This is a genomic window from Croceibacterium sp. TMG7-5b_MA50 (assembly GCF_039830145.1).
Lineage (GTDB): Bacteria > Pseudomonadota > Alphaproteobacteria > Sphingomonadales > Sphingomonadaceae > Croceibacterium.
This window is the reverse complement of sequence record NZ_CP156083.1, coordinates 1-115343: the sequence shown is the minus strand read 5'-3', so window position 1 is coordinate 115343 and position 115343 is coordinate 1. Positions and strand designations below refer to the sequence as shown.

Sequence of the window (115343 nt, the reverse complement as noted above, 5' to 3'; positions counted from 1 at the left end):
ATAGGTGAAGGTGATGTCGTAGCCCATGTCGAAGCCGGCGCTGACATGCGCATCGACATACAGGATCGGGTCCAGCCGGCGCAGGAGCCCGATCATCGCCCGCGTTTCGGGCGCATCGGCCTTGGCATAATCGCGATTGAGGTTGAGGTTGCGGGCGTTCGCAACGGTCCCCTTGGCGATCGGTCCATTGATGTGCAGCAAATTCCATCCGCTCATCATCTCGTGCCCATCAGGGTTGTAGATGGGGACGAACACCAGATCGACATCGTCCAGCAGCCCGGCGGCGCGCCCTTGTGCAATGTCGCGCAGCAACATCAGCCCGGCGTCCTTGCCGTCGATCTCGCCGGCATGGATGCCTGCCTGGATCAACACGACCGGCTTGGTGGCGCCATCCGTCGCTGCGCCAGTGCTGGCGCGTACCATCAAGAGGTCGCGCCCTTCGCCGCTATGGCCGAAGGTGCCCAGTGTCAGCAGCGGTGATGCGGCGTCTAGCCGTTCCAGGAAGGCACGTACCTCGGCATATCGGGGCGTGGACACGAAGCCGCTCGCCTCGGCGGGAGTAATCCACGGATCGCCGGGTGCGGCTATCAGTGCTTCGCTGGCGCCGTTCCATTCTGGGGCGGGTGGCAGGACGGTGGCGGGCAGCGTTTCTGCTTCGCCGTGCGCCGCGGCTGCCTCCGCCGCCAGCAACGCGCTGATGAGGGCGATCGGGGCGGCAAGGGAACGGAGAACGCTGGACATGAGTGGCGAGAAACCCTGACGGTTTGGATGTGATTGGCAGCCTCAAGCACAAAGCAGGCTTGCATGCACGTTATAATGTCACATAAGGGGCGCGCTCACGACAGGGTGGAGACGTCATTGCAATATCCAAACACCAGCCGAGGCGCGCCCGCGCTTCTGGCGACAACCGCGCTTGTGCTGGGAACAGCCGGTCCGGCGTGGGCGCAGGCTACGGCCGAGAGCCGGCCGCAGACCAGCACGGAACAGCCGGCGCGCCCCGCATCGGACAACATCATCGTCACCAGCCAGGCGTTCAGGACGGAACAGGCGGCGTTGCCGGTGCGGGTCCTTTCCGGTGACGAACTGGTCCACCGGCGGCAGGGTGGATTGGGCGAGACGCTGGCCGGCCTGCCGGGCGTGCATCTCGACAATTTCGGCGGCGGCGCATCCCGACCGGTGATCCGCGGCCAGACGCTGCCGCGGATCGAGGTCCTGTCGGATGGCGCCAACCTGTTCGACGTATCTTCCATCTCGCCCGATCATGCGATCACCACCGATCCGCTGCTGCTGGACGCGATCGAAATCCAGCGTGGGCCGGCGGCGATCCGCTATGGCGGCAATGCCACCAATGGTGCGATCAACCTGATCGACAGCAAGGTGCCCAAGGCCATACCCGACGGTGGAATGAGCGGCGCGGCCGAGATCCGTTATGGCAGCGGCGACCACGAGAAGTCGGGTACCGGCCGCTTCACCATAGGGCTTGGCAGCAGCTTCGCGATCCATGCCGAAGGCGCGCTGCGCCGGGCTGACGACTACGACGTGCCGGACGCGTTTGGCACCGACCGATTGCGTGATTCCTTCGCTGAAAGCGGCAGCTACGCGTTCGGCGCATCATGGATCACGTCAAAGGGTTATGTGGGCGCCGCCTATTCTCGGGTAGATAACGAATATGGCCTGCCGGGGCACAGCCATGCCAACAGCGCCTGTCACGGTGACTATTATTTCGACAGGCTTGAGTTCCACTGCCGCCCGCATGGCAGCATCGGTTACAACGTCACGACCTCGGACGATTTGACCGCGTTCATCCGCCTGCGGAGCGAGCGGGTCGATGTGCGGGGCGACTATGACGACCTGCTGCCCGGCCTGGCGCATCTGCGCCTGCGCGGCTCCTACACCGATTACAACCACGATGAGATCGACGGGCCGACCCCGTTCGCCCGTTTCAACAACGAAGTATATGACGGGCGGGTGGAGCTGACCCACCAGCCGGTGTGGGGCTTCACCGGCACAGCGGGCTTCCAGTACACAGACGCCACGTTCAGCGGGCTGGACCTCAACGCCATTCACCGACCACCCACTGCGCGCGTAGGTTTTTCCGGAACGCTCCAGCGAGAGACGGAGAACATCGGCGTGTTCCTGAGCGAGGCGCGCAGTTTCGGCGATGTAGATGTTGAGATCGCTGCCCGTAAGGACTGGCGCACGATAAGGACGCCCATTCCCGGCCCGTTCTTCACCAATCTCTCGCCCGAGAACGAGGCCTACTATATCCGGACCTACGGCGCGGACTGGCGCCCGGCGCTGGAGGCTGACCAACGGACCTACTGGTCCGAAGACAATCCCGATCTGAAGCACGATCCGTTTTCGGCATCGTTCGGGGCGAGCTGGAACGTGCGGCCCGGCTTTGCCCTGGCATTGGCGCTGGCCCATACGGAGCGCGGACCCAGCGTGCGCGAACTGTTCGCCAATGGCGTGAACCTGGCGACCAACAGCTACGAATTGGGGCTGACGCAATCGCCGGCCGACTTCCTGTGGGACGAATTTCCCATCGACTTCGCGCCGAGCATGCCGAACCTGATGGAGGAAACGGACTCGATCAACCTGACCTTCCGCAAGCTGGGCGGTCCCTTGGAGTTCGAGGTCGGCTTGTTCTACCAGGATGTCAGCGACTACATCTTCGCCCGACTGATCCAGAGCAATGACGAGAATGGCGTGCGCGCCAACATGCTTGCCTACACCGCCGCTAATGTGGAGTTCAGCGGCATCGATGGGGAGGTCAGCTACCAGCTCACCCCGGCGCACCGGCTGACGCTGTTTGGCGACTATGTCGATGCCGAGCTGAAGAGCATGGATGACAATCTGCCGCGTAGTTCGCCAGGCAGGCTGGGCGCCCGCTATGAGCTCTCGGCCGGGCCAATCTCGGGCGATGTGGAATATTACCGCACCTTCGAGCAAGACGAGGTGGCGTCTTACGAGAAGGCCACCCCCGGCTACGACATGGTCAACGCCACGCTTGCCTACGGCTTCGACACAGGCCAGCTCCCTGGCTTCGAATTGTACCTGCGTGGCTTGAACCTGCTTAACGAACTGGCCTTCGTGCATACCTCGTTCGTGAAGGACCAGTCACCATTACGCGGGCGCAATGTGGTAATCGGCGCGCGCTATGCCTTCTGAACCGGTCAGCCGCAGGTCCATGGGCCTGCGGCCACTACCGACCAATCCGTAGAACAGGGTGGTCGAGGTCGCACTTCACCCGACGAGATGAACACGTGACCGCAGCTGGGAAGGGAGCAGCTGCCCGCGCTTGTCGGTGCATTGTCAAACCGGCTTGAAGTGGACGGAGCCGCCAACCCGTCCTGTGGGCAGGGTCATAATCGGCGGATCTATCGCACTAGCGCTGCTTACGCTGCTGCAGCAGCCAGAGGTATAGCGCAGGAGACTCATAGGCCGGATCCCAGGCATTGTGGCCCATGTCGGGGTAGATCGTCAGCCGCGACCGATGCCCGCCGCAAGCGCGGATGGCACGGGACATGGCGAAGCTGCCATCGGGCACCACCACATCATCGCGGTCGCCATGCAGCGCCCAGACCGGTACATCCACCAGCGCACACGCGGTGGCGGGATCGCCGCGGCCGGCCACCGGCACCAACGCGGCGAAGCGGCCCGGCTCCGCCGCGCCCCAGCGCCAGGTGGCATGGCCGCCCCGGCTGAGCCCGGTGAGGTAGATCCGGCCAGGATCGACCGGCAGCCGCGCCGTGACATGACGCAGGATGGCGTCCAGCTTGGCGATGTCCCAATCCTCCTCCGCCGGCAGTAGTGGGGAAATCAGGATGAAAGGGAAGTCGTGGTCGCGATCGGCGATCTTGGGCGGGCCATGCGTTTTGACCCGTGCGATATCGACCCCGCGTTCGCCTGATCCGTGCAGGAACAGCAACAGCGGCCAGCGCGTGTCACCCGCCTCGTCCAGCGCGCGCGGGATGAACAATTGGTAGGGGTAACCGCCTTCCACCAGCGCCGGTTGCGGGAACTGCCCTGCGGGCAGCGGCGCCGGCTCCGCCCCGGTGGCCGGCGGCGCGACGTAGGCGAGGAGCGGTGCCAGCATGGCGGGAAGCAGCAGGCGGCGAAAAAGGCGGGTGGCGGGGCTCATGCCAGCGTGAACTCACCCGAGACCCCCTCCGCCTCAGCCGAAGGGGCGATCCATAGCTGGAAGCGGCCCGGTTCCACCGTGGGTTCCAGGTTGGTGCCGATGAACAGCAGGTCCGCCCGCGACAAAGTAAAGGACACTGCCGTGCTCTCCCCAGGTGCCAGCGCCACACGGCGGAAGGCTTTCAGCTCCCGTACCGGCCGCGTGATGCTGGCGGTAGTGTCGCGGATGTAAAGCTGCACTACCTCCGTCGCCGCATAGCGGCCATTATTGGCGATGGTGGCGCTGACCGTCAGTTTCCCATCCCGCGCCAGCCGCCCGCCGCCGAGGTCAAGGGCGGAATAGCTGATCGTGCCATAAGTCAGCCCGTGGCCGAAGGGGAAGCGCGCGGCGTTGGGCCAATCGCGGTACCTGGCCTTGTATTCTTGCAGATTGCCCGGCGGGTTGGGTCGCCCGGTGCTCTTGTGCGCGTAGTGATACGGCACCTGACCCGTGGCGAAGGGAAAGGAAACCGGCAGCCGGGCCGAAGGCGCCACCTGCCCGAACAGCACATCGGCGATGGCGGGGCCATCCTGTGACCCCAGGAACCAGGTGACCAAGATGGCGGGGGCATCCAGCACCGGCTGTTCCAGCGCCAACGCGCGACCCGTGCGCAGCAGCACCACGACCGGCTTGCCCGTGGCGGCGACCGCTGCGGCCAGTGCCATCTGCGGCGCGGGTACCGCGATCTCCGTCCGGGACTGCGCCTCCCCCGACATGCGCTGGCTTTCGCCGATCGCCAGCACCACAACATCGGCGCCCTGCGCGGCGGCGACCGCTTGTTCGATGCCGCCATCCAGCGGCGCATCGATGCCGGAGCCTTCCGTCACCGTCACCAGCGCCGGGTCGGCCACGGCCATGCGGATGCCTGTGGCAAGGTCCACCGCCTCCGCATCTGTGCCATAGACGTTCCAGGGCCCGATCAGATCATGCTGGCCGGCGGCAAAGGGACCGATCAGGGCGATGCGGCGGCCGCTGCGAGGCAGGGGCAGCAGCTCGCCATCATTCTTCAGCAGCACGACGGAACGGCTGCCCGCCTCCCGCGCGAGGGCCAGGTTTTCCGCCGTGCGCACCTTTGTGCGTTCCCGCTCTGGATCGATGCGGCGGAAGGGATCGTCGAACAGGCCTAGGTGCACCTTCAGCGCCAGCACCCGGCGCACCGCCTGGTCCAGCCGCTTCATCGGCACCTCTCCCGTGGCCACCAGGTCGGGCAGGTGCCGGATGTAGAAGCCGCTCTGCATGCTCATGTCCACGCCCGCCAGGAAGGCGAGCCGGGTCGCCTCCCGCTCGTCGGCGGCGAAGCCGTGGGCGATCAGTTCCATGTCGCCGGTATAATCGGACACGACCAACCCGTCGAAACCCCACTCGTCGCGCAGCACCTGCGTCAGCAGCCACTCATTCGCGGTGGCCGGCACGCCGGACAATTCGTTGAACGATGCCATGGTGGTGGGTGCACCCGCCTCGAATGCGGATTGGAACGACGGGAAGTAGATCTCGCGCAACGTGCGTTCGGACACGTCCACCGTGTTGTAGTCCAGCCCCGCCTCCGCCGCGCCATAGGCGGCGAAATGCTTGGCACAGGCGGCGACGGCATCGGGTGCGGCGAGGCCGTTTTCCCCCTGAAAGCCCCGCACGCGGGCATCCGCCATGACGCGGTTCAGCAGCACGTCCTCCCCTGCACCCTCGATGCCACGGCCCCAACGCGCATCGCGGGCAACGTCGACCATGGGGGCGAAGGTCCAGTCGATGCCGGCGGCGGCTGCCTCCGCCCCTGCGGCCCGCGCGGTGCGGCGGGCGAGTTCGGGGTCGAAGCTGCCGGCCTCAGCCAGCGGCATGGGGAACACGGTACGGAAGCCGTGGATGATGTCGGCGGCAAAAAGCATCGGCACCTTCAGCCGCGATTCCCGCGTGGCGGCGATCTGCATTTGCCGCGCCATTTCCGCGCCGTTTCCGTTGAATACGCCGCCGATCCGCCCCGCGCGCACCTCCGCCACCTGCGCGTCGAAACTGGTCGCGGCGCCCGCCGGATTGAGCGAGACCGCCGCGCCGCCGGCCCAGGCGGCCGCCATCAGCGTCAACTGCCCGGCCTTCTCCTCCACCGTCATGCGGCCGAGCAGCGCCTCCACCGTGCGGGGCAGCGAGGTCCCGTCTACCGCCTGCATCGCGGCCCGCGCCGGGCTGGCCAGCCATGCCGCGGCGGCGCCGGCGCCCATCAGCACCGCGCGCCGCGATGTCCGGTAATGTGTCATGTTCCGCTCCCCTGGCGTGCCGCCCTTCGCTGTGTCGAGGCAAAAACAGCGAGCGGGTCCACGAAGGGTTCCGCCGCTGCGACGTTTGTCGGGAACATAGAGCCTGACCGCGCGTCCTGCGCACATGCGCCGGACCGCGCCTGACCATCAGAGTGGCGGGCGACGCAAGAACCATAAGATACGCAGCAGGGACAGACCATGAACAGCTTCACGACGCGCATCGCGCTTGCCAGCATGACAGCGCTGGCAGGCGGGCTGACGCTTATCCCCACGATCGCCCAGGCGCAGGTCGGGCAGGCTTCGCTGCGCGGCGTCATCACCGCGCCGGAAGGAAATCCGGCGGTGGAGGTCGCGGCGGTGGAAGTTAACACCGGCATCCGCCGATCGGTTGCGGTGGACGCTGGCGGGGTCTACAACTTCGCATCGCTGGGCGCGGGCACGTACCGGCTGGAAATCACCACCCAGGATGGCACCACCAGCAATTCCGATCCCTTCACGCTGAATGTCGGGCAGAATGCCGGGCTCGACATCGACCTGTCCGCCGGCCCCGATGCACCGGCGCAGGGCACGGGGACCGATGGCGTCGGCACCGAAAACGACACCGGCGCCGCGCCGACCACGACGGGCAACGAGATCGTGGTGACCGCCGGGCGCATCCGCGAATTGTCCGGCGGGCAGGTCGGCATCAACATCACGCAGCGCCTGATCGAGCAGCTACCGCAGAACAACCGCAACTTTCTGGCCTTCGCCGATCTCGCTCCCGGTGTGCGGCTGGTGGAGGAAGGCGGCGACGGGCAGGTTCGCATTCAGGGCGGCGCACAGCGGTCCAACAGCGTGAACGTGTTCATCGATGGCATCAGCCAGAAGGACTACGTGCTGAAGAACGGCATCACCGGGCAAGATTCCACCCCCGGCAACCCGTTCCCGCAGCTGGCCATTGGCGAATACCAGGTGCTGTCCAGCAACTACAAGGCGGAATTCGATCAGGTCAGCTCCGTCGCGATCACCGCGACCACCAAGTCCGGCACCAACGAATTCCACGGCGAAGGCTTCTTCGACTACACCGACCAGAGCCTCCGGTCCCGCCGCCCGACGGAGATCTTCCCGACCCGGATCGACAAGGTGGAAACGTCCGACAAGCAGTGGGGCATCGCGCTGGGCGGCCCGATCGTGCAGGACGTGGCGCACTTCTTCGGCAGTTACGAAGGCAAGCGGCAGCAACGGCCGGTGGACGTGATCCCAGGCAACGGCTTTGCCATATCCAGCCTGCCGTCGCAGTACCAGGGCCTGTTCGGATCGTTCAACAACACCTTCAAGGAAGACCTGTATTTCGGCAAGATCGACATCGTCCCGACCGATGCCGACCTGTTCGAGTTTTCCGTGAAGTACCGCGACGAGAGCGGCTTCCAGCTGGGCAGCGGCATCAACACCGTGTCTACCGGCGTCAGCAATAGGGTGGAGGAATGGCGTGGCCTCGCCCGATGGCAGCACACGGACGATGACTGGATCAACGATTTCCGCGTCGCTTACGAGGACGTGACCTGGTCGCCCACGCCTACCTCCTTCGGCAACGGGCAGCTGTTCCAGGCGACGCAGCGCAACGGCACCGCCATCAACCGGTTCGACATCTTCCGCACCGGCGCGGGCGCCAACTTCCAGGAGAAGGGGCAGAGCGGCTGGACGATCCAGAACGACTTCACCTGGACCGGGTTCGACGCGCACACGATCAAGGCGGGCGTCAAGCTGCGCTTCGTGAAGCTGCGCACGATCGAGCAGAACCTGCTGAACCCGCTCTACACCTATGACGTGAACCTGTTCGGGCAGACCAGCTTCAACGACAGCGTCCCTTACCGCTTGCAATTTGGCGCGCCCGGTGCGTTCGGCACGCCCGAGGTGGAATCCGACAATTTCCAGTTGGGCCTGTATCTGCAGGACGATTGGGACGTCAGCGATCGCCTGACACTGAATATCGGCCTGCGTTGGGATTACGAGGAAACGCCGGCCTATCTCGAGTTCGTGACCCCGGAATCGAACCTGGCGGCGGTGTCCCCGGCCAATTACCCCAACCTGCTGAACGCCGGCTACGACATCAACGACTATATCGGCCGCGGCTACAATCGGGAGGCGTTCAGCGGGGCGTTCCAGCCGCGCATCGGCTTCACCTACCGCATCGACGAGGAGGAGAACTGGACCGTCTTCGGCGGCTATGGCCGGTCCTACGATCGCAACCAGTTCGATTTCCTGCAGCAGGAACTGAGCTTCGGCGCCTTCCCGCAGCGCGATTTCCGCTTCATCGGCAACAACTCGCTAGCGTCGGAGGAGTGCGTCCCGTCTGCCACCTGCATCCCCTATGATCCGGTCTATCTGACGGAGGAGGGACGCCAGCGATTGCTGACCACCGCGGCCGGCGGCGGGCGGGAGCTGCGCTTCATCAACAACGACCTGAAGGTGCCCTATTCCGACCAGTTCAGCCTGGGCCTGCGCAGCCGCATCGCGGACCCGGTGCAGCTGGAAGTCGGCTACACCCACATCGAAAGCCGCGACGGCTTTGTCTGGCTGCTGGGCAACCGCCGGCCGGATGGCAGCTTCTTCTTCGACGACCCGGCCAGCACCACCGACACGCCCGGTGCCCCGTTCGGCTTCGCACCGCCGGGATTTGGCGCGATCATCCTGGGCACCAACGGGCTGGAAACCAATGCCGACAGTGCATACCTGAAGGTCACGAAAGCGTATTCCGCGTCCTCGCCCTGGAGCGTGGATGCGACCTATACCTTCACGGAGGCGGAGGAGAACCGCAAGTTCGGGGAGAACTTCTCGCTCGATTACGAGAATATCGAGGATTACCCCTTCCTGCGCTCCGTCGGCGTACCGCGGCACCGCTTCGTGGTGGCGGGCACCGGCGACCTTCCGCTCGGCTTCTCCCTGTCGGCGAAGTTCCAGATCGAATCGCCCCTGTATATCGTCAACCAGGTCGACACGTCCGTACCGTTCGAACGGCGCTGGCTGGGCGGTTTCCGCGAGGGCAACGGATCGCGCTGGGGCCGGCGGCAGCTGGACATGGCGCTGACGAAGTATGTGCCGCTGCCCTTCATCAGCGACATCACGCAGCTGCGTTTCCGCGTGGACGTGATCAACGTGCTGAACGACCGCAACTACGTCGATTTCAACGATGCGGTGGCGGACAACACCCGCACGGAAAGCTCGCCCACCGTGTTCGGGGAGCGGACCAGCTTCAGCATCGGCGGCAATCCGCCGCGCACCGTGAAGCTGTCGGCCGGGTTCAGCTTCTGATCCTGCCACAACGGGGCGGATGGAACGGCATCCGCCCCGCACAGTAAGTTGAGTTTGCCGGAGAGTTCATGCCCAGTCGCCGCCAGTTCGTTGCCTCCACTGCAATGGCGGCGCTTGCCGCGGGCTGTGCCAGCACCCGGGTCGGGACTGCGCCAGTCGCCCCGGCTGCCGCGACCGACCCTCTGGTGGGCGAACTGCAGCAGCGCACCTTCCGCTTCTTCTGGGACACGACCGATCCGGAGACGGGCCTTGCGCCCGACCGCTGGCCGACCCCGTCCTTCGCCTCCATCGCGGCGGTCGGCTTTGCGCTGACCGCCTATCCCATCGGCGTCACCCATGGCTGGATCACGCGCGAACAGGCGCGCACCCGCACGCTGGCTACGCTGGAGTTCTTCGCCAGCGCGCCGCAGGGCGACAGCCAGAGCAGCGACAGCGGATTCCACGGCTTCTTCTACCACTTCCTGGGCGTGACGCGCGGCCACCGCTTCGCCCGGTGCGAGCTGTCCACCGTCGACACCTCGCTGCTGCTGGGCGGCGTGCTGTTCGCGCAGAGCTGGTACGACGGCGACGATCCGCAGGAGGCGCGCATCCGCGCCCTGGCAGAACAAATCTATGCCGCGGTGGACTGGACCTGGATCACCCCACGCCCGCCCTTCGTGGCGATGGGCTGGCATCCGGAAAGCGGCTTCATACCGCACGATTGGGACATCTATAACGAGGCGCTGCTGCTCTACGTGCTGGCGCTGGGTTCGCCCACGCACCCGCTGCCGGCAGAAACCTGGGACGCCTGGACCGCCCGGTTCGACGCGCAATGGACCGACCGATGGGGCGGGGAGCCGCATTTGCACTACGCTCCGCTGTTCGTGCACCAGTACAGCCATTGCTGGATCGATTTTCACGGCATCCAAGACCGCTACATGGCGGACAAGGGCATCGACTACCACGAGAACAGCCGGCGCGCCGTGCGGGCGCAGCGGGCCTATGCCATCGCCAATACAGGTGGCTGGACCGGCTATGACGGGGAGGTCTGGGGAATGACCGCCTGCGACGGACCCGGCGACTTCCGGCAGGCAATCGGCGGGCGGGAGCGGCAGTTCTTCAGCTATTCCGCGCGCGGGCCGGGCGACCGGGACGATGGCACGATCGCGCCCACAGCGGCGGCGGCGTCCATCGCGTTCGAGCCGGAGCTGGCCAGCCAGGCGATCGCCGCGATGCATCGCCGCTACGGCTCCGCCATCTGGAGTGAATACGGCTTCCTCGATGCGTTCAATCCCACGCTGGCCGCGACGAACCATGACCTGACCCATGGCCGTATCGCGCCCGGCACCGGCTGGGTGGACCGCGATTACCTGGGGATTGACCAAGGCCCGATCGTGCTGATGATCGAGAACATGCGCACCGGCCTCGTCTGGGAGACGATGAAGCGCAATCCCCATATCCGTCGCGGGCTGGAACGGGCGGGCTTCACGGGCGGGTGGCTGGCATGAAACGCTTGCTGCTGCTGCTGCCGCTGCTGGTCATCGCCACGGCAGCAGGCGCGCAGGAGACCGTGCTGCTGGACGAGCTCGACCGGGCGGACGCCTGGGCCGCGAGCGGGTCCGACGGTGTGAGCGCTCAAGTGGCGGGGGAGGGCGGCGCGCTTTCGCTCCGGTACGATTTCAACGATGTGTCGGGCTACGCGGTCGCCCGGCGGACCTTGCCGATCGACTGGCCCGAGAATTTCCTGCTGACGCTGAAGGTGCGCGGCACCGGCGGGGTCAACGACCTGCAGGTCAAGTTCACGGATGCCGGTGGCGAGAATGTCTGGTGGGTGCAGCGCCCCGACTTTCGCGCGACCGGCGAATGGCAGACGCTGCGCCTGCGCCCGCGCGATGTGAGCTTCGCTTGGGGGCCGACCACGGCCAAGGCACTGCAGACCACGCAGGCGGTGGAGATCGTGGTCGTGCGTGGCCGCGACGGCGGTGCGGGGACGCTGGAGGTCGACGACCTGCGGCTGACGCCGCTGCCCCCACCGGGCCCGCTGCCGAAGCCGACGGCCAGCGACGCTGCCGTGCTGGACGGGAGCCGCGACACGTCGGTTTCGCTGGCACGCCCGCTGGTGCTGGACCTGGGTGGCCGCCGTGAACTCGGAGGGCTGACGCTGGACTGGGCCGCCGGAACCGGCGCCGATTACCGCGTGGAGGCATCGGACGATGGCCGCGAGTGGCGGCTGCTGCGCGCCGTGACGGGTGGCGATGGCGGGCGCGACCTGTTGCCGCTGCCGGAAACGGAAGCCGCATGGCTGCGGATCGTCGGCGACGATCAGGTACGCCTGGCCGAGGTCGCAATCATGCCGCGTGAATGGGCGGAAACGCCCAATGCGATCATCGCCGCGCTGGCGAAGGAGGCACCGCGCGGCACCTATCCCCGCGGCTTCAGCGAACAAAGCTACTGGACGCTGGTGGCCAGCGATGGCGGCGCGGTCAGCGGCCTGATCGGGGAGGATGGCGCGATCGAGGTCGCCAAAGGTGGCTTCTCGGTCGAACCGTTCATCATTGATGGCGATCGCGTGTCCGGCTGGGCCGATGTGACGGCCAGCCACCGGCTGGAGGACGGCTACCTCCCGCTGCCGCAGGTTGCCTGGCAGGGGGCAGGGTGGAAACTGGAGACATCCCTCACCGCCGACCAGGCGAACCCGCGCTTGCTCGCCCGATACCGCCTGACCAATAATGGCTATGCACCCCGCACCTTGACGCTGGCTCTGGCGGTGCGGCCGTTCCAGGTGAACCCTCCGGCGCAGTTCCTGTCGCAGCAGGGCGGCGTCAGCCCGATTTCCGCCGTCGGCTGGGATGGCACTCGCCTGGCGGTGACCACGCCGGCGGCCCTGCCGGGCGATCCGGTCGTGACCCGCCAGGTGGTGCCGCTCCTCCGTCCGCAGGCCGTCGCCACCCGGCCGTTCGATCACGGCGCGCTGGCACATCCGGCCATTGCCGATGGCACGGCGACGGTCGAGGATCCAGCGCACTTGGCCTCCGCCACCATGCGCTGGACCGTGACCCTGGCGCCGGGGCAAGGCTTCGACCTGCCGGTGGCCATTGGCGACGATGTGCCGGCAGACCGGGCCGCCTTCGATGCCGCAATCGCCCGTACCGCCGATTACTGGCGCAACGCGCTGGGCGGGGTGCAGCTGTCGGTGCCGCAGGACAAGCAGCCGGTGGCGGATACGATCCGCACCGCGCTGGCCCATGTCCTGATGAGCCGGGACGGCCCCGCGCTGAAGCCGGGCACCCGGTCCTACGCCCGTAGCTGGATCCGCGACGGCGCGATGATGGGGGACACGCTGCTGCGGCTGGGCCAGGTCGGGCCGATCCGCGCCTTTGCCGACTGGTACGGGACGAAGCTGTTCGCCAATGGCAAGGTGCCCTGCTGCGTCGATGCACGCGGCCCAGATCCGGTGCCGGAGAATGACAGCCAGGGCGAATATATCCACCTGGTGACGCAACTCTACCGCTACACCGGCGACCGTGCGGCGCTGGCCCGCGACTGGCCCAGTCTGGACGGGGCGCGCCGCTACATGGATGGGCAGCGCCTGTCCGAACGGACGCCGGCTAACCTGACGCCGAAACGTCGGATGCTGTACGGATTGCTGCCGCCGTCGATCAGTCACGAGGCCTATTCCGCCAAGCCGCAATACAGCCTGTGGGACGATTTCTGGGGCCTCGCCGGCTACAAGGATGCGGCGTTCGCGGCGGAAGTGCTGGGCAAGCCCGAAGCCGCGACCATCGCCGCGCAGCGCGACCAGTTCGCCGCCGACATCCATGCCGCCATCAAAGCGGCGGTGGATTACTGGAACATCGATTACATCCCCGGCTCCACCAGCCTTGGCGATTTCGATGCCACTTCCACCACCATAACGCTGGACCCTGCGGGGGAGCAGCCGCGGCTGGACCCGGTGCTGCTGAACCGGACCTTCACCCGGCAGGTAGAGCGGGTGCTGGGGCGCACTGCGAGGCACGCAGAATGGGCGGACTACACCCCTTATGAACTGCGCAACGTCTCCGCCTTGGTGCGGCTGGGACGGCGTGAGGAGGCGCATGCGCTGCTGGACGCGTATATGGCCGATCGCCGCCCGCAGGCGTGGAACGGCTGGGCGGAGGTAGTCGGGCGTGATCCGCGGGAGATACGCTTCATCGGCGACATGCCGCATGCCTGGGTCGCATCCGACTTCATCCGGGCCGCGCTGGATCTGTTCGCTTACGAGGATATCGGTGCGGACCGGCTGGTGCTGGCGGCGGGCCTCACACCCACCTGGCTGGCGGGCGATGGTGTCCGGATCAGCGGATTGCGCACTCGCTGGGGCACGATCAACTTTGCCGGACGGGAGCATAACGGCGGGCTGGAAATGTTGGTGACCGGCACCGCAGTGCCGCCGAACGGTTTCGCAGTGCCATGGCCTTTGTCTGGCTTACCGGGACGAGCGTTGGTGAATGGCAATTCGGTACCCGTCATTGACGGGACTTTGATCCTGCCCGCGGGATCAGCGACAATCCGTTGGGAGCCGCGCCGGGATTAGCTCGACGGCTTAAGCGGCCGGTCAGCGCGGCTGGGATAGGCGAAGGGATGAACTTGATCAGCACTTCGACCGACGTATCAGTCGCATGCGGATTACAAGCGCTGCTGCGTGTCCTTTCGCGAGCTCACACCTCCGCCCATTGTCGGCCGCGCCTACCGGGCAGTACCTTTCACAACGCTAGCTAAGTGCCAGACAGCTCTGGCTGCCGCAATGAACGAAAGGCCGGTTCCAGGAAGGCCGGAGGAGCGCCGAACGTCCGGTATGGGGTCGCCATAGCCGGAGAGCGGCCGGGCCGCTCACGCCCCATAGCCGTCATTCAGCGGCGCTCACGCGAAAGCCTTTCGAAGCCACCGCCGCAAGACTGTGCTTATAGGGAGCGTGAGTAAAAGGGTGTGATGCCCGAGGCGTGAAGCATCTGCTCCTGTCTCCTCGCACATAATGTTGGCAAACGTTGGCCAAAGGTCGCCGCGATCTCTTTGCTCCTCGGGGAGAGCCCGCAATAAAGCGGTGAATACGTCGCCTGCGGTTCGCCACTGACTGCATTGAGCGTCATCGATTGACACTCCGAAGTGCCGTTCCAAAGCTAAGAACGCGTCAACTTGGTCCCCGTCCCCGCCGAAACCGATGCTCTCCAGTTGCGCGTTAGGGCTGGTTGACATGCAAGAGGAATAGCAGCGTCTGAGGGCGACGATCAATGTCCGCATCCCACCCACCCCAAGCCATTCAAGCAGCTGATCAGGCGCACCCAAAGCCGTCGTCCGGAGACATGAACAAGTGGCGGCTTTCGGGAGGCGTCAAATTAGCGCTGAATGACCGGAATGGAGACAGGGTGGAGAGTGTATGGCAGTCACAGCCGTCCACGCAAAGCGCTCAGCCTTGGTCGCCTTGGCTTTCGGCTGAGCACGCTTGTTGACCGTGCGCCACCTGCATCGCTACCCGTCTACTCACCCGAAGGTGCGACGGCGGCTCCGGTCCATCCCCATGCGTTCATCATGATCCGGAACAGCTGGGTGTTGGGGAAGTAGCCGCGCACCTCCTCGGCACCTGCGCCGATGGCCAGGGCCGGTACCTCTTCTGCGGTGTGCGTGTCCTTCACCATCAGGTTGTCCAGACGCACCATCTCGTCCTTGTTGCCCGATGCCTTCCACGCATCATAGCCTGCTAGCAGCGGCTCCCCGCGTCGGCCGCCATCAACATGCAGGCCGAACGAATGATCGGCCGTAAACAGCAGCAGGGTATCGCTGAGATCCACGCGGCTCTCCACCTCCGCGATCAGCCGATCAAAATTGGCCAGGTTCTCCAATCCCTCCTGCGGATCAGGTGTGTGAGCGTCCCATTCTACCACCAGAAAGTAGCCGCTGGGCGACTGTTCCAGCAGGTCCAGCGCCTTGAGCGTAGCAAGGCGTACATCGATCGCGTCGCTGACCACGATCGGTCGGCTATCGGACGCCGGAACGTCGGCAAGCATTGCCCGGATCGGGCGATGATACCGCGTTCCTAGCTGATCGAAGCTGGTGCCGTTCGCCGCCAGCTGCTCGCCGATCTCCTGCCGCCCAGCGCCGATCAACACATCGACGCCGTTGCCGAAGCGCGGTGCCAGGGCCTGCGGGAAGATGTCGCCCCACCGCGACCGGTCGTTCGCATGGGCGTAGGTTGCGGCCGGGGTCGCATCGGCGATCGACTGGCTGGAGATGACGCCGGTCAGCAGGCCGCGTTCCTCCGCATGTTCCAGCAGGGTCTTCAGCGGCGCCCCGTCCCGCTGGCCCCGTACGGCATCGGGCCCCTGACTGATCACGCCGTTGCGGGTCTTCGTACCGGTCACGATGGCCGTCATGCCATTGGCGGAGTCGGATACGAAGCGGTCCACCGGCGATGTCTCGCTGAGGCCCAGATGCGGCCATTGCTGGATACGCAGCTTCAGCGGTTCGTTATAGGCCATCAGGCTGGCGGCGTTCAGCACCGCAACCCCAGCGGCATCGGCCAGGAACAGGATGACGTTCCTGGCGCGCGCCCCCTGTGGCGGCGACTCCGCCGCAGAGGCGGGAGCCGGCTGCGGCGCGGCTTCGTTGGCCTGCGCGATCGGCGCCACGGACAAGGCAGCGGCAATGGCGGACGGCAGGAGACAGGCGGTAAATCGGGTCATCTGGAAGTGTCCTTCTGCTTGCTGCGCCATCAGAACTTGGCGCGCACGCCGACGTTTACCGTGCGGCCGAACGTGTGGATTTCGCTGAAGCGATCGCGGGTGCCGGCATAGGAGACCTGCCGGCTGTTCAGCAGGTTCACCACCTGGCCGAACAGTTCCATGTTGGGCACGACCTGATAGCTGGTGCCAAGGTCGACGATGCCGAACCCGTCCTGGTAGAACGCCTCCACGTCCTCCAGCACCGGCAGCGACGTGACGAGCGCGCCGGCATCGGTCTGGTAGGCGCTGCGCCAGGTGTAGCTGACGTTGATCTCGAACGGGCCGTGCTCGAAGAAGGGCGTGATCGAGAAGCTGGTGTCCGACACGCCCTGCATCCCCGCGGACTGGACGCCGGCATCGGTCAGGTCCAGCTCCAGCTTCGACGTGGCGAAGGTGGCCGTGGCAGTCAGGCCCAGGCCGATCGGCAGCCGGTTGGTATAGCCAAGCTCGATGCCGGTGATCGTCGCATCGCCGACATTGACCGGGGTGGCCACCAGGATGTCGACCGGCACCGTCGACCCGTCCCGCACGGCGAAGGCCAGGTTGCGCACCTCGAAGTCGGAGGCGATGTAGTCGCTGATCTCCTTGTGAAACGCCGCCACGGTGAAGCCGCCGAACTCCTCGAAATACCACTCGAACGACGCGTCGAGGTTCCACGAGGTGTAGGGCATCAGGTTCGGATTGCCGCCTGCTGCGGTCAGGTCCAGCGTGTCGTCGGCCAGGGCCGCGGCCCCTTGCGCGAAGATGTTCGCCACCGTCACGGAGTTGGTGTTGATTGAGTTGCGCAGCTCCGACAGGGACGGGCGCGTCATCGTCCGCCCCGCGGCCAGACGCAGCAGCATATTCGGCCGCAGCTCGAAGCTGGCGTTCAGGCTGGGCAGCCACTCCTCATACGCCGCCCCAGTCAGGGATGGCGTGACTTCGGTGGTGACCGCCCCGTTGCTGCCGGTGACCGGCGCCACGGTGGTCCCTTGCACGCCGGTCTCGGTGCGGATGAAGCGCAGGCCGACATTGCCGGTCATCGGCACGTCGCCGAAGGCAGCCTCGAAATCGGCGCGGACATAGGCGGCGGTGATGTCCTCGTCGATGCGGTAGGAGTTCTGCAGGTCGGCCGCGGTCGGCGCCAGATCATCGGCATCGGGGCTGACATCGCCCCATTCGCTGCCCAGCGTGTAGGACTTGCCGAACAGGTTCCAGTCCACCGTGGCCCAGTTCTGGAACCGGTCGATCGACTGGTCGAACGCATTGCCCGGCGCCGGGTAGGACAGGAACGCGCCGGTGCGCTGCACCCCGTCGCGCAGCACCGTCCCGCTGCGATCGCGGCGCTGATAGTCGCGGTAGCGGTTGGAGATCTGCCCGCCGACCTTGATGCTGGTCAGCTGCAGGCCGGCAAGGTCGGCATAGAGTTCGCGCGTGATGTCGATTACGGCGGTCTTGTCCTCGTCCCGCGAGTTGATCGGCCGCACGGTGAAGCTTTCGAACGGCATCAGCGCCGGGTTCGTCAGGTCGAGGTCGGTGTAGAGCGCGTTGATCCTGGCGTCGTCCGCGACATCATTGCTGAAGTCGAAGGTCAGGTTGCCGCCGCGGCCATTGGCCGTGCGGTACTGCACGCGGCTGATCGGCGTATCCAGATCGCTGGTGGCGCGGGCATAGCTGACGCGCGGCTCGATCCGCCAGTCGCCCAGCTCCCAGCGCAGCCGCGCATTCACCTGCAGGTTCTCGTGCCGCTGGTCGAGATATTCGCTGTAGTTGCGGATGCGTCCGCCCCGGATCGTCCCGGCGACCAGCCGGCCATCCTCCACCACTGCGCTGCCGAGGTCGAGGCGGGAGAGCTGGGTCGGGATGTAGTAGGTCAGCCGCCGTTCGTAGGTCTCGTTGTTGAACTGCGAGTAGAGGCCGTCGACATCCAGTTCCAGATTGCTCGCCGGGCGCCATTGCAGGCCCAGCACGCCGCTGATCCGCTCGCGGTTCTCCTGCTCCAGATAGGGCTGCATGTCGCCCGGCACCTCCAGCGAACCCAGCCCGGGAACGTCGGCCGACACCCAGCCGCCTCGCAAACGGTCGAACTGGACCTCCCGCTTCGAATAGGAGATCCCGGCCAGCACGCCGAACGTCTCGTCCGCATTGCGCCACCCGCCTGATAGCGTGCCGTTCGGGTTCACCGTATCGGTGCGCTCCTCGTACCCGACATAGGCGTTGGCGGCGAAGAAGCTGTCGCGGTCCAGCGGGTTGATCAGCCAGATGTCGACAGTGGAGCCGACGCCCGTTTCCACTAGGTCGGCGGTGGGACTCTTGATGACAACGATGCTGTCGATCAGTGTGGCCGGCAGCACCTGCAGGCGAAACTGGCGGCCGGATTGGCCGGAATTGCGGATGTTCTCGTTGTAGGCGAGCGGCATCCCGTCAAAGGTGACGGCCTGGAAATTGGGGCCGAGGCCACGGACGGAAATGAACTGCCCTTCGCCCGCCTCGCGCACGATGGTGACGCCGGGAACGCGCTGCAGCGCCTCCGCCACGTTCATCGCCGGCAGCTTGCCGATGTCGGCGGCGACCACCGCGTCCGAGATGGAATCGGCCTTGCGCTTCACCTCCAGCGAACGATCCACCCCGTCGGAGAACCTGGCGGTGACGACGATGGCGTCGTCCTGCCCTTCCGCTGCCACCGCGCTGGCAGCCGCGCCCGCGCCCGTGTCGGCCGACTGATCGCCGGGCCCGCTACCTGCCGCGTTCCCCGCCGCCGCGGCGGTAGGGCGCACGATGAGCGCCCCGGAACGATCGCGCACCACGGTCAATGCGGTGCCGGCAAGCAGGCGACGGGCGGCGCTTTGCGCATCCATGGACCCGCGCAGGGCAGGTGCCCGCAGTGTTGCGACGTTGGCCTGGGTGAATAGTACGTCCGTGCCGCTCTGCCTGGCGAGTTGCTCCAGCGCCGTGGCCAGCGGGCCTGCGGCGATGTCGATGGTGGCGGTGCGTTGCTGAGCCTGCTGTGACTGTGCCTGGGCCTGTGCGGCCGCGCCCACGGCTACCAAAGCCAGCGCGACCGCAGCCGAGCGCCCAAGACGGCGCTTGAAGCTGTACATGATGATGATCCCCGATCCACGCGCCCCGACCGGGCGCCCGCCTGCATGACGCCGGCCAGCGGGTTTTCCTCACCCCGCCGGTGACGATTTATTTGCCTCGGGTCAGGACAGGGAGGAGATCAGCACGCGGTCCGCACGTGCAACGACGGCGACCGGCAGCAGGAGCGACAGCGACCGCGCAAACCCTTCGGGATCGCCCACCCGGTACACGCCGCTGACGCGCAGGGCGCCGACCGGGCCGTCGGCGATCATCAGCGGTCGGTCTGTGTAGCGGTTCATCTCCGCCGCCGCCTGCGCCAGGGTCTCGTCGCGAAAGGCGAGGCGCCCTTCCTGCCAGGCGGTCAGGTCGGCGATCTGCGGCTGGTCATATCTGCGCCCGCCATCGGCGCTCGCCGCCACCCGCTGTCCACTGCGCAACGCAGTCGCACCGCCATCGCTGCCCAGCCGGACCAGCCCGTCCAGCACCGTCAGCGCCAGCCGGTCGTCATCACGCCGCAGGTCCAGCCGGACGGGCTGACGCAGCGTGACGGAGGCGTCGGCCAGCGCACCGCCCAAATCCAGCAGGAAGGGCCGGGGATCGGCCGCGACCTCCAGCCCGATGCGCCCGGCGGCCAGTTCCAGCCGCCGTTCCTGCTCCGTTGCGCGGAAGCGGATGCGGGTCTGCGTATCGAGCATCACCGACGTACCGTCCGCCAGGCGCAGGCGCCGCTGTTCGCCCACCGCCGTGCGATAGACGCCCGCCTGCACGCGGTCCCAGCCGATGAAGGCCGACCCGGCGATCAGCGTCGCCAGCCCGCCGACAAGCACTGCCCGGCGGTGGTGCTGCACGGGGTGGCGGGGGGCGAGCGCAGCCAGAGTGCCGGGGGCCAGCCCGCCGACCAGGTCCCAGGTTGCTGATGCGTGTTCGAAGGCGCGTGCATGGCGGTCATCGGCCGCCAGCCAGGCACGGAACTGCGCCTCGTCCTGCTGTGTCCGGTCATCCGCATGCAATCGCGCCAGCCATGTCGACGCCTGCCGGGCCGGCGAAGGCGGCGCGCCCCGGTCGGGGTCGAATGGATTCACGTCACCATGTCTCCATCCACACGGCCAATTGCTCCATCGCCTTGGCGATGTGCTTTTCCACCGCGCTCTGACTGATGCCCAGGTCGTGAGCGATCTCGCGGTATTTACGGCCTTCCAGCCGGTGGAGCAAGAATATCTGCCGGGTGCGCGGGCTCAGGTGCTCGATCCCCTTCCGCAGCCGTTCCAGCCGGTGGCGGGCGATCAGCGCCTCGTCCTGCAGCGGGTCGCCATGCGCCAGCGTCCCCTCGACCACGTCCAGCGGCAGGCCTTCGCCGGTGCGTCGTTCCCGGCGGGAGACGTCGCGGGCACGGTTGGTGGCCGCGCGCGCCAGATAGGCGGCCGGGTCCACGATTGCCGCGCGCCCGCCATCGCCCGCACCATGGGCGTCCGCATTGCCCTTCATCTGCTGCCGCCGGGTCATGCCGATCCACGCATCGTGCAGCAGGTCTTCCGCATCCTGCCGCCGGGTCATGCGCGCAATCTGTTCGCGCAACCGCACCCAATGGCCGGCCTGCAACCCGCTCCCCATCACCTGTCTGCCCGCGCCCATGGAGGGCGCGCTAAGGAGGCAATTGAACATTCGTGTGACAGCGCGGCGTTTGCCGGCCATCTCGCACCGGCGGTTATCGTGATCGATCACGAGCAGGCGCCTTAGCATCGCAGGGCGTGGCACTGCTCAGCCGCCCAGACCCTGCCTGTCGCAGTATGCGTTGAACGTCGGAAAGCGACCGCAAGCCCTCAATGAACAAATGACCGGTCTGGAGAAGGAGCGATATGGCTTGGAATGTCCGACTTGAGGTCAGCCGGGCGATGCGATCAGGCGCATGACGTCCTTGTTTCTGCTGGTGCAAGGCGAGGCCAGACTAATTTCGGCGAGCTCACCTTGGCTCTGGGCCAAAGCTTAATTGGCTCCGCAAGGGTAGCGCATTACACTGTCTCACATGTCGGGGTGGAAGATCATATGCTAGACAGAAGAGCTGCCTTGGCGGGCATCGCTACTGGCGCGCTGATCGCCGGTTCTGAAGCACCTACCATGGCCCGTGCCGCATCACAGCCTCCCACCAACGAACTGCTTCTAGCGAACTCAAACTTCCAGGTTGCGTTCGACCGGAATACCGGCGCGCTGACCTCGATCGTCAACCCGACAGACCCTGCCGCCATGAGCTGGATCGGCGGACCACAGAACGCACCGTGGCAGCCGCGTTCCTCGCTGTGGGGCCTTGGCTTTGCGGACCTTGGTGCCGCACAGCTGCATCGCGGGCGCTGGAGCGAACCGGTTTCGATCCACCAAAGCGGGGAAGGCGAGGTCACCAGCGCCTACCAAACCGGTGCACTGACCGTCGAAGTCACGCGCAAGCTCGTCGACGATGCGCTGGAGGAGAGCTACACCTTCCGCAACATCGGCGATGCGCCCATCCCGATGCGGGAACGCGGCAAGGCATCGCTGGCGATCTACCTGCCGTGCAACGACCATTATACGAGCGCCGCTGACGTGCAGGAAAACCGCGCCCATGCCCACATCTGGACTGGCGGCTCATCCTCCTGGATTGCGATGCTGCGCATGGGCGGGCGCGGGCCGCACCTCGGGCTGGTCCTCACCCAAGGCGCACTCGATGGCTACAGCATCGAGGATCGCGATGCCGTGACGCTGTCCAACACCCGCGGAACGATCCTCATCCATCCGGCGATCAACGAACTCCAACCCGGGCAGAGCGCGTCGGTGGGCTGGACCATGTTCTGGCACGGAGGATGGGACGACTTCTTCGCCCAAGCGCTCCGCCGCTCGCGGCAGATGGTGCGCGTTGATGCATCGGACTGGACCAGCTTTCCGGGCGAGACGGCCACGCTGTCCTTCCAGGGACAGCTAGGATCGTCACCCACCCTGTCGGTAGGCGACACTTCCGTTCCGCTGCGGCGGACCACCAGAGGCTGGCAGGCGGAGCTTGCGGCCGGCGATCCCGGAGAGCGTGTCGTCACCCTCCGCTATGGCGACGGGCTGACCACGCGCGCCGTGCTCAACACCGTGCCGGACCTGCGCGCCACCATTGCTGCCCGTACGCAGTTCATCGCCCGGCGCCAGCAATGGCACAAGGCTGGCGATCGGTGGGATGGCGCCTTCATTGTCTTCGACAACGAAGCAGACGTGCCCGCCAGATGGGAACGGTCGAGCGATCGCAATAGCGGGCGGGAACGGGTCGGCATGGGTGTGCTGCTCGCCAGATGGCTGGCCATGGAGGAGGCACCGGCTGAGGAGGTGCGACGCTCGCTGGATCGTTACTATAGCTTCGTCCGCGACCACCTTCAGCGCGAAGACGGCTATGTGTTTGATGATGCGGACGAGCCGCGCAAGCGCCTCTATAATTGGCCCTGGGTCATGCAGCTGCATCTGGCCATGGCCAGCCTGACCGCGGAGGCGGAGCCGCTGCACCGCTTCGTCACCACGGTGGAAAGCTTCTACCGCGAAGGTGGCACCGACTTCTACCCGATCGGACTGCCCGTCGCCGACGGTCTGGCGGCGCTGAGAGCCGCCGGCATGGAGGCGAAGCATGCACGGATGCTGGCCTTGTTCGAGGAGCATGGCGATCGTCTGGTGCAGCGTGGCACAAGCTACCCTGCGTCGGAGGTCAATTACGAGCAGTCGATCGTAGCCCCGGCCGCGCTCATCCTGCTGGAATTACACAAGGCTACCGGCGCCGCGAAGTGGCTCCGGGGCGCGCAACCGCATGTAGCGTTGCTGGAGCTGTTCGAAGGCCGGCAGCCCGACCATCATCTGCACGGCATCTCCATCCGCCATTGGGATGGCTACTGGTTCGGCAAGGCGCGGATGTGGGGCGACACCTTTCCCCATTATTGGAGCGGCTTGAACGCTCTTGCCTGGAACCTGCTGGCCGATACGACGCGAGATCCGCGCTGGCGGGGGATGTCGCGCACGACGTTGCGCGGCAATCTCAGCCTCTTCAGCGCCGACGGCCATGCCTCGGCCGCGTTCATCTATCCCACCATGGTCAATGGTCGCCCAGGCTATTTTGCCGATGCCTACGCGAATGACCAGGACTGGACGCTTGTCCATGCGCTGCAGCTTGGGATGGGAACGGCTTAGAACTGGCTCGTGGTCGGTCGAGGCGTTCGCCCAAGCAGCTTAGATGTCGATGCCGTAGCCATTCCAACCCGCTCAAAGGCACATGCGCTCGATCAGGCTCGCTGATGCGGTACAAGTGGCCACCTGAACCAATGTCCGGAACTGGTTACCGGCCGACAGGATCTGAGTGGCCGCTTTGGGGTCGCCGTGCCGTGAAGCCGCAGCGCAGGTCACGCCCCCATCATGGACGTTCAAGCTAAAGCCGCCGTTCGTCCAACGCGACCTTTCCCGTTGCTCCATCTCGAGCGTCGATTTGAGGCAAGGGCAATCGGGAACAGGTTCCGGGGAAATCCGACTGTGGCGACGGCTCAGGTGTCACCGCCGAAGCCGCTTTCCCACTCATGGTTTCTAATCGGGACGGCCCAAGCCTAATCTCGATCTGGTGCGCCAAGCGGGAAGTAGTGACGAAAGCGCCGCGCCTCGTCCACCGAGCGCGCGAACGATGGCCTCTCGAGCAGTCGAGTACGATAGTCGGAAAGATGCTTGTAGCGTTCAGGAATGCGGTGCGTCCAATCCGCGTAGAACAGCGAGGGCGCGGCAGCGCAGTCGGCAAGCGTGAAGGTTTCGCCTACTGCCCAAGTGCGACCGTTCATCCGCTGGTCGAGCCAGGCGTAGCTGGTCTCCAGCATCTTGCGCGCTTCCTCTAAGCCAAAAGGGTCGCGATCCTCGTGCGGACGCAGTGCATCGGACACGAACTTCTGCTGCGGCGACATTACGTAGTTGTCGAGGAAGCGGTCGAGCATCCGCACCTCGACGGCCCGGTCCGGATCGTTGGGGATCAGCCTGACCGGTCCCGGGTACTGGACGTGCAGGTGTTCGATGATGATTGACGCTTCCAGGATCACGCGCCCGCCGTCGCGCAGGATCGGGAACTTCTTCATCGGCCACAGCGATGCAAGCTCCTCCCCGACGCCGGCATCCTCCATCATGCGATAGGTAAACGGAATGTCGTTCTCATAGAAGGCGATCAGCGCCTTCTGGCAGTAGGAGGAGAACGGGTGGGCGAAGAGTTCGAGCGTCATGCGAATGCCCTCGCTTCCCGGCCTTCAAGCATCGCCACCAGATTATCGACGTGCCAGGTAGTGCCATGCTCGCGCCCCTGCACGGCCTCCAGTCCCCCGGAGAAGTAGGAGCCCTGCTCCGTGTGGATCAGCTTCGTAGCGCTGCCCTCCGGCCTGATCTCGATGGTCTGCAGGGATACAGACAGCTTTTCGCCGCCGTGGAGCAGATCATAAACGAGGACGATGCGTTCGTTTTCGACAATGTCGTGGTAGGTGGCCTGGAAGTCGGTCACCAGTCCACTCGGCCAGCGCGCATGGAAGCGCTCTTTGCCGCCCACCCGGAAATCGAGGTCACGGGCGAGTATCTCGGCATCGGAAGGCGTCTTGAACCAGGCAGCCTTGGCCTCAAGACTTGTATAGGCCGCAAAGACCCGGCTGGGCGCAGCACTTAACTGCCGCTCGATGACAAAGGTCGCGTTGGTGACGGTCATTCATCCTTCTCCGATGGGCGGCGGTTGCGTCAGATAGGCTTCCAGTTGGTCGTACTGTTGCTCCCAAAATCTCTTGCGTTCGACGATCCAGCGCTCGACCTGAGCCATCGCCTCGGCCTCCAGAAAACAAGTACGAACGCGACCCTCCTTACCGCTTCTGACAAGACCTGCCTCCTCCAGGACCTTCAAGTGCTGGGCCACGGCGGAGAGGGTCATCGGCAGCGGCTTGGCAAGCTCGCTGACGGAGGCCGGGCCACGGCTCAGGCGTTCGACCATCGCCCGACGGTTGGGATCGGCAAGCGCGTGGAACGCCCGGTCAAGCGGCTGCGACTCATACTGTAGCATCTGCTTAAGTGTTGTAAGAGGGCGGCTTGTGTCAATAAGGGTGACGCAGCGCAGCAGCGGATTTCTCGTTTCACCATCCCTCGCGAGGCAAACCGCCAGGCACGCGCTGCGCCCGTTTCAACAGCCTCGATCGTGAAGTGAAATGAATGAGCGGCGGCTTTCGAGGAGCGCCGAACACGCCTGCAAATCAGCAATCCTCAGATACCCAGCAATGAACGCTCGGATAGTCTGAACCTCATACGGTTCATCAACGCACTCGACGAAAGATGTGTCTGCCACGCCGTGGGGGCTGCTGTTGGGCGCTGCAATGGGAGCTCAGCGGTGAGTCTCATTTCGAGCTGGGAGAACTGTCTCCCATAGAATTGGGGCCTACAGAGCACAAAGGTCGATAATCTATCTTATGTAAATTCACGTATGTTCGTTGCATCGGACGCAACACGTCATGCAGTCTGTGCGCTGGTGTCGAATCGACCGGAAAGGCAGAAGGATCAGGCCTTTCAGGCATCCTCTCCCAAACTTTCAAAGCCCGGTCGGCAACGATCGGGCTTTTCTTTTGCCCGCGGTTCGCACTTTACATAACAAGGGCGACCGGACCGCTTCGCGCCGGCCGGCCGCCCCTGCATCCTGTCAGCGTGTCAGGCGAAGACGCCGCTGTTCCACGGTTCGACCGTCGGCAGATCCACGCCCAGGTCGCCGACGTCGCCGAACACCAGCTCCGCCATGAAACCGCCGCCGGTCTCGGCAGAAACGGTGGTCAGCGTCACGTCCACCCGCACGACGTCGAACCCGTTGCGGTATCCGGTCAAGTCGCCCAGATCGATCGCCGCGTCGTCAAAGAAGGCGTCCGCCTCTGCCTTGTCGGCGAAGGTGCGGGTGAACAGGCTGATGCCGTCGACGCTGATGTCGAGCTGCAGCGTCTCGAACCCGGCGCCCAGCACCTGCCCGTCGGTGAGGCCGATGATGCTGTTGCCGATACCGTCCAGCTCGCCCAACGCGATCTCCACCGCCATGGTGTTGGTGATGGTCTGCAAGGCATCACCGGTGCTGGCCTTGACCCCGCCCAGCAGCGTGGTGGAGGCAGCCTCCACATCGGTGCCGAAGGCGGCGCGCACCGCATCGTTGCCGGCCAGCAACGCCGCCAGCGCGTTGTCGTCTATACCGGCATTGACGATGGCGAAGGCGTCCGCCCCGTCCACCAGCGACAGCGCATCGCCGCCCGCCTGCGCCCGCGCGACCAGCACCGCCGTTTCATCCAGCGACAGGGCTGCGCCGCCGGTGACGTTGACCGGGCTGTCCAGCAGGCCGGCCCCGGCGCGCACCGCCGCGCTGCCGCTGGTGCCATCGACCGTGATCGTGGCATCGGCGATACCGCTTTGCGCCACGCCCGCCCCGGCCATCGCCGCAGCGGACACGGCCAGCGCGCCGCCCGCGACGTCCAGCACCGATGTGGCATTGCCGCCCGTCGCGCCGCCGATCGGGCCACTTTCGTCCAGTTGCCGGCCACCGGCGCCACCGGCCGCCTCCAGTTGGATGGTGACAAAGCTGCTGGCGACGGACGCGGCAGCCGCGTCATAGGTCAGGCGGGAGGACGCATCCGCGCCCGCCGCCGCAACGCCGTCCGTGCTGCTGCCGCCCGCGCCGGCATAGGCGCGCTGCGTCAGCACCAGGTCGCCCACGGCCGTGCCGGACACCACGTCGACGAGGTTCACCGCCGCGCCGCTACCGCCATCGGCGCCGAAGAACCCATCGCCACCATTGCCGCCGAAGGCCCCGACATTGGCCGCGGCGCGATCAATGCCGTTGGCTTCTGCCCGCACGGTGCCGATGGTTCCGCCATTGCCGCCACGGGCACCGCCGAAGCCGAGGCCGCCATTGCCCCCGAACAGGTCGATCAGCGTCTCGGACTGCTCCCCACCGAAGGACGAGCCCTGCGCGCTCGCCGATCCGCCATTGCCGGCAAAGCCGGAATCGACGCTGTCTCCGCCATTGCCGCCCTCCACATACAGCCAGGTGAGCGCAGTATCGGTCGCGCGGCTGGAGGCGATGATGTCGGCCGCGCCGCCATCCCCCGCGATCGCCCCGGCGATCGCCGCACCGCCCGCGCCGCCGCGGGCATCGCCGGTGAAACCGGCGATATTGTCGCTCTGCAACGCGCTCTCGACCCGTGCATCCCCACCATCGCCGGCCCGCGTGCCGGTGCCCAGCGCGCTGCCGCCCGCCCCGCCACGGGCACGGCTGTCGGCATAGAGCTGCGTGGCCGTGGGCGCTGCGACGGTGAGGTCGTAGTCGAGCCGCGCGGCGGCATCACCCCCCTGCCCGCCATTGCCGCCGCCCGACGCATTGCCGCCAGCGCCCGCGACCGCCGCATTGTTGACCATCACGCCGCCGCCATCGTTCGTCGCCTCGACCGAACCGTCGATCCGCGCATTGCCGCCATTGCCAGCGGTGGCACCGTTGCGCCCGTCGCCGCCATTGCCGGCATGCGCCTCCGCCAAAGCCTGCACATTGTAGCCGCCCGTGCCGCTGGCGGAGGCGAAGACCTGGCCGGCGTCGAGACCATTGGCGCCGCTGAAGCCCACTCCCGACCCGGCGCCGCCATCGCCCGCGCGGCTGATCGCCGCCGCCGTCGCCAGCCACTGGCTGTCGGACACGATCCGCGCCGTCGTCACCAGCGCCTCGCCGCCGACGCCGCCATTGCCCTCGCCCAGCGCATCGCCGCCCGCGCCGGCATAGGCTTCGACCGCGGCCAGCTTCTGCGCCTGCTTGTCGGTCGATCCGATGCGGATGTCGGCGAAGGCCGTGCCGCCAGCCGCGCCGCCCCGGCCACCGCCAGTGGCCCCGTCACCGCCGCGACCACCATTGGCGTAGCTGATGCTGTAGGCCGAACTGGCGGTCATCGTGGCGGAGGTCAGCGCGATGCCGCCATCGCCGCCGACGCCGTTCACCGTCTGTGTCCCGCCATTGCCCCCGGTCGCGGTGATGAAGGCCAGCGCCTCCGCACTCTGCGTGGCGGCGGTGCGATCGTCGAAGAACAGGGTGGAGCGGGCATCGCCGCCATTGCCGGCGCGGCCGGTGTCGCTGTCACCGCCATTGCCACCGATCGCCTGCTGGTCGCGCACCGACTGGCCGCCATCGGTGATCGCGGTGACGGCGTTCAGCAGCGCGGCATCGCCGCCACGCCCACCATCGGCGCCGTTGATCCCCGCACCACCATTGCCGCCGGTGGCGATGGCGACGGCGAGCGCGGCCACCTCCTCCACGCCGCTTCCCGCCAGTTGGGCGAAGGCGGTGACGTCCGTCGCGCTGCCGCCGGCGCCGCCGGTCGCGCCCGCGCCGTTGCCGGTGCCGCCATCGCCCCCGGTGCCGCTCGCCTGCGCGGTTGCGGTGGAGAGCGCATCGTCACGCCCGCTGATGGCGATCGCGCTCACCCCGATCGCGTCACCGCCTGCGCCGCCATCGCCGCCGCGAGTGCCACCCGCGCCGCCGCGGCCGCCGGTCGCATCCGCCACGGCGGCAAGGTCGCGCAACGTGGCGGACTGCGCCTCCGCCCGGGCGGAGGCATCGCCGCCTTCGCCACCGTCAGCGCCAGGGGAGCGCGCATTGCCATTGCCGCCGCGTCCGCCAACGCCGCCCGTGGCGCGTGCGCGCACATTGCGATCTTCCGCCGTCAGGTTCTCGGCGCGGACCGTCTCCCCCGCGCCGCCGTCAGTGGCGACCCCGCCATTGGCATTGGCATTCAGACCGCGCGAACCGGAATTGCCGATGATGCGAACCAGACTCATGGTTAATTTCTCCCTGTTGCAGGTTGAAAGACGGAATCGAAGTCAGGTCGCCTTGATCATTATTAAAATCTGTATCGCGCCGCCACGCCATAAGTGCGCGGCTGGTTGGTGTAGCCCGATATGGCGAAGGGCTGCGCCACGGAATCGAACAGTGACAGCAGGTATCGGTTGTCCAGCAGGTTGCGCGCCCACAGCGACAGCTCGACGCCCGGCCCCTCCATCAGGTACGAGACCGAGGCGGACAGCTCGTTCACCTCGCGCGTGAACTGGTCGGCGGCGGCGATCGCGGCGTCCTGCCCCCGGCTGATGAACCCGGGCAGCCCTTCCACGATGTTGGTTTCGGATTCGTGGTGGAAGGTGGACCGCAGCACCAGCTCGTCCCCGTTCAGCAGCGGCTGGGCCCATTGCCCGCTCAGCACCACAGTCCATTCCGGCACCCCGGCCACGCTGCGGCCCGACAGGTCGCCGACGGAGGCGAGCGGGAATTCCTGGTATTCCGCGTCCAGCCAGGTGACGCCCAGCGTGATCGTCAGCGGGTCGACCGGGTTGGCCGCCGTCTCCAGCTCCACGCCCCAAGTCCGCTGCTTGCCGGCATTGGCCAGGAAGAAGCCGGTACCGGTGAAGATGTTGGACTGGAACCCGTCGATATCTTGGCGGAACCCGGTCAGGTTCGCGGTGTAGCGGCCCCAGTCGGCCTTGGCCCCCAGCTCGATCACGCTCGCCTCCTCCGGCCCGGCGAAGCGGCTGCCGTAAGTGAGGTTGTTCACCACCAGTCCGGCACCCGCGAGCGCGGCGGCATCGGCCGCGAACGGCCGACTGTCGCGCGACAGGTTGAAGGAGCTGGCCTTGAAGCCCGTGGCGTAGCTTGCATACAGGTTCAGCGCCGCCGTCACGTCGTACGCCAGCCGCAGGGTGTAGGCGAAATCGTTGTCGTCCGTTTCCCCGCTTTCCACCGCGTTGGGGATGTTGACGAAGGGCGGGAACAGCTGCAGCGCCCGCGCGCCCAGCAGCGGGTTCACCTGCGCGTTGCCGGCATTGGCCGCGGCGAACGCCGCCGCGCCCGCCTGCACCTGCGCGAAGCCGGCGGGATTGGCCTGCGCGAAGCCGCCGATCTCCGCTTGGGTGGCCGGGCGGCCCAGCCGCAGCAGATTGCCGACGGTGGTGGCGATGCCTTGCGCGGTGATCGCGCGGCGACCCGCGTCCACCAGGTCGATGCCGGAAAACACGTCGGACGATCGGTAGGCGGTGGTCGCCCACTTGTCGTCCATCGTGTAATTGCCGCCCACCGTCAGCGTCAGCCCGTCCGCCAGCTCGGCATCGAACTGCCCGAACAGCGACAATGCCCGGTTCTCCAGCGTGAAGGTGCCGGTCTCGCTGACACCGGGCACGAAGAACCGGCCGAGATATTGCGCCGGATTGCCGTACAGCGTGCCCAGCGTCCCCTCCAGCCGGGTCACCGCCGCGCCGGTGCCGGTGCCGCCGATGCTGAGGTCGGCAAAGGTGCGGAAGGCATCCCCGGTGACGACATCCTGCCGTTCGCGCACCCGCTCGTCGAAATAATACAGGCCCAGCAGCGCCGTGACCGGGCCGAACGTGCCGGTGGCGCGCAGCTCCTGCGTGAAGGTGTCGATCCGCTGGTCGTAGAAGCGGCGCAGCAGGTCGGCGGAGGTGAAGTCAACGTCCTGCCCATATTCCGCCTGCGTATCGCGGAATGCGGTGATGGAGGTCAGCGCGACCGGTCCTGTGTCCCAGTCGATCTGGGCCGACACGCCGCCATTGTCGATCACGTTGGTCGACGGGAAGTTGTTGTAGACGACATTGCCGAACCGGTCGTCTGGATCGCTGACCTGCCCGCCCAGCGCGCGGATCGCGGCGGTGGCGGGGGAGCTCAGCAAATTGACCACGCCGCAGCAATTCTCGTCGATGCGGTCGTAATCGACGATCAGCCGGACGCTGAGGCCCGCGCCATTGTCGAACAGCCCCTGCCCGCGCAGGAACCAGCGGTCCCGCTCGTTGGTGCGGGTGCCCGATCCCTCGTCCCGGTTGTAGCCGTCACGCCGGTTGATCCCGCCCGCCAGGCTCACCGCCACCCGCTCATCCAGCGGCGCGCTGACATAGGCGCGCGCGACCAGCGCGTCGTAATTGCCGTATGACAGCTCGGCCGATCCGGTGGGCGTGAAGCTGGGCGATCGCGTCACGATGGAGATGACGCCCGCGCTGGCGTTCTTCCCGAACAGCGTCGATTGCGGGCCGCGCAGCACCTCGATCCGCGACACGTCAGGCAGGTCGCCGATCTGGGCGGAGGCGCGAGAGCGGTATACCCCGTCCACGAACACGCCGACCGATGGCTCGATGCCCGGATTGTTGGCCCCGTTGCCGAAGCCGCGGATGATGAAATTGGTGTTGGCGCTGCTTTGCAGCTGCGTCACCCGCAATGACGGCACCACCGTCTGCAGGTCGCGCAGGTCGCGGATCTGCTCGCGCTCGATCGTCTCGGCCGTGGTGACGGTGACCGCGACCGGGATCTCCTGCAGGGTCTGTTCGCGCTTGGTGGCGGTGACGATGATCGCGTCCGCGTCCTCTCCGGCATAGGCGGCATTCCCGGCGCTGTCCTGCGCCAGCACTGCCCCCGGCAGCAGCGCCATGGCGCCGGCCCCGCACAGCATCATTCCCAGCCCGCGCGCGGGGAGACCCTGCGTGACGATCATTGGCACCTCTCCATCGCTCCCTGATCGACACCCCTGCCGGTGCGGGGTGACGTATCGTATAAGTACCGGATAGATGGACGATTGTCGGGTGGCAATCGCCTGGATGCGACCGGTTACCGCGCGCGCAACGCCTCACGCACGGGGCCCGGCAGGGTGTAGACCGCCTGCCGCTGCGCCCCGCGGTTCGCGTGATCGACGCGCCAGCCCTGGTAATGCCGGGTCAGCAGCCCGGCGCGGACCAGTTCGCTGACCGCGCGGCTGACATTGGTGCGGCCCGACTGGCGCACCCGTTCGCGCACCTCCGCCTCCACCACTCGCGTCGCCTCCGCCGCATCGGTCGGCAGCGCCCCGGCCAGCGCCAGGTCACGCCGCACGCGGTCGGCGATGGCGCGGCGGCGCGGATCGCGCCGGGCGACCGGGACCAGCGCATCGCACAGCCAGTCGCGCACCGGCACATCGCCGCCATCGCTGCGCACGTAAGGCCCCGCCGCGCCTGCCGCCCCGCCCGCCTCCGCGATCAGGTTCAGCACCATGAAGCAGTAGCGCGGCCGCTGGCACGCGGCGGACAGCCGTTCCAGGATCGCCGGCAGGTCCAGCACGCAGCGACCCGCCGACACTTCGGCCACGGGGGCCGGCGCCGGGACGGGAGCAGCGAAGAGGTCGGGCTGGATCATGCCGGAACAGATGAAGCACACGGCGGACTCGCTGTGAATCCCCTTTCCGGATTGGTCGCACTTTGACCACGGATGGCACTTTACCGGGCGCGCGCGGGGTAAAGTGCCACTGGCGGCAAGGTTGTTCGCCCCCAGCTTGTCTGTCATGTGATGAATCCATGAACGACCTTGCCGTAACCGACCTGCGTGCGGAGCAGACCACCGACCTCCTCGGCACCGATGTGCGCCATCCCCGCCTATCCTGGCGGATGGAGCATGGCGCCGCCCAGCGCAGCTATCGCATCCGCGCCGCCGCCGATGCGGGGCTTTCCGGTCCGCTGCTGTGGGACAGCGGCATCGTCTCGTCAGATGTCTGCTTCGACATTCCCTATGGCGGCCCGCCGCTTGCCAGCGGCCAGCGGGTCTGGTGGTCGGTGGAGATCGCTGACGATCGCGGGCAGACCGCCCGCTCCGCTCCCGCCTGGTTTGAGGCCGGCCTGCTCTCCACCGCCGACTGGCGCGGCGCCTGGCTGGAGGCGGAGGACGACGTCGCCGCAGCCGAACGCGCCGCGGACGTCACCTGGATCTGGAGCGACACCGCGCTCGACCCCCGGCCCCACGCCTTCCGCCTCGACCTTGAACCCGGCGAGGATATCGTGCGGGTGGAGGTGCTGGTGTCGGGCAAGGACCATCTGCGGCAGGTCTGGCTGGACGGGGAGCCTGTCGCGCTGGACCAGCCGTGGGATTATACCACTCCACTACCCTATTGGGGCACGCTCAGCCCGGTCGTCGTGCCGCCCGGCGCACGGCCGCGTAGCATCTGCGCACTGGTGGAGGCGGACGTCACCGGTTTCTTCCCGGTGGATGGCGGGGCCTTCGCCGCGCTGGTCCGGCTGCACCGGCGCGACGGCAGCGTAGAACTGGTCGCCAGCGGCCCGCGCTGGCGGGTCCGCGCGGACCCACCGGCGGGTTGGCAGGCGCCCGGCTTCGATGCCTCCGCCTGGGAAACTGCCGTGCCGAGCGGTGCCAACACAAGCAACGATCCCCGTCCGGCGGAACCGGTCATGCAACTCGCCGCCCAGTTCGATGCGCGTGGGCCGGTCATGGCGGCGCGCCTCTACGCCACCGCGCTCGGCGTCTATGACGCGTCGATCAACGGCACCCGCGTGTCGGACGCGGTGCTCTCGCCAGAGATCAGCGTCGCGGAGCGGCACGTATTCTTCCAGACGTACGACGTCACATCGCTGATCGTGGAGGGTCGCAATTCCATCGACGTGCTGGTGGGCGATGGCTGGTATGCCGGCGCGTTCGGCTGGCGGATCGAACGGTACGGCTTCGGCCCCGCCCCGCGCCGGTTCCGGGCGCAATTGCGGCTCGATTATGCCGACGGCTCGCACGAATGGGTCGCCACCGGCCCCGGCTGGCAGATCGCGCGGTCGCCGATCCTCAGGTCGGAGATCTATGACGGCGAGGTGGTCGATGCCCGCCGCCAGCCGGCCGACTGGCGCCCCGCCACAATCGGCGCCGATCCCGGCATCGCCCTGCTGCCGCTGACCTCCCCACCGCTGCGCCCGGTGGAAGAGTTGCGCGCGCGCTCGGTAACGGAACCCGCGCCGGGCCGGTTCGTGTTCGACTTCGGGCAGAACTTCTCCGGCTGGGTCCGCATCACCGCCAACGGCGCGGTGGGCACCACGATCACCGCCCGCTTCGCCGAATTGCTGCACGCGGACGGCACCGCCGACCTCGCCAATCTGCGCCTCGCCCGCGCCACCGACCGGTTCACGCTGGCGGGCACCGGGGAGGAACGGCTCGAGCCGCGCTTCACCTATCACGGCTTCCGCTATGTCGAGGTGGAGGGCTTCCCCGGCACGCCCGGCATCGAGGATGTGGTCGGCATCGTCGTCCACAATGATTGCCGGGTGACGGGCGAGATCACCTTCCCCAAGGCGCCGCTGTTGCAGGCGATCACCCGCAATGCGTTGTGGAGCCAGAAGTCGAACTTCTTCGCCGTGCCGACCGACTGCCCGCAGCGTGACGAGCGGATGGGATGGATGGGCGACATCCAGGTCTTCGCCGATGCGGCCGCCTTCACCATGGAGGTCGGGCCGTTCCTGCGCCGCTTCCTGGTGGAGGCGCGCGCGGCGCAGCGGTCCGACGGCGGTTATCCCATCGTGGTGCCGCAGCCGCGATCCTACCCGGACGTCACCACCGCGGGGTGGAGCGAGGCGGGCGTGATCCTGCCCTGGCTGCTGTGGCAACGCTATGGCGATACCGCCGCGATCCACGAGAACTGGGACGCGATGGAGGCATGGATGGCCCATGTCGTCCACCACAACCCCGATCATGTCTGGCGCAACGAACGTGGGCTGGACCTCGGCGACTGGTTGTCCGTCGATGCGGTGAAGCCCGATGACGAGACCACCCCGCGCGGCCTTTGCGCCACCGCCTATTGGGCCTGGTGCGCCGCCCTGATGGCGGAGATGGCGGCGGCGACCGGGCGCGATGCCGCCGCCGCGCGATATCGCGAGCTGCGCGCCGCCATCGGCGGGGCCTTCGCGGCCGAGTACCTGGCGGCGGACGGCACCGCGGGGAATGGCAGCCAGACCAGCCAGATCCTGGCGCTCTACATGGATCTCGTCCCCGCCGGACAGCGCGCCGCCGCCGCCGGGGTGCTGGCCGCCGACATTCGCGCGCGGGGCATGAAGCTGTCGACCGGGTTCCTGGGCACGCCCTACATCCTCGACGTGCTGGCCGATGCCGGAATGCTGGAGGAGGTCACCGGCCTGCTGCTCCAGACCGGCTACCCCAGCTGGGGCTACATGGTGGCGCAGGGGGCGACGACCATGTGGGAGCGGTGGAACGGCGACACCGGCGATCTCGCCATGAACAGCTACAACCATTACGCCTTCGGCGCGGTCGTCGGCTTCTTCTGGCGACGGCTGGCGGGCATCGCGCCCGCCGCGCCGGGCTTCCGCCGCATCGCGGTGCGTCCGCTGTATCTGCCCGAGATCGGCCCGGTGCGGGCGCGGTATGACAGCGTGCTCGGCCCCATCGCCACCGCGACGGAGGGAGATGCCGACGGCCTCACCGCCCTGTCGCTCAGCGTGCCACCGAACAGCGTGGCGGAGGTGGAGCTGCCGGATCGTGGCCGCTGGATGCACGACGGCCAAGTCATGCCATCCGCCCGCTTCACCGTGCCATCCGGGGAGTACCGCTTCACCCTCGCCGATTGACGCGCTGCTTCTCACCCGCTAGTCATAATACGTCTTATGACATGGGAGAGATGCTGGTGGTTACGCTCTACGGGCAAGCGATGACCCGGCGTGCTTTGGCGGAACGCACCGGCAGCCTGTCGCAATTCGCGGGCGTGCGCTTGTCGACGCTGGGCGACGGGGTGGAGCGCGGCAACCGGCTGCTGGAGTTCCGCACCGGCAGCGGCATGCGCTTCACCGTGCTGGTCGACCGGGCGATGGACATCGCCGAATGCGAACATGCCGGCCGCGCGGTGGGCTGGCACTCGCCGTCCGGCTTCCGCCATCCCTCCCTGCACGATTACGAGGGCGAGGGCGGGCTGGGCTGGTTCCGCTCCATGTCCGGGCTCAACATCACCTGCGGCCTCGACCACACATTGTTCATGCATGACGATCCCGCCGGCCATTACCATTATGGCCCGCGCAAGGCCATCTCCTCCTCCCTCCATGGCCGCATCGGCACGATCCCGGCGCGGCTGACCGGCTATGGCGAGGAATGGCACGGCGACGAATGCGTGCTGTGGGCCGAAGGCGTGGTGCAGCAATCGACCGTCTTCGGGGAGGACCTGCACCTCCACCGCCGGATCGAGGCGGATGTCGGCGGCGATGCCATCCGGCTGATCGACCGGGTGGTCAATCACGGCTTCTACCGCACGCCGCATATGTATTGCTACCACATCAATGTCGGCCATCCGGTGCTGGCGGAAGGGGCTCGCTACGTCGCCCCGATCCGGCAGGTGCTGTGGGCCGCGCACGAGGCGGAGTACCGGGCGCAAGGCGTGGGCTATCGCACGGTGCCCGCGCCGATCCGCAACTTCCACGAACAGGTGTGGCAGCATGACATGGCGCCTGACGCGCAAGGGCGCGTCACCGTGGCGCTGGTGAACGAGGCACTCGGCTTCGGCTTCGCGGTGGAGACGCTGAAGGACCAGTTCCCCGCCATGTACCAGTGGCAGAACTTCCACGCCGGCCATTACGCCATGGGGATCGAGCCATCGACCAACCACGTCCTCGGCAAGGATTTCGCGCGCGAACGGGGCGAGCTGATCTGGCTGGAGCATGGTGAGGAGCGACGATACGACACCGTGCTGCGCGTTCTGCCGACCAGCGTGGCCGTCGGCGAGGCCGTGGCGGCGATTGAGGCGGTGCAGCGCCAGCCGCAGGACGAGTACCCGCAGCCCACCGGCAATTTTCCGGCCATCACGGGGCGCGCCGCATGAAGGGCCGTAGCGTCCTCTACACCGGCGCGGCGGGCGGGCTGGGGCTGGAGACCAGTGTCCTGCTGCTGCAACGCGGCGCGGTCGTGGTCGCGGTGGACAACGACCCGGCCAAGGTCGCGCAGTTGCAGGCCGCGGCGGAGGGGCACGGCCGGCTGATCGTTTCTACCGCCGATCTGTCGGATCTCGCCGGCTGGCGCACCGAACTGGAACGGTTAGTGGCGGAGACCGGCGGGGTCGACGTCGTCATCAACAATGCCGCGATCTATCCCGCGAAGCCGTTCGACGAGTTCACGGTGGAGGATCACCAGCGCGTTCAGCGGGTGAATGTCGATGCCGGCATCGTCGCGGTGCAGGCCGCGCTGCCCGCCATGCGCGCGCAGGGATGGGGGCGGATAATCAACGTCTCCTCGATCACCATCTCCGGCGGGTGGGCCAGCCTGTCGCCCTACGTCGCGTCGAAGGCGGCGCTGGTCGGCCTGACCCGCGCCTGGGCGCGCGAGTTCGGGCCGGACGGCATCACCGTCAATGCCATCGCGCCCGGCGCCTTCCCGACCGATGCCGAGAAGATCCATCCCGATCCCGAGGGGTACAACCGCATGGTGCTGGACGCCCAGGCGGTGAAGCGGCGCGGTACCGCCGCCGACATCGCCGCCGCCATCGCCTTCCTGGCGGGGGACGAGGCGGGATTCATCACCGGCCAGACGCTGCACGTCAACGGTGGCTGGGTCATGGCCTGAGGAACAGTGACGACATGACCATCCTATCCGGCATCCGCGTGCTCGACTGCTCCATCGCCATGGCCGGGCCGCTGGCGGCGATGCGGCTGGGCGACATGGGGGCCGACGTCATCAAGGTGGAGCCGACCACCGGCGAATGGCAGCGCCACGCCGCCGCCGGGGGCGCGACGGGTAAGGAGATCAACGTCTCTTTCCTCTCGCTCAATCGCAACAAGCGTTCGCTGGCGGTCGACCTGAAGGCGCCCGATGGCAAGGCGCTGCTGCTGGAGATGGTCAGGACCGCCGACGTGTTCCTGCAGAACTATCGCCCCGGCGTGGCGGAACGGCTGGGCCTCGACTACGCCACGCTGTCGGCGATCAACCCCCGGCTGATCTACGTCTCGATGTCCGGCTATGGCGAGGATGGGCCGTATCGCCTCTATCCCGGGCAGGACCTGCTGCTGCAGGGCATGTCCGGCGCGATGCTGTCGGCGGGCGCCGATGGCCAGCCGCCCGCGCCGGCGGGGCAGTACCTGGTGGACGCCGTCACCGCCTATTCCGCGTTTGAGGGCGCGCTCGCCGCCCTGTTCCACCGGGAACGGACCGGAGAGGGCCAGTTGGTGCAGGTCAACATGCTGGACGCGATCACCACCCTGCAGATGCAGGAGCTGTCGGTCTTCACGGTCGGCAACAAGCCGCAGACCCGCTCCGCCGAGGCGCATGCCCACAGCTACATCCGTGCACCCTACGGCGTGTTCGCCACCAGCGACGGCTACATCACGCTTGCCATGGCGAAGCTGGCGAAATTGGGCGAGGTGCTGGACGATCCGTTCTTCGCCAGCCTGAACGAGGAGCGCGACGGCTGGACCCAGCGCGACGCGATCTTCGCCCGGATCAGGGAGCGGCTGACCACGCGCAGCAGCGCCGAATGGCTGGCGGCGTTCCGCGCGGCCGACATCTGGGCGGGGCCGGTCTATGGCTATGCCGATCTGGTGGATGACCCGCAGATCCGCCACAACGGCACCTTTGTGGAATACGACCACCCGACGGAGGGCCGCGTGAAGACACCGGGCTTTCCCATCCGCTTCTCAAAGACGCCGTCCGCCGTCACGCGTGGCGCGCCGCTGGTGGGCGAACACAGCCGCGACGTGCTGGCCGAATTGGGGCTGGACGATGATGCCATCGACCGGCTGATCGATGCCGGTGTTGTAAGGCAGCACGCATGACCGACGACCTCGCCTTCACCATCGCCGATCATGTGGCGACGATCACCATCAACCGTCCGGCTAAACTCAACGCCATGACCCCCGCCATGGCGGACGCGCTGGTCGCCGCGGTGGCGGAATGCAACACGTCCGACGTGGTGCGCTGCGTGATCGTGACCGGGGCGGGAGAGAAGGCGTTTAGCGCCGGGTCGGATATCACGACGCTCGATGCCTATGCGACCGCCTGGGACTTCCGCAACCGGGCCGATTATTGCGACGCGCTGCGCGCCTGCCGCAAGCCGGTGGTGGCGGCGATCAACGGCTACGCGCTGGGTGGCGGGCTGGAGACGGCGCTCGCCTGCGATATCCGCATCTGCAGCAGCAATGCCCGCTTCGCCGCGCCGGAGATCAAGCTGGGCTGGATCGGCGGCGGCGGCATGGCGGCCGGGCTGTCCTACGCCATCGGATCGTCCAACGCGGCGACCATGCTGTTGACCGGCGACATGATCGACGCCGGTCAGGCGCTCGCCTGGGGTCTCGTCAGCGAGGTGCATGACCCCGCCGCATTGCTGCCACGCGCGCAGGAGCTTGCCCGCACCGTTGCGTCGCGCGCGCCGATCGCGGCGGAGATCGGGAAACTGAACCTGCGCGCGGCATTCACCATGCCATGGGACAAGGCCGTGGAATATGAGCGGGAATTGCAGGCGATCTGCTTCGCCACGGAAGATGCAGCCGAAGGCCGCGCCGCCTTTGCGGAAAAGCGCGCCCCGGTGTTCCGCCGCCGCTGAATGACCGGCGCCCTGCTCCGCGTGGATGCGGCGGTATGCCGCTGGTTGGAGGAACAGGGCACGCCGCTGGTGCTGGGCTTGTGCGGATCGCAGGGATCGGGCAAGTCGACCCTGGCGGCCCGCCTCGCCGACCGGATGCAGGCGCGCGGCGTCGCCACCGCGATCCTGTCGCTGGACGACCTCTATCTGCCCGGCGCGGTCCGGGCGGATCTCGCGGCGCGGATCCACCCGCTGCTGCGCACCCGCGGCGTCCCGCTGACGCATGACGTGGCGCGCGGGGCGGCGGTGATCGACGCGATCCGAACCCGCCAACCCACCGCCCTGCCCCGCTTCGACAAGGCGCATGACGAACCGGCGGCGGACACCGCGACCGTCGCCGATATCGACCTGCTGATCTTCGAAGGCTGGTGCGTCGGCGCCGTGCCCCAGGACGAGGTCGCGCTGCTGGAACCCGTCAACGTGCTGGAGCGGGAGGAGGACCCCGCCGCCATCTGGCGCCGCGCCGTCAACACCGCGCTCGCCACCGACTACGCCGCCCTGTTCGCGCGGATCGACCGGCTGGTGCTGCTGGCCGCGCCCGGCTTCGACGTGGTGACGGGCTGGCGGACCGAGCAGGAGGAGACGCTGCGCCGGCGGGTGGCGGCAACCGGCGGCGACGCCTCCGCACTGATGGACGCGGCCGCCATCGCTCGTTTCGTCCAGCATTACGAACGCCTGACCCGCCACATCCTGGCGGAGATGCCGGGCCGCGCCGACCTGACGCTGCGGCTGGACCCGGACCGGCGGGTGCTGGCCTGACCGGGCGACGCCGCCATTTCAGTATTCGACGTAGTAATCCTTGCGGAAATCCTCCCCCGAATAGGCGCGCAGCATGGTCCAGGGCAGCGGCGGGGCGGTCCAGTATGGATCGCTGGCGGGCAGGCCGAGCGCGATCAGGCTTTCGGACGCGATATACATGCTGCCGGCATTGGAATAGATGTCGCCCAGCGTCGGCTGGTGGCGAGCGAAGCCGATCGTCAGGTAACCCGCATCGTTGAAGTTGCTCGGATCGGCGAAGACGCGGCGCTGCGCCGCCATGGTCGCCGCACGGACCTGCCCGGGCGGCAGGGTGTCAGGCAGCAGGCCGTGCCAGGCGAGGAAGCCCAGCGGCTGATGCACCGCCGTGCGGTAGGTGAGGGATCGGCCCACCGCGGCATAGGCCCCATCCGGCCCGATCATCCGCTCCACATGCTCGGCATAACGCTGCGCGCGCCTGATCGCGAGCTCCAGCTCGGCGGCGGGCTTGAGGTTGTTGAACGCCGGCTCCCCCGCGGCTAGCGTCTGCAGGATCTGCACCAGCATGGGCTGGATGACGTAGCTGTTGTAATAATCGAAGTGGAACCGCGGCCCATCGCCGTACCAGCCGTCGCCGGCATACCATTCGAGGAACTTCTTGATGGCGAGGTCCACGCGCATCGGATCCCATTCCTCCCCGATGGAGAACAGGAACGCCTCGTTCATGGCGGCGAACAGGATCCAGTTCTGGTACGGCGGGGATACGCGGCGCAGCCCTTTGATCTCCTCCACGATGCGCCGTTGGGTCGTGCGGCTGAGCGGTTTCCACAGTGCGTCGGGCGCGCGCAGCAGCGCGCTGGTGAAATAGGCAGAGTCCACCAAGGCCTGCCCGTGGCTGCGCCACAGCAGGTAATCGGGGCTGGCGGGATCGACCGAGTGGGTGAAGCTGGCCAGCGCCTGGTCGCGCAGGCGGGCGCGCAACTGCCCCTCTGGCGAAGGATCGTCCGGCAAGGCGAGCCATGGCGCCACCCCGTCCATCAGGCGGGCGAACGCCTCCATATAGGCAACGTGCGGGTCGCGGCCGTCCCAGGTGGGGCTGAGTTCCGGGGTCCATTCGCGCTGCAACCGCCCACGCGCCATGGGGCCGAGCACCGGCTCCGCCATGCGGCGCAGCAGGTCCACCGAATAGGTACGGTCGGCAGTGCCATCGCCTAGCGACTTGGCACTCGCCGGGCCGGCAGCGTTTGCTGACTGCGCCATGGCGGCCGTTGCGGCAAGCGCCCCTGCCCCGCTCACCGCGCCCACCAGCAGCCCGCGACGCCCGATTTCGCCGTTCGGCGCCCCATCAACCCACATGCTCATCCACATCTCCTCTCGCCTGCTATGTTATACGGCTTATCCGACAGGCGGCAGGGTAACTTGATCGATACTATCAGACCCTGCGCCTAAAGCCTTGTCAAACCATCACAATACTCTCGGACCTGCCTTCACTCAGTATGACTGGGCAGCCCCACCGAAGGCAATTGACACTAAATTAAATTGATATGATAACTGATTTAAACCGCGGCAAGCGGAAAGGTCAGGAGAGGTACAATGGCACGACGCGTTCTGGTTGGCGCAGCATCCCTCGGCGCACTCGCCGTCCATTTGCTGGCAGTGCCGGCCCTCGCCCAAGGCGCGCCGCAGCCGGACAGCCCCACCGCCCCGACCGCTGTGCTCTCCGATGCGCAGGACGAAGGCGCCGGCGAGGAGATCGTCGTCACCGGGTTCCGCCGCAGCCTTGCCGAAGGGCTGGAGCTGAAGCGGGAGGCGATCGGCGTGCGCGATTCGATCGTCGCGGAAGACATCGGCAAGTTCCCGGAGGCGAACATCGCGGATTCGCTGCAGCGTATCCCCGGCGTGATCCTGGGGCGCGACGGCGCCTCCAACGAAGGACAGCGGATCAGCATTCGGGGCCTCGGGTCGGACTTCACGGTGACCACCATCAACATGGCGCCGGTCCGCACGACCTCCTCGCTCAATGTCGGCTCGTCCGCGCGGGACTTCAATTACGACGTCTTCCCGTCGGAGCTGTTCGGCCGGGTGGACGTCTACAAGACCCCGCTCGCCAATCTGGAGGAAGGGGGCATCGGCGGCAATGTCGACCTGCAGACCCCGCGTCCGTTCGACAGCAATGGCCGCGTGATCCGCTACACCGCTCAGGCCAATTACAACACGCAGTCGAAGGAATGGGGCCCGCGCGGATCGCTGCTGGTCAGCGACACCATGGGCGATTTCGGCGCCCTGTTCGGCATCGCCTATTCGCGCACGGTGAACGAACGGTCGGGCTTCCAGTCCACTGGCGGGTACAATTCCTCCGTCATCGGATCGGGCGGGTACAACACGCCCGCCGGACGGCCCCGCCCGCTGGTCGGCCCATTCGAATTCCAGCTCGACCTCGACAATCCGCGGGCCAATTTCGGCAGCCTGTCGCGCGATCAAGTCGCCAATGGCTACCTGCCCCGCTTCTATCGGGTATTCGCCTCCAACAACGAGCGTGAACGGCTCGGCCTGGTCGGCTCCCTCCAGTACAAGACGGACCGGCTGGATGTGAGCCTGGACGGCATCTATTCGCGGCTGACCGACAGTTCGGACGAATATACGTTCGGCGTGCCGGTGCGTAACAGCCGCACGGTGCGCGGCACCACAAGCCCGCCGGGGCGCGGCACCAATTCCGGCCTGATCCCGCTGAACGTGCAGCTTGACGAATACAACAATCTGTACGGCACGTTCGGCAATACATCGCTGCTGACCGAAAGCTTCTACCGCGATGGGGAGACCGAATTCCTGTACGGCATCCTGCGCGCGCAATACCAGATCAGCGATAACCTGACGCTTTCGGCGCAGGGCAATCTCAGCAAGAGCGAGGCGCACCTTTCGCAGAACCGCATCGTCAGCAACATCTACAGCGTCGACACCACCTTCGATCCGTCGGCCGATGTCAGCTACCCCACGATTTCCTCCCCGGTCGACTTCACCAATCCGCGCAACTGGACGGACCCTTCGCTCGGCTTCGGCGACTCGTTCGAGGACGACAAGCAGCGCAACGCCCGCGCGGTGCTGGACTGGACTGTGTTCGACGATGGGGAGCGGATGTTCGCGGTCAAGTTCGGCGGCAGCTACGTCTCCACCACGAAGGAGGTCGCACGGCGCGACAGCAGCGGCCTGGCCGCGACCCGCACCCTGCCAGGCGGCGGCACATTCCGCACGATCGACGTCTTCTCCTACATGGATCCGTTCGTGCAGTTTGGCGCGCTGCGCAATGGCGGCAATGACGGCTTCCCGTCGCAATTCGCCACGTTCTCCCGCGATTTCGTGCTGAACACGCTGGATGCGAACGGCGCGAACGAGGAAGCGCCCTTCCTGCTGAACGGCGCGTTCGAGGCGGAGGAGGCGGTCGCCACCGGCTTCCTGGAAGGCAATTTCAAGGTGCCGCTGTTCGGCAGCGAGTTGCGCGGCAATGTGGGCCTCCGCTATTCCGACACGCGCACCATCATCAACAATTACGTCAGCGCGGGCGCCGGCCGGTTTGAACCGGCGGAACGGCGCGGCGGGTACGACAACTGGCTGCCGTCGGCGAGCCTGGCCTTCGACGTCACGCCCGAACTGACGCTGCGCGCATCGGGTGGGCGCACGATCACCCGCAATGCCCTGTCCACCATCGCCGGCAGCACGGTGGTGCCCAACGTGTTCAACGCGGACGTGACGGTCGGCAATCCCGACCTACTGCCGCAGATCGCCGACCAGTACGACCTGGTGGCGGAATGGTACTTCGCCCCCGGCGGGCTGCTGAGCGCCGGCGTGTTCCAGAAGGACATCCGCAACCGCCCCTTCGCTTTCCAGGACTTCGTGCCCTTTGGCTCGCTCGGCCTGTCGCCCAGTGCGTTCAACGCAACCTCGCTGGGCTTCCCGGACGGCAACATCCCCGACGATTTCCAGATCCGCCGCACGGTGACGATCAACCAGGGCGACCTGAACCTGCGCGGGCTGGAACTTGCCTACCAGCAGAACTTCACCTTCCTGCCCGATCCGTTCGACGGATTGGGCGTGACCAGCAGCTTCACCTATATCGATCAGGAAGGCGGTGACTTCGTCGCATCGTCTGGCACCACGCGGTCGATCTCCTTCGTGCCCGAATATTCGTACAGCATCACCGGCTTCTACGAAAAGGGTCCGTTCTCACTGCGCGGGTCGTACAATTACCGGGCGAAGACGGGCACGTCGTTCAACAATCTGGGCAACGACCAGATCGTGTACTTCGCCCCGCAGGGCTATCTGGACGGTACCGTCAGCTACCGCATCAACGATTATATCGAGCTGCGGCTGGATGCGCTGAACATCACCAACGTCAACACCTACACCTATTACGAGAACCCGGATCAGCCCGACGGCAACGGCCTGTCGCGGCGCGACAATTCCTTCTTCAACGGTACCACCATCGCGTTCGGTATTCGGGGAAGGATCTGATCCCTCAACTGGCGCGCCGGGTCCCTGCCCGGCGCGCCATTTTTTCGGGTAGTCTCAGGAGCAAGGTGCATGTTTGTCCGAATGCTGGCGCTGCTCGCCGCCGCGATGATCGCCAGCCCCGCCACCGCCAGCGCGCAAGGATCCGCGATACCCGCCGGGGAGGCGGAGCCCATCGCCCTCGCCACCCGGCTGGCCGAATGGCAACTCGCCCGCATGCAGGACGCGGACCTCATCAGCCGCGCCACCCATGCGACCCGCAATCCGCGCGCGTGGGAGCAGGCGGTGTTCTGGGTCGGCATGACCGCGCTGGCCGATGCGGGCGCCCCGCCGGCCATTCGTGACGCGATCATCGCCATGGGCCGCGGCAACGACTGGCGCCCGGGCGAACGCCCCTACTTCGCGGATGACCACGTGATCACGCAAAGCTATCTGTGGGCGGCGGCGAACGGCATGGGCCCGGCCGCACGCACGGCGACGCAGGCGACGTTCGACCGGGTGGTCGATCGGCCGGCCGTCACCACGCTGGCGTTCCACGTCCCGCCGGAAGGGTACGACGCGGCCGAGTGCCTGACCCGCTGGTGCTGGTGCGACGCGCTGTTCATGGCGCCGCCGGCCATGCTGGAACTGAGCCGGCAGACCGGCGACCCCAAATACCGCGACTTCGCCCTGCGCGAGTTCTGGGCCATCACCGACTTCCTCTACGATCCGGCGGAGCGGCTGTATTTCCGTGACAGCCGCTTCTTCGACCGGCGCGACGAACAGCAGCGCAAGCTGTTCTGGGCGCGCGGCAATGGCTGGGTGTTCGCCGGCATGGCCCGGATCATCCCCTATTTGCCCGAAGGCAGCGCGGAGCGGGAGCGGATGGTGACGCTGTTCCGCCAGATGGCGGACAGGTTGCGCAGCCTGCAAAAGGCCGACGGGACCTGGGCACCGTCCCTGCTCGCGCCCGAAGGGTCGCCGCGTGAATCCAGCGGCACCGGCTTCTTCACCTATGGCATAGCGTGGGGTGTGCGCCAAGGCATCCTGCCGCGCGCCGAGTACGAGCCTGTTGCGCGACGCGGCTGGGCGGCTCTGGTGGACTCGATCCAGCCGGACGGGCGGCTCGGCTGGGTCCAGCAGGTGAGCGACCGGCCCGAGGAAGTGGCCGCATCGGACACGCAATATTACGGAGTCGGCGCCTTCCTGCTGGCCGCGACCGAGATCGCCCGACTTGACAGTGCCCCCCGGTGAGCGAGCATCGCCGCCGACCCGATCAATGGAGTAACATCATGCGCCTCGGCCTTTCCTTCCTGGCCACGCTGCTGCTGGCCTGCGCGGCGTCGGTCACCGCCGCGCAAGAGACGGAGGTGCCGCGCATCGTGACGCAGGATGGCCGGCATGCGCTGCTGGTCGATGGCGAGCCGTTCCTGATGCTGGGCGCGCAGATGAACAATTCCAGCGCCTGGCCCGCCATGATGCCCAAGGTATGGCCGGTCATGGACACGCTGGGCGTCAACACGCTGGAGGTGCCGATCGCCTGGGAGCAGATCGAGCCGCGCGAGGGGGAGTTCGACTTCAGCTATCTCGACCTGCTGCTAGCGCAGGCGCGCGAACGCAACGTGCGGCTGGTGCTGCTGTGGTTCGCCACCTGGAAGAACACCAACCCGCAATATTCGCCCGCCTGGGTGAAGCTGGACAATGGCCGTTTCCCGCGCATGTTGGCGCCCGACGGCACGCTGCATTACGCGTTGTCGCCCCATGGCGAACGCACGTTGGAGGCGGATGCGCGCGCGTTCACTGCCTTCATCGACCATCTGCGGCAGGTGGACCCGCAAAATACCGTGCTGATGGTGCAGATCCAGAACGAGGCGGGATCGTACAATCTGGCACGCGACCATTCGGCGGAGGCGAACCGCCTGTTTGCAGGCCCTGTGCCCGATGCGCTGGTGCAGCGCCTGGGCAAGCAGCCGGGCACCTGGTCCGACCTGTTCGGCCGCGATGCGGAGCTGTTCTTTCATTCATGGCACGTCGCCAGTTACATCGACCGGATCGCCGCCGCGGGGAAGGCGGTAAAGCCCATTCCCATGTATGTGAACGCGGCGCTTCCCGGCAGCCCGTTCAAGTGGCAGGACCCCAACACCTATGCCAGCGGCGGTCCGGCGAACACGGTGATCGACGTGTGGAAGGCGGCGGGCCCCAACATCGACCTGCTGGCGCCCGACATCTACACCACTGATCCGGCGCTCTATCAGGGGTTCCTGGACGCCTATAACCGGGCGGACAATCCGCTGATGATCCCCGAGACGGGCCGCACGCGCGATTATGCGCGGTTCTTCTTCGCGGCGGTGGGCGACGGGGCGATCGGCTGGGCGCCGTTCGGCCTCGATCACAGCCGCTTCCGCACCAGCCGCCCGGTGACCCCGCTGATGGATGCGGAGGCGCTGGCCCCGTTCGCGGCCAATTACGCGCTGTTCCGCCCGATCGCGCGGTTGTGGGCGCGGCTCGCCTTCGAAGGGAAGACCTGGGGCTTCGTGGAGCCGACCGACCCCGCTGCCAACCACGCGCAGGCGAAGCAGATCGGCCGCTATCAGGTGACCGCCTCCTTCGGGCGGGGAGATTTCGGCAATGCTCCGCCAACCGGCAACGAGTATCCGTCCGGCGGGGCGGCGATCGGGCAGATCGGGCCGGACGAGTTCCTGGTGACCGACTTCAACACCCGAATCGACTTCGCCATGGCCAACCCTGAAGAAGCGAACCTGATCTTCGAACGGGTCGAGCAGGGCCATTATGACGATGCCGGCAATTGGGTGTTCGAGCGGGTGGTGAACGGCGATCAAGTCGATTGGGGGCTGAATTTCAGCACCGCGGCGCAATTGCTGCGGGTGAAGATCGCCACCTATCCCAAGCGCTGAGGGGAGGAGCGGAACCGTGACGCACAGCATCGATCGCCGCGCTTTCTTAGCGGGCAGCGCCGTTCTGGCCGGCTGCACCGCCGCCGGCCCCCATCCAGCCACCGGCGGCCATCGTCCCGCCGCGTTCATCCGCCGCGACGGCATGCGCCTGATGGCGGGGACGGAGCCGTACCGCTTCGTCGGGGCGAATGTCTGGTACGCCGCCTGGCTCGGCGCCGATGCGCCCTATGGCGACCGTGCACGGCTGCGGCGCGAGCTGGACACGCTGCGGGCGATGGGCGTCACCAATCTGCGCATCATGGCCTCGGGCGAGGAAGGCCCCTTGCGCAACTCGATCAAGCCGGGCTTCCGCGATGCGGGCGAAGATTACAACGCGGCGCTGCTGGGCGGTCTCGATTTCGCCCTGGCGGAGATGGCCGCGCGGGGCATGCGGGCGGTGCTGGCACTGACCAATTTTTGGGAATGGTCGGGCGGCATGATGACCTACCTCACTTACGTGAATGGCGGCCGTTACATCGACATGAACGATCCGGCGCATCCCTGGCCGGCCTTTGCCAACATGAATGCGCAGTTCTACGCCAGCGAGGCGGCGCAGGCGCTGTATCGCGACTGGATCCGCACAATTGTGACCCGCACCAACGGCGTGACGGGCATGCGCTATGCCGACGATCCCACGATCATGAGCTGGCAGCTCGCCAACGAGCCGCGCCCGGCGGGCGACATGGCGCATGCCGACCTGCCGCAATTCACCGGCTGGGTGGAGGGAACGGCCCGCTTCATCAAGTCGCTCGACCCCAATCACCTGGTGTCCACCGGCAGCGAGGGGCTGAAGGGTTCGCTGGAGCAGCCGGACATCGCGCTCGCAGCGCACCGGCCGGATGCGATCGACTACCTGACCGTGCATATTTGGCCCAACAACTGGGGCTGGGTGGATCAGCGGGACCTGCCCGGCACCTATGACGGTGGGCAGGCGCAGGTGGCCGACTACATCGCCCGACACGAGGCGCTGGCCCGCCAGTTGGGCAAGCCCATGGTGATCGAGGAATTCGGCTACCCCCGCGATGGCGGCAGCAACGATCCGGCGGCGCCCACCACCTACAAGGATCGCTTCTACCGCCAGATACATGCCGCCACGCTGCGTAGCATGGACGAGAGTGGGCCGATCGTGGGGACGAACTTCTGGGCCTGGAATGGGGAGGCGCGCGCGGCGCATGCCGACTACCGCTTCCGCGACGGAGACCGGCAATATATGGGCGACCCCCCGCACGAACCGCAGGGCTGGTACGGCATCTTCACCGGCGACAGCACGATCCGCCTGATCGCCGACCATGCCGCCGCGATCGGGCGGGTGCCGGCCTAATCGGCCGCCGGCCGCAGGATCATCGCGGCCCCGCCGGACGGCGCCAGCTTCACGCGCAGCGGGCGGCGCGTGTGCACCTGCCGGCTGCCTGTCTCAACCGCGTCAGGCGCGCTGCCGTCCAGCCAGTGTTCGACTGTGAAGGCGGGGCCGAGCTTCGCCAGCGGCAATTCCACAGTGCGGCCCTCCAGGCCGTTCATCACCCCCACATACCAGTCAGTACCCTTGCGCCGGGCAACCGCGATCCATTCGCCGACCTCTCCCGCCAGGAACCGCGTCTCGTCCCAGCTCGCCGGCACCTGCCGGATGAAATCCAGCCCGGCGGGGCTGGCGGCGTAGGTGTCGGGGCTGTCCGACACCATGCCCACTGGGGAGAGATAGACCGCATACATCGCCAGCCCGTGCGCGCGCGTTGTCTGGACGTTGGGCAGCGTGCTCTGCACCGTGAAGTCGGCGGGCGCCGTGTTGCGGAACCCGCCGGGGGTGTAGTCCATCGGCCCCAGCATGCCGCGCGTATAGGCGAGCATGACATTGTGTTCCGCCGTGATCCGCCCGGTCCACTTGTTGTATTCGGCGCCCAGCACGCCTTCCTGCGTCATGAAGTTGGGGAAGGTGCGCGTCAGCCCGCGCGGGGCGAAGGCACCGTGCAGGTTGACCATCAGGCGATGCCGCGCGGCGGCGGACAGCAGCTTCGTGTACCAGTTCACCATCCACTGGTCGTCCCGGTCCATGAAATCGACCTTGATGCCGGCGACGCCCGCCTGTTCGTAGACGGTGAGCGCCTCCTCCATCTGCGCGTCCAGCGCGCGCCAGTTGGTCCACAGCCAGATGCCGACGCCGCGGTCCCGCCCGTAACGCACTACTTCGGCCAGGTCGAAGCCGGGCGCCGTGCGGGTCACGTCCGCGCCGGGGCGCACGACGCCTGCCCCGCCGGCACCGGCATACCACCCTTCGTCCACCATCATGTATGGAAGGCCATTGGCGGCGGCAAAGTCGATAAACGCCTTGGCCGTCGCGGTGTTGATACCGGCCTGCGGCACCGCGGCGAGGCTGGGACCGTTCCACCAGTCCCATGCGGACAGGCCGGGTTTGATCCAGCCGGTGTCGGCGAGCCGCGACGGTTCGGCGAGATCGGTCAGCAGCGTAGAATCCAGCAACTCGCCCGCATGATCGCCCAGCATCACCACCCGCCACGGCGTCGCGACCGGGCTGCCGACGCGCGTACGCACGGCCACACGTGGATCGTCCAGGGATGGTGACAGCTTGGCCCTGAGGCCCAGCCCGCCATCGCCGCGCCCGGTCAGGTACATGCCGGCAAAATCGGTGAGATCCGCCTCCGCCAAGGCGAAAGCGGCGCGGTCCGTGCGGCACAGGAACGGCACGTCGAACAGATTGTGTTCGTGCGTGCGGGTGGTATCGATCGGATCGAACTCGCCCTCATGACTGCGGCCGAAGCTCCCGGTGTTGAAGCCCCAGCATTCGTACGCCTGCGCAAAGCGGAACTCGGTCAGCTCGTCGCGCACCAGCGTCGCCGCCGTGCGCGGCTGCACCGGCAGCACGGTGCGGAACGCCACCCCATCGTCATAGGCGCGCAGCACCACGTCCATGCTGCGCGGCTCGGCGCCGCTCTCGCGGAAATGCACGGTCAGTTCGCGATAGGGCGCGCCCCCTTCAGCCGCCTTGCCGGCCACGATGGGGTAGGTCTCGGCCCCGTCGCGCCGGTCGGCACCAGCGATGGCCATGCCGGGGCCGATGCGATCATCGGTCAACTCCAGCACGATGGCGGACGGGGCCAGGATCACCTGCCCGTCGCGCAGCACCGTGTAAGTCGGGCGGCTTTGCGCATCGGTCGCCACGCGCACCACGTTGCGGCCATCGGGCGATTGCAATTCCAGCGGTTGCGCCGGGCTTTGCGCCAGCGCCGGCAGCGCGAGGAGACAGCCCAAGGCCGCGCCGGCCAACAGACTTCCCGCACGCATCCGCACCTCCCCTGATCCCGCCGCGATCATGACCCGACGCCCGAACCCGCCATGGCCGCCCCTGCCCATAACCGCGCCGCGCCGCGTACGCCCGATGCATCGCCCCAGCGCGCGGGCACGATGCTGCCGTCCCACAGATCGGAAAAGGCGTATCGATGCACGATCGCGGGAAGCGCGGGGTAGAGTTCGTCCACCTTGGACATGCCGCCCCCCAGCACGATCACCGCCGGATCCAGCAGGTTGACGATCAGCGCCAGCACCCGCCCCAGCCGGTTGATATAGGCGTCGAGCGCAATCATGGCAGCGGGATCGCCGTCGCGCGCACCGGCGACGATCTCCGGCGCGGACAGGGCGTAGCCGTTCGCCGCGTGGAAGGCACGGGCGAAGCCGGTGCCCGATACCCAGGTCTCGCAACAGCCGGTCAGGCCGCACCAGCAGGCGGGCGCATCCAGTTCCGCGCCGGTCTGCCAGGGCAGTGGCAGGTGGCCGATCTCCCCGGCGATGCCGTGCGCCCCCAAGACGCCCGCGCCGCCGACCACCAGCCCACCGCCGAGACCCGTCCCTATGATAACCGCGAAGACAGACGCCGCGTCCGCCGCCGCACCATCGGCCGCTTCCGAAACGGCGAGGCAATTGGCATCGTTCGCCAGCCGGACCGGCCGGCCCAGCGCCCGTTCCAGATCGGCGGCGAAGGCCCGGCCGTTTAGGTACACGGAGTTCGCGTTGCGCATCAGCCCAGTTTGCGGCGAAGGAGACCCCGGCGCACCGATGCCGATCGTGCAGCGCGCACCCACCGCCTGCTCCGCCGCCATCACCAGCTGGCCGATAACGGCTAGCGCCGCGTCGTAGCTGCCCGGATTGAGATCGCGCCGACGCCACAGCACGCCGCCAGCGGCATCGAGCACATTAGCCTCGATCTTCGTACCGCCGAAGTCGATGCCCAGCGCCAACGGCCCGGCATGAGATAAAGGCTGGTGCACGTCTCTCCTCCCCAGCGCGTCTTTTGCAACGCTGGCGGCACCGTAGCTCAACACCAACTAAAGTAAATGTCTTGTTTTATTATGTTCTACCAACTTGCATCAGGTTGGCATCGGACGGCAGCAGATAATCCAGGAACGGCAGCATGGCAGCGCCGATCGCGGGCGCATCCTCCGCCATGGTAGCGGGCAGGATCGCCGCACGCGCGGGCAGCGGCACATCGGCCAGGGCGCTTTCCAGCGCCGCCGCCAGTCGCTGCATCAGCGGCATGGGCAGCCGCCCGCCCAGCAAGATGGCGTCGGGGTCAAGCAGGCATTGCACCGCCACCAGCGGCGCCATCAGGGAACGTGCCGCGTCGGCGATCCAGCGATCGACCACCTGCGCCACCGCCGGTTCGCCATCGACCATCTGCGCCCGCGGCAGCGCGGGGAAGCCCGCCTCCGCCAAGCGTTGCGCCAGCGCGGACATGGACACCGTATCCTGCACCAGAGCGCCGGGCTGCCCGCCGGTGGCATCGGGCATCAGGCCCAGCTCCCCGCTGCGGGCATGGGCCCCGCGGTGGTACGTGCGGTCGACGACCGGACCGCCACCCAGACCGGCAGCGATCAGCAGGTAGAAGAAGGTCGGCATCTCGAACGCGGTGCCGCTCTGCGCCTCGCCCAGCGCGGCTGCCGCCGCATCATTGTCGATGTGGATGTTCCAGGGCAGTTCCTCCGCCAGCAAGGCGGGCAGGTCGATATCGCTCCACGCGGCATAACCCGCCGGCTGGCCCGGCAGGGCGATGCGGCCCAGATCGTCGGGGATGGCGACGCCGACGCCCAACACCGTGTCGGGGTTGAACGCTCCAGCCGCTCGCAGCTCTGCCATGTGTTCGTGAACGAACGCCTTCACGTCGGCCGGCATGGGGAAGGCGATGTCGCGGGTGCGCCGCTCGCGCACCTCGCCCGCCAGGTCCAGCAGGACCAGTGTCAGGTGATCGCGGTCGATGTTGAGGCCGATGCCCAGCGCGCCGTCCGGATCGACCTGCAGGCGCAGCGGCGGCTGGCCGCGCCCGCCCTGCAACCGGCCGATCGACCGCACCAGCCCGGCATCGATCAGGCGATTGGTGATGTTGGCGATGGTCGGCGGGGTCAGGCCGGTCTCCGCCGCCAGCGCGACGCGCGTGGTCTCCCCCTTCAGCCGGATCGCCTGCAGCACGGTGCGCTGGTTGTAATCGCCCGCCCGCACCAGATTCGTGCCCGACAGGCCGCGTGCCAGTCGCGCGCTGCCTGCGGGCATGTCGCGCAGTTCCTCTGCCGGGGGCCGGTCGGGCGTGGGGCCGGTGGTGCGTGCGTCCATGCCCGTGGCTCAGTTGCTTGCGAGGGCTGGGTGCGGGAACGGAAGCTTGCTGTGGCAGGCCATGGCAATTGCGACTCCTTGTGGTGCCCCGGTCGGCATCGCCCTATGCGACGGCGAGCGGCACGGGAGCAAGTCGGACGCGGCCCGACCGCTACGGCAGCGGGTCGCCATACATGATCCCGCGCCCGTCCGTCCCGACATAGACGCGGCCGAACCGGCGCGGATCGCCGCTGATGACGCGCAGGCGCAGGCCCCATTGATGCGCGTCGTCGTTGATCCGCCGCCACGTCCCGCCACCATCCAGCGATCGGTAGATGCCGTCCTGCCCGCCCTGCTCCGCAATGGCATAGAGCGCGGGCCACGCGCTGCCCGGCGCCGCCTGCCCCAGGCCGTACCGGCGGATGCGGATATCGCGGCTGGCCTGCGTCCAACCGGCGCCGTGATCGGTGGAACGGTAGAGGTCGCTCCCCACCAGCAGCCACAGTGCGCCTGCGCTGCCCGGCACCGCCACCAGCGGATTGGCCGCTTCCCGCCCCGTCGCCTGTGCGGGGGTGAGGTCCGCCGGCAGGCCGCGGCTGCCGATGGGGTGGAAGGAGGCGCCGGCATCCTCGCTGCGCAGGATGTCGCCCGCGGCGAAGTCGAGGGCGTAGAAATGACGGGCCGATTGCTTGTCCGCCGTGACCCGCGTGCCGGCAGGCAGGCCGGCGATCGCGGACCAGCTCCGCCCCCGGTCGCGCGTGACCAGCGGTGCCAGCGTCTCCACCACGAAGGCGCTGCCATCGGCGGAGACGGTGATCGCGGCGCTGCCCGTTTCTTGCGGCAGCGGCGGCGCACCGGCGGCCCGTTCCTCCGCCGGCAGGCGCAGGGGCGACCAGCTCGCCCCGCCATCGCCCGACCAGGCGAGCGAGGTGTCGGGCACGGTCGGCGCATGGGTGTTGCCGCTGCGGACCATCACCTGCGGGGCCGCGCCCGCATAATCGAGCGAATTGGTGTTGGTCAGGAACGGGTGGAGATGCACGCGCGGCGGCGACACGCGCAGATCGTCGTGCCGGAACCCGCCCAGATCGCCGAAGCCGGACACCAGCGGCGCGCCGCCGGTGGGGCTGACCAGCGTGATGATCGCGGTCTGCTCGATGCCCCGCGTCCATGGAGCCCAGCGCATCGTGCCGGGATCGCCGAACGCATCGGTGGCGTAGGTGGTCGCGCCGGTGACATAGGCGGCCCGGTCCGGATCGAACGGGTCGATCGCCAGCCCCGCGATCCAGTGGCCGAAATCGGGCTCCGGATCGTCGAACGCCAGGAACGGGGTGGCGGCGACATCGCGCGTGCTGCGCCGCCACAGCTCGCTCCAACTGCGGCCCCCGTCGGCGCTGCGCCATAGTGTGTCGCCCGGACGGTAGCGGTTGACCGTGCCGACCGCGATCACCTGCGGGTCAGTGGCGCTGACCGCCAGCCCCATATACCCGCCCGGCACCACTGCCGCGCCCTTCAGCGGAGTCACATCGGTCCAGCTCCCGCTCGCCAGGTCCAGCCGCCAGACGGCGCCGCGGCGGATGCCGTTGGGACCGATCGCGTCGCAATAGGTGACGGTCAGCACCCCGTCGCCGCCGATCACGCCTTTCACCGGGAACAGATCGCCGGGCGGGCCGCCCGCGACCGCCTGCCATGTGGCGCCGCCATCGTCGGATCGGAACAGGTGCTGCGTGCCGGGATCGGCGCTGGCGACGACGATCCGGCCCGGTCGGGCACGGTCGAACAGGACGAAGGACAGGCCGCCATGCGTGGTGCGCGGCCGATCCGGCAGGCCGAGGCCGACCAGCGGGAAGCCCGCCACCTTGCCCCAATGTTCGCCGGCATCGTCGCTGCGCCACAACCCGTCGTGCCGCGACCCGTACAGCAGGGTGGCAGTGTTGTGCGGATCGACCGCCAGCCGTTCGCCCATGCCGCGCCCATCCTCGTTCCCGCCCATGGCGAAGGGCACGCGCGTACGCCGCCAGGTGGCGCCACGGTCGGCGGAGCGGAAGATCGCCGCCGCCCCGCGCGCCGACATGCCCGCCGCCAGATAGACCACATCGGCATCGACCGGATCGGGGGCGATGCTCTCGATGCCCATGAAGCTCGACACCGCCTCGCCGTCCTGCAGCGGCAGCCAGCGTGCCTCCGTCGCATCCCAGCGATAGGCGCCGCCCATGTCGGTGCGCAGATAGGCGAGGCCACGCTCGACCGGGCTGAACACGATCCCCGGCGCGAAGCCGCCGCCGCCCACCACCACGTTACGCCATTCGTAAGCGGTTTCGCCCGCCTGGGCGATGGCCGGCACCGGCGACAGCAAGGCCAGCGCCGCAACGATGGGCCATCGACGCCGATACCTCACGCCCGCACCACGTCCTCTACATCGGCCAGGGCACGATAGGTCAGCCCGCGGAAGGTCGCCCGCCCCTGCCCCGCAGCGTAGAAGCCGGGCCGCAGACTCAGGAAGCCGTCCGCGACATTGTGGTTGTAGCCGCCCACCTCGTACGACCGCTCCTTGGTCCAGCGGCGCCCGTCGGGGCTGTGGAGGAAGGTGACGACGTTCTCCTCCATCACCAGCCGCAAGAACAGGCGCGGCGCATCGATCGGCGCGCCGGGCGGCCAGCGCTCCTCCTGCCCGATGCGCCAGGCATGCAGGCGTTCGGTGCCGAGGCCGAGGCCGCAAAACAGCTTCTCGTTGTAGAACAGCAGCAGGCCCGCCTGCGTGTCGCCCTCGATCGCCACCTCCACCTCGATCTCGTAAGACCGGTCGCCCGCGACGAACAGCAGCGGGGAGGCGTCGGCAGGCCCGGTCCCCTGCGTCGACAGGGTCAGCGCGCCATCGGCGATACGCGCGCGGTCCAGATAGCCCGACCGGGGCGCCCAGAAGGTCAGCCGCGTCCCGATCGCATCGGGGGCGAAGCCAGACAGGGCCTGCCCATGGTCCCCACCACCGGCACCCGGCATGGATAGTGGCCGACCCAGGTCGCCGCCGGTGGCGCCCGGCCAGCCATCCGCCGTCCACTCCATCGGCTCCAGCAGCATCTGCCGGCCCAGTGTGCGCAGACCGTTCTCGTATCCGTGGTAGACCAGCCACCAGCGGCCGTCCGGCCCCTCCAGCGCCGTGGCATGGCCGCGCGACCACCACGGCTCCTCCCGGCTGGCGGTGCGCACGATCGGGTTGTGCAGACAGTTCTCCCACGGCCCGTCGATGGAATGAGAGCGGGCGACCACCACCATGTGGCTGGTCGGCGGCCCGGCCGTGCCGCCCTGGCCGGAGAACATGTAGAACCAGCCGCCGTGCCGGGTGATCTTGGGTCCTTCCAGCGCGAAGCCTTCGATGATCCAGTCTTCCGGGATCGGCCAGCCATCATAGACATGGCTCACCGCGCCGGCCGCGGACAGGCCGTCATCGCTCAGCCGCACGCGGTTGCCGCCGTTGAAGAACAGGTACCGCCCGCCATCCTCCCCGATGGCGTGACCGGGATCGATCATGCCATCGAGATGCAGGTCGATGGGATCGCTCCACGGGCCGGCCATGCTGGGCGCATGGACGACATAGGTCTTGAGCGGCCGGGCCGGGTCGGCATCGTCCAGCGCGGGGATGTAGATGTAATAGGTGTCGCCGACCTTCGCGATGTCGAGCGCCCAGATGGAGCCGATCGGCATCGTCACCGCGGCGGCCAGAGGGGTCCAGTTCACCAGATCGCGCGAATGCCAGATCGGCGCGCCGGGATAATACAGGAAGGAGGAGAAGGCCGCGTAGTAATCCTCCCCATCCTTCAGCACGTTGGGATCGGGCCGGTCGCCGGCGAGCACCGGATTGCGGTACGTCCCGTTGCCGAGGTCGGCGCGGCGCTGCCCCTCGACCCCCGGACGCCACAAGGGCGCGCCCCCCGCCTCCGCCGCTGCTCCCGCCGCATCGGCGGGCGCCTGCGGCAGCAGGGCGCCACCTGCCAGCGTGCCGCCGCCAGCCAGCGCCAGACGGATCGTGTCGCGGCGGTTGTAACTCATGCCCCAGGCGCCAGCGTGGCGAGGACGACATCGTTGCTGCGCATGTCGATCCGCAGATTGTAGCGCCCGTCCGTGCCGATCTCGACCGCGCGGCTGATCTCCGGCCGGTCCTGCGTCAGCGCCTGCAACTCCGCCAGTTGCGCTGCGTCCAGTTCGGCGGGGGAGCCCATCTCCAGATAGCGGGTGTGCGCATCGTTCTGCCGGAACCCGGTGCGCCTGACCGTCAGCGTGTAGCGGCCCGGCGCCAGCCCGGAAAACTGCAGCTCCGCCGGTTCGATCGGCCGGGCCGGCAGCACGGTGGTGAAGAAAGGGCGGTTGCTCAACTCCTGCGGCGGCTGGCGCCAGGCCCACAGCAGCACGTCCGTCTCGCCATCCGCCGTGGCGGCCAATGCCTCGTTATCGGTCAGCGGGATCGCGTCACCCTCGACCTCGTGCAGGTAGCGGTAGGCAAACCAGGCGGCCTTGCGGATGCCTTCGCGGTTCATCAGGCCAAAGCCGCCGTGGAACGGCGTGGACGGCGGGCCGGGTTCCTCGAACAGGTCGGTATGCGTCCAGTAGCTCATCCCCTGCGCCAGCCCCTGCGTGCCGCGCAGCCGGGATAGGATGTAGGGCGCGCTGATATAGCTGTCATGGACCGGATCGCGCGGATTGTAGCTGGCGCTCCATTCGGTAAAGAACAGCGGCAGCCCGCGATATGCGGTCGCGTCGATCTCGCCGCGCACCTTGCGCACATCGGCGATCACCGCGTCCGGGTTGGTGGACAGTCGATTGTCGTCCTGCCCCTTCTCGTCCAGGAAGCCGCCATCGACGCCGTAGGTATGCGTGGTCACGAAATCGATCGGCAGATCGTTCGCCGCCACGAAGGCGAGCAGTTCGGGCACCCAGTCCGCCCCCGCGGTGGATGGCCCGCCGACGCGCAATTGCGGGTCGATCGCCTTGATCGTGCGCGCGCTGGCGGCATAGAGGTCGAAATAGGCCTGCTGGTCGGCGCCTTCCCAGAAACCGGCCAGATTGGGCTCGTTCCACACCTCGAAATACCAGCGGCGCACCTCGTTCGCGCCATAGCGTTCGCGTGCGTGGCGGACGAAGGCGTCGACCAGATCGGCCCAACCGTCCATCCGGGGGTGGGAGGTGTTGCCCTTCCAGTAGAAGATCGTCTGTTCCGACGTCTTCAGCGCGCCCGGCGTGAAGCCCAGTTCCACGAAGGGTCGGATGTTGCGCGCCAGCAGCGCATCGATCAGCCGGTCCAGCTCCGCCCAGTCATAGGTGATGCGGCCATCCTGCTGCTTCACCGTGCCGAGGTCGTCGTGGAAGATGTCGTGGAACCGGACATAGCGGAAACCCAGTTCGTCCACCGCGATGGCGAGCTGTGCCAGGTTCTCCGGCCGGCGCAGCGTGCCCGAGTAATCGGATCCGACCGACAGGTCGAAGGACCGGTCCATCGGCCCCGCCGCGCGGGACAGGTCGACCTCGATCCGCCGGGCCGGGGCGGCATCCTGCGCGCTTGCCGGCGTGAGTGTCACGATGGCCAGCGCGGCGGCCGCGATCCGCCGCAATGCGAGCGAGGTGAACATGCCGGTTCTCTCCTGTCAGGCGGCAATTGTGCGCGCCGCGCCAGCGGCGGCGCAGTTGCGTGCGATGAAAGCCCCGTGATCGGGCATGGCGGCGGCGGTCCGGCCGATCACGTCGCGCAGATGCGCCAGGAAGCGGGCCAGTTCGGCCGCCGGCAGCAGGTCGGCCTGCAGATCGTATGATTGCGGCGGTCCCGCCTGGCCCAGCAGCACGGCGACCCAGCTTGGCGGCGTGAACAGGTGCCCGGCGGGCGGCATGACCCGCCCGCGCCCGCGCCACAGCTCAATCGCGTGGGCCAGCGTGTCGGGCGGCGTGGTGGCGCGGCAATGGCGCCAGAACGGCGTATCCTGCCGCCCGGCGGCGATATAATGCAGCAGCACGAAATCGCGCGCCTGCTCGTATTCCTCCCGCAGCAGCCTGTTGTATTGCGCCCGCCCCGCCGGGTCGTGCCCGCTATCGGGCAGCAGGCTCATCAGGCGGGTGATGCCGGACTGGATCAGGTGGATGCCGGTGGATTCCAGCGGCTCCAGGAACCCGCCGGCGAGGCCGACGGCGACGCAATTGCGTTCCCACAACCGCTCGCGCACGCCGGCGGTGAAACGGATCGGCCGCGGCTCCGCCGTGGCGGGACTGTCGAGACCCGCCAGCAGCGCGTCCGCCGCGGCGCCGTCGTCGGTGAACGCGCTGGCATAGACATGACCGTTGCCGACGCGGTGCTGCAGCGGAATGCGCCAGCGCCAGCCGGCCCCGGTGGTGGTGGACCGGGTAAAGGGATGCGCCGCACCCGCGACGGCGCTGGGCACGGCCAGTGCCCGGTCGCACGGCAGCCAGTGCTGCCAGCTGACGAACGGTACGCCCAGCGCACCGCCCAGCAGCAGCGACCGGAAGCCGCTGCAATCCACGAAGAAATCGCCCGCGACCTGCCGCTCGTCGTCCAGCACCACCGCATCGATGCAGCCGGTGTCGGGCGCCAGCGCGACTTCCCGGATGCGGCCCTCCACCCGCCGCACACCGCCGCCTTCCGCATATTGGCGCAGGAACGCGGCATAGAGCCCCGCATCCAGGTGGAAGGCGTAGCGCAAGGATGCCAGCACCGCGTTCGCCTCCCCCGCCGGCCGGGTGAAGCGCCCTTCGCGCGCGGCGACCGCGCTGAGGCAGTAATCCTCGATCCCGCCCGCCGCCGCCGGCCCGTCCTGCGCCAGCTTGCGCAGCCATAGCTGATGGAACGGCAGCCCCGCCGCATCGCGGCCGTACGTGCCGAATGGGTGGAAGTAGCGGGTGCCCGCCGCGCCCCAGCCGGCGAACTCGATCCCCAGCTTGAAGGTGGCGCCGGTCGCCCGGATGAAGGCGTCCTCCTGAATGCCGAGCAGGCGGTGCAGGTCGCTGAGGGAGGGCAGCGTCGCCTCCCCCACGCCGACAGTGCCGATCGCATCCGATTCCACCAGCGTGACCGACGTGCCGCCCGGCACCAGCCGCGCCAGCACCGCCGCCGTCATCCACCCCGCCGTGCCGCCGCCGACGATGACGATCCGGCCCAGCGGTCGCGGCTGCGTCATGCGGCCATGCCCACCTGGCCGAACGGGCGGCGGCGCGCCTGGGCGATCAGGTCGCGGTTGGTGGGCAGGTTGGCGATGGCGTAGGCGGCCTGCCGTTCCACCTGCGCGAAGGCGGCGCGCGCCTCCGCGGCGTAGCGGAACACGCCCGCGCGTGGGCGGAGATCGGTCTGCCCGCCCATGCCGTAGAACACATATTGCCAGCTCGCTTCGGTGAAGATGTCGACATTGGCATCGATGTCGATCTCCGTCGGCGGGCGGAACCGCCAGCGCTCGATCAGCTCCCGCAAACTGTCCGGCACGGATGCCGCTTCGGCATTGTCGCGCCAGAACGCCGTGTCGCGCCGCTCGGTCAGGCAATAATGCAGCTTGATGAAGTCGCGCGCCCGTTCGTACCGGCGCAGCATGTTGGCGTTGAACTGCCGGGCGGAGGTTTCGTGATCGCCGCCCCACGGGAACAGGTTGGCGACCATCCCGGCGGCGACTTCGGAAAACACGATGCCGGTCGCCTCCAGCGGTTCGAAGAAGCCGCTCGACAGCCCGATGGCGACGCAGTTGCGATGCCAGTTGATCTCGCGGTAGCCGGCATCGAAGCGGATCGCGCGCGGTTCCAGCCGGTCGGCGGCGGGGCCGACATAGGCGCGCAGCGCCGCCTCCGCCGCCGCATCGTCCGAATGTGCGGAGGAATAGACGTGGCCGATACCCCGCCGCGTCTCCAGCCCGATGTCCCACACCCAGCCGGCATCCTGCGCCGTCGCCAGGGTATATGACGCGATGGGCGCATCGGCGCTGGCATAGGGGACCTGCAGCGCCAGCGCCCGGTCGCAGAACAGCACGTCGCGGCACGAGCGGTACGGCACGCCCAGCGCCTTGCCGATCAGCTCCGCGCGAAAGCCGGTGCAATCGATATAAAGGTCCGCCGTCAGCGTGCCGTGGCGTTCGGTCACGATGCCGGCGATCGCGCCGTCATCGCCCAGGCGGACCTCCGTCACCCGGTCCGACAGGTGGGTGACGCCGTTCGCCACCGCCTTGTCCCGCAGCAGGTCGGCCAGGGCAGCGGCATCGAAGTGGTAGGCGTAGTTGAGCGGCGCGGTGTAGTCCGGATGGCTGGGCAGCTTGGGCGCCCGCCCGGCATCGGCGGCCTTCTTCTGCGGGCTGCACACCTCGTCCCAATTGGCCGTGCCGCCATGGCCCAGCAGCCAGTATGGCAGCAGGTCCAGCCCGCCCGCGCTCTCCGCATTCTGGAACGGATGCGTGTAATGGTCGGGTCCGGGATCGCCCGGCGCGTGGCGCCAGTGGGTGAATTTCGCCCCCTGTTTGAAGCTGGCGCCGCAGCGGCTGACCAGCTCCGCCTCGCCGATGCCGATGGTGGCCAGCGTCCGGCGGATGGTGGGAAAGGTCCCCTCCCCCACCCCGATGGTCCCGATCTCCGCCGATTCCACCAGGTGCAGCTCCACGCCGCCCGGCAGGTCGGCGCCTAGCCGCCGGGCCAGGTACCCGGCGGTGAGCCACCCGGCGGTACCGCCGCCGACGATCAGGACCTTCTTGCGCATCGCCGCCTCCAAGGACCACCGCCAACCGGCGGCGATCCTTCCTAACACATCAGAACGACACGTTGACGCCCAGGTTGAGCCGCCGGTCCGCCTGGAACCAGCTGCGTCCGCGCAAGCCGCCCGGGTAACCGCCCATCAATGTGCGCTGCGTCGCGGCGGTCAGGTTGGTGCCCTGGATGCCGACGGACACGTTCTCGTTCACCCGCAGCCGGATGCCCGCGTCCAGCGACCCGTATTTGTCGCCGTAGACCGGCAGCGCGATCTGCGTGTTCGTCGCCGTGCCGTTCAACAGGTTGGTCACCACGCCCGGCGCGCTGTAATACGGGAAGCTCGGATTGGTGCCGTTGCTGTTGGTCGATTGCAGGTATTTCGACCGCCAGGAATAGGCGACGCGGAAGGAAATCGGGTCGCGTTCGTACAGCAGCGTGGCGTTGAAATTATGCCGCGACAGGCCCACCAGCGGCGCGTCCGACCGGATCTGGCCATTGATGTCGCGGTACACGTCACCCGGATTCTTGCTGTCGATGAAGGTGTAGTTGCCTTCGAACCCGAACCCGCTGACGAAGCCGGACAGCCAGTCGAGGAAGAAACGCCCGCCGACCTCGAAGCCCTTCACCTCGGCCGCTTCTTCCGCGTTGCTGTAGTCGGTCGCTGCCGCTGTCGCCGTTTCGCTGGTGCCGTCGGCATAGACGACCGTCACCTCCCGCTCCGTCAGGGAGAAGATCGGCATGTTGGTCAGCCGCTTGTAGAATGGCGCGAAGTGGAACGAGGTGCCGGCGGTGAGATAATACTCCGCCGAAAAGTCGATATTGTTCGACAGCGCCGGCTTCAGCAGCGGGTTGCCCGTCTCGGCAGTGAAATTGGTGAAGATGCCGGGCTGCCCCTGCACCGGATTGCTGGTGGTCGCCACGCCCACCCCGCCAGAAGCCCGCAGCGCGTTGAACGTCGGCAGGTCCAGCGTGATGTTGTAGCTGGCGCGCAGCTTGATGTCCGGCGTCGGCGAATAGGCCAGGTTGATCGAGGGTAGCACCCGCGTGAATTCAGCCTTCCCGCCACGCGGCACGGCCGAGTTCGTCAGGGTGAAGGTGCGGCCATCACGGATGAAGGTGACGCCGCTCTGGCGGACGAAGCCGCTGCCCTCGTTCTCGATATGCACGACACGCACGCCGACATTGCCCGAAATGCCCTCTTCGTCGAATTCCGGGCCAAACCGCGCCAGCGCATAGGCGGCGTAGTTCATCGTCTGGTTGTCCACGCGGTCGTCCGGCAGGACGAAACCGACCGGGCGGATGCCGCCGGCCCCGCCATAACCGGTGCGCGGCAGCGGGCCGGATGCCGAACAGTTGAACTCCGTCCCCGGCGGGCAGAAGCCGGCCGGCGGCGGCTGGGTCAGCTCGGTCCGGTCCAGCCGGGCGGCCAGCTCCTCCGTCGCGAAATACAGATTGCCCGGCAGGGCCGTCTCGCCGCGGAAGAAGTCCTTGAAGATGTAGAGGTCGACATCGCCCGGCGCCGCATTGGCGAAGGTCAGCTGCGGATCGCCGTTCCAGCCGCGGCCCAGCGCCGCCCAGTTGTAGCCATTGGCAAAGTCGCGCTCGGTCCGTTCCGCCACGCGCCCGCCGACCTTGATGGAGCGGAAAAAGCTGTCGTCGAATTCGTACTCCAGGTCCAGCTGCGCGGTGTCGAGCCGGCCCTTGTTGTCCTCGTTATGCGGCATGGACGCCGACCAGAGGTAATTGGCCGGGTTGGCGAAGCTGTCGCGCACACCCGGCGACACGGTGATCAGCGGCAGGTCGCCGGTCAGGTCCATGCCGAAGCCGAGGCCGAAGCCGACCTCGCGGAAGATGTCGAGCCGGTCGTAGATCTGGCGCGAATCCACCCGCTGCAGCGCGCCGCTGATCTTCAGCGGACCATCCTCCGGATCCCAGATGAAGGACAGGGAGTAATCCTGCGTCTTCGTCTCGCTGTCCACGTATCCCTTGTTGCCGCTGCTGTTCACCTGGGAAGTGCTGGGCAGGAACGTCGCAGTGTCGCGGTTGAACAGCGAGTCGGTCCTCAGCAGCAGACCGTCGTCATCGAACGTGCTGTTTGCCGGATCGACGGCCAGCGCCTGCGAACTGACCTGCGCACCGTAATCGCTGGACCGGCTGTTGTACTTGGTCTGGAAATAGGTCGCGCTGAAGGTCAGGTCGTCGTTCGGCTGCCACTGGACCGCGCCGTATAGGCCATTGCGGCGATAGCGGAACGCCTCCTCGCCATAGGTGAAGCCGGCCGGAACGTAATAGTCGCGCGCGCCGATCCTGGTCCGGAGATACGGTTCCACGCGGATGAACTGCGACAGCGAACTGAACTGGCTGTACGCGATGTCGGCCAGCACGCCGATGCGGCCGATGCCGGTGTCGAACGAATCCGTCAGCAGGACCGACGCCATCGGGTCGAACTTCTCCGCCAGGTCGCCCGCGCTGACCTCCGCCGTACCGGCGAGGTGGAACTCACCATCGTCGAAGTCGAACGGCATCTTGGTGCGCAGGTCGATCTGCCCGCCGGTGCCGCCTTCGATCAGGTCGGCGGTGGACGCCTTGTAAACGTCGACCGCGGCCATCAGCTCGGGCGTAACGTCGCTCCACAGGATGGCGCGGCCGCCATTGGCGCTGAAGATCTCCCGCCCGTTCAGCCGCGATGCCACGCCGGTCAGGCCGCGCACCTGCACGCCGGATCCTTGCGCGGAATAATGGTCGGGGTCGCCCAAGGCGGCGAAGCGCACGATCGACACGCCGGACACGCGCTGCAGCACTTCGGTGATCGAATTATCCGGCAGGCGGCCGGCATCGTCGGCCACGATGGAATCGAGGATCGTCTCGCTGCGGCGCTTGCGGTCCTCCGCCGCCTCCAGCGCGGCGCGGCGGCCGGTGACGACGATCGTGTCTCCATTATCAGGCGTCTCGCCGACATCGGCGCCGGGCGCCGCTTCCTGCGTAGTATCGATCGAACCCGGCACCTCCTGCTGGGCGGAGGCCGGGAATGTCATCGCGATCGCCGCCAGCGCGATCGTGGATGCGCCCGCGCGCAGCCCCGCAACACCGCGGCCATGCCCCTGTGCAAGCTTCATGAACAGCCTCCCCTGAACCGCGAGTCTAATTGTCTGACTCATTAAACGGTAGCGTTCTCATTACGTGAGTCGCAACCGACGTCAACTGGCAGAGGCCTCTCGACGGTATCGTTTGCAGAAAATATTTTGGTTTAAGGCGAAAGCCGTTCCGATTGTCCGGGTTGTTGCCCGCCCGCGCGGTACGGCTACCGTCGGTTTTCCGGCACGACCCTGCCGTGCCGGACTTCCCGCGCCATCGTCAGCGGCGCACCGTCACCGCCGTTCCGTCATAGGTCAGGCTGTGCTCTCCATTCTCACTGAAGTCGGGGGCGACCGCCCGGTCCGGCTGGTGGAAGCGGACGGAGATCGCCCGCTGCCCCGCCATCCCCGGCCAGGAGCCCTGGCGCGCGCCGATCGTCAGCGTGCCGGCCGCATCGTTCCAGCTGATCGGCACGGCGGACCGCTGCCCCTGCTGATAACCATGGGTGGTGCCGTCATCCTCCTGCCAAGTGAAGGCGCCGTCGGCACCGGTGAAGACGTGCAGCACGATCGGCCCGTCGGGCTGCTCCGCGCTGTGCTGCATGGCGGGACCGGTGGGCACGATGGCACCCGCGCGGACATAGACCGGGATCTCCTCCCGCGCGGCCGGCGCGGTGATCGCCTGCCCGCCGCGATGGAACGCGCCGCTGCGCCAATCGTACCAGTCCGCCCCGGCGGGCAGGCGCACCTGCCGCGACGTGGCGCCCCGCTCCGTCACCGGGGCCACCAGGAAGGCGGGGCCGAACATGTACTGGTCATCGACGCCCCACACCTCCCGGTCGGCGGCGAAATCCATCGGCAGGCCGCGCATGATGGTGCCGTCCTGCCAGTATGTGTCCGCCGCGACCGAGTAGATGTAGGGCAGCAGCCGGTAGCGCTGCTCGATCAGGCCGACCATCGCCCGGTACATCGCCGGATCGTCCTTCCCCAGTTCGTACACCTCGCGGTACGGGGTCTCGCCATGGCTGCGGAACAGCGGGGTCCAGGCGCCGAACTGGAACCAGCGCAGGTTCAGCTCCCGCCATTCGGGCAGATGCTCGGGCTCCGCGCGGGTGTAGCGGTCCTCCACCGCGAAACCGCCGATATCATGCGTCCAGTTGGGGATGCCCGACAGGGAGATGTTGACGCCCGCGCTGATCTGGTCGCGCAGATCGTCCCACCGTGCGGCGACGTCGCCCGACCACAGCGCCGAACTGGTCCGCTGGATCCCGCCGAAGCCGGACCGCGTCAGGATGAACGGCCGCCGGTCCGGTTGCGCGTCCCGCAGGCCGTCGGCCATCCCTTCCGCATGGATCAGGGGGTAGGAGTTGAACACGAACGCGCCCGGCCCGCGCGCGGTCGGGCCCATCTGGTACTTGCGCTCCTCCACCGACAGGTTGGAATGCCAGTCCGGCTCCACCGCATCCATCCACCACGCGTCGAAGCCCTTGTCGACCAGCGCCTCCTTGATCTGGCGGAAATACATGTCGCGCGCCGGCTTGGTGTACGGGTTGTAGTACGTGTTGGCGTAGCCCGGACCCACCCAGTCCTTCTGCCCCGCCTCCAGCGGGCGGCGGTACAGGAAGCCGGCTGCGTCCAGCTCCTGCCCGTTTTTCGTGGTCGGGTAGAACTTGGGCCAGACGGAGATCATGATCCGCCCGTCGAGCTGGTGGACCTCCTCCACCATTTTCACCGGATCGGGGAAGCGGGTGGCGTCGAATTCGTGGCTGCCCCAGGTCGGATCGGTCCAGTACCGCCAGTCGAGCACGATGTTGTCGAGCGGGATGCGCCGCCGGCGATATTCGCGCACCACGTCCAGCAACTGGTCCTGCGTGTCGTAGCGCTGGCGGCTCTGCCAGAAGCCGTAGGCCCATTTGGGCATCAGCGCCGCCTTGCCGGTCAGGTCGCGATAGCCGGCGATCACGCCGTCCATGTCCTGCCCGGTCACGACATAATAGTCGATCGCCTCCGCCGCCTCGCTCGACAGCCACAGCGAATGGCGATCCTCGTCGGCCAGCGGGTCGCTGCCGAACAGCGCGATGTAGCCCTGGTTGGGCTCCCATTCGATGCGCAGCTCCACCGGCTTGCCGGCACTCAGCGGCAGGTCGAAATTGTGGTACCAGGGGTTCCAGTTCTGCCGCCAGCGGTTCAGCACCTCCTTGCCGTCGGCGAACACGCGGACATAGCTGCTGGAATAGAGCCGCAGCTTGTGCACGCCGTCCGCCTCCGGCTGCAGCGTGCCGGTCCACACCACGCGCTGCGATTGCGTGGCGACCCCTTGCGTGTTCTGCCCGCTTTCGCCCGAGGCCACGGTGGTCGCCTTCGCCGCCTCCGGCCAGCGGGCTTGGTCGCGCAGATACTGGTAGTTGATGACGGGCTCGACCTGCCGCACGGCCAGCGTGTCACCCAGGTAGTATTCCGCCTGCCAGCCCGGCTGGCCGTTGCTCGTCACCTTCAGCGCGTCCGTGGCATCCGCGCCGATCAGCTGCGGCGGGCGCGGATCGCCGAACCGGGTGATCGATTCATTGTCCCACAGCAGGCCGTACCCCTTGGTGGACACAACGAAGGGCACCGCGATGTCCATGTTGTGCTGGGCGAGCTCCACGTCCTCCCCATTGTAGTTCATCTGCCGGTTCTGGTGCTGGCCCAGGCCGTAGAAGCCTTCGTCGGTGCCGCGGTTGAACTGCTGGCTGATCTGCTGGAAGGTGCGCCCCTGGATCGTCACTGGCTGGAACGGCGTGCGCGGGGATTCGCTCAGCAGCTCCGCCCCGGCGGCGTCCAGCACGCGCACATGCCCGTCGGCCAGCCGCACCTCCGCCGTGCCGGTCGCGGTGCTGAGGGTTACGGCATCGCCGGTCTGGGCGAAGGTGAAGTCCTCCACCGGGTCGGCGATCACCATCAGGCTGTCGGGCACGCGGGTGTCGCCCGCCGGCATGGCGGTGACGCGGAACTGCCCGTCGCCATAGACCAGCACCCGCACCGCCTTCGCCGGGCCGGCATCGGGCGTCACCAAAACGCCATGCGGCAGGCGCGCGACCTCGCTGGCGAGGGCCGGACCGGCGAGGCACAGCGCCACGGCGGTCATGGTCAGGGTACGCAGCATAGGAAGTGCCCTCATTTGTAGGTGCCCATCGTGACCCGCAGCAGGACGGGCTGTTTGGTGAAGTTCAATCCGTAATCGGTCTGGTCGCCGTTCCACACGCGGCGGGTGGCGAAGCTGCCGTCGGGGCGCAGCGTGCCCTCCTCCACCGACAGCATCGTGCCGGTCTCCCCCGCCGCCGGGCTGGTCAGGCTGATGGCGACGCGGGCGTCCGCGCCGGCGACCAAGAATGTGTCAGGCCCGGTCTGCACCGCGACCGCGCCGCCCACCGGCTGCCCTTCGGTCGGCGTGGGATCGGACTTCAGCCACGGGGAATCGCGCGATCCGAACTGCCATTCGTCATAACTGACGCTGATCGTCCAGCGACCCATCGCGCGGCTCTCCCCCGCGCCGTCCGCCAGCTTGGCCGTGCCCCAGCCGGGATTGCCCGCCGCCACCCGTGCCCAGGCGCCCGCCATCGGCGCGAACAGCCGGTACGGCGCGGCGAACGCCTCCACCGTCGCCTCGTCCAGCACCCGCGCGCCCAGCGGGTAATTGGAATAGCCGGTGTCATCCATGCCGAACGGGGCGAAGCCGATCGCGCCATGCCCCAGCGCCGGCCACAGATACCGGGCGAAGGCGGCGCTGTTGCCGATCTCCGGCACGTGCAGCGGGTTGTCGGGCCGGGCATACAGCCGCAGCACCTCCAGCACCTGTCTGGGATCGGTCAGGTAGATGTCGGGCGCAACGAAATCGATGTGCGGCGCGGCCGCCTTCCACACGTCGATCACCGGGCTGTCCGGCCCGCCGCTGGCCCCGCCGCCCTGCCCCGGCGGACTGAACGGGTCGCTCAGCGCCGCGTTGCAGAACATTGGCAGGTCCAGCACCGCCTGCCCGGCGGCGGCGATCTCGTCGATGTAGCGGGCGGTGTGCCAGGCGTTGAAGGCGCTGTCCGCCAGCGGGCCGAAGGCGCGGGCCCAGGTGCCGCTGCGCCCGGTGCGCGCCGCCAGCTCCGCCGGGATGGCCCCGGCGAACAGGCGGTTCGCCTCCGCCGACAGGTCGCGCTTCTGGCCGTAGGCGCCCGTCTCGTTCTCCGGCTGCACCATGATGACGGTATGGTCGGGGTCGTTGTCGCGCAGCCAGGTCATCATCGCCACGAAGGCGCGCTTGTCCGCCTCCAGCGTGGCGCGGCCATGCGGCGACAGCACGTAGTGCGCGGTCCCTTCCGCCGTCCGCATCCGGGGGAAGCGCGCAGTGTCGGTCTTGACCCATGCGGGGGCATATCCCGGCCCCGTGTTCTTCCAGGTGGCGAACCACAGCAGCACCAGCTTCAGGTCCCGCGCCCGCGCCCCTTCGACCAGTGCCTTGAGGTAGGAGAAATCGAATTGCCCCTCGACAGGCTCGATCTGCTCCCAGGCGACCGGGATCTCGAGCGTATTGGCGTGGAGCCGCGCCATCATCGGCCAGACCTGCGGCAGCACGTCGGGGTAATTGCTGGAATTGTTCGCCTGCGCGCCCAGCATCAGGAATGGCTGCCCATCGACGTGCAGCAGATGCCGCTCCCCCACCCGCTCCAGCCGGGGCAGGGGTGTGGTCTGTGCCACGGCCGTGCCGGTCAGCGCGACGGTCGCGAGGACCGCCAGCGCGCCACGCAGCCTGTTGGCCGATATCAGATTCGGCGCCTCAAACATCCAGGATCCGCCCCCTTTTTTGCCGCCGGTGCTTGCATCCCGGTCACTTGCGCTGAATGTTAGCGTTATAAATATAAATGTTTCAAGTAAGATTCTGAGAGTGGGAAAACGGGAGGATCGGATGGACAGACGTACCCTGCTGGCCGCGCTGGCGGCGCTGCCCGCCGCCGCCCGCGCGCAAGGCACCATGCCGGCGAACTGGTCGGCGCTGATCGGCACCTATCGCCTGCCCGACTGGTTCCGCGATGCGAAGTTCGGCATCTGGGCACACTGGTCCGCGCAATGCGTGCCCGAATTCGGCGACTGGTACGGGCGCCGGATGTACCAGCAGGGCGACCCGTTCTACGACCATCACCTGAAGACCTACGGCCACCCGGCGGATCGCGGCTTCATGGAAATCGAGAATCTCTGGCGGGCGGAGGCATGGGATCCGGCCTGGCTGGTGCGCCGCTACAAGGCGGCGGGCGCGAAATACGTCATGGCGCTGGCCTGCCATCACGACAATCTGGACGCCTACGACAGCGCGCATCACGCCTGGAACACGCTGCGCGTCGGCCCCCGGCGCGACATCGTCGGCACGTGGGAACGGGCGGTCCGGGCAGAAGGGCTGCGCTTCGGCGTCAGCAATCATGCCAGCCACGCATGGCACTGGTACCAGCCCGCCTACGCCTACGACACGGAAGGGCCGCGCGCGGGCGAACGCTACGATGCGTGGCACCTCACCAAGGAAGATGGCGCGGGCACATGGTGGGAAGGGCTCGACCCGCAGGAGCTGTATGGCGGCGCGGTCATGGCGCCGCCGCCGGGCATCACCAGCACCGCCGGGATGGCGGCGTGGCACGCCACGCATGATGGCCGCTGGATGGAATTCAGCCCGCCGGGCAATCCCGCCTTCGCCGACAAATGGCTGCTGCGGCAGAACGACCTGGTGGACAAATACCGGCCGGACATCGTCTATTTCGACAATTACGGCCTGCCCTTCGGCCCGGTCGGCGTGGCGGCGGCGGCGCATTACTACAACGGCGCGATCGCCCGCGACGGCGTGACGGACGTGGTGCTGACCGCCAAGGTGCTGTCCCCGTTCGAACGGCAGGCGCTGGTGGAGGACGTGGAACGCGGGTGGAGCGACCGGCTGCGTGACCAGCCGTGGCAGACCTGCACCTGCATCGGCGACTGGCATTATAACCGCGCGCGCTTCCTGCAGCGCAGCTACGTCCCCGCGAAGCAGGTGATCCAGCGACTGTGCGACGTGGTCGCCAAGAACGGCAACCTGCTGCTGTCCATCCCCATGCGCGGCGACGGCACCATCGATGCGGAGGAGGAGCGCGTCCTGGACGGCATCACCGCCTGGATGCAGTTGAACGGAGAGGCCGCGATCCACGGCAGCCGCCCATGGCGCATCTACGGCGAAGGCCCGACAAGCGTGCAGGCCGGCATGCACACCGAAGGGGACACGCTGTTCACGCCGCAGGACGTCCGCTTCACGGTGACGGGCGACACGCTCAACGCCGTGCTGCTCGACTGGCCGGGACAGCCCGTGCGGATCGCCGCGCTGGGGCGGACGGCGCTGCCGGCCGCGCGGATCGAACGCGCCACGCTGACGGGTGGCCGGCCGGTCCCCTTCCGCCGGACGGCGGACGCGCTGGAACTCGACCTGCCGCCTGCCGCGTCCGGCGACATGATCCCCGTCGTCCGGCTGGAGGGGGCGGGCCTGGTTTAGCGCGCTGCTGCCCCCGGCCCTTCCCCGGTCAACAGCCGCACCGGGCCGATCAGGCCCGCGGGCCGCAGCGGGGCATCGGGGCGGTAGGTCGGCGCCGTGGTGAAGGCGACCTTGGTGGCGCCGGGCTGCGCATCGCCGATCAGGCGATTGACCCACAGGTTGGCCACCCGCACCTCCACCCGGTTGTCGCCCGCGCGCACCAGCGGGCCGATATCCACCTGCCATGGCGCATGCCAGGCGGTGCCGGCCACCGCGCCGTTCACCCGCACCTCCGCCACGTCGCCCACCTTCCCCAGGTCGAGCAGCAGCGGCGTACCCGGCGTGTGACCGGCAGGCGCGGCGAAGTCGCGCGTGTAGGTGGCGATGCCACTGAAATAGCGCACGCCCGCATCATCGCTTTCATTCAGCGGGGCCAGCCGGTCCAGCGTGATGGCAGCCGGCGCGCCGCGATCGGGCTGGAAAGCGACCTGCCACGGCCCGTCCAGCGTGGCGGCGGGCCGCCAGGCGTGTGGCGGAACATCGCGGGCCGTTTCCGCCGTCGGCGTGCGGAAGACCACGAACAGGCTGTCCTCCGCCGCCAGGTCCAACGGCACGATCGTCTCCGCGCCCTCCGTGCGGAAGGACACCGGCTCCGCCGTGCCGCTGTCCGCGCGCCAGATCTCCGGCAGCCGGCCGGTCACGCGGAAGCGGGCGTCGGTCCGTTCGGGGCGGTTCTCGCGGTTGGTGATGAAATACAGGTCGCCATCGGGCAGCCGGCGATGCGCCCACAGCAGGTTGGCGTCCCCGGAATGCTCGAAGTCGGGGGTGACGCCGATGCGCGCCAGCGCCGCCTCCACATCCCGCCCGGCGATCACCCGCCCGCGCCCGATGCGCGCCTCCGTCCCGCCGGGCCACAGTCGGGCGACCAGCGCGGCGAATTTCGCCGGATCGTCGGCCAGTGACGGCGATCCGGTCGGCGCCTCGCCGACCACGGTCGCGCCCGCGTCCACCATGGCGGCGATCCGCCGCAGCACCGGCAGAGTCATGCGCTGCGACGTGCCGCCCAGATACAGGACGCGGTACTCAGCCCTTGATGGCGCCACCAGCGCGCCGTCGCCGTTAACCTCAAGCAGGCCGGTCAGCGCGTCCGCGTTGACGAAGTCCCAGGCATGGCGCCGGGGCGTGTCAGCCAGCTCCGCCTGGCCGTACAGCGCGGTCAGCGGCGCCTCCTCCCCGTGGAAATAGGCGACGTCGGCGAAGAAGCGGCCCTGTTGCAGCAGGTGGCTGCTGCGCGCGATGTAATCGACCCACGGCTTCGCCAGTTCCGCCCAGGTGTCGTGCCGGTTGAAGTACTGGCCGAAGATCGCCAGCGACAGGCCGGGCGCCTGCTCGGTCGGCTGGTGGACGCTGGTATGGATCACCGGGCGGTTCACGCCGTGGGCGAATTCCAGGTCGATCACCTTGCGCAGGTCGCGCGGGGCGTGCGCCCAGGGGGACAGCGCGCTGGTCAGCGATTCCGCCGCCACCAGGTTCTGGCCGTAGAGGTGCGCCACCGATGCTGCGCCACGGATGTCGCCGATCAGCGTGGGCCGTGGCCCTTCCGGGCCGTAGGTCCACATCGCCGCCATCGGCACGTCGGTATGCCGGCGCAGCGCCATGTCGTCGCCCAGCGACGGGCGCTGATCCTCCAGCGCCTCGCCATACAGGGTCAGGCCGTGCTCGTGCGCGACGGCGGCGACCGTCGCGTAATGCTCGCTGGCGTGCAGTTCGGCGATCGTGCGGCGCCAGTCGTACAGGAAAGCCTCGCTCGCGGCGCGCGTGCCGACGATCGCGCCGGTCAGCGCGGGCAGATAGGGCTGCGGATCATATCCGCGCGCCTCGGCGAATTTCTCCAGCAGCCGGGGCGTCCAGTTGAACGCGCCGACCTCCGTACTGTCGGTCAGCAATGCGGTCAGGCCGCGATCCCCGATCAGATCGTCGCCCGCGGCCTTGCTGTAGGTGCCGAGATAGGTTTCGAGGTAGCGCCGCACCGCCGCGCCATCCAGCTTGTCGACCTCCAGCCCGGTCGCTTCCGGCGGGGCGGGATGGTTGGTCTTGCCCGTCAGGCTGGAGCCGAAGCGGACGATGCGCCAGCGGCCGGGTGGCGGCGTCCAGTCCAGCGTGCCGTCGGCGCGCAGCTTGCCCGAAAGGTCAACCACGCTGGCCGGATCGATCCCGGCCTCCGCCCCTTCCCCACCCAGGCCCAGCGCGTAGTAATCGCCCGCCACGGCGAAGCCGGCCTTGTGCTCGAAACGGTTGATGCGCGGCTGCTCCAGCAGCTTGAGGTCGGTCACCTGCCAGTCCGCGGGCGCGGCGCCCATGCCGGGGAAGGACGGCGCCGCGGCACCCGGCGCCATGCCGCCGCCGATACCCGGCCGGCGCGGGCCATCGTACGGGCCGAACACCACCCGGAACACCTGCGCGGTGACCGGGGTGAAGGACACGGTCGCCGGTACCGGCCCAGCCGGCAGGCTGACGATCCGCTGCCACGTGCCGTCCGGCCCCTGCGCCTCCAGCACCGGGCTGGTCGCGGGATCGGCGAAGGGCGGCTGCACGCCGGGCACGAACACGCTGGCGCCCCTGATTGTGCGCGGCGCATCGTACCGCAGTTCCACGGCGCCGGGCGCCTCCGCCGTGCCGCGGGGCACGGTCACCCCGGTCTGGTAGCTGTCATCGGCCAGCGCCGCCCCGTCCAGCGCGGCATCGCCGGCGCGTGCCTGCGGCGCCGGGCCACCCGCCGCCACGGCGAGCGGATAGGCCAGCACCGCCACGTCGGCATACCAGGTCGGCGGGGCATGCACCTCGCGCTGCTCGAACGCGGCGAGCGGGTCTTCCAGCGCCACGTTCTGGAACGGGCCGGTGGTGTCGGGCGGCATCGGCAACGCGCTCGCCAGCGGCGCGCCGCCATCCACCACCATCTCCGCCCAGACCAGCTTCTTGATCCCGTCGGCGGGCGGCACCCACGGCCCGCCGGTCTCCGACCAGCCGGCGCTGGCGGCGACGGCCAGTTCCAGATCGTGCCGCTCGGCCTCCGCCGCGGCATGGCGGAACGCCGCCTGCCAGCCCGGATTCATGTAGGTCAGCCGCTGCTCCACCACCTGCGGCGTCGCCAGATTGGCGTCGAAATTGTGCAGCCCGCCAAGGCCGATCCGCGCCATCCAGTCGATGTCGCGGGTGATCCCGTCTTGACTGATATTGCCGTTCATCCAGTGCCACCAGACGCGCGGGCGAGAGGATTTCGGTGGGTCGCGGAACCCCTGCAACAGCGGGTCGTCGGCGTTGGCGGCGGCCGGCACCTGGGCCGGGGGGCTGGCGTCCTGCGCCACCGCCGGCAGCGACAGGATCGTGCCGGCGAGCAGCACGGCGAGCGAGAGTGAGCGCATCGGGTTCATCCTACTGGAACAGGTCATCGGGGGTCAGGCCGGGTCCGGCCAGTCCATCGGCACAGGCATGGCGCAGCGCGGCGGCAAGCACGGGGCGGTTGCGTTCCAGCCCATAGGTCCACAGGCCGGGGCCAAAGGTCGCCAACGCGCTCTCCGCGGCGGCGAGCTGCCCGGGCACGGCGATCTTGGGGAAATCGCGCCGCGCCACATCGGCCAGCGCCAGCTCCAGCGCGGCGGTGAAGGCGGTGCACAGGGGGGCCGCCAGCCCCGGGTGCGCCTCCGCCAGCGACCGGCGCAGCACGATCAGGTGCATGATCGGGAACAGGCCGGTCCGCTGCCACCATGCCGCCTCTGCCGCCGGATGGTCGGGCCACATGCGGGCGACGGGCGCGGTGCCGTCCCGCCAGCAATTGGGCGCGGTGGGGCTGATGATCGCGTCGATCTCCCCCGCCACCAGCAGCACGTCCAGCGTTTCGGGCGTGCGAACGATCGACAGCCCGGCAGGGGCCGGGCCGGGCGCCCGGTCGGTCAGGACGGGGGCGTGCAGCCCGCCGGTGATCCAGCGCACGCTTTCGCGCGCGACGCCATGATCGTCCGCCAGCAGGCCGCGCAGCCACAGCGCGGCGGTCTGCTGGTAATCGAGCAGGCCGATCCGCCGGCCTGCCAGATCCTCCGGCCGGCGGATGCGGTCGGCGCGCACATACAGGTTCGCGTGCCGGAACGCGCGGGACGGGAACACCGGCAGGCCCAGCCATTCGCGCCGGCCCGCCGCCACCGCCGCGATATGGCTGCCCAGCGACAATTCGGCGAGGTCGTCCGTCCCGTCGCCCCGCAGGACGGACCGGAACAGCGCCTGCGCCTCCGCGAAGCGGACGGTCAGGCGGCAGCCATCGGGCACCACGCGCCCGTCGGCCAGCGCCTCCACCCGGTCGGAGAACAGGCAGCCGAGCGTCAGGTCCGGCATCAGCGCGACCGTTCCGCATGCAGGCGGAAACGGGCCAGCATGTCGGCCAGCGCCAGCCGCGCATCCAGCCGGTCGTACAGGCGGATGGTGCGCCCGGCGGGCCCGGCGGGCACTTCGCGCCAGGTGCTGCTGTCGCCGCCAATCGCGGACAGCAGCACCATCGGCGTGTCGCCCATCGCCAGCGCGCCGCCCAGCTGCACCCAGTCAGGCAGCGTGGTGTAGCGGTCGTACAGCCAGCGCGTCAGCGGGGAGAGCGGGCGGAACGCCGCCTCCATCTCCGCCATGCCGAACTGCAACTGGCGATAGGCGGGCTGCGGCACCTGCCACAGCGGCACGGCCGTCTCCTCCAGCACGAAGCGGGCGGCGCCCTCGTCCACCCGTTGGTTGTATTCGGGTTCGCCCGCGCCGCCGCCGCCGATCCAGATCAGCGTCATGCGCGCGGCGATCGCGGGTTCCAGCCGCAGCGCGGCGGCCACATTGGTCAGCGGTCCGCCGCAGGTGACGATCAGCGGCAGCGGATCGTCGCGCAACGCCTCCGCCACGATGGCGCGCGCGGCAAGGGATGGGCCCTCGCCGCCGCCGAACCCTTCCGCCCCGGCGACCACTTGCGGATCGGACGGCAGGTCCGCCAGCGGCAGCATCTCGCCCACCAGCCGCGCCGCCTCGGCCGCGCTCCGCCCGGCCAGCGGCCCCGCCAGCTGGGGGTCTAGCGGGCTGCAGGTGACCAGCGGCACGATCGTCGTCGGGCTCAGCACCTGATGCGCCAGCGCGATCAGCCCGTCCGGGTTGCCGGCGAAGTCGTTGTCCACAATCACCCGCGCCGCCGGGCGCAGCCGGATGCCGGCGGCCGCCTGCGCCAGCGCGCCGCGCGCCAGCAGCAGCCCGGCCCCGCCCCCGGCCAGGGTCAGCGCCCGGCGACGGGTCGCGGCGATCATCAGGCCAGCTCCACGTCCACGCCGGCGAGACCGGCTAGCCGGTCGCGCCCGTCATCCCGCTGGTCGTCCAGCGGGTAGCAAAAACCGGGGCACGGCGTTCCCGCCGCATGCCACATGGCGCCGCCATCGCCATTGCCGCTCGCCATCACCCAGCGCGCATTGCCGCTGGTGACACAGGTGGCATAAGCGGTGCCCGCCGGAATGTTGGCCCCGTCGCCGCCGGTGAGGCGGTAATCCTGCCCGTCCAGCGTCAGCGCGATCTCCCCCGCCAGCACATACAGGAACGTCGCGGTGGCGCGGTGGCGCAGCAGCGGCATGGCCGCGTCGCGCCCGGCCTCGATCGTCAGCATGTCGGTCGTGCCGCCGGTCTGCGCACGGGTGATCAGCGTGGTGGCGAGATGCCCCAGCAGCGTGGCGCGCGGCCCGTGTCCCGCCTCCAGGTAATAGGACCGGCCATCCGCCGGCAGGTCATGGTCGTCCGCGCCCATCGCCGTTGGCTCGGCATAGGCGGCATCGGGCACCCGGTGCACGTCATGCTTCGCCATGGCAGGACCCATGCGGGAGAAGTCGAACGGGCGGTCCGCCGGGGGCAGGCCGGTCATGCCCCACACCTCCCCCGCATCGGCCATGAACTGTTCCCACCCGCCGGGCGCGACCACCCCGAAGAAGCCCATGCGCGGGGACACCCCCTGGTACGAATGGCGCGCGAACGGCGCGGCATAGGCGAAGTCACCCGGGCGCAGGGTACGGCACTGATCCTCCGCCCACACGCGCAACTGGCCCCGGGTACACAGCCAGGTGTCATATTCACGCTCGTGATAATGCATCGGGATCGGCCCGCGCGCCTGCTGGGTGTCGGCCACCAGCACGCCGAAGGCGCCGGCGGTCTGCGCCCCGCCCGCCAGCGTCGTCACGATCTCGCCCGCGACCAGATGGCGCAGGCCCCGGCCGTGGCGCACCACGTAAGGCTCCGCCCCGGCGGGCAGGTGGTAGTCGGTTACGAGTTCCGTCATGCATTCTCTCCCGGTGTCGTCAGCTGAAGGGAATGGCGATCTGCGCCGCCTTGCACTCCGCCGTCTTGGGGGGGCAGATGCCCCATTGGTCGGTCCGGCCGGGGGGCCAGGTCCAGTCGCCCGGCCCCCTGACGCGGTATTCGTCGTCCACCTGCAGCACCTCTGATGTGTGCTCGATCACGAACCCGAAGGGATCGACGAAATAGACAAAGACATTGTCGCCCGGCCCATGGCGGCCCGGCCCCCAGCCGATCAGGAAGCCCGCATCCACCATCCGCCCGGCGGCGCGCATCACCCCTTCCCAGCCGGAATGCTGGAAGGCGACATGGTTCAGCCCGTTCACCGGCCCGGCGGCGATGACGACCGAATGATGGTCACTGTTGGTCCGCTCGAACGCCATCATCCCGCTGCGGTCGGTCAGGCGGAAGCCCAGCGCCGCCTCCAGGAACCGGGCATCGGCGTCCACATCGGTGCTGTTGATGTTCACATGGGCCAGTCGTTCCGGCCGGTCGGCGGCGGGCGGCAGGGGGGTGGCGAGGTCGTCGCCCTGCACCACGCGGATGGTGCGCCCGCGCGGATCGCGCGCGGCGATGGCCGTGCCGCCGCCATGTTCGTGCAGCGCGCGCGGGGCATGCAGCAGGTCCGCGCCCGCCCCCGCCATCCGCTCGGCCAGAGCCGAAAGGTCGGTGCCGGCCGCGGCGCGGAAGGTCATCGACCGGATCGCGGCATCGCCGCCGCCATGCAGCGCCAGCACATGCGGGTCCTCCCCCGTCGCGCGGAGCCAGGCCGTGCCTTCGCTCCGGTCCGCCAGATGGAGGCCCCAGATGCCGGTGTAGAACTCCACGGCGGCCGACAGGTCGGGCATCGTCAGGTCCACGCTGCGCAGGCCCGTCAGGGGGAAGGGGGACGCCATCTCGCCAATGCCTCTCCGCCGCTCTCCAGACCGGCGGCCGGTGCCTGTCTGCGCCGATCACCCCCGCGCTGTCCAATAATGGTTTTGCAGATATCCATAGGGTGCAGCTATACTGCGCGGATGCTCGATCCCCGCCTGCTCCGCACCTATGCCGCCGTCTGCCGCGAAGGCTCCATCAGCGGGGCGGCGCGCCGGCTCAACATCTCACAGCCGTCGGTCTCCGTCGCCATCGCCCAGCTGGAACGGCGGCTCGGTACCAGCCTGTTCGAACGCAGCCGGCAGGGCATCGTGCTGACCGCCGCCGGGCGTGCGCTGCGCGGCCGGGCGGAGGCGATGGAGACGCTGCTGGCCGACGCGGCGGAGGAGGTGACGCTCGCCACGAAGGGCGTGCTCGGCCCCTTGCGCATCGCCGGCACGCCGGGCGCGCTGGTCAGTCTGGTGCCGCAGGCGATCGGGCCGATGGAGGAACATGGCCGCTTCGCATTGCAGATCCTCGAACGCCCGGACGCGGAGCTGAACGACCTGCTGCGCACCGGGGAGATCGAGATCGCCGTCGCCACTACCGGAATCGACCGCCAGCCTGCGGATATCGAGGAGCGCAGCGTGGTGCGCGATCCCTTCGCGCTGATCGTGGGGCGCGCGCATGACGCGCTCGGCCCGGCGGTGTCGCTGGCCGAGGTCGCGGAATTCGGCTGGGTCCTGCCAGAGGCATATGGCGCGTTCCACCGCCAGATAGAGGCGCTGTTCCTCGGCACCGGGGTCCCCTTCCCCACCGATGTGATCCGCTGCGATTCGCTGCTGACGACCAAGGCCATCGTCCGCCGCACCGCGCGTGTCTGCGTGCTGCCGCGCGGCGTCGTCAGCGCCGAACTGTCGATCGGCGTGCTGCGCGCCGTTCGGTTGTCGGAGAACGTGACCCGCGCCATCGGCGTGCGCACCCTGCGCGATCGCCCGCTCTCCGTGCTGGCCGACCGGTTCGTGCAGGCGATCTCCAGCCGACGGATGGAAGTCAGCTTTTCATAGGTTCAGCCTATGGTTCTGCCAAAAAGCGATATTGGACAACTATGGTTGTGTTGGATCAATCATGCCGGGAGCCGACGCCTGATCGGCCGGTGGAGAGATCGTCCCGACCATGCAATCGCCCGCAGCCTTCCCTGACCCTGCCCCCGTATACGACGTGGCGGTGGTGGGCTGCGGCCCGGTGGGGGCGCTCGCCGCCAACCTGCTGGGGCAGGCCGGCCTGTCCGTGCTGGTGATCGACCGGGAGCGCGATCCCCATCCGCTGCCCCGCGCGGTCCATGTCGATCACGAGATGCTGCGCCTGTTCCAGACCACCGGCCTGATCGACCGCCTGTACCCGCTGATGCGCGAGACGGAGGGTCACCTGCATGTCGGCGCCGATCACGGCGTCATCCGTTACATGGGGACGGCGGGGCGGGCCAAGCCGTTCGGCTGGGCCAACGACTACTTCTTCTACCAGCCGGAGCTGGAGGCGCTGCTGCGCGGCGGGCTGGACCGCTTTCCCGGCGTGGAGCTGCGGCTGGGCGCGGAGTTTACCGGGCTGGTGCAGGACGATGACGGCGTCACCCTGCGCCTGTCGGACGGCACCGTCCGCGCCCGCTGGGTCATCGCCTGCGACGGCGCCCGCAGCCCGGTGCGCAAGGCATTGGGCATAGAGCTGGACGATCTGGGGTTCGAGGAGCCGTGGCTGGTGGTCGATGCCGACACCGACGGCCCGGTCCACTTCCCCGATCTGTGGGGCGTCCCGGCGGAGGCGGATCTGCAGCGCCTGTCGGTGATGATGTGCGATCCCGCGCGGCCCGCCACCATCGTTCCGGGCCGCGGCACCATGCGCCGGTGGGAATTCATGCTGCTGCCGGGGGAGGACGACGCGGCGATGATGCAGCCCGATGCCGTCGCCGCGCTGCTCGACCCCTATCTGGCGGGCGTGCCGCATACCCTGCTGCGCGCCGCGACCTATCGCTTCCACGGGCTGGTGGCGGAACAATGGCAGGCGGGCCGGGTGTTCCTGGCCGGCGATGCCGCGCACCAGACCCCGCCCTTCTTCGGGCAGGGCATGTGCCACGGGATGCGCGATGTCGCCAACCTGGCGTGGAAGCTGGAATTGGTGGTGCGCGGGATCGCCGATGCCCGGCTGCTGGACACCTACCAGCCCGAACGCGACCCCCATGTCCGCGCCGTCATCGACGCGGCGGTCGCCGCCGGCCGCTACATCTGCGAGCTTGACCCCGCCAAGGCCGCGGCGCGTGACCGGGAGATCCGCCAGCGCGCCGGGCAACCCGCCACCGCCGCCGAACTGATCCCGCCGCTCGCCGCCGGGGCGATCGCCGCCGGCACACCCGGCGCGGGCGCGCGCTGGGTGCAGCCGCGCCTGGGCGGCCGGCTGCTGGACGACATCACCGGGCCGGGCTGGCGCCTGTTCACCCGCGCGGAGCAGCCGGCCGCGGACGCGCTGGCGCCCGTGCCGCTGGGCATCTGGACGCTGGACGATGTGGCCGACGACGGCACGCTGGCCGGCTGGCTCGACACCCATGGCGCCGCCAGCGTGCTGGTGCGCCCCGACCATTACGTGTTCGGCACCGCCGCCCGCGGCGGCGCCGACGCGCTGCTACGCCAGGCGCGTGCCGCGCTGGCGGAAATCGACCGACCCGTGGCCGCCACCGGCCGTGCCGCAATCGTGGGAGACACCAAGTGAGATTTGCCAGTTTCCGCCGCCCCGACGGCCAGCCCAGCTTCGGCCTAGTGGAAGGCGACCGCATCCGCGATTGCGGCGGGCAAGGCCATGCCGACCTCAAGGCCGCGATCGCCGCCGGCGCACTGGCCGGCCTGACGGGTCCGGGCGACAGCTTCGCGCTGGCCGATGTGGTGCTGCTGCCGGTGATCCCGAACCCGGACAAGATCCTGTGCGTCGGCCACAATTACGAAAGCCACCGGCAGGAAACCGGCCGCGCGAAGGTCGCGCACCCGTCCATCTTCACCCGCTGGGCCGACACGCTGATCGCCCATGGCCAGCCGATCGTGCGCCCGCGCGCATCGACCGACCTGGATTTCGAAGGCGAGCTGGCGGTCGTGATCGGGCGCGGCGGGCGCGCCATCGTGGCGGAGACGGCGCTGGACCATGTCGCGGGCTACGCCTGCTTCAACGATGCATCGGTGCGCGACTGGCAGTGGCACACCACGCAGTTCACGCCGGGCAAGAACTTCCCCGGCACCGGCGCGCTCGGCCCCTGGCTGGTCACGCCGGACGAGGCGGGCGACCTGGCGGATGTGCGCGTCACCACCACGCTGAACGGGCAGGTGGTGCAGGACCAGCCGATCCGCGACATGATCTTCCCGATTGCCGAGATCGTCGCCTACGTCTCCGCCTTCACCCCGCTGTCGCCGGGCGACGTGATCGCCACCGGCACGCCGGGCGGCGTCGGGGCCAAGCGCACGCCGCCGCTGTGGATGCAGGCGGGCGACCGGGTGGAGGTCGCGATCGGCCACATCGGCACGCTCAGCAACACGATCATCGACGAGGCGGTGCTCGACTAGAACAACAAGCACAGGAGAGGAAAACGACAATGACAAGACTGACACTCATCCTCGCCTCGGCGAGCACGCTGGCATATGCCCTGCCCGCAACCGCGCAGGAGACGGCAAGCGATCCCGCGCCCGGCGTTGCGGAAACCTATCCGGGCGAGATCATCGTCACCGCCACCCGCCGCGCCGAACGGCTGCAGGACGTGCCGCTGGCGGTGAACGCCCTCAGTGCGGAGGAGCTGGTCAGCAGCGGGTTCCAGAACCTGCAGGACATCCAGTACCAGTTGCCGGGCGTGCAGTTCGGCAATTCGCCCAACGATGCCGGCTTCCGCCTGCGCGGCGTGGGTTCGGCGGGCGGGTTCACCAGCTCGTCCGAACAGAATGTCGGCACGGTGGTCGACAACGTGGTGATCCCGTTCGGCAATCCGGTGCAGAGCCTGGGCGACCTGGAACGGGTGGAGGTGCTGAAGGGCCCGCAGGGCACGCAGTTCGGCAAGAATGCATCATCGGGCGTGGTCAACATCACCACCCTGCGGCCCGACCTCGACACCGTGGGCGGCACCGCCTTCGCCAGCTATGGCGAGCTGAACGACTTCAACGTCAATGCCAGCCTGAACGTGCCCGTCGCCAACAATGCGGCGCTCGCCGTCTATGGCTTCGCGCGCGGCAATGACGGCTTCATCGAAAACGTCGTCACCGGCAAGGATTGGGGCGGGCAACGATCCTACGGCGGGCGGGCCAAGCTGCTGGCGGAGGTGACCGACACGCTCGATATCTACCTGATCGGCGATTATTCCCGCGCCAGGCTGGAGGGACAGGGCCAGTTGTGGACGGTGAACCGCCTGCCGACCTCCACCAGCCCGCTGGTGAATGCCCGCAACGCCACCCTGCTGGCGCGCGGTATCGAGCCGGGCTTCGACAACGAGCAGACGGCGGAGGACATCGATACCTCCGTGAAGGAGGAGAACTACGGCGGCTCGATGGAGCTGGACCTGGATGTCGGCGATTACCAGCTGACCTCCATCACCGCGTACCGCTTCTTCAACGGCTACCAGACCCGGTTCGCGATCGACAATTATCCGGTGCCGATCTTCACCGGGTTCAACCATTCCGGCATCAGCGGCGATGGCGACCGCAGCTTCCTGTCGCAGGAACTGCGCGTCACCTCCCCCACCGGCGGCACGCTGGAATATGTCGCGGGCGTATACCTGTCGCGGCTGAAGTCAGGGCTGAACGGCTACAACAGCGCGCAATTGCGCCCGGCGCTGCCCTTCGCGGCCCAGCCGCAGCTGTCGCTGACTGCGGGGCAGAGCGTGACGCGCACCTCCACCGAAAGCGCGGCGGCGTTCGTCGACGGGTCGATCCGGCTGACCGAACAGCTGCGGATCCTGCTGGGCGGTCGCTATTCGTATGACTGGGTGGATGCCGAAAGTTTCTCCCGCATCGATCCCGCCTTCCCGCCGGGTGTCGGCCCCAACGGTTTCACCGTGCCCTACACCCCGCGGCCGCGTTCCACCGGGGAGACGAACCAGGGCGACTGGTCGGGCCGCGCGGGGCTGGAGTTCCGGCCGGCGGACGACATCATGCTGTATGGCACGGTCGCGCGCGGCTATCTGGGGCCGACGGTCACCTTCTCCGGCCTGACGGGCGCGCAGGTGACGGTCGATCCGCAGACCGTGTGGGACGTGACGGTCGGCGCCAAGACGCAGTTCTTCGATCGGCGCGTGACGCTGAACGTCAATGCGTTCTACGACGATTACAAGAACCTCCAGACCTCCGTGTTCAACGGGCTGGAGTTCCTGACGGAGAATGCCGGCGGGTTCGAGGCCAAGGGTTTTGAGGTGGAGACGATCGTGCGGGTGACCGATGCCCTGTCGGTCAACGCCGCCTGGACCTACTCCGACACGGAATTCACCGACTACATCACCGCCTGCCCGGACAGCATCGTCGCCACCGGCGCGGCGGCGGTGGCCGCGCAGTGCAATGCACCGGGCTCCACCGCGACCACGCCGCTGTTCCAGGCGGCGGGGGAACCGTTGTCGGGTGCGCCGCGGCACAGCGTCACCGGCGGGGTGGATTACCGCCAGCCCATCGGCGGGTCGCTGGCGCTGGATGCGTCGGCCACCTACTACTATCGCAGCAAGGTGCAGTACGACCCGGGGGAGGCGTTCACCAGGCAGCCGGGATACAGCATCGTGGGCGCGAATATCGGCATCGGGGCGGAAGACGGCAGCTGGCGGGTGGGCGTGTTCGCGCGCAACCTGTTCGACCAGAAGTTCCATTCCGCGGTGATCGGCCTGCCGTTCACGACCGGTGCCGGCACCGTCAACTGGAACACCCGCGATGCCCGCCGCACGATCGGCGTGCAGGTGTCGGGCGCGTTCTGACGATGGCGCCGGCCGCCGCCGCTGCCCTTGCCGCCATGGGCGGCACGCTCGGCCCCGATCTGCTGCGCGCGGTGCACGACCTGTACCGGGCGGAGCAGCTGGGCCACGCGGCGGTACAACCGGCACTGGCCAGCGACGTCGCCTATGGACCCGATCCGCTGCACAGGCTGGACCTGTATGCCCCGGTGTCGGGCATACGGCCCGCCCCCGTGCTGGTCTGGGTGCATGGCGGCGGCTTCGTGCGCGGCAGCAAGGGGGGCGGCGGCGATCCGTTCAACGCCCATGCCGCCCGCTGGGCCGCGCGGGCCGGAATGCTGGGCGCGGCGATCGACTATCGCCTCGCGCCCGCCGCGACCTGGCCTGCCGGGGCGGAGGATGTGGCGGCGGCGGTGAACTGGCTCGTCGCCCATGCCGCGCACCATGGCGGCGATCCGACGCGCATCGTGCTGATGGGCACCAGCGCGGGGGCGGTGCATGTGGCGGGCGCGCTGGCGCTCCGCCCTGATCTGCCGGTCAGCGCCGCGGTGCTGCTGTCGGGCCTCTACGGGTTCGAGCCGCTGGAGGAGCGTGACACGCTCTATTACGGTCCAGTCGACCTGTATGCCGAACGCGCGCCCAGGCACGCGCTGGTCGCCACCACCCTGCCGCTGTTCGCCGCCTGTGCGGAGCGGGACCCGGCACGCTTCCAGCGCGAGACGCTGCAATTGCTGGCCGCCCGCGCGCAGGCGCACGGCACGATGGGGCGCGGCTACATCGCGGGCGGGCACAATCATTTCAGTCTCGCCTACCACCTGGGCACGGCCGACACGCGGCTGGCTGACGAGGTGGCGGGCTTCCTGCACGAACATCTGGGAGAGTTCGCATGATCGATCGTCGTACCTTGCTGGCAGCGGGCGCCGCCGGTGCCCTCGCCGCCGCCGCGCCCGCATTCGCGCAGGGTCGCCGGCAGAGCTTCCCGCAAGGCTTCCTCTGGGGCGCGGCGACCGCCGGGCACCAGGTCGAAGGCAACAATGTCGCCGCCGATCTGTGGCTGCTGGAAAACATGCAGCCGACCATCTTCGCCGAACCGTCGGGCGATGCGGTGAACCATTTCGGGCTGTGGGCGCAGGACCTCGACATGGTGAAGGCCATGGGCCTCAACACCTATCGCTTCAGCCTGGAATGGGCGCGGATCGAGCCGGAGCCGGGCCTGTTCTCCACCGCCATGCTGGACCATTACAAGGCGGTGATCGACGGCTGCCGGGATCGCGGGCTCAACCCGGTGGTGACGTTCCAGCACTTCACCGCCCCCCGCTGGTTCTCCGCCCAAGGAGGCTGGACCAACCGGGAGGCGCCGGCGCTGTTCGCCCGGTACTGCTCCCGCGCGGCGGAGCATCTGGGCGAGAATATCAGCCACGCGCTGACCATGAACGAGCCGCAGATCCTGCGCCTGCTGCGCGCGCTGGAGGTGATGCCCGAAGGCGCGCTGATGGGCCAGCGGGCCATGCTGGAGGCGGCGGCGAAGCGCATGGGGACCGATAAATTCGTGACCGCCAATGTCGCCAATTTCGACGATCTCGACACCATGCAGGCGCTGATGATCGAAGGGCATGGCGCTGCGAAGGCCGCGATCAAGGCGGTGCGCGGCGATCTGCCGGTGGGCGTCAGCCTGGCGCTGATCGACAACCAGGCGCGGGGGCCGAACTCCGTGGCTGGGGAGAAGGCGGAGGACATGGCCGGGGCGTGGCTGCGAACGGCGCGGGGCGACGATTTCCTGGGCGTGCAGAACTACGAACGGATCGTCTGGGATGCGAAGGGCAAGGTTGCCCCGCCGGCGGACGCCGTGCGCAATTGGGGCGGGTCGGAGGTGCATGCCCCCTCGCTCGCCGGGGCGGTCCGCCAGGCGCACGCGATGGCGGGGGTGCCGATCCTGGTGTCCGAACATGGCGTCGGCACCGATGACGATGCAATACGTGCCCGCTTCATTCCGGAGGCGCTGGCGGGCCTCAGCGGCGCGATGGCCGACGGCATCCCGGTGCTCGGCTACATACACTGGTCGCTGATGGACAATTTCGAATGGATCTTCGGCTACAAGCCGCGCTTCGGCCTTGTCAGCGTGGACCGCACGACCTTCGCCCGCACGCCCAAGCCGTCCGCCGAGGTCCTGGGGCGGATCGCGCGGGCCAATTCATTGTGAGGCGTATGGCCCCCGCGCTGCTGGCGGCGGCGGCATGGATGCTGGCGGCGCCAGGACACGCCCAGCAGGCCGCGCCGTCGGTGGAGCGTGTCGATCCGGTGCGCGATTCCGCGGCCATCCCGCTCCGCCCGGATGACCGCGCGCCGGACCGGGAGGTCTGGAACCGCATCTTCCGCGGCGAGCTGGTGGTGCGCAACGTCACGCATCCCACGCTGACCCCGGTGCTGCCCAATCCAGCGATGGCCACCGGGGCGGCGGTCATCGTCATTCCGGGCGGCGGGTACCAGTTCGTCGCCATGCAGAACGAAGGCTGGCCCGTCGCCCGGCAGCTCGCCGATCGCGGGATCGCCGCCTTTGTCCTGAAATACCGCACCAACGACACGCCGGACGACGATGCCGCCATGGCGGCGAAGCTGGCGGCGGTGTTCGGCAGCATCGGCAAGCCCGGCTTCGTCGATCCGACGGAACCGCGCGCGGTCGCCGATGCGGCGGCGGCGATGGCGCTGGTGCGTGAGCGGGCGGCGGAATGGGGTGTCGATCCGCAGCGGATCGGCCTCCTGGGCTTTTCCGCCGGCGCCCGCTCCGCGCTGGAGATCGCGCTGGCACCGGCCGGGGCGCGGCCGGCCTTTGTCGGCTATATGTACGGCGCCATGCGCGAACCGGAGCTGGCCATCCCCGCCGATGCGCCCCCGATGTTCGCCGCCATCGCGCTGGACGACGGGTTACGCGGCCGTGACGGGTTGGGCCTGGTGGAGGCGTGGGACGCGGCGGACCGCCCGGTGGAGCTGCACGCCTATGAACGCGGCGACCATGGCTTCGGCCTCGGCCGGGCGGGCACCACCACCACCGGCTGGCTGGACCAGTTCACGCTGTGGCTGCGCAGCCGCGGCCTGCTGGATGCGGGCGCATGACCGATCCTGCGGCAATCCTGCGGCGGGAGACGCTGGTCAGCGCCGCGATCAATGCGGCCATCAGCGTCGGGTTCTTCCTGCTGGTGTTCGGCCTGTCCGGTCCGGTGCCGGTGCGCGGGGTCGGCGCCTACGCCTTCGACTTCGCGCCGCAAAGCCTCGCCATCGGGATCATGGCGACGCTGGTGCCGGCGCTGCTGCTGCGGGCGGCGCTGCGCCGTGGCGGGGTGTCGGGGGTGGCGACACGCGGGCCGACGACCCGCGCCATCGTGCTGCGCGCGCTTGCGCAAGGGATCGCGGCAATGGTGATCGGCGGCGGCCTGTGCGCCGCGCTGCTGTGGGTCGCGGGGGTGCAGCAATTGCCCCTGCTGCCGGCCTTCGCCGCCAAGGTGGCCTACGGCGCGGCGCTGGGCGCCTTCATCACCCGGCGGACGCTGGCCCGGATGCTGGCCCGGCCCGTTTAGGCACCGTTACCGCCTGACGCCTGCGTCGCGCATCACGTTCTCGGCCTCCACCGGCCAGTCGCGGTCGGGCACCAGCACGTTGCCTTCCGCCACGTTGCCGATCTCCGCCAGCCAGCGCCCGCCCGTGGTGCTGGAGCTGTGCCAGTTGCCCGTGGCGAGATTGTCCGTGCTGATGCGGCGGCGGTACATCTTGCCCGCGGTGTTGATGTTCAGCCACTTGCCCCGCGTTTCGACCACGTTGCCGGTCACGCGGAAATGCTTGCTGCCTTCGTCCAGGTAGATCGCGATCTTGTCCGCGATGTCGTAGATGTAATTCCCCCGGATCACCGCGCCCGGATTGGCCGACAGGTTGTAGATCGCGCCGCCATCCATGAACCAGGTCTTCACCCCGTGGATGCGGTTATTCTCCACGATCGTGTCGCGCAGCGTGGTCGGCGTGTCGTAACGGGTGTTGTAGGTATAGCCGCGCTGGTTCTCGTCATAGTTCGGGTTGCCGCCGGCATCGTTGTAGCCCCAGCCCCAGCCCACCGCGATCGCGTCATAAGGCGTGTCGGTGATGTCGTTGTGCGCGATCCGCGCCCCGCTGATATAGGTGGTCAGGATCGCGGCATTGTCTTTGTAGTCCTGGCTGACGGTGGCGATCGTGTTGTCCTCGATCACGAGGTCGCGGTTGACCAGCGCGGGATCGGCCGGATGATGCGCGTCCTCGCGCACGCCGCCCGCCATGATCGCGCTGCCCGACAGCACGGCGAAATGGTTGCGCGCGACCCGGATGCGCGCGGTCGCATGGCCCTGCCCGCTGCGGTTGGCGGTGGGATCGTTCCCGATGCCGAGCCCGATCTGGCCGAGCTGCGTGAATCGGTTGCCCTCGAACGTCACATCGCGCGCGGCGGCGACCTGCACGGCGGCGGGCATCTGGTGCCATTTCTGGCGCATGGATTCGAACTCCACGCATCCCCAGCCGCAGCTTTCCCACGCATCCGCCGGGCGGATCGGCGACACGTCCGACAGGAACGCCCCGCTCTGCTGGTTGGCGTAGCCGGTGGGCAGCGACGGGCCGAGCCAACTGGTGTGGGAGAAGGTCAGCCCGTGGAAGCCCAGACGCTCCACCGGCCGGTCCGGCGTGCCCGCGACGGACACCAGCGCATCCAGCCGGGGGATGGTGACGGTCAGGTCGGCGATGTCGTCATCCTGCGCGATCCGGAGGTACAGCCGCCCCGCCTCCGGGTCGATGAACCACTGATACGGGTCCGCGTGCCAGTCGTTGACGCGGCCGATGAACTCGGGCGCGTTGACCAGGAACAGGCGTGAGTCCTCGGGGAAGATGGGCTTGGTGATCGTGTCGTAGCCCCAGCTGTTATTGTCCCATGCCGGCTGCTGCATGGTGACACTGGTGCCGCTGATCGACTGCACGGGGGAAAAGCGGTCGGTGAAGAAACCGGTCGCCTCCACCTCCATCCGCGCGGGCTGCGCCACCTGCGTCACCCAGGCGAGGTCGGGGTTCACCACCTCGAACCCGGTGGCGGAGAAGGCGAGGTCACTGGCCTTTATCTCGATCCACGGCCGTTCGGCGAGCTGGCCGTTCACCCATAGCTGGCGCGTATCCAGCCCCCTGGGCACTTCGGCGACCCAGATGCGGCGTTCGGCGTCGTGCAGGCGGAACCCGTCCACCACCATGCCGCCCGACAAAACGGGGCGGGCGCCATCGGCGGCACGCCATTCCACGCGGTGCCCGTTCTGCCCGCCATCCGCGGCATCCAGCACCAGCGGCGCGGCGAGCGGGTAAGTCCCGTCCGCCAGCAGCACGGTCACGTCATTGCCGCCATTGGCCGCGCGCACCAGCTCCTGCGCGCGGGGCAGCGTGCGGACCGGCCGCTCGGCCGTACCGGGCGCGCGGTCGTTGCCGCCGGGCGCCACATGCACGGTGACCTGCGCGATGGCCGCCACCGGGGCGATCGCGGCGGCTGCCAGCAGCCCGGCCGCCACGCGGGTACGAAGGGGATGGGTCATCAATCCTGCTCCATGCCTGAAAACGAAAAGGGGCGCCCCGGCCATGGACCGGGACGCCATTTTGCCGCCGAGTGGGGACCGGCGGGGGAAAGACGGGTCAGAAACGGATGCGGGCACCGGCCGATACGCGCCGGCCGGTCTGCCGGTATTCCTTGGTGCGGTTCTCGCTGACGGAGTAGATGAACTCGTTCGCATTGTTCAGGTTGATCGCGTCGGCGAAGATCGTGAACCGCTCGTCGATGTCGTAGGACGCGCTGACGTCCAGCTGGCCGTATGCGTCGAAATATTCCGGCTCGCCATTGCGGCCCGACGCGATCTGCAGGAAATTGTCGCGGTAGGTATATGCCGCGCGCAGCGACAGGCCATACTTCTCGTAGAAGCCGACCAGGCTGTACGAATGCTTGGACAGACCCTCCAGCCCGAAGGACACATTGGCGACCGCATTGGTGTAACTGGCGTTGCTGTCCGTGTAATTGTAGCTGGTCTGTACGCCCAGCCCGTCGAACGGGGCCGGCAGCCACTGGGCGAAGGACTGGCGGTAACCGACCTCGAACCCCTTGACCGTCGCGCCCTCCCCATTGTCGGGCACGGTCACCTGGAACGTCACCTGGTCCACCAGCTGCGGCGTCGTCACCAGCGTGACGAAGCTCTGGATGTCCTTGTAGAACGCGGCGACGTTCAGCAGCGCATCGGGCATGAAGTACCATTCCAGCCCGGCTTCCACCTGGTTGGCGCGGAACGGCTGCAGGTCCGGATTGCCGCGGCGGATGGTCTCGTTGCCGGGATTGGTCTGGATCGACTGGCGCGGCGACAGGTCGGACAGGGTCGGGCGCGTCAGCACCTTGGACGCGGCGAGGCGCAGGATCAGCTCGTCCGTCAGGTTGAGCCGCGCGTTGAAGGATGGCAGCCAATCCTGGTACTGCCCGCGAAAGCCGACCGGCACGACCGGCGACACCACCACGATGTTCTGCCCGCCCGCATTGGGCCGCGCGCTGATGACGGTGCGCGACGCCCCGGTGCTGGTGTAATCGGTATCCTCGAACCGGACGCCGACATTCACCGCCAGCGGCATGCCGCCGATCTCGGTGTCGAGCGCGCCCATCACATACAGCGCCTTGACCTTCTCATCCACTTCGGACGAGGCGGCGGGGCTGAACACGCCGGGGTTGAAGGTGCGCCCGTCCTCCGCCGCGAAGCGGTCGATCTGCTGAACCAGCGCCAGCGGGTCGTAGATCAGCCAGTCGCGCAGGATGTTGCCGCCCCCGCCGGGGAAGAAGCCCCGGTCGGTCGGCTGGAACAGGTCGGGCGAAAGCACGCGGTTGCTGTCGCAATAGGCGCATTGTTCGGCGAAGGAGGTCTCGTTGGCAGTGATCGTCTTCACCCGGCGCTGCAACAGCCCGCCGGCGGAGATGGTGAACGGCCCCGCGCCGGGGTTCCATTCCGCATCGGCGCGCGCCTCCGCGATCTCGTCATCGATGTCCGCGCCGCCGCCCCAGATATAGTAGTGCGCGGTGATGCCGTTGGGATTGGTCGCCGCATTGGCGTAGTTCGGGCTGGTGAACCCGTAATCGTAGATCGGGCTGCCGCTGCGCCGATCCCAGAACAGGTCCACGTTCTTGCGCCGGATGGTGGTGAACAGATTGTTCTCCTTGCCCCGGCGCTGCGCGTTGGAGAGCGAGCCGTCTAGCCTAACGCGCAGATCGTCCGTCGCCTCCCAGTCGAAATTGATGCCGAGCTGGTCGGTCGTGACGTCGCGGTCGTCGAACTGGATGATCTGGTCGACGAACCCGCCCTGGTAGCGCTGGAACAGCGCCTCCCCGCCTTCGACCACCTGTTCCACCAGCGTGCCGCCGGCGAAGTCGTAGGCGAGGCCGGTCTGCTGCTCCACGAAGCGGGCCTTGGAATACAGGCCATCCACGGTCACCACCATCCGGTCGGACGGGCGGAACTGGAAGGCGGCGTTCACGCCCCAGCGGGTCAGGTCGCGTTCGAAGAAGAACGGCGACAGGTTGGACGGCATGGAGATGCGGCTGAACGGCGCGACGTTCGGCCCGATGCGCGCGCCGGGCACGCCCGCGCGGTTGTAATAGCTGTCGGTGCTGGACCGGCGGACATGCCCCGCGCCGATGGTGAACTCGTCGATCCGGTTCTCCTGTTCGGAATAGACGCCGCCCAGGGCGAAGGCCATGGTGCCGTCATCGTTGCGCCAGCTCGCGACGCCCGACACCTCCGGATTGTAGCTGTCGGCCAGTTCGGACCACATGCCCGCCGCGCTGGCGGCGAAGGTCAGCCCGGCCTTGCCGTCGATCGGGCGCAGCGTGCGCACGTCGATCGTCGCGCCGATGGAGGCGCCGTTGATGCTGGCCTGCGGGGACTTGTACACGTCCGCCCCGGTGATGATCTCCGACGGGATCACGTCGAAGCTGAATTCGCGGCCATTATTGTCGGTCGCCAGCGTGCGGCCGTTCACCGTCACCGCGTTGAACTTGGGCCCGAAGCCGCGGACGGTGACGAAGCGGCCCTCGCCCCGGTTGCGCTCGATGGTGACGCCGGGGATGCGCTGCAGCGATTCCGCCACATTGTTGTCGGGCAGCTTGCCCAGATCCTCCGCCACGATGGAATCGACCACCACGACCGAATTGCGCTTGATGTCGATGGCGGCGCGTTCGGCGGCGCGGATGCCGGTGACGATGATCTCCGTCCCTTCCGCATCGACCGGGGCCGCCTCGCTCTGCCGGGCGGGCTGGATCACCTGCGCCCCGACGGCGCCGGACCAGCCGAGCGCCGGGATTGCGGTTGCGACCAGCAGCGCGCGACGCGCACGTGCACTCACCTGTGCCATGACAACTCCCATCCCTGACTATTATCTTGTGAGTGCTTTCTGCGCGAAGTTTCTCGCAATGTCAAATGATGTAATACGTAATATGTCTACCGCACAGAGCGTATCGGGATGACACACAAGGCGCTGCCGAACACGAAGATGATCGCCGCCCAGAAGATCGCCCGGTAATCGCCATCGGTCAGGCCCAGCAGCGCGGCGGCCATCACCGGGCTGATGATCTGCGGGATGTTGACCGCGGTGGTCAGCACGCCCAGGTCGCGCCCCTCGTCCCCCGCCACGCTCTGCGGCAGGACCTGCGTCATCAGCGCGATGTCGATCGACATGAACATGCCGTATCCGACCCCGATGATCGCGGCATACGCCCACATGCCCGCCATGGATGGCGCGGCCAGCGGCGCCACCATGGCGCATCCCATGATCAGGCTGCCAGCGATGACGAAGGGCTTGCGCCGCTGCACCCGGTCCGACCACCAGCCTGACAGCAGCGCCGATGCGACCAGCGTCACCAGCGTGATGATCGCCATGTTGGCGATGGCGATGTTCGATTCCCCGTCGCCCAGCCGGATGTAATCGCGCAGGATATACAGCAGGTACGCCGCGACCGCCTGATACCCCATGTAGATGGTGAAGCGGCTGGCGAAGGCCCAGGCGAAGTCAGGATGCTGGCGGGGGCTGATCCAGAAGCCGCGCAGGAACTCCCCCCAGCGGATCGGCCGGCGCGGCATGGCATCGCTCGGCGGTTCGCGGTTCAGCGCCACGAAGGCGAGGCAGGAAACCGCGATGGCGGCGGCGAACAGGCCGTAGGCGAGCATGGCCCGCCCTGCCAGATAGCCCGCCGTCACCGTGCCCGCGGTCAGCCCGGCGGTGATCCCCGCGCCGACGATGCCCGACACGCCGCCGCGCACTTCGGGCGGGAAGCGATCGGCGATCAGCGTGGTCATCGCCGGCTGCATGGAATTGTAGGCGATCGCCGCCATCACCCACAGCACCATCAGCGACCAGAAGCTGGTCATCCACGATACGCCGAACAGCGCCAGCGATCCCACCAGCGAACCGATCGCGATCCACGGCGTGCGCCGGCCCCAGCGGCTGCGCGTCCGGTCCGACAGGGCGCCGGCGATGGGGGTCGCCAGCGTGGAGAAGATGGAGGTGATGGCGAACAGCAGCGCCAGGTTGTTGGCCTTGTTGCCCGCATCCAGCTCCGCGATCTGGTTGGGCAGCAACACGCCCAGCACCCCGCTGTAGAGCGCCATCAGCAGGAAGAAATTGACCATCAGGGAGATCTGCAGCCGCCGCCGGGCCGCGCCCTCCACAAAGGCGGGCTGACGCGCCGCGACCGGGTCGCCCGCCATCGCCGTCACACCGCCGCTCATGGCAGCGCCGGTCCGGTGTCGGGCACCAGCCTCAGGCCGGCGTCACGCGGGCGGCGATGCGGCCCACCGGCGACGTTCCAGGTCCCTTCGGCGCGATGGCCGGCGATCGCCGCCTCGTCCACCTCGATCCCCAGGCCCGGCCGGTCGCCCAGCACGACCCCGCCATCGGCGATCTGCTGATCGACGTCGAGGCCGGCGGGCCAGTGGAAGTCCTGCACCTCCAGCCCGATCATGTTGGGCACCGCCGCCGCCGCATGGGCGGCCGGGTTGCAGTCATAGCCGACGGGGGAGACCGGCAGGTCGCGCACATGGGCGGCGATGGCGACGCGGGTGAAATGGGTGATGCCCCACACGCTGCCCGCCTGCACCACGTCCACCGCGCCCGCGTCGAACAACGGGGCGAACTGCTCCAGCCCGGTCAGGTTCTCACCCGTGGCGACCGCCGGGCGGGCGGCGCGGGTGATCGCCGCGTGGCCGGCGGCGTCCCACCGGCGCACCGGCTCCTCGATCCAGGTGAGGTCGATCCCCGCCGCCTCGATCGCGGCGAGGTGGCGGATCGCCTGCTTGCGGTTCCAGCTTTCGTTGACGTCCAGCATCAGCGCGGGGACGGGGTTGTTGCGGGCCATGATGCCCTGCACGATCTTCAGCCGGCGGATGTCGCGCGCCAGATCCTTGCCCCCCTTGATCTTTGCCGAATGGAAGCCCCGTTCGGCCCATTCGCCATACAGCGCGGCGAAGGCATCGTCATCCAGGCCATAGCACAGGCCGGAGGCGTAGCCGCGCACGAACCTGTCGGCGGCGCCCAGCGTGCGCCACAGCGGCTCCCCCGCCATCTTCGCCTTCAGGTCCCACAGCGCCATGTCGATCGCCGCGATCGCGCCATAGGTCTGCCCGGCATGGCCGCTCTTGAACACATGGCCCAGCATGCTGTCGTAGAGGGCTGGCGCCGCGCGCGGGTCCTGCCCTTCCACCGCGGGGAACACGCGGGCGATCTCCCCATGCTGGCCCAGGCCCACGCCCTCCAGCCCGCCATCCGTTTCCAGGATCAGGACCGGCACTTCCGTGATGCCGGAGGCGATGGTGCCGTTCGCATCCCCGACCGGGCGCCGCCAGTCGTGCGACGTGACCAGGCTCCTGTAGCCGGTGACCTTCATGCCGAACCCCCTCCCGCAGCCGCACTGAACGGCTTGAGTAAAGGTATTATGTATTATCTTTGTCCTTGGCAAGACGTTGACGAAGCCGCATTTGCATGGGCAGGTGGGGAGGAGCCATCCGCCCGTGAAGAGACCCACCGCCATGTACGAGAAGCCCGCCCCAGATTCGCTGCGCATCCGGCGGCGGCCCCGCCTGGCGGAGGCGGTGGTCGAGGATATCGTGAAGGCGATCGTCACCGAAACCTACCCCGCGGGCACCGCCCTGCCGCCCGAAGGCATGCTGGGCGACATGTACGGCGTCAGCCGCACCGTCGTGCGGGAGGCGACAATGGCCCTGACGGAGAAGGGGCTGGTCGTGTCGCAGCAGGGACGCGGCACGATCGTGCGCGATTCCGGCGGCTGGGACATGCTCGACCCGCTGATCCTGGCGGCGCTGTTCCAGCGGGAGGACGGGCTCAGCTATCTCGACAACCTGTCGGAGATCCGCTCCCTCCTGGAAGGGCAGATGACCTACAAGGCGGCGGAGCGGCGGTCGGACGAGGAGCTGGCGGAACTGGGCGAGCAGATGGCGAAGCTCGAAAGCCTGATCCCCCACCCCGCCGCCTATGTGCACGAGGATGTGATGTTCCACGACATCATCATGCGCATCTCCGGCGACAAGCTGAGCAAGGCGGTGATCGACGGCCTCCAGTCGGAGGCGCTGCGCAACCACGATTACAGTGGGCGGCTGAACATCGAACACATCCGCGCCACTCATGTCGCGCACGAGGAGATCTACAACGCCATCGTCAAGGGCAACGGCCCCGCCGCGAGGAAGGCGATGCGCGACCACATCGAAAGCTCCTGGGCCAGGCGGCGGGCGGCGAAGACTTCCGCTGAGTGAATTGACGTATGATGTATTATGAGTTAGCCGGCAGCTAGAGAGTCACGCCGGAGTTTCAGCAGCGCGCATGGTCGATCTTACCGCCCTGGGACGGCTCGGCTTCGGCGCGGCATCGATCGGCAACCTCTATCGCGCGCTCCCCGATGTGGACGCGCATGACGCGGTCGCCGCCGCGTGGAATGCCGGGCTGCGGTATTTCGACACCGCGCCGCATTACGGCTTCGGCCTCAGCGAGAAGCGGCTAGGCGCGGCGCTGGCCGAGCTGGATCCGCAGCAGACCGCGATCATCTCCACCAAGGTCGGCCGCCGGCTGGACCCGGTGCCCCCCGGCACGGACCTGACGGCGCAGCGGCAGGCCTTCGTCACGCCCGAACCGTACGAAAGCGTGTTCGACTACACCTACGACGCGGTGATGCGGTCGGTGGAGGGGAGCCTCGCCCGGCTGCGGCGGGACCGGGTGGATATCCTCTACGCGCATGACATCGGCCGCATGGCGCATGGCGACGACCACCAGCGCCGCCTCGCCGAGTTCATGGAAGGCGGCTACCGCGCGCTGCGCCAGCTACGCGCCGCGGGCATGGTCGGGGCCATCGGCCTCGGCGTCAACGAATGGCAGGTGTGCGAGGAGGTGCTGGCCGTCGGCGAGATCGACGTGGTGCTGCTGGCCGGCCGCTACACCCTGCTGGAACAGGACGCGCTCGAAACCTTCCTGCCGCTGTGCGAGACGCGCGACGTGAAGATCGTGCTGGGCGGCCCGTACAATTCGGGCATCCTGGCGAAGGGCGTGCGCGGTGGCGAGCCGGTCCATTACGATTACCAGCCCGCCCCGCCCGCCATCGTGGAGCGGGTCGGCGGGATCGAGGATATCTGCGCCGCCCACCGCGTGCCGCTCGCCGCCGCGGCGCTGCAATTCCCCCTTGCCCACCCCCAGGTCGTGTCGGTCATCCCCGGTATGAACAGCGCCGCCCAGGTGGCGCAGGCGGTGGCGCTGATGGACACCGCCATTCCGCCCACGCTGTGGCGCGACCTTCGCGCGGCCGGCCTGATCCGGCCCGACGCCCCCGTTCCCACGACATAGGAAAGCCTCCCCATGCGCCTCCAGGGCAAGACCGCCATCATCACCGCCGCCGGCCAGGGCATCGGCCGCGCCAGTGCCGAACTGTTCGTGGCGGAAGGCGCGCGCGTGATCGCCGCCGACATCAACGCGGACACGCTCGCCACGCTGGACGGGTGCGAGACGCATGTGCTGGACCTGACCGACGGCGATGCCATCGCGCGCTTCGCCGGTGACGTCGGCCCGGTGGACATCCTGTTCAACTGTGCCGGCTTCGTCCATGCGGGCACCATCCTGACGACGGAGGAGGCGGATTTCGACTTCTCCTTCGACCTCAATGTCCGCTCCGCCTACCGCCTGATCCGCGCGGTGCTGCCGGGCATGATCGAAGGGGGCGGCGGGTCGATCGTCAACATGTCGTCGGTCGCCGGGTCGGTGATCGCGGTGCCCAACCGCTTCGTCTATTGTGCGTCGAAGGCGGCGGTGATCGGCCTTACCAAGTCGGTCGCGCAGGATTTCGTGGGCGACGGCATCCGCTGCAACGCGATCTGCCCGGGCACCGTGCAGTCCCCTTCGCTGAACGACCGGATGGCGGCGACGGGCGATGCGGAGAAGGCGCGGGCCGACTTCGTGGCGCGCCAGCCGATGGGTCGCCTCGGCAGCACGAAGGAGATCGCGGAACTGGCGCTGTACCTTGCCAGCGACCTGTCATCCTACACCACCGGGACGGTCAACGTGATCGACGGCGGGTGGAGCAATTCGTGACCCGCATCTGCCTGGCGCTGGACCTGGTCGACGATGCCGCGCTGATCGCCGAATATGAACATTGGCACCGGGTCGGCAACACCGACCCCGCCGTCAGCCGGTCGATCCGCGATGCCGGGATCACCCAGATGGAGATCTACCGCGCGGGCAACCGACTGTTCATGGTGATCGAGGCGGACGACAGCTATTCGGACGAGGCGAAGGCCGCCGCCGATGCCGCGAACCCGGCGGTGATCGCCTGGGTGGCGAAGATGAAGGCGTTCCAGCAACCGATCCCCGCCGCCGGGCCGGACGGCACGTGGCACCCGATGGAGCGGATCTTCCGCCTGACGGAGCACACCGACTGATGGCGCTGCTGGTGCGGATCGCAGCGTTCATCGCCGCTGCCCTGCTGGCTGGCGTGGCCCATGCCGAGGACAGCCGCCCGGTAGAGGCGCAGTGGCATTCGGTCGTGCTCGACGATACGGCGCAGGAACAGCCCGCCGCCGCCTACCTCTCCGCCGATACCGCCGAATGGCAGGCCGTCGGCGTGCCGCACAATTGGCAGGGCTACCACTACAACCGGCAATTGCGCGTCGGCGCGCGGCATGGCGTCGCATGGTACCGCACCGCCTTGCCCATCGCTGCGCCCGCCGGGGACGAGCGGATCGCGCTGCGGTTCGAAGGGGTGAACAGCTACGCCACCGTCTGGGTCAACGGGCGGGAGGTCGGCCGCCATGCCGGCGGGCTGACCGGGTGGGAGGTGGACATCACCGATGCCGTGCGCGGCGGGGAGAACGCCGTCGCCGTGCGCGTCGATCACCCGGCGGGCATCACCGACCTGCCATGGGTGTCGGGCGACGACCAGCCGGAGAACGGCTTTGCCGAAGGGTCGCAGCCCTTCGGCATCTTCCGCCCGGTGCATCTGGTGCGATCCCACGCCGTCCGCGTCCGCCCGCACGGCGCCTATGCCTGGGGCGCCCCCGACGCGATCACCCGCGACGCCGCGCAGCTGACCGGCCGGGTGGAATTGCAGAACCGCACCGACCGGGCCCGCAATGTCGAGGTCGAGCTGGCGCTGGTCGACAAGGATGGCCGGGAGGTTGCCGCCACCCGCTTCCGCGAGACGCTGGCGCCGGGGCAGGAACTCACCGCCGACCGGCCCCTGCCCGCCATCGCCCGCCCGCGCCTGTGGTCGCCCGCCGACCCCTACCTCCACACTTTGCGCGTGCGGCTGCGCGAAGGCCACACCGTCATCGACGAGAGCGCCACCCCCTTCGGCATCCGCGACGTCCGCATCGTGTCTGACGAGGCCGGTCAGCGCCGCCTGCTGGTGAATGGCGACCCGCTGTTCCTGCGCGGGGTCGCCGAATACGAGCATCTGCTGGGCGGATCGCACGCCTTCGCCCCCGAACAGGTCGATGCTCGCGTGGCGCAGGCGCGCGCCGCCGGGTTCAACGCCTGGCGCGACGCGCATTACCCGCACAACCTCCGCTACGGGCAGAAGCTGGCGGAGGGCGGCACGATGTGGTGGCCGCAATTCAGCGCCCACATCTGGTTCGACAACCAGGCATTTCGTGACAATTTCCGCACCCTGCTGGCCGATTGGGTGCGCGAACGGCGGAACAATCCGGCGGTGTTCCTGTGGGGCCTGCAGAACGAAAGCCGCCTGCCCGCCCCCTTCGCGGGCGAGATGGTGGCGCTGATCCGCGAACTGGACCCGACCGCCTCCACCAGCCGGCTGGTCGTCACCTGCAACGGCGGCGAGGGCGCGGACTGGAACGTGCCGCAGAACTGGTCCGGCACCTATGGCGGCGACCCCACCCAATTCGCCGCCGAGCTGGCGAAGCAGGGGCTGGTCGGCGAATTCGGCGGCTGGCGTTCGCTGGGCCTGCATGACGAGGCGCCCCACCGCGCCCAGCCGCCCACGTCGGAGGAGCACTTCACGAACCTAATGCACCTGAAGGCGCGGCTGGCGAACAGCGTCGGCGACCGGGCGATCGGCTATTTCCACTGGCTGCTCGGCACGCACGAGAACCCCGGCCGCCCGATGCGCGGCGACGGCACGCAGATCTGGGACGGGGTGCGCCCGCTCGATCATATCGGCCCCGCCAACAACAAGGGGCTGATGACCCTGTGGGGCGAGCCCACGGATGCGTTCTACATGTACCGCGCGCTGAACGTGCCGGCCTCCGACGCGCCGATGGCCTATATCGTGTCGCATAGCTGGCCCGACCGCTGGCAGCAGGCGGGCACTTACTCCGGCATTGAGGTCTATTCCAATTGCCCGGCGGTGGACCTGTTCAACGATGCGGCGGGCGCCGTGCCGCTGGGCCGGCGGGAACGCGACGCGGACGGGCGCTTCGTCTGGAACGAGGTGCCGGTGCGCTATGCCACGCTGCGCGCCGATTGCGTGCTGGACGGCAAATCGGCCGCCAGCGACGTAATTACGCTGCACAATCTGCCGCCCGCGCCCGGTGTGACGCCACCACCCGCACCGCCTGCGCCCGATGTCCGCGATCCTGCGCTGTACCGCGTCAATGCCGGCGGCAACCGCGTGGTCGATCCTGCCGGGCATGTCTGGCAGGGCGACGCCATCTGGGACGCCGACCGCCGCTGGGGCTGGCAGAGCTGGGCCGGGGAGCATCCGGGCCTCGACCCGCTGCTCGGCAGCCGGCGCCCGGTGTTCGATCCCGTCGCGGGCAGCGATGCGCCCGGCCTCTACACCGCCATCCGCTATGGCCGAGACCGGCTGCAATACCGCTTCAGCGTGCCCGACGGCCGCTACCGCGTGGAGCTGCACTTCGTGGAGCCGTGGTACGGCCGCGCCGGGATCGACGCGCGCGGCTGGCGCGTGTTCGACGTGGCGGTGAACGGCACCACGCTGATCGACGACCTCGATATCTTTGGGGAAGCCGGCTTCAACCGCGCGCTGGTCCGCACGGTGGAGGCGGACGTCACCGGCGGCGAGCTGCGGGTCCATTTCCCTGAAGTGCGCGCGGGGCAGGCGGTGATCTCCGCCATCGCGGTCACGCCGGTGGACCGGGCGGTGCTGCCGCCGGTCCAGTCGGACGGCCTGCCGGGCAGCGACCTGTTGCGTGCATTCCACGGGGCGGATGCCGCCGTGCTGGACCGCTTCGCCGACAATGGCGCCCCCGCCGCGCCGGGCCTGAACTGGACCACCCTGCCCCCGGCCCTGCTGGACAGCGAGGTGATCCGCCCGCTCCGCGAGCGCGACGACATGGCGACGCTGTTCCCGGCGGTGGACGTGGTGCTGTATCAGGCGCTGACCGATGGCACGGTGCCCGACGGCTGGCAGGCGACCGACCTCGCCGCCGCGATGATCGACCGGCGGGGCACGACCACCCCCGTGACCTTCGCCATGCGCCGGGTGGCGGCGGGGCAGCGGGCCGACGTGCCGTTCGGCCGCCCCACGCTGATCCGCCGCGATTTGCCCAGCCCCTACACGCCCGGCAATTTCACCTTCGCCCGCGACCGGACCCTGAACGAGGCGGAGGCCGACGGGGTGGAGCGGACCGGTGGCGCCATCGACACCCGGCTGCGCGGCCATTCCGGCCCCGGCTATGTCGCGCTGGCCGATGGCGCGGCGGGTATCGGCTGGACGGTGGAGACCGGCGCCGCCGGCCGCCGCACCGCCACCCTGCGCTACCAGGCCGAAGGCGCGCGCAGCGGGCAATTGGCGCTGGTGGACGACAGCGGCATCGCCGTCGCCACCATGCTGGTCAGCCTGACCCCCGGCGCCGACTGGCAGGAACTGGCGCTGCAGACCCCCGGCTTCGTCAATGCGGGCCGCTACCGGCTGGAGCTGCGGCTCGACCCCGGCCCCGCCACTGCGATCGATTCCGTGCGGCTGGAATAACCGGCCCGCGCCCCACAAGAACAAAAGGGAGAGAGACAATGCTGACCAACAGGGACCTGCTGGGCGCCACCGCCCTGCTGACCACCTGCGCCGTGCCCGCCATCGCGCAGGATGCCCCGCCCGCCACCGGGAACGAGATCGTCGTCACCGGCATTCGCGCGACGCTGGCCAATTCGGCGCAGGCGAAGCGCAATTCCGACCAGATCCAGGACTCCATCCTGGCGGAGGATCTGGGCCGCCTGCCCGACACCAACATCGCCGAAACGCTGCAACGCATCCCCGGCGTGCAGGTCGCCCGCAACACCCGTGGCGAAGGCAATGCCTATGTCGTGAAGGGGCTGAAGCAGGTGATGACCACGGTCAATGACCGGCAGATCTTCTCCACCACCAACCGCTCCGCCCTGCTGCTCGACTTCTCGGCCGACCTGCTGTCGGGCGTGGACGTGTTCAAGACCGCGACCTCCGACCAGATCGAGGGCGGGCTTGGCGGCCTCATCAACATCCGCACCGCGCGCGCCTTCGACCATGACGGGTTCCATCTCGCCGCCACCGCCACCGCCAGCTATTCGGAGTTCTCCGACCGGGCGGCCCCGCGCCTGTCGGCGATCGTGTCGGACATCGTGCAGGTCGGTTCGGGCGAGCTGGGCCTGATGGTCGGCGGTCAGTACGAGGATTTCTACTCCGCCGGCTACCAGACCTCCACCAACGCCTATGCCGATAACACCGCTTTGTTCGACGTGAACGGCAACGGGGTGCGCGGGCAGGCGGCGGACCGGGTGACGATCCCCGGCCAGGTGCGCGCCCGGTACGAGACGGGCGAGCGCACCCGCGCGGCGCTCTATTCCTCCGTCCAGTGGCGCCCGGTGCCCGAATTCACCCTGTCGCTGGACGGGCTCTACACCCATTCCAACGGCCGGTCGGCGACGCAGCAGCTGACCGTGCAGACCGACGGGCAGACGCGCGGCGGCGCGGTGGGGGCGTTCAAGCCGGGGACCGCCATCCCCGACACCTACAGCTACGTGAACCCGCTGCTCCGTTCGCAGACCGGCGCGACGGAGAACCCGTACGACACGTATCACGGCGCGATCAGCGCGGAGTGGGAGAGCGGGCCGTGGCTGGTGTCGGGCCAGTTCGCCTACACCGACAGCCGCGGGCCGTTCTATTCGCGCAGCATCGTGGTCAACACCCGCGCGGCGGAGGCGGGGATCGACCTGGGGGGCGTGGCGCCCGACTTCACCACCAGCGGCGTCAACCTGACCGATCCCGCCGCCTATGGCGCGGCATCGTACAACGACCTCGCCACAGATGCATCGGGCAAGCAGCCGTCAGCCCGGTTCGACGTCAAGTACGAGGTCGATGGCGGCCCGATCACCGCCCTGCTGGCGGGCGCGCGCTGGACCGATCACCGCGCGATCTACGATGTCTACAGCGTCAGCCGCAACGTCACGCTGGCGCAGCCCTTCGCCAATGTGGCGGAGCCGACGCCCGACCGGCTGTTCCGCGGCGGGCAGCGCGCCTCCACCAATCAATGGCTGGCGATCAACGACATCTACCTCGATGACAAGCGCTTTACCCGGCAATTGGCGAACCAGCCGCTGGAGGATCCAGAGTTCCCGCTGACCGGCAATTACGACTACCGGGAAAAGACGCTGGCGGGATATGTCCAGGCGCAGTTCGCCTTCGACGCGGGCACGTTGCCGATCGACGGCAATCTGGGCCTGCGCGCGGTGCGGACCGACGGCGTGCAGCGCGTGTACCAGCGCAACGCGGCCGGCGTGCTGGAACAGATCGCGGGCGGATCGCCCTACACCAACTGGCTGCCATCGGTGAACGTCCGCGCCAGCTTCACGCCCGACCTGTTCCTGCGCCTCGCCTATTCCAAGGCGATGACCCGGCCCGAATTCGGCCAATTGTCGCCCGCTTTGGTGCTGAGCGTGCCGAACCTCACCGGCAGCGGCGGCAACCCGGATTTGCGCGCGACGGAGGCGGACCAGTACGACCTGTCGCTGGAATATTACTTCAACGATGCGGATTACATCGCCGTGTCGCTGTTCCAGAAGGACGTGAACGGCTTCATCCAGGAATTCCGGGACGAGGAGACGATTGACGGGCAGGTGTTCCTCATCAACCGCCCGCGCAACGCCAATGACGGGCGCATCCGCGGGGTGGAGGCATCGTACCAGCAATTCTTCGACTTCCTGCCCGGCATCCTCAGCGGGCTGGGCGTGCGCGGCGCCTACACCTTCGTGGACAGCGCGCTGGAGGTGCAGGGTCAGGCGAACCGCGTGCCGGCGGACCAGCTGTCGCGCCATTCGTTCAACGTCACCGGCATCTACGACCGGGGGCCGCTGTCGCTCTACGCCTCGTACAACTGGCGCAGCCGGGCGGTGCAGTCCAATTCGGCGGATGCCGCCGGGCGCACCTTCTGGATCGCCCCGCGGGAGGCGCTGGACTTCTCCGCCTCCTACGCCCTGACCGAACGGGTCACGCTGAAGTTCGACATGGTGAACATCCTGAAGTCCTATATCGACCAGTATTACGACAACCCGGGCATCCCCGCTCTGTCGAACCAGCTCGACCGGTCGTACCAGTTCGGCGTGCGCTTCAGCCTGTAGGCGAGGCGCGGGCGCCGGGTTCGCTCCGAAGCGGACCTTCAGTCCTCCCCATGCGCAGCATGGGGAGGATCAAGACGCCGCGGCTAGAAAGCAACTACCGCTCTCCACCCAAACCGGCCTTCGGCACAGTCAATGCTACACCGCCGCCACCGGTGCCGGCGGGGTCTTCTGGTCGAAACCCTTCGTGCAGTCGATCAGGGCGAACAGTCCGGCCGATAGCAGCACCATGGCGGCGACGCCGCGTACGGGCACGTCGTAATTGCCGGTCGCCGCGATGACGTAGCCGATGGCGACCGTGCAGACGAAGCCGCCGAGGTTGCCCGCCGTGTTCATGAAGCCGGTCGCCGTGCCGCCGTACCGCCCGCCGATCGACATGCACATCGCCCAGGCGGCGGGCAGCATCAGGTCCATGACGGCGAAAGCGGCGCCTGCCAGCACCACGATCGCCAGCTTGCCGGTGGCAAGGCTCATGGCGAACAGCAGCGCGGCGGTGATCGTCAGGCAGGTGCAGGCGATCAGGCGATAGGCGTTGCGCAATCCGATGCGCTGGCCCAGCCGGTCGCACAGCACGCCGCCCACCAGGTTGCTGACGATGCCCAGCAGGAACGGGATGGAACCGTACAGGCCCATCTCCGCCACGGTGAAGCCCGCGCCGCTGACCATCCAGGTCGGGAACCAGCCGAAGAAGAACCAGCTGCCGAAGGCGTAGAAGCAATAGGCGAGCGAGATCAGCCAGAGCTGCGGCAGGGTCAGCAGCCGGCGCCACGGCGTGCCGCTGTGTCCGCCGCTCTCGTCGCTGCCGATCTCCGCCACCTCTTCAGGAGTGATGCCGGGCTGGTCGGCCGGGCGGTCGTGGTACCAGCGCCACCAGGCGATGCTCCACAACGCGCCCACCACGCCCAGGATCACGAACACCGCCTGCCAGCCCAGCGCACCGTTCATCGGCACCAGCACCAGCGGCGCCAGCGCGCCGCCCAGGCGGCTGGCGGACCAGATCACCCCTTGCCCCCGCGCCCGTTCGCGCGCCGGCAGCCAGCGGTACAGCACGCCCGACATGTTGGGGTATGCGCCCGCCGCGCCGAGGCCGAACAGGAACCGGGCCGCGGTCAGCTGCCAGAAATTGCGGCACAATGCGGTCGCCGCAGTGAAGAACGACCACCACACGGTGATCCGGGTCAGTTCCTTGCGATAGCCGTGCCGGTCACCCATCGCGCCCGACGGCACCTCGAACACCGCATAGGCGATGACATAGGCGCTGAGCACCCAGCCCCATTGTTCGGGCGTGATGTTCAGATCGCGCTGGATCGTCGGCCCGGTGACGGCGATCGCCATCCGGTCGATGAAGGTGATGACCGACAGCGCCGCCAGGAAACCCAGCGCGACATGCCGCTTCTTCATCGGGGCAGACCGGCCAGCACCTCGGCCGCGCGGGTGAAGCCGCTTTCGGGACTGGACAGGACCGGCGCCGCCACCGCCCCGTCGGGCAGGGTCTGCAGCACGCGGGCCATGGATGCCTGCGCCAGCACGATGACGTCCATGCCCTGCATCGCGCCCGTCAGCGCGTCGGCCACGATGCGGTCATGCGTGGCGCCGTCGCCGGCCATCACCGCCTCGAACGCGCCGTCGCACAGATGCTCCACGATCTCGACCTCTCTGCCCTGCTCGACCGCCACCCGGCGCACCAGGTCGGCCGTGGGGGCGAGTGTGGTGGGCAGCGTCGCCAGCACGCCGATCCGCGCACCCGTGGCGACCGCCTGTTCGGCCATGGGGCGATCGACGCGCAGCACCGGCTGGTCATGCAGCGCCGCCGCCATTTCCACCGCCGGGCCGACGCTGGAACAGGTGACCAGCGTCACGTCCGCGCCCGCGTCGAAGGTCGATCCCACCAGGTCGATCAGCCGGCGCATGGTCGGCTTTTCCAGCCGGTTGGCCGCGATCGTGTTCTTGATGAGGCTCTCGTCCACGAAATGCAGCACGCGCACCCCCGGCGCGATCTTCGCGGCCAGTTCGTTGAACATGGGGGCGAGCACGGGTGACGTGTGCAGCAGCGCGAGTGTCGGCATGGTGTCCTCTCCTGATGGCGGCCGCCATGCGGCACCCCGGCCGTGGCCGGCGGGATCGTCTCGTCCCGGATGCGGCAAAACCTACGCCCGCGTTCCGCCAACTGTCAATTAGTTACGTTTGGCGACACAACGAAGCAAAGCGCAAGTTAGCCGCTTGTGCCCCTTGCGTGGCGCGGATAGGTATGATGTCTGACGCGGATGGGGTCGGACGTGACGGATGCGCGAAGCATCCGCGCACGATCACCGGGGAGAGGCAGATGACGATTTCACGACGGTTCATGCTGAAGGCCGGCGCCGCCATGGGCGCCGCCGCGGCCGCGCACCCGGCTTTGGCGCAGACCCGCGCGGGCGCGGCGCAGACCGAACGCTGGGGCGTGCACGAGCTGGTGATGGACGGGCCGCGCACCGGCAATCCGTTCGTCGACGTCACCCTGTCCGCCACCTTCCGCCGGGAAGACCAGGCGATCACCGTCCCCGGCTTCTACGACGGCGACGGCACCTACCGCATCCGCTTCAGCCCGCCTGATGTGGGCGAATGGACCTGGCGCAGCGACAGCAACCATCGCGCGCTGCACGGGCAGGCGGGCAGCTTCACCTGCGTGGCGGCGACCGGCGACAATCACGGGCCAGTGCGGGTGACGCCCGATGGCTACCACTTCGCCCATGCGGACGGCACGCCGTTCCGGCAGATCGGCACCACCTGCTACAGCTGGGCACTGCAATCGGACGCCAAATGCGCGCAGACGCTGGAAACGCTCGCCGCCGCGCCGTTCAACAAGATGCGGATGCTGGTGTTTCCCAATGTGGAATCGGTCGCCACCAATCCCTTCGTGCGCACCGGCGATGGCCCGCGCGACTACGATCCCACCCGGTTCGACCCCGATTATTTCCGCCGGTACGAGGATCGCATCGTGCGCCTGGGCCGGCAGGGCATCCAGGCGGACATCATCCTGTTCCACCCCTACGACACCAAGCGCGGCTACAACGACATGGCCCGCGTCGATGACGAACGCTACGTCCGCTACGTCGCCGCGCGGTGGGGCGCGTACCGCAATGTCTGGTGGTCGATGGCCAACGAATACGACAATGTGGAAACCAAGACGATCGCGGACTGGGACCACCTGTTCGAAGTGCTGGTCGCCGCCGACCCGCACGACCGGCTGCGATCCATCCACCAGATCAACACCTATTACGATCACCGCAAGCCGTGGATCACCCATGCCAGCGTCCAGAACGGCGCGGCGGTGGTGGACGATATCCGCGCCGAACTGCACCGGGCCATCATCCTGAAGCCGGTCATCTTCGACGAGGTCGTGTACGAAGGCGACATCGCCGAACGCTGGGGCCAATTGTCTGGCGAGGAGATGGTGGAACGCTTCTGGTGGGGCCTGATCGGCGGCACCTATGTGGGCCATAGCGAGGTGTTCTCCTCCACCCGCAACGCCGACACGTCCTGGCTGGGCCAGGGCGGCACGCTGAAGGGCACCAGCCCGCCGCGCCTCGCCTTCCTGCGCCAGATCATGGAGGATGGGCCGACGCCGGGCATTAACGCGATCCAGCCGTTGTGGAATTATCGCATCGGCGGGGTGCCGAACGAATATTACCTCAAATATTTCGGGTCGGAGCCGCTGACCGAATGGCCGGTGACGATCCATGGCCGCGGGACGGAGAACCTCCATTCCTACCGCGCGGACATCATCGACACCTGGAACATGACGGTGACGCCGGTGGAGGGCACCTTCGACATGGCGGTAAAGGACGCCTACAATTACCACGACCCCGCGCGGCCGACGATCGCCCTGCCCGGCCGCCCATGGATGGCGGTCCGGCTGGTCCGGGTGTGAGGGGATGATCCTGTCCCTGCTGCTGTCGCTGCTGGTCGCCACCGCCCAAACCGCGCCTGCGCCCTCCCCTGCCCCTGCCCCTGCCCCGGCACCTGCCCCGACCCGCACCGGGCCGAACTGGCCGACGCCGGTGATGGACCAGGTGCCGCCTGAACTGCCCGACTTCCGCCCCGGCGCGGTGCTGGTCCTGTCCAAGACCAACGGCTTCCGCGATCCCGCGCAGATCGACGCCGCCAACGGCGTGCTCGGCCAATTGGTGCGTGATGGCGACAAGGATGTGTTCCAGACGGAGAACGCGGCGATCGTGAACCCGCGCGATCTCGCCCGGTTTTCCACGATCGTGTTCAACTCCACCAGCGGCAACATCTTCACGCCCGAACAGCGCACCGCCTTCCGGGCGTGGGTGGAAGGCGGCGGCGGCGTGGTACTGCTGCACGGCGCGGGCGGCGATCCCGAATATGACTGGGACTGGTGGCCAGACACGCTGATCGGCGCGCAGTTCATCGGCCATACCGGCCGGCCCAAGCAGTTCCAGCAGGCGGAGGTGGTGGTGGAGGACCCGTCCCACCCCGCCATGCAGGGCCTGCCCGCACGCTGGGGCCGGACGGACGAATGGTATTCGTTCGACCGCGTGCCCACCGGCCACGACACACGCATCCTGGCCGTGCTGGACGAGGATACTTACGACCTGGTGCCCGAACGCATCCGCATGGGCGCGCCGCACCCGATCATCTGGACCCGCTGCATCGGGCGCGGCCGGGTGTTCTATTCCGCTTTGGGCCACAAGGCCGAGACATATGAGGAGCCGCTGCACCGCGCGATGATCGCCGGCGCGATCCGCTGGGCGGCGGGCGATGAAGGCGACGGCTGCGGCCGGCCGTAACGATACAAGGGAGAGGGACGGGACATGGCAGGCGTTTCTGACGAGCGGGAGGACTGGAAGAACACCATCCTCGCCGGGCTCGCCAATTACATCGATGCGGGCTCCATCGTCGCCGGCTCCGCCGCGCTGGCGCTGTGGGTGGAGGTCTATGGCCTCAGCACCGACCTCATCGGCCTGATCGGCGCGTTCGGCCCCAATGCCATCGCCGCAGGGATCGGCGCGCTGATCGGCGGGCGGCTGTGCGACCTGTTCGGGCGCAAGCGCATCTACCAGTACGACATGCTGTTCTACGCCTTCGGCATGCTGTGGCTGGTGTTCGCGATAAACGCCTGGATGATCGTGATCGGCTTCTTCCTGGTCGGCCTAGCGGTCGGCGCGGACATTCCGGCATCCTGGTCGCTGATCGCGGAGATGGCGCCCGACGACAAGCGCGGCAAGCATTCGGGCGTGGCGCAGGTGCTGTGGTACCTTGGCCCCGTCGTCGTGCTGCTGATGTTCCTGGTGCTGGAGCCGCTGGGCCTGCTGGGCGCGCGCATCGTGTTCGCGCACCTCGCCATCCTGGCCGTCGCGCTCACCTTCCTGCGATCGCGGATGAGCGAGTCCAAGCGCTGGCTGGAGGCGAACGCCGTCACCAGCGCCAACGCGGCGCGCCCGCCGCGCGGGGCGTGGCGCGATCTGTTCACCCGCCAGCACATCGGGTCGATGGCGTTCCTGGCGGGCATGTACCTGTTCTGGAACCTGTGGGCGGGCACCAACGGGTTCTTCTTCCCCTACATCCTGCGCACCGTCGGGGACCAGAGCCAGACGGTCGCGGTGGCGGTGCAGGCGCTCAGCTTCCTGCTGGGCATGGCGTCCATCTACTTCATCTTCATGAAGTTTTCGGACCGGGTGAACCAGCGCATGCTGTTCGGCCTGTCCGCGCTGATCCAGGTGATCGGCATGGCGCTGCTGGCGGTCTTCCCGCTGACGCTGCCCATCGCGCTGCTGCACGTCTTCCTGATGGCGGTCGGCCAGGGCTTCGGCGCGCAATGCTTCTTCCAGCTATGGAGTTCGGAGATGTTCCCCACCCTGCTGCGCAGCACCGCGCAGGGGGTGATGTTCGCCGTGGTCCGCATCTGCCTGGGCGTCTTCAGCTTCTTCGTGCCGTTCCTGTCGGCGACCGGCTTCACCACGCTGGCCTGGATCCTGGTCGGGTTCCTGACGATCAGTGGCCTGATCGGCTTCATCTGGGCGCCCCGCAACGAAGGCAAATCGCTGGAACAGCTGGAGGCGGAGCGGGCATAGGTATGGCGCCCCGCTTGCGGCCCGGCCGCACGCGGGGCATCACTTGGCAGTGCCCGACACAATCCCGCCCCAAATCTGGCTGCTGATCAGCCTCGCGGCGCTGGCGATCGTGCCGGCGTGCCAGGTCGCGCGCGAGGTCAGGCGGCGGAACGTTTCCCCGACGCCGGAGGACCGGCTCCGGCGCAACAGCGCGCAACTGGCCCGCAGCCTCGGGGTGCTGGCGCTGCTTGCGACACTGGCGGCGTTCATCTGGACGCCGACGGCCGATCACCTGTTCCGCTCGCCCAGAGGCCTGATGATCACCCTGGCGCTGTTCGCCGCCTACCCGCTCTACACCGTGTGGCAGGGCCTGACCTACGGCCGGATGGAGCCGCTGGGCCAGGGCCGGGTGCGCGAATATTCCTCCGCCCGGCAACCGAAGCGCTTCTGGACGTCCATCGTTTGGAATGGTGCGCTTGGCAGCCTGTTCCTGTCGCTGCTGGTCGTGGAGGTACGTCTCCATTTGAAAGGCGATTGCCTGCGGGTCGATGACGAGATCACGGCTGAGGCCGCCCTGCCCGGATGCAACGCGCTGGTGGCCGACGCGACCACCCTGGCCGACCGGGCGGAGGCGCACGCCGCGCGCGGACACGCGCATCATCTGCTGGGCCACCGGCGACAGGCCGCCGCCGACCACGCCGCCGCGATCACCGACTTGACGGCCCTGCTGCGGGACTTTCCGGACGATGAATGGACCCTGCGCCAGCGCGGCCAAGTCTATTGGGAAATGGGGCAGCACGATCTCGCCCGCGACGATGACGACCGCGTGGCGCTCTGCCATGGTCGAGGAGGGGCGCCGTGGATCACGGACCGGCACCTACAGCCGCCCTGCCCTACCTGAGCCGCCCCTCATCATCCACCAGCGTCAGCGCACCGTCCCAGCGCCACAGGACCAGGTTGAGGGCATCGGCGGGCGCGCCGCGGGCATAGCTTGGCACCAGCATCCCGGCGAAGCCCGCCGCGACCAGCCGTTCGGCCAGCGCCTGCGTCGGCACCGGGCGGCCGCGCGCCATCGCCTCCGCCCAGGCGGGATCGGCCAGCATCTGCGGCGTGGCGTCGTGCTCTGCCAGCGCGGCGGGATCGGTCCCGTCCAGCAATGGCCCGATATCGGCCCTCAGGGCCACCAGGACGGTCGGTTGCAGCACGCCCACGCGGTTCGCTTCCCGAATGGTCGTATCGGGCGCCAGGGACGTGTACAGCGCCGCACGGCCGATCCGGTTGAACCTGCCGCCGAACCGCGCCGCGCCCTCCCCTGACAGCGGCTGACGCGCCCAGACGGGGTTCAGCGCCCGGTACAGCAGGCCGGCATAGTGCATCACTCAGGCGTAGACGCCGGCATCCACCGCATCGACATAGCGCAGCACCTCGTCCGCCCGGTTCTCGTGCACCAATTGCATGGCGGTGCGGTTGTCGAAGCCCGACAACGGCTCCGACCGGTACCAGGCATAGGCCAGCAGGGGGGACCCGAAGCGGCCCTCCACCTTGTTCAGGATCTCCACCATGTGCCGCAGGCGCCGCTGCGTGCGGTCGGATGCGATCCGGTCCTTGCGCTGCACCGCATCCTTGCCGAGGCCGAGCGACCGCGCCAGCTCGTCGCTGGTGGTGCGCAGTACGGCGGCGATCTTGCGGGGCGCGAACTGGCCGTGATCGATATAGGCGGCGATGGTCATGCGGGCATGTTCCGGTGTTTCTGACGGTAATATACGTCAGATATGGCGGCAGGCAAGGGCGCGCGGCTTCGCACTGGACCCGATGGCAGTTTCTGCCATTATGCCGTTATGGCTTCCATGAACATCTCCCTCCCCGATCCGCTGCGCGCATTCGTCCAGTCGCGCATCGATGACGGTGATTATGCCAGCACCAGCGACTACGTCCGCGACCTGATCCGCCGTGACCGGATCGAACAGCAGAACGAGGCCGCCTGGCTCGCCGCGCTGGACGCCTCGGTGGAGCGTGGGCTGGCGGATATCGACGCCGGCCATGGTCAGGATCTGGACGCTGTGTGCGCCGACCTTGATGCGGAGATCGCCGCCCTCCCCGCCTCCGGCGACCCATCCGCCGCCTGACGCAATTCGATGGCCGTGATCCTGACCCCGCAGGCGCGGGACGACCTGCGGCGTATCGCGCTGTTCATCGCGCGCGATAATCCGGCACGCGCGCGCAGCTTCGTCGCTGACCTAAGGGCAGAGGCCGGGCGGCTGGCGACCATGCCCCGCGCGTTCCCGCTGGTGCCGCGCTACGAACAGCAGGGCATCAGGCGGCGCAGCTGGCGCGGTTACGGCATCCTCTACATGGTGGCGGAGGCTGGCGCCGGCGGGATCGTGATCGTGCGCTTCCTGGGCCCCGGTCAGGATCATGACCGAGCGCTGCGCCTGAGCTGAACTGCCCTCCCCCATTCACTCCAGCGAAGCAACTTCCCCTGCCCGTTAGAGGGGTTAGGGGGAGAGGTTAGAACAGTTAGGCAGCGCTTCACCGCCTGCGCCGCGTTCCCGAAGGAACGATGATCCGTTCGCGAAAGGTCGATGGCGTCGTTCCCGAAAGGTCGGATGCGCGTTCCTCATGTGTCGTTCGCCGGCCCTTCCCCGTTCCCGATAGGTCGAGGCGAGCGATGACGGGCGGATTCGCCGGCGGGCTTTGAATCAGTTCCAACAGGCTATGCCCGGAAAAGCTTCAGACCGGCCGATGGTGGGGAGATAGCATGTCCGACGACCTCGCCGGACGCGACACTTCGGGAACGGACGCTGTCGGATGGGCGATCAGCGCAGGGCCGAACGGTGCTTCTCGTGATGGCGGCGGACCCAGCCGATAAAGGCCTTCTGCCAGTTGGCGGGCAGGCGGGCTGGATCGGCATCGACCCAGCGCTCGAACTCGGCGTGGAGGGCATAGAGGTCCCAGCCGGGGCAGGTCTCCCGCAGATGGGCAATGGTCGCCTCCTCCATATGGCCGCGATGCGCCTTGTCGGCGAGGCTGTTGACCGCGCCACGGATCAGCGCGCCGGCATCGACGAGATCGGGCACCGAGTCGGGCGTGACGTCGGGCGCCTGTTTCCCCGGGGAAACATCGCCGCCCTGCCCCGCCGGCCCGGCTCGTTCGACCGGCAGGCGCCGCTCCGCCCCGTCCTTCCCATCGACGCGGGTCATGCGCAGCAGCGGCTCGCCGCCGCGCGCGGCCTGTTCCACCGCCAGGGTATAGCCGGGCAGCGCGTCCTTTTCCGCCAGCTTCAGCATCTCGAACTTGAAGCGGCGATATTGCCCCTCCGCGCCCGACTTCTCGAACAGGACCGGCATGGAGATGGCAAAGCCCCCCTCCCCTGCCCCGCCGGCATGCTTGCGCGCCACGCGGTACAGCCAGCGTTCGCGCCCGCCGGTGATGTCGAAATAGGCGCGGTCGATGCTGAGCACCCCGCCCTTCATCATCACCCCTTCCCAGAACCAGTTGGACAGCTCGATCGTCATGCCGCGGCTGCGTTCAGTCTTCTCGTCCACCAATTGCGTCCAGCCATCCAGCCAGCTGAACGTCGCCTCCCGCCTGTTCTCCGCCCGGATGTTGGTCTTGATGGTGGTCGCCACCAGCCGGTCCAGCGCCTGGCCCAGCAGCTCGTAGGCACGGCCGGTGGTCGGGCGGCCGATCGCGCGCAGCAGGTCGTACGGCATCAGGTGCAGCGTGCGCGGCACGTCGTTGACCCCGCGCCGGGCGAGGTCGGCCAACTGGCTGGCGCACCAGATCAGGATGTCGGCGTCCCAGATCGTCGCCATGCCGTAATCGGGATTGGCGCTGACATGCACCCACAGCTTCCCGTCCGGGCTGGTATAGTCGATCGGCTTCACCCGCTTCGACTTGGCGAGGGAGAAGAACGGCCGTTCCATCATCTCGCGCTGGTCGCGCAGCGGCATGTCGGCGAGGTAGGGCAGGAACATGTCGAACTGTTCGCTGCCGGGCCGGGGGCGGGGCGGGGTCAT

The 115343-nt window shown here is 68.3% G+C and carries 75 protein-coding genes (1 of these 75 running past the window's edge); 36 read left to right on the top strand and 39 right to left on the bottom strand.

Features of this window, described 5'->3' with window-relative positions; all coding sequences use genetic code 11:
* Positions 1-741, bottom strand: the start of a protein-coding gene (locus V5740_RS14235; protein ID WP_347304553.1) for a M14 family metallopeptidase. It extends 1080 nt beyond the left edge of the window; 741 of the gene's 1821 nt are visible here — the first part of the coding sequence; it begins with the start codon at positions 739-741; its stop codon lies beyond the left edge, outside the window.
* A gap of 174 nt (positions 742-915) precedes the next feature.
* Between V5740_RS14235 and V5740_RS14230 the strand changes: the two genes are divergently transcribed.
* Entirely contained in the window at positions 916-3171 is a 2256-nt protein-coding gene (locus V5740_RS14230) for a TonB-dependent receptor (protein ID WP_347304552.1), read from the top strand.
* Positions 3172-3388: 217 nt separating this feature from the next.
* On the opposite strand, the gene V5740_RS14225 is transcribed toward V5740_RS14230, so the two are convergent.
* Together V5740_RS14225 and V5740_RS14220 are read right to left on the bottom strand one after the other, a co-directional pair.
* Entirely contained in the window at positions 3389-4144 is a 756-nt protein-coding gene (locus V5740_RS14225; protein WP_347304551.1) for a hypothetical protein, read from the bottom strand.
* Entirely contained in the window at positions 4141-6429 is a 2289-nt protein-coding gene (locus tag V5740_RS14220) for a glycoside hydrolase family 3 N-terminal domain-containing protein (RefSeq protein ID WP_347304550.1), read from the bottom strand. Before V5740_RS14220 ends, V5740_RS14225 begins: the two co-directional genes overlap by 4 nt.
* A gap of 198 nt (positions 6430-6627) precedes the next feature.
* On the opposite strand from V5740_RS14220, the gene V5740_RS14215 reads away from it, so the two are divergent.
* The 3 genes from V5740_RS14215 to V5740_RS14205 all read left to right on the top strand — a co-directional run bounded on the left by V5740_RS14215 (position 6628) and on the right by V5740_RS14205 (position 14272).
* Complete coding sequence (locus V5740_RS14215) at positions 6628-9720, top strand: TonB-dependent receptor (protein WP_347304549.1); 3093 nt, start codon at positions 6628-6630, stop codon at positions 9718-9720.
* A gap of 68 nt (positions 9721-9788) precedes the next feature.
* Positions 9789-11207 (top strand): glucoamylase family protein, encoded by a 1419-nt coding sequence (locus V5740_RS14210; RefSeq protein WP_347304548.1) that lies wholly within the window; start codon positions 9789-9791, stop codon positions 11205-11207.
* The gene (locus V5740_RS14205; protein ID WP_347304547.1) at positions 11204-14272 is read left to right on the top strand and encodes a discoidin domain-containing protein; all 3069 of its coding nucleotides are present in this window, start codon (positions 11204-11206) and stop codon (positions 14270-14272) included. The genes V5740_RS14210 and V5740_RS14205 overlap by 4 nt, the downstream gene beginning before the upstream one ends.
* A gap of 940 nt (positions 14273-15212) precedes the next feature.
* Here the strand turns inward: V5740_RS14205 and V5740_RS14200 are convergent.
* The 4 genes from V5740_RS14200 to V5740_RS14185 all read right to left on the bottom strand — a co-directional run bounded on the left by V5740_RS14200 (position 15213) and on the right by V5740_RS14185 (position 21146).
* The gene (locus V5740_RS14200; protein ID WP_347304671.1) at positions 15213-16415 is read right to left on the bottom strand and encodes an alkaline phosphatase; all 1203 of its coding nucleotides are present in this window, start codon (positions 16413-16415) and stop codon (positions 15213-15215) included.
* 29 nt (positions 16416-16444) lie between these two features.
* Positions 16445-19534 (bottom strand): TonB-dependent receptor, encoded by a 3090-nt coding sequence (locus V5740_RS14195; RefSeq protein WP_347304670.1) that lies wholly within the window; start codon positions 19532-19534, stop codon positions 16445-16447.
* Positions 19535-19636: 102 nt separating this feature from the next.
* Positions 19637-20596, bottom strand: coding sequence for a FecR domain-containing protein (locus V5740_RS14190; protein WP_347304669.1), 960 nt, complete (start codon positions 20594-20596; stop codon positions 19637-19639).
* A 1-nt stretch (position 20597) separates the two neighbouring features.
* Positions 20598-21146, bottom strand: coding sequence for a sigma-70 family RNA polymerase sigma factor (locus tag V5740_RS14185; RefSeq protein ID WP_347304668.1), 549 nt, complete (start codon positions 21144-21146; stop codon positions 20598-20600).
* A gap of 483 nt (positions 21147-21629) precedes the next feature.
* On the opposite strand from V5740_RS14185, the gene V5740_RS14180 reads away from it, so the two are divergent.
* Positions 21630-23696 carry a hypothetical protein gene (locus tag V5740_RS14180; protein WP_347304667.1) on the top strand — a complete coding sequence of 689 codons (2067 nt, stop codon included), beginning with the start codon at positions 21630-21632 and terminating at the stop codon, positions 23694-23696.
* 407 nt (positions 23697-24103) lie between these two features.
* Here the strand turns inward: V5740_RS14180 and V5740_RS14175 are convergent, their stop codons facing one another.
* The 6 genes from V5740_RS14175 to V5740_RS14150 all read right to left on the bottom strand — a co-directional run bounded on the left by V5740_RS14175 (position 24104) and on the right by V5740_RS14150 (position 32736).
* Positions 24104-24757: a glutathione S-transferase family protein gene (locus V5740_RS14175; protein ID WP_347304666.1), complete on the bottom strand. Its 654-nt coding sequence runs from the start codon at positions 24755-24757 to the stop codon at positions 24104-24106.
* On the bottom strand, positions 24754-25227 hold the full coding sequence (locus V5740_RS14170) for an SRPBCC family protein (RefSeq protein WP_347304665.1): 474 nt from the start codon (positions 25225-25227) through the stop codon (positions 24754-24756). The genes V5740_RS14175 and V5740_RS14170 overlap by 4 nt, the downstream gene beginning before the upstream one ends.
* A complete protein-coding gene (locus tag V5740_RS14165) occupies positions 25228-25572 on the bottom strand; it encodes a metalloregulator ArsR/SmtB family transcription factor (protein ID WP_347304664.1) in 345 nt (114 codons plus the stop codon).
* A gap of 635 nt (positions 25573-26207) precedes the next feature.
* On the bottom strand, positions 26208-29354 hold the full coding sequence (locus V5740_RS14160; RefSeq protein WP_347304663.1) for a hypothetical protein: 3147 nt from the start codon (positions 29352-29354) through the stop codon (positions 26208-26210).
* 62 nt (positions 29355-29416) lie between these two features.
* Positions 29417-32062 (bottom strand): TonB-dependent receptor, encoded by a 2646-nt coding sequence (locus V5740_RS14155; protein WP_347304662.1) that lies wholly within the window; start codon positions 32060-32062, stop codon positions 29417-29419.
* A gap of 113 nt (positions 32063-32175) precedes the next feature.
* The gene (locus V5740_RS14150) at positions 32176-32736 is read right to left on the bottom strand and encodes a hypothetical protein (protein WP_347304661.1); all 561 of its coding nucleotides are present in this window, start codon (positions 32734-32736) and stop codon (positions 32176-32178) included.
* A gap of 158 nt (positions 32737-32894) precedes the next feature.
* Between V5740_RS14150 and V5740_RS14145 the strand changes: the two genes are divergently transcribed.
* Genes V5740_RS14145 through V5740_RS14120 form a run of 6 tightly spaced genes read left to right on the top strand, consistent with a single transcriptional unit; the run spans position 32895 to position 40693 of the window.
* Positions 32895-35948: a family 78 glycoside hydrolase catalytic domain gene (locus tag V5740_RS14145; RefSeq protein WP_347304660.1), complete on the top strand. Its 3054-nt coding sequence runs from the start codon at positions 32895-32897 to the stop codon at positions 35946-35948.
* Between the two features lie 56 nt (positions 35949-36004).
* The gene (locus V5740_RS14140; RefSeq protein WP_347304659.1) at positions 36005-37186 is read left to right on the top strand and encodes an aldose 1-epimerase family protein; all 1182 of its coding nucleotides are present in this window, start codon (positions 36005-36007) and stop codon (positions 37184-37186) included.
* Positions 37183-37923, top strand: coding sequence for an SDR family oxidoreductase (locus V5740_RS14135; RefSeq protein ID WP_347304658.1), 741 nt, complete (start codon positions 37183-37185; stop codon positions 37921-37923). The genes V5740_RS14140 and V5740_RS14135 overlap by 4 nt, the downstream gene beginning before the upstream one ends.
* 14 nt (positions 37924-37937) lie before the next feature.
* A complete protein-coding gene (locus V5740_RS14130) occupies positions 37938-39128 on the top strand; it encodes a CoA transferase (RefSeq protein ID WP_347304657.1) in 1191 nt (396 codons plus the stop codon).
* A complete protein-coding gene (locus V5740_RS14125) occupies positions 39125-39895 on the top strand; it encodes an enoyl-CoA hydratase/isomerase family protein (RefSeq protein ID WP_347304656.1) in 771 nt (256 codons plus the stop codon). Before V5740_RS14130 ends, V5740_RS14125 begins: the two co-directional genes overlap by 4 nt.
* Entirely contained in the window at positions 39896-40693 is a 798-nt protein-coding gene (locus V5740_RS14120) for a kinase (RefSeq protein WP_347304655.1), read from the top strand. It begins immediately after the preceding gene.
* A gap of 18 nt (positions 40694-40711) precedes the next feature.
* On the opposite strand, the gene V5740_RS14115 is transcribed toward V5740_RS14120, so the two are convergent.
* Entirely contained in the window at positions 40712-42025 is a 1314-nt protein-coding gene (locus V5740_RS14115; RefSeq protein ID WP_347304673.1) for a DUF2264 domain-containing protein, read from the bottom strand.
* A 237-nt stretch (positions 42026-42262) separates the two neighbouring features.
* Between V5740_RS14115 and V5740_RS14110 the strand changes: the two genes are divergently transcribed.
* The 4 genes from V5740_RS14110 (at position 42263) to V5740_RS14095 (ending at position 49426) form a co-directional block, all read left to right on the top strand.
* Positions 42263-45175, top strand: a complete 2913-nt coding sequence (locus V5740_RS14110) for a TonB-dependent receptor (protein ID WP_347304654.1) — start codon at positions 42263-42265, stop codon at positions 45173-45175.
* Between the two features lie 69 nt (positions 45176-45244).
* Complete coding sequence (locus V5740_RS14105) at positions 45245-46405, top strand: glycoside hydrolase family 88 protein (RefSeq protein ID WP_347304653.1); 1161 nt, start codon at positions 45245-45247, stop codon at positions 46403-46405.
* A 38-nt stretch (positions 46406-46443) separates the two neighbouring features.
* Positions 46444-48066, top strand: a complete 1623-nt coding sequence (locus V5740_RS14100; RefSeq protein ID WP_347304652.1) for a DUF5597 domain-containing protein — start codon at positions 46444-46446, stop codon at positions 48064-48066.
* 16 nt (positions 48067-48082) lie between these two features.
* The gene (locus V5740_RS14095; RefSeq protein ID WP_347304651.1) at positions 48083-49426 is read left to right on the top strand and encodes a cellulase family glycosylhydrolase; all 1344 of its coding nucleotides are present in this window, start codon (positions 48083-48085) and stop codon (positions 49424-49426) included.
* Here the strand turns inward: V5740_RS14095 and V5740_RS14090 are convergent.
* From V5740_RS14090 to V5740_RS14040, 11 genes are all read right to left on the bottom strand, one after another.
* Positions 49423-51402, bottom strand: coding sequence for a glycoside hydrolase family 97 protein (locus V5740_RS14090; protein WP_347304650.1), 1980 nt, complete (start codon positions 51400-51402; stop codon positions 49423-49425). The genes V5740_RS14095 and V5740_RS14090 overlap by 4 nt on opposite strands.
* A gap of 26 nt (positions 51403-51428) precedes the next feature.
* Complete coding sequence (locus tag V5740_RS14085) at positions 51429-52382, bottom strand: ROK family protein (RefSeq protein ID WP_347304649.1); 954 nt, start codon at positions 52380-52382, stop codon at positions 51429-51431.
* A gap of 79 nt (positions 52383-52461) precedes the next feature.
* Complete coding sequence (locus V5740_RS14080) at positions 52462-53718, bottom strand: ROK family transcriptional regulator (RefSeq protein ID WP_347304648.1); 1257 nt, start codon at positions 53716-53718, stop codon at positions 52462-52464.
* A 151-nt stretch (positions 53719-53869) separates the two neighbouring features.
* Positions 53870-56038, bottom strand: coding sequence for a hypothetical protein (locus V5740_RS14075; protein WP_347304647.1), 2169 nt, complete (start codon positions 56036-56038; stop codon positions 53870-53872).
* 50 nt (positions 56039-56088) lie between these two features.
* On the bottom strand, positions 56089-57741 hold the full coding sequence (locus tag V5740_RS14070) for a family 43 glycosylhydrolase (protein WP_347304646.1): 1653 nt from the start codon (positions 57739-57741) through the stop codon (positions 56089-56091).
* Positions 57738-59315 carry a beta-xylosidase gene (locus V5740_RS14065; RefSeq protein WP_347304645.1) on the bottom strand — a complete coding sequence of 526 codons (1578 nt, stop codon included), beginning with the start codon at positions 59313-59315 and terminating at the stop codon, positions 57738-57740. The genes V5740_RS14070 and V5740_RS14065 overlap by 4 nt, the downstream gene beginning before the upstream one ends.
* Before the next feature lie 15 nt (positions 59316-59330).
* Positions 59331-60869 (bottom strand): tryptophan halogenase family protein, encoded by a 1539-nt coding sequence (locus V5740_RS14060; RefSeq protein ID WP_347304644.1) that lies wholly within the window; start codon positions 60867-60869, stop codon positions 59331-59333.
* A complete protein-coding gene (locus V5740_RS14055; RefSeq protein WP_347304643.1) occupies positions 60866-62419 on the bottom strand; it encodes a tryptophan halogenase family protein in 1554 nt (517 codons plus the stop codon). The genes V5740_RS14060 and V5740_RS14055 overlap by 4 nt, the downstream gene beginning before the upstream one ends.
* Before the next feature lie 49 nt (positions 62420-62468).
* Positions 62469-65525, bottom strand: a complete 3057-nt coding sequence (locus V5740_RS14050) for a TonB-dependent receptor (RefSeq protein ID WP_347304642.1) — start codon at positions 65523-65525, stop codon at positions 62469-62471.
* 238 nt (positions 65526-65763) lie between these two features.
* Entirely contained in the window at positions 65764-68625 is a 2862-nt protein-coding gene (locus V5740_RS14045; RefSeq protein WP_347304641.1) for a TIM-barrel domain-containing protein, read from the bottom strand.
* An 11-nt stretch (positions 68626-68636) separates the two neighbouring features.
* Positions 68637-70292: a DUF5597 domain-containing protein gene (locus tag V5740_RS14040; RefSeq protein WP_347304640.1), complete on the bottom strand. Its 1656-nt coding sequence runs from the start codon at positions 70290-70292 to the stop codon at positions 68637-68639.
* A gap of 121 nt (positions 70293-70413) precedes the next feature.
* Here V5740_RS14040 and V5740_RS14035 point away from each other — a divergent pair, with 121 nt between their 5' ends.
* On the top strand, positions 70414-72012 hold the full coding sequence (locus V5740_RS14035) for an alpha-L-fucosidase (protein WP_347304639.1): 1599 nt from the start codon (positions 70414-70416) through the stop codon (positions 72010-72012).
* Here V5740_RS14035 and V5740_RS14030 read toward each other — a convergent pair.
* From V5740_RS14030 to V5740_RS14010, 5 genes are read right to left on the bottom strand one after another with little or no spacing between them, the layout of a single operon-like run.
* Positions 72009-75413, bottom strand: coding sequence for a glycosyl hydrolase (locus V5740_RS14030; protein ID WP_347304638.1), 3405 nt, complete (start codon positions 75411-75413; stop codon positions 72009-72011). The two genes, V5740_RS14035 and V5740_RS14030, sit on opposite strands and share 4 nt — an antisense overlap.
* A 10-nt stretch (positions 75414-75423) precedes the next feature.
* The gene (locus V5740_RS14025) at positions 75424-76377 is read right to left on the bottom strand and encodes a hypothetical protein (protein ID WP_347304637.1); all 954 of its coding nucleotides are present in this window, start codon (positions 76375-76377) and stop codon (positions 75424-75426) included.
* Positions 76377-77312: a nucleoside hydrolase gene (locus V5740_RS14020; protein WP_347304636.1), complete on the bottom strand. Its 936-nt coding sequence runs from the start codon at positions 77310-77312 to the stop codon at positions 76377-76379. The genes V5740_RS14025 and V5740_RS14020 overlap by 1 nt, the downstream gene beginning before the upstream one ends.
* A complete protein-coding gene (locus V5740_RS14015) occupies positions 77312-78325 on the bottom strand; it encodes a quercetin 2,3-dioxygenase family protein (RefSeq protein ID WP_347304635.1) in 1014 nt (337 codons plus the stop codon). The genes V5740_RS14020 and V5740_RS14015 overlap by 1 nt, the downstream gene beginning before the upstream one ends.
* A 19-nt stretch (positions 78326-78344) precedes the next feature.
* Positions 78345-79238, bottom strand: a complete 894-nt coding sequence (locus V5740_RS14010; protein ID WP_347304634.1) for a VOC family protein — start codon at positions 79236-79238, stop codon at positions 78345-78347.
* Positions 79239-79358: 120 nt separating this feature from the next.
* Between V5740_RS14010 and V5740_RS14005 the strand changes: the two genes are divergently transcribed.
* From V5740_RS14005 to V5740_RS13970, 8 genes are all read left to right on the top strand, one after another.
* Positions 79359-80261 (top strand): LysR family transcriptional regulator, encoded by a 903-nt coding sequence (locus tag V5740_RS14005; RefSeq protein ID WP_347304633.1) that lies wholly within the window; start codon positions 79359-79361, stop codon positions 80259-80261.
* 109 nt (positions 80262-80370) lie between these two features.
* Positions 80371-81954 carry a bifunctional 3-(3-hydroxy-phenyl)propionate/3-hydroxycinnamic acid hydroxylase gene (locus V5740_RS14000; RefSeq protein ID WP_347304632.1) on the top strand — a complete coding sequence of 528 codons (1584 nt, stop codon included), beginning with the start codon at positions 80371-80373 and terminating at the stop codon, positions 81952-81954.
* On the top strand, positions 81951-82793 hold the full coding sequence (locus tag V5740_RS13995) for a fumarylacetoacetate hydrolase family protein (protein ID WP_347304631.1): 843 nt from the start codon (positions 81951-81953) through the stop codon (positions 82791-82793). Before V5740_RS14000 ends, V5740_RS13995 begins: the two co-directional genes overlap by 4 nt.
* Before the next feature lie 29 nt (positions 82794-82822).
* On the top strand, positions 82823-85168 hold the full coding sequence (locus V5740_RS13990) for a TonB-dependent receptor (protein WP_347304630.1): 2346 nt from the start codon (positions 82823-82825) through the stop codon (positions 85166-85168).
* A gap of 2 nt (positions 85169-85170) precedes the next feature.
* On the top strand, positions 85171-86034 hold the full coding sequence (locus V5740_RS13985) for an alpha/beta hydrolase (protein ID WP_347304629.1): 864 nt from the start codon (positions 85171-85173) through the stop codon (positions 86032-86034).
* Positions 86031-87344, top strand: coding sequence for a family 1 glycosylhydrolase (locus V5740_RS13980; protein WP_347304628.1), 1314 nt, complete (start codon positions 86031-86033; stop codon positions 87342-87344). Before V5740_RS13985 ends, V5740_RS13980 begins: the two co-directional genes overlap by 4 nt.
* A gap of 5 nt (positions 87345-87349) precedes the next feature.
* On the top strand, positions 87350-88255 hold the full coding sequence (locus V5740_RS13975; RefSeq protein ID WP_347304672.1) for a dienelactone hydrolase family protein: 906 nt from the start codon (positions 87350-87352) through the stop codon (positions 88253-88255).
* Positions 88252-88716, top strand: coding sequence for a hypothetical protein (locus tag V5740_RS13970; RefSeq protein ID WP_347304627.1), 465 nt, complete (start codon positions 88252-88254; stop codon positions 88714-88716). Before V5740_RS13975 ends, V5740_RS13970 begins: the two co-directional genes overlap by 4 nt.
* Before the next feature lie 6 nt (positions 88717-88722).
* On the opposite strand, the gene V5740_RS13965 is transcribed toward V5740_RS13970, so the two are convergent.
* From V5740_RS13965 to V5740_RS13950, 4 genes are all read right to left on the bottom strand, one after another.
* Positions 88723-90726, bottom strand: a complete 2004-nt coding sequence (locus V5740_RS13965) for a right-handed parallel beta-helix repeat-containing protein (protein ID WP_347304626.1) — start codon at positions 90724-90726, stop codon at positions 88723-88725.
* 97 nt (positions 90727-90823) lie between these two features.
* Positions 90824-93568 (bottom strand): TonB-dependent receptor, encoded by a 2745-nt coding sequence (locus tag V5740_RS13960; protein WP_347304625.1) that lies wholly within the window; start codon positions 93566-93568, stop codon positions 90824-90826.
* Positions 93569-93654: 86 nt separating this feature from the next.
* Positions 93655-94941, bottom strand: coding sequence for an MFS transporter (locus V5740_RS13955; RefSeq protein WP_347304624.1), 1287 nt, complete (start codon positions 94939-94941; stop codon positions 93655-93657).
* Positions 94938-96095 (bottom strand): mandelate racemase/muconate lactonizing enzyme family protein, encoded by a 1158-nt coding sequence (locus tag V5740_RS13950; protein ID WP_347304623.1) that lies wholly within the window; start codon positions 96093-96095, stop codon positions 94938-94940. The genes V5740_RS13955 and V5740_RS13950 overlap by 4 nt, the downstream gene beginning before the upstream one ends.
* Before the next feature lie 124 nt (positions 96096-96219).
* Here V5740_RS13950 and V5740_RS13945 point away from each other — a divergent pair, with 124 nt between their 5' ends.
* The 6 genes from V5740_RS13945 to V5740_RS13920 all read left to right on the top strand — a co-directional run bounded on the left by V5740_RS13945 (position 96220) and on the right by V5740_RS13920 (position 105271).
* The gene (locus V5740_RS13945) at positions 96220-96978 is read left to right on the top strand and encodes a FadR/GntR family transcriptional regulator (protein WP_347304622.1); all 759 of its coding nucleotides are present in this window, start codon (positions 96220-96222) and stop codon (positions 96976-96978) included.
* 67 nt (positions 96979-97045) lie between these two features.
* Positions 97046-98056: an aldo/keto reductase gene (locus V5740_RS13940; RefSeq protein WP_347304621.1), complete on the top strand. Its 1011-nt coding sequence runs from the start codon at positions 97046-97048 to the stop codon at positions 98054-98056.
* A gap of 12 nt (positions 98057-98068) precedes the next feature.
* Complete coding sequence (locus V5740_RS13935; RefSeq protein ID WP_347304620.1) at positions 98069-98797, top strand: SDR family oxidoreductase; 729 nt, start codon at positions 98069-98071, stop codon at positions 98795-98797.
* Positions 98794-99144, top strand: a complete 351-nt coding sequence (locus V5740_RS13930; protein ID WP_347304619.1) for an L-rhamnose mutarotase — start codon at positions 98794-98796, stop codon at positions 99142-99144. Before V5740_RS13935 ends, V5740_RS13930 begins: the two co-directional genes overlap by 4 nt.
* A complete protein-coding gene (locus V5740_RS13925; RefSeq protein WP_347304618.1) occupies positions 99144-102656 on the top strand; it encodes a malectin domain-containing carbohydrate-binding protein in 3513 nt (1170 codons plus the stop codon). The genes V5740_RS13930 and V5740_RS13925 overlap by 1 nt, the downstream gene beginning before the upstream one ends.
* Positions 102657-102694: 38 nt before the next feature.
* On the top strand, positions 102695-105271 hold the full coding sequence (locus V5740_RS13920; protein WP_347304617.1) for a TonB-dependent receptor: 2577 nt from the start codon (positions 102695-102697) through the stop codon (positions 105269-105271).
* A gap of 135 nt (positions 105272-105406) precedes the next feature.
* Here the strand turns inward: V5740_RS13920 and V5740_RS13915 are convergent, their stop codons facing one another.
* Positions 105407-106669 (bottom strand): MFS transporter, encoded by a 1263-nt coding sequence (locus tag V5740_RS13915; protein WP_347304616.1) that lies wholly within the window; start codon positions 106667-106669, stop codon positions 105407-105409.
* On the bottom strand, positions 106666-107334 hold the full coding sequence (locus V5740_RS13910; RefSeq protein ID WP_347304615.1) for an aspartate/glutamate racemase family protein: 669 nt from the start codon (positions 107332-107334) through the stop codon (positions 106666-106668). The genes V5740_RS13915 and V5740_RS13910 overlap by 4 nt, the downstream gene beginning before the upstream one ends.
* 257 nt (positions 107335-107591) lie before the next feature.
* On the opposite strand from V5740_RS13910, the gene V5740_RS13905 reads away from it, so the two are divergent.
* Genes V5740_RS13905 through V5740_RS13890 form a run of 4 tightly spaced genes read left to right on the top strand, consistent with a single transcriptional unit; the run spans position 107592 to position 112225 of the window.
* On the top strand, positions 107592-109178 hold the full coding sequence (locus V5740_RS13905; protein ID WP_347304614.1) for a DUF5060 domain-containing protein: 1587 nt from the start codon (positions 107592-107594) through the stop codon (positions 109176-109178).
* Positions 109179-109182: 4 nt separating this feature from the next.
* Positions 109183-110061 carry a ThuA domain-containing protein gene (locus V5740_RS13900; protein ID WP_347304613.1) on the top strand — a complete coding sequence of 293 codons (879 nt, stop codon included), beginning with the start codon at positions 109183-109185 and terminating at the stop codon, positions 110059-110061.
* 24 nt (positions 110062-110085) lie between these two features.
* Positions 110086-111345 (top strand): MFS transporter, encoded by a 1260-nt coding sequence (locus V5740_RS13895; RefSeq protein WP_347304612.1) that lies wholly within the window; start codon positions 110086-110088, stop codon positions 111343-111345.
* Between the two features lie 49 nt (positions 111346-111394).
* Positions 111395-112225, top strand: coding sequence for a hypothetical protein (locus V5740_RS13890; protein WP_347304611.1), 831 nt, complete (start codon positions 111395-111397; stop codon positions 112223-112225).
* Here the strand turns inward: V5740_RS13890 and V5740_RS13885 are convergent.
* Entirely contained in the window at positions 112218-112700 is a 483-nt protein-coding gene (locus V5740_RS13885) for an RES domain-containing protein (protein WP_347304610.1), read from the bottom strand. The genes V5740_RS13890 and V5740_RS13885 overlap by 8 nt on opposite strands.
* A 3-nt stretch (positions 112701-112703) precedes the next feature.
* Positions 112704-113054, bottom strand: coding sequence for an antitoxin Xre/MbcA/ParS toxin-binding domain-containing protein (locus V5740_RS13880; protein WP_347304609.1), 351 nt, complete (start codon positions 113052-113054; stop codon positions 112704-112706).
* Positions 113055-113171: 117 nt separating this feature from the next.
* Between V5740_RS13880 and V5740_RS13875 the strand changes: the two genes are divergently transcribed.
* Together V5740_RS13875 and V5740_RS13870 are read left to right on the top strand one after the other, a co-directional pair.
* The gene (locus V5740_RS13875; RefSeq protein WP_347304608.1) at positions 113172-113450 is read left to right on the top strand and encodes a type II toxin-antitoxin system ParD family antitoxin; all 279 of its coding nucleotides are present in this window, start codon (positions 113172-113174) and stop codon (positions 113448-113450) included.
* A gap of 9 nt (positions 113451-113459) precedes the next feature.
* A complete protein-coding gene (locus tag V5740_RS13870) occupies positions 113460-113765 on the top strand; it encodes a type II toxin-antitoxin system RelE/ParE family toxin (RefSeq protein WP_347304607.1) in 306 nt (101 codons plus the stop codon).
* Between the two features lie 375 nt (positions 113766-114140).
* Here the strand turns inward: V5740_RS13870 and V5740_RS13865 are convergent, their stop codons facing one another.
* Positions 114141-115343: a replication initiator protein A gene (locus tag V5740_RS13865; protein ID WP_347304606.1), complete on the bottom strand. Its 1203-nt coding sequence runs from the start codon at positions 115341-115343 to the stop codon at positions 114141-114143.

What these genes read in the sequence shown, in the direction of transcription:
- V5740_RS14225 (WP_347304551.1), bottom strand. Translation starts at nt 4,144, where the DNA reads ATGAGCCCCGCCACCCGCCTTTTTCGCCGCCTGCTGCTTCCCGCCATG.
- V5740_RS14220 (WP_347304550.1), bottom strand. Translation starts at nt 6,429, where the DNA reads ATGACACATTACCGGACATCGCGGCGCGCGGTGCTGATGGGCGCCGGC.
- V5740_RS14215 (WP_347304549.1), top strand. Translation starts at nt 6,628, where the DNA reads ATGAACAGCTTCACGACGCGCATCGCGCTTGCCAGCATGACAGCGCTG.
- V5740_RS14210 (WP_347304548.1), top strand. Translation starts at nt 9,789, where the DNA reads ATGCCCAGTCGCCGCCAGTTCGTTGCCTCCACTGCAATGGCGGCGCTT.
- V5740_RS14205 (WP_347304547.1), top strand. Translation starts at nt 11,204, where the DNA reads ATGAAACGCTTGCTGCTGCTGCTGCCGCTGCTGGTCATCGCCACGGCA.
- V5740_RS14200 (WP_347304671.1), bottom strand. Translation starts at nt 16,415, where the DNA reads ATGACCCGATTTACCGCCTGTCTCCTGCCGTCCGCCATTGCCGCTGCC.
- V5740_RS14195 (WP_347304670.1), bottom strand. Translation starts at nt 19,534, where the DNA reads ATGTACAGCTTCAAGCGCCGTCTTGGGCGCTCGGCTGCGGTCGCGCTG.
- V5740_RS14185 (WP_347304668.1), bottom strand. Translation starts at nt 21,146, where the DNA reads ATGGGCGCGGGCAGACAGGTGATGGGGAGCGGGTTGCAGGCCGGCCAT.
- V5740_RS14180 (WP_347304667.1), top strand. Translation starts at nt 21,630, where the DNA reads ATGGCCCGTGCCGCATCACAGCCTCCCACCAACGAACTGCTTCTAGCG.
- V5740_RS14175 (WP_347304666.1), bottom strand. Translation starts at nt 24,757, where the DNA reads ATGACGCTCGAACTCTTCGCCCACCCGTTCTCCTCCTACTGCCAGAAG.
- V5740_RS14170 (WP_347304665.1), bottom strand. Translation starts at nt 25,227, where the DNA reads ATGACCGTCACCAACGCGACCTTTGTCATCGAGCGGCAGTTAAGTGCT.
- V5740_RS14165 (WP_347304664.1), bottom strand. Translation starts at nt 25,572, where the DNA reads ATGCTACAGTATGAGTCGCAGCCGCTTGACCGGGCGTTCCACGCGCTT.
- V5740_RS14160 (WP_347304663.1), bottom strand. Translation starts at nt 29,354, where the DNA reads ATGAGTCTGGTTCGCATCATCGGCAATTCCGGTTCGCGCGGTCTGAAT.
- V5740_RS14155 (WP_347304662.1), bottom strand. Translation starts at nt 32,062, where the DNA reads ATGATCGTCACGCAGGGTCTCCCCGCGCGCGGGCTGGGAATGATGCTG.
- V5740_RS14150 (WP_347304661.1), bottom strand. Translation starts at nt 32,736, where the DNA reads ATGATCCAGCCCGACCTCTTCGCTGCTCCCGTCCCGGCGCCGGCCCCC.
- V5740_RS14145 (WP_347304660.1), top strand. Translation starts at nt 32,895, where the DNA reads ATGAACGACCTTGCCGTAACCGACCTGCGTGCGGAGCAGACCACCGAC.
- V5740_RS14135 (WP_347304658.1), top strand. Translation starts at nt 37,183, where the DNA reads ATGAAGGGCCGTAGCGTCCTCTACACCGGCGCGGCGGGCGGGCTGGGG.
- V5740_RS14130 (WP_347304657.1), top strand. Translation starts at nt 37,938, where the DNA reads ATGACCATCCTATCCGGCATCCGCGTGCTCGACTGCTCCATCGCCATG.
- V5740_RS14125 (WP_347304656.1), top strand. Translation starts at nt 39,125, where the DNA reads ATGACCGACGACCTCGCCTTCACCATCGCCGATCATGTGGCGACGATC.
- V5740_RS14120 (WP_347304655.1), top strand. Translation starts at nt 39,896, where the DNA reads ATGACCGGCGCCCTGCTCCGCGTGGATGCGGCGGTATGCCGCTGGTTG.
- V5740_RS14115 (WP_347304673.1), bottom strand. Translation starts at nt 42,025, where the DNA reads ATGTGGGTTGATGGGGCGCCGAACGGCGAAATCGGGCGTCGCGGGCTG.
- V5740_RS14110 (WP_347304654.1), top strand. Translation starts at nt 42,263, where the DNA reads ATGGCACGACGCGTTCTGGTTGGCGCAGCATCCCTCGGCGCACTCGCC.
- V5740_RS14105 (WP_347304653.1), top strand. Translation starts at nt 45,245, where the DNA reads ATGTTTGTCCGAATGCTGGCGCTGCTCGCCGCCGCGATGATCGCCAGC.
- V5740_RS14100 (WP_347304652.1), top strand. Translation starts at nt 46,444, where the DNA reads ATGCGCCTCGGCCTTTCCTTCCTGGCCACGCTGCTGCTGGCCTGCGCG.
- V5740_RS14090 (WP_347304650.1), bottom strand. Translation starts at nt 51,402, where the DNA reads ATGCGTGCGGGAAGTCTGTTGGCCGGCGCGGCCTTGGGCTGTCTCCTC.
- V5740_RS14080 (WP_347304648.1), bottom strand. Translation starts at nt 53,718, where the DNA reads ATGGACGCACGCACCACCGGCCCCACGCCCGACCGGCCCCCGGCAGAG.
- V5740_RS14070 (WP_347304646.1), bottom strand. Translation starts at nt 57,741, where the DNA reads ATGAGTTACAACCGCCGCGACACGATCCGTCTGGCGCTGGCTGGCGGC.
- V5740_RS14065 (WP_347304645.1), bottom strand. Translation starts at nt 59,315, where the DNA reads ATGTTCACCTCGCTCGCATTGCGGCGGATCGCGGCCGCCGCGCTGGCC.
- V5740_RS14060 (WP_347304644.1), bottom strand. Translation starts at nt 60,869, where the DNA reads ATGACGCAGCCGCGACCGCTGGGCCGGATCGTCATCGTCGGCGGCGGC.
- V5740_RS14055 (WP_347304643.1), bottom strand. Translation starts at nt 62,419, where the DNA reads ATGCGCAAGAAGGTCCTGATCGTCGGCGGCGGTACCGCCGGGTGGCTC.
- V5740_RS14050 (WP_347304642.1), bottom strand. Translation starts at nt 65,525, where the DNA reads ATGAAGCTTGCACAGGGGCATGGCCGCGGTGTTGCGGGGCTGCGCGCG.
- V5740_RS14045 (WP_347304641.1), bottom strand. Translation starts at nt 68,625, where the DNA reads ATGCTGCGTACCCTGACCATGACCGCCGTGGCGCTGTGCCTCGCCGGT.
- V5740_RS14040 (WP_347304640.1), bottom strand. Translation starts at nt 70,292, where the DNA reads ATGTTTGAGGCGCCGAATCTGATATCGGCCAACAGGCTGCGTGGCGCG.
- V5740_RS14035 (WP_347304639.1), top strand. Translation starts at nt 70,414, where the DNA reads ATGGACAGACGTACCCTGCTGGCCGCGCTGGCGGCGCTGCCCGCCGCC.
- V5740_RS14030 (WP_347304638.1), bottom strand. Translation starts at nt 75,413, where the DNA reads ATGCGCTCACTCTCGCTCGCCGTGCTGCTCGCCGGCACGATCCTGTCG.
- V5740_RS14025 (WP_347304637.1), bottom strand. Translation starts at nt 76,377, where the DNA reads ATGCCGGACCTGACGCTCGGCTGCCTGTTCTCCGACCGGGTGGAGGCG.
- V5740_RS14020 (WP_347304636.1), bottom strand. Translation starts at nt 77,312, where the DNA reads ATGATCGCCGCGACCCGTCGCCGGGCGCTGACCCTGGCCGGGGGCGGG.
- V5740_RS14015 (WP_347304635.1), bottom strand. Translation starts at nt 78,325, where the DNA reads ATGACGGAACTCGTAACCGACTACCACCTGCCCGCCGGGGCGGAGCCT.
- V5740_RS14010 (WP_347304634.1), bottom strand. Translation starts at nt 79,238, where the DNA reads ATGGCGTCCCCCTTCCCCCTGACGGGCCTGCGCAGCGTGGACCTGACG.
- V5740_RS14005 (WP_347304633.1), top strand. Translation starts at nt 79,359, where the DNA reads ATGCTCGATCCCCGCCTGCTCCGCACCTATGCCGCCGTCTGCCGCGAA.
- V5740_RS14000 (WP_347304632.1), top strand. Translation starts at nt 80,371, where the DNA reads ATGCAATCGCCCGCAGCCTTCCCTGACCCTGCCCCCGTATACGACGTG.
- V5740_RS13990 (WP_347304630.1), top strand. Translation starts at nt 82,823, where the DNA reads ATGACAAGACTGACACTCATCCTCGCCTCGGCGAGCACGCTGGCATAT.
- V5740_RS13985 (WP_347304629.1), top strand. Translation starts at nt 85,171, where the DNA reads ATGGCGCCGGCCGCCGCCGCTGCCCTTGCCGCCATGGGCGGCACGCTC.
- V5740_RS13980 (WP_347304628.1), top strand. Translation starts at nt 86,031, where the DNA reads ATGATCGATCGTCGTACCTTGCTGGCAGCGGGCGCCGCCGGTGCCCTC.
- V5740_RS13975 (WP_347304672.1), top strand. Translation starts at nt 87,350, where the DNA reads ATGGCCCCCGCGCTGCTGGCGGCGGCGGCATGGATGCTGGCGGCGCCA.
- V5740_RS13970 (WP_347304627.1), top strand. Translation starts at nt 88,252, where the DNA reads ATGACCGATCCTGCGGCAATCCTGCGGCGGGAGACGCTGGTCAGCGCC.
- V5740_RS13965 (WP_347304626.1), bottom strand. Translation starts at nt 90,726, where the DNA reads ATGACCCATCCCCTTCGTACCCGCGTGGCGGCCGGGCTGCTGGCAGCC.
- V5740_RS13960 (WP_347304625.1), bottom strand. Translation starts at nt 93,568, where the DNA reads ATGGCACAGGTGAGTGCACGTGCGCGTCGCGCGCTGCTGGTCGCAACC.
- V5740_RS13955 (WP_347304624.1), bottom strand. Translation starts at nt 94,941, where the DNA reads ATGAGCGGCGGTGTGACGGCGATGGCGGGCGACCCGGTCGCGGCGCGT.
- V5740_RS13950 (WP_347304623.1), bottom strand. Translation starts at nt 96,095, where the DNA reads ATGAAGGTCACCGGCTACAGGAGCCTGGTCACGTCGCACGACTGGCGG.
- V5740_RS13940 (WP_347304621.1), top strand. Translation starts at nt 97,046, where the DNA reads ATGGTCGATCTTACCGCCCTGGGACGGCTCGGCTTCGGCGCGGCATCG.
- V5740_RS13935 (WP_347304620.1), top strand. Translation starts at nt 98,069, where the DNA reads ATGCGCCTCCAGGGCAAGACCGCCATCATCACCGCCGCCGGCCAGGGC.
- V5740_RS13925 (WP_347304618.1), top strand. Translation starts at nt 99,144, where the DNA reads ATGGCGCTGCTGGTGCGGATCGCAGCGTTCATCGCCGCTGCCCTGCTG.
- V5740_RS13920 (WP_347304617.1), top strand. Translation starts at nt 102,695, where the DNA reads ATGCTGACCAACAGGGACCTGCTGGGCGCCACCGCCCTGCTGACCACC.
- V5740_RS13915 (WP_347304616.1), bottom strand. Translation starts at nt 106,669, where the DNA reads ATGAAGAAGCGGCATGTCGCGCTGGGTTTCCTGGCGGCGCTGTCGGTC.
- V5740_RS13910 (WP_347304615.1), bottom strand. Translation starts at nt 107,334, where the DNA reads ATGCCGACACTCGCGCTGCTGCACACGTCACCCGTGCTCGCCCCCATG.
- V5740_RS13905 (WP_347304614.1), top strand. Translation starts at nt 107,592, where the DNA reads ATGACGATTTCACGACGGTTCATGCTGAAGGCCGGCGCCGCCATGGGC.
- V5740_RS13900 (WP_347304613.1), top strand. Translation starts at nt 109,183, where the DNA reads ATGATCCTGTCCCTGCTGCTGTCGCTGCTGGTCGCCACCGCCCAAACC.
- V5740_RS13895 (WP_347304612.1), top strand. Translation starts at nt 110,086, where the DNA reads ATGGCAGGCGTTTCTGACGAGCGGGAGGACTGGAAGAACACCATCCTC.
- V5740_RS13885 (WP_347304610.1), bottom strand. Translation starts at nt 112,700, where the DNA reads ATGCACTATGCCGGCCTGCTGTACCGGGCGCTGAACCCCGTCTGGGCG.
- V5740_RS13880 (WP_347304609.1), bottom strand. Translation starts at nt 113,054, where the DNA reads ATGACCATCGCCGCCTATATCGATCACGGCCAGTTCGCGCCCCGCAAG.
- V5740_RS13875 (WP_347304608.1), top strand. Translation starts at nt 113,172, where the DNA reads ATGAACATCTCCCTCCCCGATCCGCTGCGCGCATTCGTCCAGTCGCGC.
- V5740_RS13870 (WP_347304607.1), top strand. Translation starts at nt 113,460, where the DNA reads ATGGCCGTGATCCTGACCCCGCAGGCGCGGGACGACCTGCGGCGTATC.
- V5740_RS13865 (WP_347304606.1), bottom strand. Translation starts at nt 115,343, where the DNA reads ATGACCCCGCCCCGCCCCCGGCCCGGCAGCGAACAGTTCGACATGTTC.